The sequence below is a fragment of the Salipiger sp. genome (genome assembly GCF_048261495.1).
Classification (GTDB): domain Bacteria; phylum Pseudomonadota; class Alphaproteobacteria; order Rhodobacterales; family Rhodobacteraceae; genus Salipiger.
This window is the reverse complement of the sequence record NZ_JBLXFX010000004.1, coordinates 165,885-275,954: the sequence shown is the minus strand read 5'-3', so window position 1 is coordinate 275,954 and position 110,070 is coordinate 165,885. Positions and strand designations below refer to the sequence as shown.

112 protein-coding genes and 4 tRNA genes (2 of these 116 running past the window's edge) are annotated in these 110,070 nt (G+C 67.3%); 77 read left to right on the top strand and 39 right to left on the bottom strand.

From position 1 onward, the window contains the following. From ACN0RJ_RS10565 to ACN0RJ_RS10525, 9 genes are all read left to right on the top strand, one after another. Positions 1–605, top strand: the 3' portion of a protein-coding gene (locus ACN0RJ_RS10565) for an ABC transporter permease (protein ID WP_417718987.1). The gene continues 271 nt to the left of window position 1, outside the view; the window shows 605 of its 876 coding nt (coding positions 272–876); the start codon falls outside the window, past its left edge; its stop codon occupies positions 603–605. Next, positions 602–2,239: an ABC transporter ATP-binding protein gene (locus ACN0RJ_RS10560; RefSeq protein ID WP_417718988.1), complete on the top strand. Its 1,638-nt coding sequence runs from the start codon at positions 602–604 to the stop codon at positions 2,237–2,239. Before ACN0RJ_RS10565 ends, ACN0RJ_RS10560 begins: the two co-directional genes overlap by 4 nt. A gap of 7 nt (positions 2,240–2,246) precedes the next feature. Further along, positions 2,247–3,545, top strand: a complete 1,299-nt coding sequence (locus tag ACN0RJ_RS10555) for an NAD(P)/FAD-dependent oxidoreductase (RefSeq protein WP_417724231.1) — start codon at positions 2,247–2,249, stop codon at positions 3,543–3,545. Then, positions 3,542–4,045 carry an L-2-amino-thiazoline-4-carboxylic acid hydrolase gene (locus tag ACN0RJ_RS10550; protein WP_417724230.1) on the top strand — a complete coding sequence of 168 codons (504 nt, stop codon included), beginning with the start codon at positions 3,542–3,544 and terminating at the stop codon, positions 4,043–4,045. The genes ACN0RJ_RS10555 and ACN0RJ_RS10550 overlap by 4 nt, the downstream gene beginning before the upstream one ends. Positions 4,046–4,048: 3 nt before the next feature. After that, a complete protein-coding gene (locus ACN0RJ_RS10545) occupies positions 4,049–5,218 on the top strand; it encodes a M20 aminoacylase family protein (RefSeq protein ID WP_417724229.1) in 1,170 nt (389 codons plus the stop codon). A 64-nt stretch (positions 5,219–5,282) separates the two neighbouring features. Beyond that, positions 5,283–6,188, top strand: a complete 906-nt coding sequence (locus ACN0RJ_RS10540; protein ID WP_417724228.1) for a formate/nitrite transporter family protein — start codon at positions 5,283–5,285, stop codon at positions 6,186–6,188. Between the two features lie 76 nt (positions 6,189–6,264). Further along, on the top strand, positions 6,265–6,987 hold the full coding sequence (locus ACN0RJ_RS10535; protein ID WP_417718993.1) for an STAS/SEC14 domain-containing protein: 723 nt from the start codon (positions 6,265–6,267) through the stop codon (positions 6,985–6,987). Positions 6,988–7,074: 87 nt separating this feature from the next. After that, a complete protein-coding gene (locus ACN0RJ_RS10530; protein WP_417724227.1) occupies positions 7,075–7,506 on the top strand; it encodes a hypothetical protein in 432 nt (143 codons plus the stop codon). A 121-nt stretch (positions 7,507–7,627) separates the two neighbouring features. Then, on the top strand, positions 7,628–7,963 hold the full coding sequence (locus tag ACN0RJ_RS10525) for a hypothetical protein (RefSeq protein WP_417718995.1): 336 nt from the start codon (positions 7,628–7,630) through the stop codon (positions 7,961–7,963). A gap of 10 nt (positions 7,964–7,973) precedes the next feature. Here the strand turns inward: ACN0RJ_RS10525 and ACN0RJ_RS10520 are convergent, their stop codons facing one another. Next, positions 7,974–9,149 carry an acetate/propionate family kinase gene (locus ACN0RJ_RS10520; protein ID WP_417724226.1) on the bottom strand — a complete coding sequence of 392 codons (1,176 nt, stop codon included), beginning with the start codon at positions 9,147–9,149 and terminating at the stop codon, positions 7,974–7,976. Between the two features lie 19 nt (positions 9,150–9,168). Continuing rightward, the gene (locus ACN0RJ_RS10515) at positions 9,169–9,858 is read right to left on the bottom strand and encodes a GntR family transcriptional regulator (protein ID WP_417724225.1); all 690 of its coding nucleotides are present in this window, start codon (positions 9,856–9,858) and stop codon (positions 9,169–9,171) included. Positions 9,859–10,038: 180 nt separating this feature from the next. Here ACN0RJ_RS10515 and ACN0RJ_RS10510 point away from each other — a divergent pair, with 180 nt between their 5' ends. The 7 genes from ACN0RJ_RS10510 to ACN0RJ_RS10480 all read left to right on the top strand — a co-directional run bounded on the left by ACN0RJ_RS10510 (position 10,039) and on the right by ACN0RJ_RS10480 (position 18,196). After that, the gene (locus ACN0RJ_RS10510; RefSeq protein ID WP_417724224.1) at positions 10,039–10,752 is read left to right on the top strand and encodes a ribonuclease activity regulator RraA; all 714 of its coding nucleotides are present in this window, start codon (positions 10,039–10,041) and stop codon (positions 10,750–10,752) included. 193 nt (positions 10,753–10,945) lie between these two features. Further along, a complete protein-coding gene (locus ACN0RJ_RS10505) occupies positions 10,946–11,986 on the top strand; it encodes a TRAP transporter substrate-binding protein (protein ID WP_417718999.1) in 1,041 nt (346 codons plus the stop codon). A 160-nt stretch (positions 11,987–12,146) separates the two neighbouring features. Then, positions 12,147–14,222 carry a TRAP transporter large permease subunit gene (locus ACN0RJ_RS10500; protein WP_417724223.1) on the top strand — a complete coding sequence of 692 codons (2,076 nt, stop codon included), beginning with the start codon at positions 12,147–12,149 and terminating at the stop codon, positions 14,220–14,222. Positions 14,223–14,232: 10 nt separating this feature from the next. After that, positions 14,233–14,355, top strand: a complete 123-nt coding sequence (locus ACN0RJ_RS10495) for a dihydroxy-acid dehydratase (protein WP_417719001.1) — start codon at positions 14,233–14,235, stop codon at positions 14,353–14,355. A gap of 12 nt (positions 14,356–14,367) precedes the next feature. Then, complete coding sequence (araD, locus tag ACN0RJ_RS10490; protein WP_417724222.1) at positions 14,368–16,101, top strand: L-arabinonate dehydratase; 1,734 nt, start codon at positions 14,368–14,370, stop codon at positions 16,099–16,101. Further along, positions 16,101–17,297 (top strand): L-talarate/galactarate dehydratase, encoded by a 1,197-nt coding sequence (locus ACN0RJ_RS10485; protein ID WP_417719003.1) that lies wholly within the window; start codon positions 16,101–16,103, stop codon positions 17,295–17,297. The genes araD and ACN0RJ_RS10485 overlap by 1 nt, the downstream gene beginning before the upstream one ends. Continuing rightward, positions 17,294–18,196 carry a dihydrodipicolinate synthase family protein gene (locus ACN0RJ_RS10480; protein WP_417724221.1) on the top strand — a complete coding sequence of 301 codons (903 nt, stop codon included), beginning with the start codon at positions 17,294–17,296 and terminating at the stop codon, positions 18,194–18,196. Before ACN0RJ_RS10485 ends, ACN0RJ_RS10480 begins: the two co-directional genes overlap by 4 nt. Positions 18,197–18,273: 77 nt before the next feature. On the opposite strand, the gene ACN0RJ_RS10475 is transcribed toward ACN0RJ_RS10480, so the two are convergent. The 4 genes from ACN0RJ_RS10475 to ACN0RJ_RS10460 form a co-directional block, all read right to left on the bottom strand. Then, complete coding sequence (locus ACN0RJ_RS10475) at positions 18,274–19,731, bottom strand: DEAD/DEAH box helicase (RefSeq protein WP_417719005.1); 1,458 nt, start codon at positions 19,729–19,731, stop codon at positions 18,274–18,276. 132 nt (positions 19,732–19,863) lie between these two features. Next, positions 19,864–20,877: a glycosyltransferase family 2 protein gene (locus ACN0RJ_RS10470; protein ID WP_417719006.1), complete on the bottom strand. Its 1,014-nt coding sequence runs from the start codon at positions 20,875–20,877 to the stop codon at positions 19,864–19,866. Beyond that, entirely contained in the window at positions 20,874–22,628 is a 1,755-nt protein-coding gene (locus ACN0RJ_RS10465; protein ID WP_417724220.1) for a glycosyltransferase family 2 protein, read from the bottom strand. The genes ACN0RJ_RS10470 and ACN0RJ_RS10465 overlap by 4 nt, the downstream gene beginning before the upstream one ends. Before the next feature lie 91 nt (positions 22,629–22,719). Next, entirely contained in the window at positions 22,720–23,019 is a 300-nt protein-coding gene (locus ACN0RJ_RS10460; protein ID WP_417724219.1) for a hypothetical protein, read from the bottom strand. Positions 23,020–23,163: 144 nt separating this feature from the next. On the opposite strand from ACN0RJ_RS10460, the gene tgt reads away from it, so the two are divergent. The 3 genes from tgt to ACN0RJ_RS10445 all read left to right on the top strand — a co-directional run bounded on the left by tgt (position 23,164) and on the right by ACN0RJ_RS10445 (position 25,852). Beyond that, the gene (tgt, locus tag ACN0RJ_RS10455) at positions 23,164–24,291 is read left to right on the top strand and encodes a tRNA guanosine(34) transglycosylase Tgt (protein ID WP_417724218.1); all 1,128 of its coding nucleotides are present in this window, start codon (positions 23,164–23,166) and stop codon (positions 24,289–24,291) included. 204 nt (positions 24,292–24,495) lie between these two features. Further along, positions 24,496–25,593 (top strand): alkene reductase, encoded by a 1,098-nt coding sequence (locus tag ACN0RJ_RS10450; RefSeq protein ID WP_417719010.1) that lies wholly within the window; start codon positions 24,496–24,498, stop codon positions 25,591–25,593. A 94-nt stretch (positions 25,594–25,687) separates the two neighbouring features. Further along, positions 25,688–25,852: a hypothetical protein gene (locus ACN0RJ_RS10445; RefSeq protein WP_417719011.1), complete on the top strand. Its 165-nt coding sequence runs from the start codon at positions 25,688–25,690 to the stop codon at positions 25,850–25,852. Between the two features lie 41 nt (positions 25,853–25,893). Here the strand turns inward: ACN0RJ_RS10445 and ACN0RJ_RS10440 are convergent, their stop codons facing one another. Then, positions 25,894–26,157, bottom strand: coding sequence for a hypothetical protein (locus tag ACN0RJ_RS10440; RefSeq protein ID WP_417719012.1), 264 nt, complete (start codon positions 26,155–26,157; stop codon positions 25,894–25,896). Between the two features lie 256 nt (positions 26,158–26,413). Between ACN0RJ_RS10440 and lon the strand changes: the two genes are divergently transcribed. The 4 genes from lon (at position 26,414) to ACN0RJ_RS10420 (ending at position 30,509) form a co-directional block, all read left to right on the top strand. Continuing rightward, entirely contained in the window at positions 26,414–28,819 is a 2,406-nt protein-coding gene (lon, locus tag ACN0RJ_RS10435) for an endopeptidase La (RefSeq protein WP_417719013.1), read from the top strand. 287 nt (positions 28,820–29,106) lie between these two features. Beyond that, entirely contained in the window at positions 29,107–29,493 is a 387-nt protein-coding gene (locus ACN0RJ_RS10430) for an HU family DNA-binding protein (protein ID WP_417724217.1), read from the top strand. Between the two features lie 88 nt (positions 29,494–29,581). Continuing rightward, positions 29,582–29,656: transfer RNA gene (locus tag ACN0RJ_RS10425), tRNA-Val, on the top strand. 205 nt (positions 29,657–29,861) lie between these two features. Further along, entirely contained in the window at positions 29,862–30,509 is a 648-nt protein-coding gene (locus tag ACN0RJ_RS10420) for a hypothetical protein (RefSeq protein WP_417724216.1), read from the top strand. Positions 30,510–30,609: 100 nt separating this feature from the next. Here the strand turns inward: ACN0RJ_RS10420 and ACN0RJ_RS10415 are convergent, their stop codons facing one another. Further along, positions 30,610–30,807, bottom strand: coding sequence for a hypothetical protein (locus tag ACN0RJ_RS10415; RefSeq protein WP_417719016.1), 198 nt, complete (start codon positions 30,805–30,807; stop codon positions 30,610–30,612). A gap of 75 nt (positions 30,808–30,882) precedes the next feature. Between ACN0RJ_RS10415 and soxR the strand changes: the two genes are divergently transcribed. From soxR to ACN0RJ_RS10285, 26 genes are all read left to right on the top strand, one after another. Then, positions 30,883–31,413 (top strand): redox-sensitive transcriptional activator SoxR, encoded by a 531-nt coding sequence (soxR, locus tag ACN0RJ_RS10410; RefSeq protein ID WP_417724215.1) that lies wholly within the window; start codon positions 30,883–30,885, stop codon positions 31,411–31,413. Between the two features lie 34 nt (positions 31,414–31,447). Then, positions 31,448–31,523, top strand: a tRNA-Val gene (locus ACN0RJ_RS10405). A 111-nt stretch (positions 31,524–31,634) separates the two neighbouring features. Next, positions 31,635–33,176 (top strand): DUF6538 domain-containing protein, encoded by a 1,542-nt coding sequence (locus ACN0RJ_RS10400; RefSeq protein WP_417724214.1) that lies wholly within the window; start codon positions 31,635–31,637, stop codon positions 33,174–33,176. A gap of 643 nt (positions 33,177–33,819) precedes the next feature. Continuing rightward, entirely contained in the window at positions 33,820–34,380 is a 561-nt protein-coding gene (locus ACN0RJ_RS10395; RefSeq protein ID WP_417724213.1) for a hypothetical protein, read from the top strand. A gap of 196 nt (positions 34,381–34,576) precedes the next feature. After that, a complete protein-coding gene (locus ACN0RJ_RS10390) occupies positions 34,577–35,725 on the top strand; it encodes a phage portal protein (protein ID WP_417724212.1) in 1,149 nt (382 codons plus the stop codon). Beyond that, a complete protein-coding gene (locus tag ACN0RJ_RS10385) occupies positions 35,722–36,045 on the top strand; it encodes a gene transfer agent family protein (RefSeq protein WP_417724211.1) in 324 nt (107 codons plus the stop codon). The genes ACN0RJ_RS10390 and ACN0RJ_RS10385 overlap by 4 nt, the downstream gene beginning before the upstream one ends. Continuing rightward, entirely contained in the window at positions 36,042–37,589 is a 1,548-nt protein-coding gene (locus ACN0RJ_RS10380) for a phage major capsid protein (protein ID WP_417724210.1), read from the top strand. The genes ACN0RJ_RS10385 and ACN0RJ_RS10380 overlap by 4 nt, the downstream gene beginning before the upstream one ends. A gap of 3 nt (positions 37,590–37,592) precedes the next feature. Then, positions 37,593–38,231 carry a hypothetical protein gene (locus ACN0RJ_RS10375; protein ID WP_417724209.1) on the top strand — a complete coding sequence of 213 codons (639 nt, stop codon included), beginning with the start codon at positions 37,593–37,595 and terminating at the stop codon, positions 38,229–38,231. After that, entirely contained in the window at positions 38,228–38,572 is a 345-nt protein-coding gene (locus ACN0RJ_RS10370; RefSeq protein WP_417724208.1) for an HNH endonuclease signature motif containing protein, read from the top strand. The genes ACN0RJ_RS10375 and ACN0RJ_RS10370 overlap by 4 nt, the downstream gene beginning before the upstream one ends. A gap of 303 nt (positions 38,573–38,875) precedes the next feature. Continuing rightward, entirely contained in the window at positions 38,876–39,331 is a 456-nt protein-coding gene (locus ACN0RJ_RS10365; protein ID WP_417724207.1) for a hypothetical protein, read from the top strand. A 1-nt stretch (position 39,332) separates the two neighbouring features. Next, positions 39,333–39,638: a head-tail connector protein gene (locus tag ACN0RJ_RS10360; protein ID WP_417724206.1), complete on the top strand. Its 306-nt coding sequence runs from the start codon at positions 39,333–39,335 to the stop codon at positions 39,636–39,638. Further along, positions 39,625–40,041 carry an HK97-gp10 family putative phage morphogenesis protein gene (locus ACN0RJ_RS10355; RefSeq protein WP_417724205.1) on the top strand — a complete coding sequence of 139 codons (417 nt, stop codon included), beginning with the start codon at positions 39,625–39,627 and terminating at the stop codon, positions 40,039–40,041. Before ACN0RJ_RS10360 ends, ACN0RJ_RS10355 begins: the two co-directional genes overlap by 14 nt. Next, entirely contained in the window at positions 40,038–40,460 is a 423-nt protein-coding gene (gene gp17 / locus ACN0RJ_RS10350) for a tail completion protein gp17 (RefSeq protein ID WP_417724204.1), read from the top strand. Before ACN0RJ_RS10355 ends, gp17 begins: the two co-directional genes overlap by 4 nt. Next, a complete protein-coding gene (locus ACN0RJ_RS10345) occupies positions 40,448–40,789 on the top strand; it encodes a head-tail adaptor protein (protein ID WP_417724203.1) in 342 nt (113 codons plus the stop codon). Before gp17 ends, ACN0RJ_RS10345 begins: the two co-directional genes overlap by 13 nt. Further along, entirely contained in the window at positions 40,786–41,178 is a 393-nt protein-coding gene (locus ACN0RJ_RS10340) for a phage terminase small subunit P27 family (protein WP_417724202.1), read from the top strand. Before ACN0RJ_RS10345 ends, ACN0RJ_RS10340 begins: the two co-directional genes overlap by 4 nt. Position 41,179: 1 nt before the next feature. Beyond that, entirely contained in the window at positions 41,180–42,793 is a 1,614-nt protein-coding gene (locus ACN0RJ_RS10335) for a terminase large subunit (RefSeq protein WP_417724201.1), read from the top strand. Between the two features lie 7 nt (positions 42,794–42,800). Beyond that, positions 42,801–43,292, top strand: a complete 492-nt coding sequence (locus tag ACN0RJ_RS10330; protein ID WP_417724200.1) for a hypothetical protein — start codon at positions 42,801–42,803, stop codon at positions 43,290–43,292. Between the two features lie 24 nt (positions 43,293–43,316). Next, positions 43,317–45,329 carry a hypothetical protein gene (locus ACN0RJ_RS10325; protein WP_417724199.1) on the top strand — a complete coding sequence of 671 codons (2,013 nt, stop codon included), beginning with the start codon at positions 43,317–43,319 and terminating at the stop codon, positions 45,327–45,329. Between the two features lie 627 nt (positions 45,330–45,956). Continuing rightward, on the top strand, positions 45,957–46,400 hold the full coding sequence (locus ACN0RJ_RS10320) for a hypothetical protein (RefSeq protein ID WP_417724198.1): 444 nt from the start codon (positions 45,957–45,959) through the stop codon (positions 46,398–46,400). Positions 46,401–46,571: 171 nt separating this feature from the next. Beyond that, complete coding sequence (locus tag ACN0RJ_RS10315; RefSeq protein WP_417724197.1) at positions 46,572–47,174, top strand: hypothetical protein; 603 nt, start codon at positions 46,572–46,574, stop codon at positions 47,172–47,174. A 207-nt stretch (positions 47,175–47,381) separates the two neighbouring features. Further along, a complete protein-coding gene (locus tag ACN0RJ_RS10310) occupies positions 47,382–47,588 on the top strand; it encodes a hypothetical protein (protein ID WP_417724196.1) in 207 nt (68 codons plus the stop codon). Between the two features lie 72 nt (positions 47,589–47,660). After that, entirely contained in the window at positions 47,661–48,002 is a 342-nt protein-coding gene (locus tag ACN0RJ_RS10305; protein ID WP_417724195.1) for a hypothetical protein, read from the top strand. Positions 48,003–48,477: 475 nt separating this feature from the next. After that, positions 48,478–48,627 (top strand): hypothetical protein, encoded by a 150-nt coding sequence (locus ACN0RJ_RS10300; RefSeq protein WP_417724194.1) that lies wholly within the window; start codon positions 48,478–48,480, stop codon positions 48,625–48,627. 87 nt (positions 48,628–48,714) lie between these two features. Then, positions 48,715–49,779 (top strand): LacI family DNA-binding transcriptional regulator, encoded by a 1,065-nt coding sequence (locus ACN0RJ_RS10295; protein ID WP_417724193.1) that lies wholly within the window; start codon positions 48,715–48,717, stop codon positions 49,777–49,779. A gap of 98 nt (positions 49,780–49,877) precedes the next feature. After that, a complete protein-coding gene (xylA, locus tag ACN0RJ_RS10290) occupies positions 49,878–51,185 on the top strand; it encodes a xylose isomerase (RefSeq protein ID WP_417724192.1) in 1,308 nt (435 codons plus the stop codon). Between the two features lie 114 nt (positions 51,186–51,299). Next, complete coding sequence (locus ACN0RJ_RS10285) at positions 51,300–52,640, top strand: cytochrome-c peroxidase (RefSeq protein WP_417724191.1); 1,341 nt, start codon at positions 51,300–51,302, stop codon at positions 52,638–52,640. A 34-nt stretch (positions 52,641–52,674) separates the two neighbouring features. Here the strand turns inward: ACN0RJ_RS10285 and ACN0RJ_RS10280 are convergent, their stop codons facing one another. Together ACN0RJ_RS10280 and ACN0RJ_RS10275 are read right to left on the bottom strand one after the other, a co-directional pair. Next, a complete protein-coding gene (locus ACN0RJ_RS10280; protein ID WP_417724190.1) occupies positions 52,675–54,174 on the bottom strand; it encodes a CRTAC1 family protein in 1,500 nt (499 codons plus the stop codon). After that, a complete protein-coding gene (locus ACN0RJ_RS10275; RefSeq protein WP_417719023.1) occupies positions 54,171–55,448 on the bottom strand; it encodes an ROK family protein in 1,278 nt (425 codons plus the stop codon). The genes ACN0RJ_RS10280 and ACN0RJ_RS10275 overlap by 4 nt, the downstream gene beginning before the upstream one ends. Positions 55,449–55,682: 234 nt before the next feature. Between ACN0RJ_RS10275 and xylF the strand changes: the two genes are divergently transcribed. The 6 genes from xylF to ACN0RJ_RS10245 all read left to right on the top strand — a co-directional run bounded on the left by xylF (position 55,683) and on the right by ACN0RJ_RS10245 (position 61,717). Next, the gene (gene xylF / locus ACN0RJ_RS10270; protein ID WP_417719024.1) at positions 55,683–56,711 is read left to right on the top strand and encodes a D-xylose ABC transporter substrate-binding protein; all 1,029 of its coding nucleotides are present in this window, start codon (positions 55,683–55,685) and stop codon (positions 56,709–56,711) included. 99 nt (positions 56,712–56,810) lie between these two features. Beyond that, the gene (locus ACN0RJ_RS10265; protein WP_417719025.1) at positions 56,811–58,103 is read left to right on the top strand and encodes a sugar ABC transporter permease; all 1,293 of its coding nucleotides are present in this window, start codon (positions 56,811–56,813) and stop codon (positions 58,101–58,103) included. After that, positions 58,100–58,858, top strand: a complete 759-nt coding sequence (locus ACN0RJ_RS10260; protein ID WP_417719026.1) for an ATP-binding cassette domain-containing protein — start codon at positions 58,100–58,102, stop codon at positions 58,856–58,858. Before ACN0RJ_RS10265 ends, ACN0RJ_RS10260 begins: the two co-directional genes overlap by 4 nt. A gap of 1 nt (position 58,859) precedes the next feature. Next, positions 58,860–59,612 (top strand): SDR family NAD(P)-dependent oxidoreductase, encoded by a 753-nt coding sequence (locus tag ACN0RJ_RS10255; RefSeq protein WP_417724189.1) that lies wholly within the window; start codon positions 58,860–58,862, stop codon positions 59,610–59,612. 69 nt (positions 59,613–59,681) lie between these two features. Continuing rightward, positions 59,682–60,866 carry a vWA domain-containing protein gene (locus ACN0RJ_RS10250; RefSeq protein WP_417724188.1) on the top strand — a complete coding sequence of 395 codons (1,185 nt, stop codon included), beginning with the start codon at positions 59,682–59,684 and terminating at the stop codon, positions 60,864–60,866. Then, the gene (locus tag ACN0RJ_RS10245; protein WP_417724187.1) at positions 60,863–61,717 is read left to right on the top strand and encodes a BadF/BadG/BcrA/BcrD ATPase family protein; all 855 of its coding nucleotides are present in this window, start codon (positions 60,863–60,865) and stop codon (positions 61,715–61,717) included. Before ACN0RJ_RS10250 ends, ACN0RJ_RS10245 begins: the two co-directional genes overlap by 4 nt. Before the next feature lie 158 nt (positions 61,718–61,875). Here the strand turns inward: ACN0RJ_RS10245 and ACN0RJ_RS10240 are convergent, their stop codons facing one another. Further along, complete coding sequence (locus ACN0RJ_RS10240; protein ID WP_417719030.1) at positions 61,876–62,529, bottom strand: glutathione S-transferase; 654 nt, start codon at positions 62,527–62,529, stop codon at positions 61,876–61,878. 103 nt (positions 62,530–62,632) lie between these two features. On the opposite strand from ACN0RJ_RS10240, the gene ACN0RJ_RS10235 reads away from it, so the two are divergent. Then, positions 62,633–63,844, top strand: a complete 1,212-nt coding sequence (locus ACN0RJ_RS10235; RefSeq protein WP_417719031.1) for a polyhydroxyalkanoate depolymerase — start codon at positions 62,633–62,635, stop codon at positions 63,842–63,844. A 69-nt stretch (positions 63,845–63,913) separates the two neighbouring features. Here the strand turns inward: ACN0RJ_RS10235 and ACN0RJ_RS10230 are convergent, their stop codons facing one another. The 4 genes from ACN0RJ_RS10230 to moaA form a co-directional block, all read right to left on the bottom strand. Next, positions 63,914–64,081, bottom strand: a complete 168-nt coding sequence (locus tag ACN0RJ_RS10230) for an apolipoprotein acyltransferase (protein WP_417719032.1) — start codon at positions 64,079–64,081, stop codon at positions 63,914–63,916. Between the two features lie 11 nt (positions 64,082–64,092). Next, complete coding sequence (locus tag ACN0RJ_RS10225; protein ID WP_417724186.1) at positions 64,093–65,460, bottom strand: DUF2927 domain-containing protein; 1,368 nt, start codon at positions 65,458–65,460, stop codon at positions 64,093–64,095. Beyond that, positions 65,460–65,912 (bottom strand): GNAT family N-acetyltransferase, encoded by a 453-nt coding sequence (locus tag ACN0RJ_RS10220; RefSeq protein WP_417719034.1) that lies wholly within the window; start codon positions 65,910–65,912, stop codon positions 65,460–65,462. The genes ACN0RJ_RS10225 and ACN0RJ_RS10220 overlap by 1 nt, the downstream gene beginning before the upstream one ends. Positions 65,913–66,210: 298 nt before the next feature. Next, positions 66,211–67,215 carry a GTP 3',8-cyclase MoaA gene (gene moaA / locus ACN0RJ_RS10215; RefSeq protein WP_417724185.1) on the bottom strand — a complete coding sequence of 335 codons (1,005 nt, stop codon included), beginning with the start codon at positions 67,213–67,215 and terminating at the stop codon, positions 66,211–66,213. Between the two features lie 83 nt (positions 67,216–67,298). On the opposite strand from moaA, the gene ACN0RJ_RS10210 reads away from it, so the two are divergent. Beyond that, positions 67,299–67,790 (top strand): hypothetical protein, encoded by a 492-nt coding sequence (locus tag ACN0RJ_RS10210; RefSeq protein WP_417719036.1) that lies wholly within the window; start codon positions 67,299–67,301, stop codon positions 67,788–67,790. Here the strand turns inward: ACN0RJ_RS10210 and ACN0RJ_RS10205 are convergent. Both ACN0RJ_RS10205 and ACN0RJ_RS10200 read right to left on the bottom strand, forming a co-directional pair. Then, entirely contained in the window at positions 67,775–68,473 is a 699-nt protein-coding gene (locus ACN0RJ_RS10205) for a DNA alkylation repair protein (RefSeq protein ID WP_417724184.1), read from the bottom strand. The genes ACN0RJ_RS10210 and ACN0RJ_RS10205 overlap by 16 nt on opposite strands. Beyond that, on the bottom strand, positions 68,470–69,021 hold the full coding sequence (locus ACN0RJ_RS10200; protein WP_417724183.1) for a pyridoxamine 5'-phosphate oxidase family protein: 552 nt from the start codon (positions 69,019–69,021) through the stop codon (positions 68,470–68,472). The genes ACN0RJ_RS10205 and ACN0RJ_RS10200 overlap by 4 nt, the downstream gene beginning before the upstream one ends. A 234-nt stretch (positions 69,022–69,255) precedes the next feature. Here ACN0RJ_RS10200 and ACN0RJ_RS10195 point away from each other — a divergent pair, with 234 nt between their 5' ends. Beyond that, positions 69,256–72,009: a Hint domain-containing protein gene (locus ACN0RJ_RS10195; RefSeq protein ID WP_417724182.1), complete on the top strand. Its 2,754-nt coding sequence runs from the start codon at positions 69,256–69,258 to the stop codon at positions 72,007–72,009. Position 72,010: 1 nt separating this feature from the next. Here the strand turns inward: ACN0RJ_RS10195 and glmS are convergent, their stop codons facing one another. Next, a complete protein-coding gene (glmS, locus tag ACN0RJ_RS10190) occupies positions 72,011–73,828 on the bottom strand; it encodes a glutamine--fructose-6-phosphate transaminase (isomerizing) (RefSeq protein WP_417724181.1) in 1,818 nt (605 codons plus the stop codon). Positions 73,829–73,833: 5 nt separating this feature from the next. Beyond that, positions 73,834–75,183: a bifunctional UDP-N-acetylglucosamine diphosphorylase/glucosamine-1-phosphate N-acetyltransferase GlmU gene (glmU, locus tag ACN0RJ_RS10185; RefSeq protein WP_417724180.1), complete on the bottom strand. Its 1,350-nt coding sequence runs from the start codon at positions 75,181–75,183 to the stop codon at positions 73,834–73,836. 120 nt (positions 75,184–75,303) lie between these two features. On the opposite strand from glmU, the gene ACN0RJ_RS10180 reads away from it, so the two are divergent. The 4 genes from ACN0RJ_RS10180 to ACN0RJ_RS10165 all read left to right on the top strand — a co-directional run bounded on the left by ACN0RJ_RS10180 (position 75,304) and on the right by ACN0RJ_RS10165 (position 79,290). After that, positions 75,304–75,981, top strand: a complete 678-nt coding sequence (locus ACN0RJ_RS10180) for an HAD-IA family hydrolase (protein ID WP_417724179.1) — start codon at positions 75,304–75,306, stop codon at positions 75,979–75,981. An 83-nt stretch (positions 75,982–76,064) separates the two neighbouring features. Then, positions 76,065–77,258: a DegT/DnrJ/EryC1/StrS family aminotransferase gene (locus tag ACN0RJ_RS10175; RefSeq protein WP_417724178.1), complete on the top strand. Its 1,194-nt coding sequence runs from the start codon at positions 76,065–76,067 to the stop codon at positions 77,256–77,258. A 77-nt stretch (positions 77,259–77,335) separates the two neighbouring features. Beyond that, positions 77,336–78,304, top strand: a complete 969-nt coding sequence (locus tag ACN0RJ_RS10170; RefSeq protein WP_417724177.1) for an XdhC family protein — start codon at positions 77,336–77,338, stop codon at positions 78,302–78,304. Continuing rightward, entirely contained in the window at positions 78,301–79,290 is a 990-nt protein-coding gene (locus ACN0RJ_RS10165) for a molybdopterin-binding protein (RefSeq protein WP_417724176.1), read from the top strand. Before ACN0RJ_RS10170 ends, ACN0RJ_RS10165 begins: the two co-directional genes overlap by 4 nt. Before the next feature lie 259 nt (positions 79,291–79,549). Here ACN0RJ_RS10165 and infC read toward each other — a convergent pair whose 3' ends face one another. Continuing rightward, positions 79,550–80,095 carry a translation initiation factor IF-3 gene (infC, locus tag ACN0RJ_RS10160; RefSeq protein ID WP_417719223.1) on the bottom strand — a complete coding sequence of 182 codons (546 nt, stop codon included), beginning with the start codon at positions 80,093–80,095 and terminating at the stop codon, positions 79,550–79,552. 220 nt (positions 80,096–80,315) lie between these two features. Between infC and ACN0RJ_RS10155 the strand changes: the two genes are divergently transcribed. Next, positions 80,316–81,143, top strand: coding sequence for a hypothetical protein (locus ACN0RJ_RS10155; RefSeq protein WP_417724175.1), 828 nt, complete (start codon positions 80,316–80,318; stop codon positions 81,141–81,143). A 91-nt stretch (positions 81,144–81,234) separates the two neighbouring features. Here ACN0RJ_RS10155 and ACN0RJ_RS10150 read toward each other — a convergent pair whose 3' ends face one another. The 6 genes from ACN0RJ_RS10150 to cobA form a co-directional block, all read right to left on the bottom strand. Beyond that, positions 81,235–82,098, bottom strand: coding sequence for a ferredoxin--NADP reductase (locus ACN0RJ_RS10150; protein ID WP_417719047.1), 864 nt, complete (start codon positions 82,096–82,098; stop codon positions 81,235–81,237). A gap of 83 nt (positions 82,099–82,181) precedes the next feature. Then, positions 82,182–82,562, bottom strand: a complete 381-nt coding sequence (locus ACN0RJ_RS10145) for a DUF934 domain-containing protein (protein WP_417719048.1) — start codon at positions 82,560–82,562, stop codon at positions 82,182–82,184. After that, on the bottom strand, positions 82,559–83,347 hold the full coding sequence (locus ACN0RJ_RS10140; protein WP_417719049.1) for a phosphoadenylyl-sulfate reductase: 789 nt from the start codon (positions 83,345–83,347) through the stop codon (positions 82,559–82,561). The genes ACN0RJ_RS10145 and ACN0RJ_RS10140 overlap by 4 nt, the downstream gene beginning before the upstream one ends. Before the next feature lie 6 nt (positions 83,348–83,353). After that, positions 83,354–85,027 (bottom strand): nitrite/sulfite reductase, encoded by a 1,674-nt coding sequence (locus ACN0RJ_RS10135; protein WP_417719050.1) that lies wholly within the window; start codon positions 85,025–85,027, stop codon positions 83,354–83,356. 72 nt (positions 85,028–85,099) lie between these two features. Next, entirely contained in the window at positions 85,100–85,399 is a 300-nt protein-coding gene (locus tag ACN0RJ_RS10130; protein WP_417719051.1) for a DUF2849 domain-containing protein, read from the bottom strand. Further along, positions 85,399–86,169 carry a uroporphyrinogen-III C-methyltransferase gene (gene cobA, locus ACN0RJ_RS10125; protein ID WP_417719052.1) on the bottom strand — a complete coding sequence of 257 codons (771 nt, stop codon included), beginning with the start codon at positions 86,167–86,169 and terminating at the stop codon, positions 85,399–85,401. The genes ACN0RJ_RS10130 and cobA overlap by 1 nt, the downstream gene beginning before the upstream one ends. A gap of 153 nt (positions 86,170–86,322) precedes the next feature. Between cobA and ACN0RJ_RS10120 the strand changes: the two genes are divergently transcribed. Together ACN0RJ_RS10120 and ACN0RJ_RS10115 are read left to right on the top strand one after the other, a co-directional pair. Continuing rightward, positions 86,323–86,772, top strand: a complete 450-nt coding sequence (locus ACN0RJ_RS10120) for an Lrp/AsnC family transcriptional regulator (RefSeq protein ID WP_417719053.1) — start codon at positions 86,323–86,325, stop codon at positions 86,770–86,772. 26 nt (positions 86,773–86,798) lie between these two features. Beyond that, the gene (locus ACN0RJ_RS10115; RefSeq protein WP_417724174.1) at positions 86,799–87,101 is read left to right on the top strand and encodes a SelT/SelW/SelH family protein; all 303 of its coding nucleotides are present in this window, start codon (positions 86,799–86,801) and stop codon (positions 87,099–87,101) included. A gap of 9 nt (positions 87,102–87,110) precedes the next feature. Here ACN0RJ_RS10115 and ACN0RJ_RS10110 read toward each other — a convergent pair whose 3' ends face one another. After that, positions 87,111–88,289 carry a cytochrome P450 gene (locus ACN0RJ_RS10110; RefSeq protein ID WP_417719055.1) on the bottom strand — a complete coding sequence of 393 codons (1,179 nt, stop codon included), beginning with the start codon at positions 88,287–88,289 and terminating at the stop codon, positions 87,111–87,113. A gap of 60 nt (positions 88,290–88,349) precedes the next feature. Between ACN0RJ_RS10110 and ACN0RJ_RS10105 the strand changes: the two genes are divergently transcribed. From ACN0RJ_RS10105 to ACN0RJ_RS10075, 7 genes are all read left to right on the top strand, one after another. Beyond that, on the top strand, positions 88,350–90,104 hold the full coding sequence (locus ACN0RJ_RS10105; RefSeq protein WP_417719056.1) for a sensor histidine kinase: 1,755 nt from the start codon (positions 88,350–88,352) through the stop codon (positions 90,102–90,104). Beyond that, positions 90,101–91,327 carry a sigma-54-dependent transcriptional regulator gene (locus tag ACN0RJ_RS10100; protein ID WP_417724173.1) on the top strand — a complete coding sequence of 409 codons (1,227 nt, stop codon included), beginning with the start codon at positions 90,101–90,103 and terminating at the stop codon, positions 91,325–91,327. Before ACN0RJ_RS10105 ends, ACN0RJ_RS10100 begins: the two co-directional genes overlap by 4 nt. A 99-nt stretch (positions 91,328–91,426) precedes the next feature. Beyond that, on the top strand, positions 91,427–92,173 hold the full coding sequence (locus ACN0RJ_RS10095) for a hypothetical protein (RefSeq protein ID WP_417724172.1): 747 nt from the start codon (positions 91,427–91,429) through the stop codon (positions 92,171–92,173). Further along, entirely contained in the window at positions 92,170–92,532 is a 363-nt protein-coding gene (locus ACN0RJ_RS10090; RefSeq protein WP_417724171.1) for a hypothetical protein, read from the top strand. Before ACN0RJ_RS10095 ends, ACN0RJ_RS10090 begins: the two co-directional genes overlap by 4 nt. Before the next feature lie 373 nt (positions 92,533–92,905). After that, positions 92,906–93,913 carry a TRAP transporter substrate-binding protein gene (locus ACN0RJ_RS10085; protein ID WP_417724170.1) on the top strand — a complete coding sequence of 336 codons (1,008 nt, stop codon included), beginning with the start codon at positions 92,906–92,908 and terminating at the stop codon, positions 93,911–93,913. A 109-nt stretch (positions 93,914–94,022) separates the two neighbouring features. Continuing rightward, on the top strand, positions 94,023–94,712 hold the full coding sequence (locus ACN0RJ_RS10080) for a TRAP transporter small permease (RefSeq protein WP_417719061.1): 690 nt from the start codon (positions 94,023–94,025) through the stop codon (positions 94,710–94,712). Between the two features lie 4 nt (positions 94,713–94,716). Continuing rightward, positions 94,717–96,111, top strand: coding sequence for a TRAP transporter large permease (locus ACN0RJ_RS10075; RefSeq protein WP_417719062.1), 1,395 nt, complete (start codon positions 94,717–94,719; stop codon positions 96,109–96,111). Between the two features lie 139 nt (positions 96,112–96,250). Here ACN0RJ_RS10075 and ACN0RJ_RS10070 read toward each other — a convergent pair whose 3' ends face one another. From ACN0RJ_RS10070 to ACN0RJ_RS10045, 6 genes are all read right to left on the bottom strand, one after another. Beyond that, on the bottom strand, positions 96,251–97,288 hold the full coding sequence (locus ACN0RJ_RS10070; protein ID WP_417719063.1) for a hypothetical protein: 1,038 nt from the start codon (positions 97,286–97,288) through the stop codon (positions 96,251–96,253). Positions 97,289–97,443: 155 nt separating this feature from the next. After that, a complete protein-coding gene (gene tpiA / locus ACN0RJ_RS10065; protein ID WP_417724169.1) occupies positions 97,444–98,193 on the bottom strand; it encodes a triose-phosphate isomerase in 750 nt (249 codons plus the stop codon). 114 nt (positions 98,194–98,307) lie between these two features. Then, positions 98,308–98,691 (bottom strand): HesB/IscA family protein, encoded by a 384-nt coding sequence (locus ACN0RJ_RS10060; protein ID WP_417719065.1) that lies wholly within the window; start codon positions 98,689–98,691, stop codon positions 98,308–98,310. Between the two features lie 27 nt (positions 98,692–98,718). Then, on the bottom strand, positions 98,719–99,261 hold the full coding sequence (locus ACN0RJ_RS10055) for a sugar O-acetyltransferase (protein WP_417719224.1): 543 nt from the start codon (positions 99,259–99,261) through the stop codon (positions 98,719–98,721). Positions 99,262–99,283: 22 nt separating this feature from the next. Next, positions 99,284–99,640, bottom strand: a complete 357-nt coding sequence (locus ACN0RJ_RS10050) for an SUF system Fe-S cluster assembly protein (RefSeq protein ID WP_417719066.1) — start codon at positions 99,638–99,640, stop codon at positions 99,284–99,286. 81 nt (positions 99,641–99,721) lie between these two features. After that, the gene (locus tag ACN0RJ_RS10045; RefSeq protein WP_417719067.1) at positions 99,722–100,591 is read right to left on the bottom strand and encodes a LytTR family DNA-binding domain-containing protein; all 870 of its coding nucleotides are present in this window, start codon (positions 100,589–100,591) and stop codon (positions 99,722–99,724) included. 404 nt (positions 100,592–100,995) lie between these two features. Here ACN0RJ_RS10045 and ACN0RJ_RS10040 point away from each other — a divergent pair, with 404 nt between their 5' ends. From ACN0RJ_RS10040 to ACN0RJ_RS10030, 3 genes are all read left to right on the top strand, one after another. Then, positions 100,996–101,223, top strand: coding sequence for a DNA primase (locus tag ACN0RJ_RS10040; RefSeq protein ID WP_417719068.1), 228 nt, complete (start codon positions 100,996–100,998; stop codon positions 101,221–101,223). Positions 101,224–101,469: 246 nt separating this feature from the next. Next, a tRNA-Asp gene (locus ACN0RJ_RS10035) sits at positions 101,470–101,546 on the top strand. A gap of 36 nt (positions 101,547–101,582) precedes the next feature. Then, positions 101,583–101,659: transfer RNA gene (locus ACN0RJ_RS10030), tRNA-Asp, on the top strand. Between the two features lie 33 nt (positions 101,660–101,692). Here ACN0RJ_RS10030 and ACN0RJ_RS10025 read toward each other — a convergent pair. After that, on the bottom strand, positions 101,693–102,568 hold the full coding sequence (locus ACN0RJ_RS10025) for a GNAT family N-acetyltransferase (RefSeq protein WP_417724168.1): 876 nt from the start codon (positions 102,566–102,568) through the stop codon (positions 101,693–101,695). A 48-nt stretch (positions 102,569–102,616) separates the two neighbouring features. On the opposite strand from ACN0RJ_RS10025, the gene ACN0RJ_RS10020 reads away from it, so the two are divergent. Beyond that, positions 102,617–102,772 carry a hypothetical protein gene (locus ACN0RJ_RS10020; RefSeq protein WP_417719070.1) on the top strand — a complete coding sequence of 52 codons (156 nt, stop codon included), beginning with the start codon at positions 102,617–102,619 and terminating at the stop codon, positions 102,770–102,772. A 33-nt stretch (positions 102,773–102,805) separates the two neighbouring features. Here the strand turns inward: ACN0RJ_RS10020 and tyrS are convergent, their stop codons facing one another. Then, positions 102,806–104,056, bottom strand: coding sequence for a tyrosine--tRNA ligase (gene tyrS / locus ACN0RJ_RS10015; protein ID WP_417724167.1), 1,251 nt, complete (start codon positions 104,054–104,056; stop codon positions 102,806–102,808). A gap of 97 nt (positions 104,057–104,153) precedes the next feature. On the opposite strand from tyrS, the gene ACN0RJ_RS10010 reads away from it, so the two are divergent. After that, a complete protein-coding gene (locus ACN0RJ_RS10010; RefSeq protein ID WP_417724330.1) occupies positions 104,154–105,209 on the top strand; it encodes an anhydro-N-acetylmuramic acid kinase in 1,056 nt (351 codons plus the stop codon). Between the two features lie 7 nt (positions 105,210–105,216). Here ACN0RJ_RS10010 and ACN0RJ_RS10005 read toward each other — a convergent pair whose 3' ends face one another. The 4 genes from ACN0RJ_RS10005 to ACN0RJ_RS09990 form a co-directional block, all read right to left on the bottom strand. Further along, positions 105,217–106,164, bottom strand: a complete 948-nt coding sequence (locus ACN0RJ_RS10005) for a phosphoadenosine phosphosulfate reductase (RefSeq protein WP_417719072.1) — start codon at positions 106,162–106,164, stop codon at positions 105,217–105,219. Between the two features lie 107 nt (positions 106,165–106,271). Then, complete coding sequence (locus tag ACN0RJ_RS10000) at positions 106,272–107,330, bottom strand: glycosyltransferase family 2 protein (RefSeq protein WP_417724166.1); 1,059 nt, start codon at positions 107,328–107,330, stop codon at positions 106,272–106,274. A gap of 4 nt (positions 107,331–107,334) precedes the next feature. Further along, the gene (locus ACN0RJ_RS09995) at positions 107,335–108,030 is read right to left on the bottom strand and encodes an FkbM family methyltransferase (protein ID WP_417724165.1); all 696 of its coding nucleotides are present in this window, start codon (positions 108,028–108,030) and stop codon (positions 107,335–107,337) included. Positions 108,031–108,032: 2 nt separating this feature from the next. Continuing rightward, positions 108,033–110,070, bottom strand: partial view of a glycosyltransferase family 2 protein gene (locus tag ACN0RJ_RS09990; protein WP_417724164.1) — the 3' portion only. It continues 368 nt past the right edge of the window; the window shows 2,038 of its 2,406 coding nt (coding positions 369–2,406); the start codon falls outside the window, past its right edge — the gene reads right to left on this strand; it ends in the stop codon at positions 108,033–108,035.

Here is a 110,070-nt window from a genome sequence, read left to right as displayed (position 1 = left end):
GGATCTCGCTGCTGGTGGGGGTGGCCGCCACGCTGGTCGCCATCGCCATCGGCGTCGTCATCGGCGCGCTGGCCGGCTATTTCGGCGGCTGGGTCGACGACGTGCTGATGCGCGTGACCGAAGCCTTTCAGACCATCCCGAATTTCGTGCTGCTGCTGACGCTGGTGGCGATCCTCGGCTCCAGGATCGAATGGATCACCCTGGCCATCGGCATCGTGAGCTGGACCGCGCCCGCCCGCATGGTGCGCGCCGAATTCCTGTCCCTGCGGGGACGCGAATTCGTCGACGCGGCGCGCAATCTCGGGGTGTCCGACACCGCCATCATCTTCCGCGAGATCCTGCCCAACGCGCTGCCGCCGATCGTGGTCTATGCCTCGGTCATCATGGCGCTGTCGATCCTGCTGGAAAGCGCGCTGGCCTTCCTGTCGCTGGGCGATCCGAACTATGCCAGCTGGGGCAACATGATCGGGCAGGGCCGGGCGGTGCTGCGCTCGGACCCCTATTGCGCCATCATCCCCGGCATCGCCATCGTGCTGACCGTGCTGTCCTTTTCGCTGCTGGGCGAGGGGCTCAACGACGCGCTGAACCCGAGGCAGAAGAAATGACCGATCCCGTTCTCGCCATCCGCGACCTCAAGATCGCGCTGCCCGAGGGCTCCGACCGCCCCTTCGCGCTGGACGGGCTCGACCTGACCATCGCACCGGGAGAGATCGTCTGCCTCGTCGGGGAATCCGGCTCGGGCAAGTCGCTCTGCGCGGGGGCGGTGATGCGCCTGCTGCCGGAACCTCACGTGCATGTGGCGGGCGGTTCCGTACGGTTCATGGGGGACGAGCTGCTCGGCAAGTCCGAAGCCGAGATGCGGGCGATCCGGGGCCGCGACATCGCGATGATCTTCCAGGAGCCGATGACCGCGCTCAACCCGCAGAAGACCGTCGGCTGGCAGATCGACGAGGTGCTGCGCCTGCACACCCGCAAGAGCCGCGCCGAGCGCAGGGCGCGCGCGCTCGAGATGCTCGAACGGGTGCATATCCCCGATCCGGCCTCGGCCTACAACGCCTATCCGCATCAGGTGTCGGGCGGGCAGCGCCAGCGCGTGATGATCGCCATGGCGCTCTGTCTCTCGCCCAAGCTGATCATCGCGGACGAACCGACGACCGCGCTCGACGTCACGACCCAGTTGCAGATCCTCAAGCTGATCCGCGAACTGCAGGACGAGGAGGGCGCGGGCGTGCTCTTCATCACCCACGATTTCGGCGTGGTGGCGGAAATCGCCGACAAGGTCGCCGTGCTCTGCAAGGGCGAGATGGTCGAACAGGGGCCCGCGGCGCAGGTGCTGAACGCGCCGCAGCATCCCTATACCCGCGCCCTGATCGGCGCCGTGCCCGCGCTGACGCCGCCGCCGGTCAAGCCGGTGAACACCGCGCCGCTGGTGCTGAAGGGCACGGGGCTGAAAAAGACCTTTGCCGCGCGCGGCGGGCTGCTGTCGGGCAAGCGTCGCGCGGTGACGGCGGTCAGGGACCTGACCTTCGAACTGCACCGGGGCGAAACGCTGGGCGTCGTCGGCGAAAGCGGCTCGGGCAAGACCACCGTGTCGCGCATCGTCACCCGGCTGCTGGAAAGCGACGCGGGCAAGGTCGAGGTCGACGGCACCGACCTTCTCGCCTGCTCCCCGCGCGAGCTGCGTGCCATGCGCAAGCACATCCAGATGGTGTTCCAGGACCCGATGGCCTCGCTCAACCCGCGCAAGCGGGTGGTCGACATCATCGCGCAGGGGCCCATCGTGCACGGCGTCGCGCCGGACAAGGCGCGCGAGGATGCCCGCCGCCTGCTGGAACTGGTGGAACTGTCGCCCGCCGCCGCCACCCGCTTTCCGCACGAATTCTCCGGCGGGCAGCGGCAGCGCATCGGCATCGCCCGGGCGCTGGCGATGGAGCCCAAGGTGATCGTCGCGGACGAGCCGGTCTCGGCGCTCGACGTGTCGGTGCAGGCGCAGGTGCTGAAGCTGCTGGCCGATCTGCGCGACCGCCTGAACCTGTCGCTGCTTTTCGTCACCCACGACCTGCGCGTCGCGGCACAGCTCTGCGACCGGATCATCGTCATGCAGAAGGGCGAGATCGTCGAAACCGGCCCCACGGCCGAGGTCTTTGCCGACCCGCAGCATCCCTATACGCAGAACCTGCTTTCCTCCATTCCGGGGCGCGACTGGACACCGCCGGTCCTGCGCACCGATGCCGCCTGAGGCCGTCATGACCGTAGAGTTTCCCCCCTCGCTCTGGGCCGCCACCGCGCCCGACCGGCCGCTGCGCCCCGCCCTGGCCGGGACCGAGGACACCGATGTCGTGGTGATCGGCGCGGGCTTTACCGGGCTGTCGGCGGCGATCGAGGCGCGGCGGCGCGGACATGCCGTCACCGTGGTCGAGGGCAAGGCCGCCGGCTGGGGTGCCTCGGGGCGCAACAACGGGCAGGTCATTCCGATCCTCACCAGCGCCGAACCCGACGCCTGGGTCGCGCGTCACGGCGCGGCGGGCGAACGGATGGTGAAACTCATCGGCAATTCCGCCGATGTGCTCTTCGATCTCGCCCGCGAATTCGACATGAAGGCCGAGGCCGAGCAGACCGGCTGGTTCCAGCCCGCCCACAGCCCCGGCCGCGTGGCGCTGTCGCGCAAGCGGGTCGAGGCCTGGCAGCGCCACGGCTTCCCGGCCGAGCTGAAGGACGCGCGGCAGACCGCCGACCTGCTGGGCAGCGAATTCTGGTACGGCGGGATGTACAACCGCTCGGGCGGGCACATCAATCCGCTGGCGCTGGCGCGCGAGATGGCCCGCGCCGCCGAGGGGCTGGGGGCGGTGATCTTCGAACAGTCCCCGGTGCAGAGCTATGCCCGCGAGGGCGCGCATTGGGTGATCCGCACCGGCACCGGCACGCTGAGGGCGCGCGCGCTGATCCTTGCCACCAATGCCTACACCGGAGAGCTGACCCCCGGCCTTGCCCCGCGCATCGCGCGTTCGGTCGTGCCGGTGCTGAGCTGGCAGATGGCCACCGAACCGCTGGGCGACAACCTGCGCGCCAGCATCCTGCCGGGGCGGCAGGCGGTGAGCGACACCCGCGGCGACCTGCGCTTCTTCCGATACGACGCGCGCAACCGGCTGGTCACCGGCGGGGTGGTCATCGGCGCCCATGACGTGCAGAACCGGGTCCGGGCCAAGGCCGCCCGGTCCCTTGCCGAGGCCTATCCCGAAATGGGGGCACCGGTGATGACGCATGTCTGGTCGGGCTACATCGGCATGAACCGCGACCGCTTTCCGCGCATCCACAGCCTCGGCCCGGACGGCTGGGCCTGGACCGGCTGCAACGGGCGGGGCGTCGCGCTCGGCACCTCGCTCGGGCGCGAACTGGCGCGCGCCGCCACCGGCCAGCCGGTCGGGGAACTGGCCCTGCCGGTCACCGAGCCCCGGCCGTTTCCGCTGCACGGGATGGTGCGGCGGCTGGCCCCCACCTATCTCGCCTGGCTCAGGCGCCAGGATCACAAGGAACTTCAGCCATGACTTCAGAAGCAGGCGTCAAGCCCATGGATCTCAACGATATTCCCATCCTCCTTCGCCGCCGGATCGAGGCGATGATGCTGAAGCACGTGCTCGACATCATCACCGAACGGTCGGGCCGCGAGGAAGCCGAGGCGGTGATCGGCGCGGCCTGTTCCAAGTCCGCCATCGAGCAGGGGCAGATGCTGGCCGAGGCGCTCGGCCATGCGCCGGACCTCACCGATTTCGCCGCCATCCAGCCGAACTGGACACGCGAGGATGCGCTGCGCATCGAGCCCATCGAGATGTCCGAGGAGAAGATGGATTTCAACGTGGTGAAATGCCGTTACGCGGAGATGTACCGCGACATGGGGCTGGGCGATATCGGCCACCTGCTGTCCTGCAACCGCGACGGGGATTTCTGCATCGGCTACAATCCGGATATCGAGATGACCCGCACCCAGACCATCATGAAGGGCGCGAGCCACTGCGATTTCCGCTACCGCATGAAGAAGGAGGCCTGAACCATGGCCGTCGAGAACTGGGTCGCCAGGGACGTCGCCGACCTCACCGAATTCCGCCGCGATCTGCACCGCAATCCCGAACTGCTCTATGACGTGGTGCGCACCGCCGCCAACGTGGCCGAGGCGCTGCGCCGCGCCGGGGTGGACGAGGTGCACGAAGGCATCGGGCGCACCGGCGTCGTCGGCGTGATCCGGGGGCAGAGCAATGCCTCGGGGCGCATGATCGGGCTGCGCTCGGACATGGATGCGCTGCCGATCCACGAGGAAACCGGCAAGCCCTGGGCCTCGACCGTGGACGGCAAGATGCACGCCTGCGGCCATGACGGGCACACCACGATGCTGCTCGGTGCGGCGCGGCACCTGGCCGAAAGCCGCGCCTTCGACGGTACGGTGATCGTGATCTTCCAGCCCGCCGAAGAGGGCGGCGCCGGCGCACGCGCGATGATCGAGGACGGGCTTTTCGCGAAATGGCCCTGCAACGAGGTCTATGGCATGCACAACCGGCCCAACCTGCCGGTGGGCCAGTTCACCATCAATTCGGGCCCGATCATGGGGTCGGTCGACGAGGTGAAGATCACCATCACCGGGCGCGGCGGCCATGCCGCGCGCCCCGATCAGACCATCGACCCGCTGCCCGTCGCCGGGGCGCTGCTGCAGGGGGTGCAGACGCTGACCTCGCGCAATCTCGACCCGATCGACAGCGCGGTGGTGTCGCTCTGCACGATCCATGCGGGCAACGCCTTCAACGTCATCCCGCAGGCGGTCGAGATGACCGGCACCGTGCGCACCCTGCGCGAAGAGGTCCGGGACATGATCGAGCAGCGCCTCGGCGCCATGGTCGAGAACATCGCCGCGGCCTTCGGCGGGGTCGGCACGCTGGACTATACCCGCCACTACCCGGTGACGGTGAACCACGAGCGCGAGACCGGCCTTGCCGCGCGCGCCGCGCAGGAGGTGGCGGGGATGGAGAACGTCTTCCTCGACATGCCGCAGACTCTCGGGGGCGAGGATTTCTCGTTCATGCTCAACGAGGTGCCGGGAGCGATGATCAATGTCGGCAACGGGCCCTCGGCGGGGCTTCACCATCCGCTCTACGATTTCAACGACGACGTGATCGCCTGGGGCTGTTCCTACTGGACGACGCTGGTGCGGCAACGGCTGCCGCTGGGCTGACGGGCAGGGCGCGGCGGCGGCACCGGGCGGCGGAACCCGTTGCCGCCTTCGGGTGTTGCCCCGCATGGACCAGCTCACCCCGTCGAAGCAGCCCGACCCCGAGGACGACCCCGAGACCATCGAGGAGGCGAGCGAGGAGCAATCGGTCGCGCGCGCCTCTCGCCTTTCGGCCAAACTGATCTACGAGGTCATCCGCCGCGACGGCGAGGAGGAGCTCGAGCGCCCCGTGGTGTCGCTGATCTGGTCCGGGCTGGCGGCGGGCATCCTGATCTCGCTGTCGGTGATCGCGCAGGCGGTGCTGCGTGTGCATCTGCCCGACACGCCCTCGGCCTTCCTGGTCGAGGCCTTCGGCTATTCGCTCGGCTTCATGGTGGTGATCCTCGGGCGGATGCAGTTGTTCACCGAAAACACCATCACCACCGTGCTGCCCGTGGTGGCCCGCCGGTCGCTGCGCTGCGGCCTGTCGATGGCCCGGCTCTGGAGCGTGGTGCTGGTGGCGAATGTCGTCGGGGCGCTGATCGCCTCGGCCTTCATGTCGGTTCCCGGCGTCTTTCCCGTCGAAGTCGCCGAGGCGATGCGCGAGATTTCCGCCCATGCCATGAGCCTTTCCGCCGGGGACAGCTTTCTGCGGGCGATCCCGGCGGGCTTTCTGGTCGCGGCGCTGGTCTGGATGATGCCCTCGGCGGAACACATCGCCTTTTTCGTGATCCTCACCTTCACCTGGCTGATCGCGGCGGGGGAATTCACCCATATCATCGCCGGGTCGGTCGAGATGGGACTGCTGCTCTGGAGCGGCGAGTTGTCGCTCGCCGGGGCCGTGGGCGGGTTCTTTCTGCCGGTGCTGGCCGGCAACGTGATCGGCGGCACCGCGATCTTCACGCTGCTCGCCTGGGGTCAGGTCAAGAACGAGGTGACGCAGGGCCGGGCGCTGGACGACGACCGCGAGGGCGCGCGCCGGGACGACTGGTAATGCGGTCCCGGCCTCCCCACATCCTGTAACGACGGGCGCCGACACCGCGCCCGAACGCCACCGAAGGACCACTGCCATGATCACCTGCACCCAGTCCCCCGACAGCAACATCCTCGAAATCGCCCTGTCCGGCGCGGTTAGCGGCGAGGACTACGAGACCGTGCTGATCCCCGCCATCGACCGCGCCATCGAAGAGCACGACACCATCCGCGCGCTGGTCACCGTCGCCCGGGGCACCGAGTACACGCTTCAGGCCATGGGCAAGGATGCCTGGATGGGGATGAAGCACTGGCGCGGCTTCGACCGGGTCGCCATGGTGGGCGAGGAGGGATGGATCACCCGCGCCACGCGCGGCTTTGCGGTGTTCATGCCCTGTCCGGTCAAGGTCTTCGAGCCGGACGAGGCCGACGCCGCGCGCCGCTGGCTGCGCGAGAGCCTCGGGGCGATCCACCAGACCGATCTCGGCGGCGGCGTGCTGCACATCAAGCTGCTGGGCAAGCTCGATCCCGAAGCCTACGACGCGGAAACCGCGGATCTGAACGCCTTCATCCGCGCCAACGGCGGCAGCTTCCGCCTGCTGCTGGACCTGCGCGAATTCGACGGCTGGCAGGGTATCGCGGGCCTCTTCGAGCATTTCAAGCTGGTGCGCGATCACCGCTCCATGGTGGAAAAGGCCGCCATCGTCGGCGATGCGGATTGGGAAAAGCTGATCTCCAGGGTCGCCACCACCGTCATCGGTGCCGAGGCGCGCTTTTTCGACGAGGATTTCGAAAAGGCCCTGGCCTGGATCAAGGCCTGACGCGGCGGCGGGGGGAGGCGACGAAACCGTTATGCCATGTCCCCCTGCCTCCACTATGCTGCGGTCATTGTCCGAAAGGAAACGACGATGATCAGGATGATCCCGCTTGCGGCCTGTCTTGCCGCGCTGCCTCTGATGGCCATGGCCGAAGGGCAGACCCATCGCGTCGCCATTCACGTGGATCAGAACGATCCGCAGGTGATGACCATGGCGCTCAACAATGCCGAAAATGTCGCGGCCCACTACCGCGAACAGGGCGACGAGGTGGTCATCGAACTGGTCGCCTACGGGCCGGGGTTGCAGATGCTGATCGTCGGTCAGAGCCCGGTCGAGGACCGGATCGAGACCATGTCGATGGTCCTGCCGATGACCTTCGCGGCCTGCGGCAACACCATCAAGGGACTGGAAAGGAAGACCGGGGCCCCGGTTGCCCTGCTCGAGGAGGCGCATGTGGTGCCTTCGGGCGTGGTGCGGCTGATCGAGCTGCAGGAAGCGGGCTATGCCTATGTGAAACCCTGACCGGACAGGGGGGCGGCGCGATCTTTCTGCGCTGCGGAACCCGCGGGGGGCATCGGAGGTTTGACCATGACGGGGGCGGCTGGGCCGCCTTGTCCCGTCCCCCAACCGGCAAGGATGCGAAATGTACGGCACGATGTTCCAGGCGGCCAGCGAATGGCAGCGCGCGATGTTCAGCGGTTTCCGGATGATGATGTCGGCCTCGACCGTGATCCAGGTCCGGATGATGCAGATGAGCCTCGGTATCATGAAGCCCGAGGAAACCGCGCGGATGTTCCTCGAAAAGCCCGCGACCTTCGCCAAGTCGACCGAGATGTCGATGCGGGCGCTGGCGGGGAACAAGGGGCTTGCCGCCGCCGCGCTGGCGGGGATCGCGCCCATCGGTCAGAAGACCGCCGCCAATGCCCGGCGGCTGAGCGGCAAGGGCGCCTCCACGACGAAACGTCGCCGCCGGTCGTGAGCGGACCCGGCTAGCGCCGCGCGCCGACACGGGCCGCTGCGGCGCGGGCGATGACCAGTTCCTCGTTCGCCGGGATGACCAGGATACGGACCCGGCTGTCCGGGGTCGAGATGACGGGGCCGTGCGCACGGTTGCGCGCGTGGTCCGGTTCCATCCCCAGCCAGCCCATCCCGTCGCAGACAGCGCCGCGGACCCGCGCGGAATGTTCCCCGATGCCACCGCAGAAGACCAGCGCATCGACCCCGCCGAGCGCCGCCGCGAGGCTGCCGATCTCGCGCCGGATGCGGGCGACGAAATAGGCGATGGTCTCGTCCGCCTCGGGGGTGCCCGCCGCCTCGAGCACGCGCAGGTCGTTGGACAGACCCGACAGGCCCAGCAGTCCGGAGCCCGTGTAGAGCAGCCGCGACACCTCTTCGACCGACAGTCCCTCCTGCTGCATCAGGTAGAGGATCACCCCGGGGTCGATCTGCCCGGTGCGGGTGCCCATCGCCAGCCCATCGAGCGCGGTGAACCCCATGGTCGACGCGACGGAGCGCCCGCCGATCATCCCGCACATGGACGCGCCGTTGCCGAGATGCGCCACGATGACCCGCCCGGCGTGCAGCTCCGGCGCCTCGTTCCGCAGGACCTCCGCGATATGGGCATAGCTCAGCCCGTGAAACCCGTAGCGCCGCACGCCCTTGTCGTAATAGCGCCGGGGCAGGGCGTAGAGGTCGTTGAGCCTCGGCTGCGCGCGATGGAAGGCGGTGTCGAAGCAGGCGACCTGCACCGCGTCGGGAAAGGCCCGCGCGGCGGCCTCGATCCCGGCGATGTTGTGCGGCTGGTGAAGCGGGGCGAAGGGCGCAAGGCGGCGGATCTCCTCCATCACCGCATCATCGACGACGCGCGGCCCGGCAAGATCGGGCCCCCCGTGCACGACACGATGACCGACCGCGACGACCCCGATCCCCGGCAGAGCGTCGCCGAGACTGTCGAGCACGGTCGCGAGGGCACCGGAATGGTCCGCCGCCTCCTCGGCGCGCAGCGCGCGACCCGCGCCGCAGGACAGACGGAGCACCGGCGCGGTGCCGATCGCCTCGACCAGCCCGAGGGTCTTTGCGACGGGGGGCTCTGCCACCGTGAACACGCCGAATTTCAACGAGGACGACCCGGCGTTGAGGGTCAGAACGACGGGCTGGTCGGTCATGGCGGCTCCGGCCGGTGGATCAGTCCTTGAAATAGGCGCCATGCTGGGCGCGCAGCGTGTCGAGCGTGGCGATGGTCTGGCCGAGATGCTTGCGGATCGCCGCCTCGGCCTTGTCCGGGTCGCGGGTTTCGAGCCCGGCGATGACGCCGGTGTGATCGTCGATGATCCGCCCGATCTTGGTGTCGTCCCACATGTTGAGCCGCCGCACCCGGTTGAGATGCCCCGAGCGCGAGCGGATCAGCCGGTGCAGGCCGGGAAAGCCCACGGCGGCGATCATCGTCTGGTGAAAGGTCTCGTCCAGTTCGTGAAAGGTGCCCAGTTCCTCGCGCTTGTGGGCGAGGGCGCGCTGCATCTCGACGATGGTGCGCAGGCGCGACAGCAGCGCGTCGTCGATCACCGGCGCAAGTTGGCGCATGACCTCGACCTCGATGGCGCGGCGCAGAAAGACCGCCTCGGCGATCTTGTCCGCGTCGATCCGCGTCACGACGGTGCGCGACTGCGGAAAGATCTCGACCAGCCCCTCGGCCTCGAGCCGTTGCAGCGCGTCGCGCACCGGGGTCTGGCTGACGTCGTATTCCCGCGCGAGTTCGGACCGGCTGAGCACCGTGTCGGGCGGCAGGTCGAGCGAGATGATCCGCCGGCGCAGCGCGTCGAGCGTGCGCGCCGCCGCCGAGGAGGGCGCCGTGGCGTCACCCCCGAGGTGTTGCATCAGATCGGAAAAGAGCCCCGCGCCGTTCATGGTCCTGCCTGTCGTGTCGCGGTCGAGTGTGTCAGTCTCCCTGCGAAGTTGCAACGGGGAGGGTGCTAATATATTAGCGAATGTGACGAGGGAGTCGCGCGGGCGTCGCGCTGTCTCCCGTCAACGCACCCCCGAGGGAGGATGGGCACGATGTTCGACGAAAAGATCCGCGACAGGCTGATGGGCGTGTCTGTCGCCACGGTGGCGACGGCGCTGTTCAAGCGCGGGCTGCGCAACCAGGTGATCCAGGGTGTCCGCCCGCTGGGGTTCAAGGGCCGCAACATGGTCGGCCCGGCCTATACGCTGCGCTACATCCCGGCGCGCGAGGACCGCAACGGCATCGAGGTGTTCCGCAATCCCGACCATCCGCAGCGCGTGGCCATCGAAAGCTGCCCCGCCGGGCATGTCATGGTGATGGACAGCCGCAAGGATGCGCGCGCGGCCAGCGCGGGGGACATCCTCATCACCCGGCTGATGGTGCGGGGCGGGGCGGGCGTGGTGAGCGACGGCGGCTTCCGCGACGCGGCCACCATCGCGGAACTCGACATCCCCGCCTATCACAGCCGCCCCTCCAGCCCGACCAACCTGACGCTGCACGAGGCGATCGAGTTGAACGGCCCCATCGGCTGCGGCGACGTGGCGGTGTTCCCGGGCGACGTGATCCTCGGCGATGCGGACAACGTCATCGTCATCCCGTCCGGGATCGCCGACGAGGTCTCGGCCGAGGCCGTGGAGATGACCGTCTACGAGGATTTCGTGGTCGACCGGGTGAAGGCGGGGGAGACCATCATCGGGCTCTATCCGCGCACCAAGGACGAGCACCTCGCGACCTTCGACGCCTGGCGCAAGGAAAACGGCCGCTGAGCGCGCACGCCACCGGGACGGAGCGGACGGCAGGCCTCGGCCTGCCGTATTCTTTCGGGCCGGCGGCATCGGGCCAACACCCCGGGCGCGAATCTGTTGTCACAACTGTGAAGCTAATATATTAGATGAAATGCCACACCGAGACGCGGGACAGGAGGAGTGTCACGCGCCGGTGGAACAGAGGGAGGATGGCATGAACGTCAAATCAATGGTGAAGGTGGTTTCGACCGTCGCGATCGCGGCCGCGTTGGGCGCGATGGCGACCGGGGCGGATGCCGCGGACCGCGTGCTGAAGATCCAGACATCGTCGAACGCGAGCCACGCTTCGCTGGCCTATCTCAACGAGGAGTGGGTGCCGAAGCTGGAAACCATGACCGGCGGCACGCTGAGCGTGGAACTGCTGCCCATCGACGCCGTGGTGCCGCGCCGCGAGACGCCCGAGGCCATCGGGGTCGGCATCCTCGACGGGGACCTGACCTCGATCAACTACTTCGCCGGGGTCGATCCGGCCTTCGCGCTGATGGGCGACCTGATCGCGGGCTACGACAGCGCCGACCAGATCCAGGCCTTCTGCGCGCAGGGCGGCGGCAAGGAAATCCTGCAGAAGCTGATGGATGCGCATTACCCGGGCGTTCATGTGGTGGGCTGCGGCGCCTATGCCCGCGAGGCGTTCGTCTCCAAGGTGCCGGTGCGCGGCGTGGCCGACCTCAAGGGGCTCAAGATCCGCTCTCCCGAAGGTCTCGCGGCCGACGTGTTCAAGCGGGCAGGGGCGGCGCCGGTGTCCATTTCCGGGTCCGAGACCTACGGTGCGCTCGAAAAGGGCGTGATCGACGCGGCGGACAACTCGGCCTATGCCAACAACGATGCCAACGGCATGCACAAGGTCGCCAAGTACCCGATCTTTCCGGGCATCCACTCGACCCCGATCCTGCAGTTCACCGTCTCCCAGATGGTCTTCGACGAGCTGACCCCGGCAGAGCAGACCGCGCTCGAGGTCTGGTATCTTGCCGCCTACAACGGGCTGCGCCAGCATCTCGACCGTCTCGACCGGCAACTCGTGGCGCGTGACCGCGCGGCGGGCGAGATCGAGATCATCGACTGGCCGCAGGATCAGCGCGACGCCTTCCGTGCCATCGCACAGGAAGCCTGGAGCGACTTTGCCGCCGGGTCGCCGCTGGCCAAGGAAGTCTACGACGCGCACATCTCCTTCATGAAGGAAGCCGGGCTACTCTGAGCCCCGTCGTCCCGCGCCCGCCGCATGACCGGCGGGCGCGGGGTTCACCTGCCCCGAGAGGGGAACACGGTCCGTGCCCCGCGGGGAAGGACCGACGCAGGCCCCGGTGGGGGCAAGGGACAACGGGCCGACAGCGCCCGGACGGGGGAGAATACCAGCCATGTCGCGCGCCTATGACGCAAAGCTCGACGAAACCGAGATCGAGGTGGGCGCCCAGGACCCGCTGCACGACTCGCCGGACATCTCCCGCGCGGAGTACACGCCGGTCGATCATTTCAGCCACATCTCCGGGGTCGCGGTTTCGGTCTTCTACATCGCGGCCGCGCTCGCCACGCTATACGAGGTCTTCTCCCGATACCTGCTGAACGCGCCGACCTACTGGGCGTTCGAGACGGTGATGGTGCTCTGCGCGGCGGCCTGGATGCTGTCGGCGGGCTACATCACCCTGAAGCAACGCCATATCGCCATCACCGTCATCCACGGCATGGCCAGCCCCGCGCAGCGCTGGTGGCTGGACCTGTTCGCCATGGTCGTCGGGGTCGCCGCGCTCTACATGCTGCTGACCGACGCGCCGATCCGCGCCTATGACAGCATCGCGCGGATCGAGAAATCCGGCTCGGCCTTCAACTCTCCGCTGCCGATGATGATGAAATCGCTGATGGTGCTGGGCGCGTTCATGTATCTCGCGCAGCTCATGGTGAACCTGCACCGGCACGTGACCTCCTCGGTGGCGCGTCTGATCGTCAAGATCGTCGGTGTCTATTTCGTCGTCTATTTCGTCTCGGCCCTCCTCGCCCATGCCTTCGACGTGCAGATCGCCGCGGTGATCTCGGACGCCGTTTCAAGCGTGGGCAAGGCGATGGACCCGTCCAAGGCGCTCGACATGCGCTCCATGGATCTCGGGACCGTGTCGCTCATCATGGTGGTGCTGCTGATCGCGCTGATGATGACGGGGATGCCGCTCGGCGTGGTGACGCTGATCGTCTCGGTCATCATGGGTGTCGCCTTCTTCGGCCCGCGCGGGCTGTTCCTGGTGTCGTCCAACGCCGTCGGCCTGCTCGAGCACTACAGCCTCGTCGCGGTGCCGTTCTTCGTGCTCATGGCCTCGATCCTGGAACGGGCGGGCATCGCGGAGGATCTTTTCGACGCCATGTCGGTCTTTGCCGGCAACCTGAGGGGGGGCGTGGCGGTCCAGACCACGGTCGTGGCCGTGGTTCTGGCCGCCATGTCGGGCGTCATGGGGGGCGAGATCGTGATGCTCGGCCTCGTCGCGCTGCCGCAGATGTTCCGCCTCGGCTACGACCGCAAGCTGACCATCGGCCTGATCTGCGCCGCCGGGGCGCTGGCGACGCTGATCCCGCCGTCGATCATCATGATCGTCTACGGTCTTTCGGCCGAGGTCGGCATCGGCGATCTGTTCATGGCGGGCGCCATTCCCGGCATCATGCTGGCGGTGTTCTATGCCGGCTACGTGCTGATCCGCGTCAACCTGAACCATTCCCTGGCCCCGACCGCGGCCGAAGTGGCCGAGATGACCGGCGAAAAGCAGGGCCTGTCGCGGGACCGCCTGACCGCCGTCGCGCTCTGCGTGCTGCTGATCGCCTGCGTGATGGGGTCGATCTATGCCGGCATCGCCAGCGTCACCGAAGCCGCCGCCGTGGGCTGCGTCGGCGCGATGTTCGTCGCCGCCGTCCGCCACCAGTTCAAGTGGGAGGTCATGAGCGCCGCCATGCTCGGCACCATGACCACGGTCGGCACGATCATCTGGCTGGTGCTGGGCGCGGTCAGCTTCGTCGGCATCTTCAACCTTGTCGGCGGGGGCGAGTTCATGCGCTCGCTCTTCCTCGACCTCGGGCTGTCGGCCATGGGCACGGTGATCGTGATGATGCTGATCCTGATGGTGCTCGGCACCTTCATGGAGTGGATCGCCATCGTGCTCATCACCGTGCCGGTCTTTGCCCCGGTGGTGATGACGCTGGCGCCCGACCTCGGCCTGACCGAGGACCAGGCGAAGATCTGGTTCGGCATCCTCTTCGTGATGAACATCCAGATCTACTTCCTGTCGCCGCCCTTCGGCCCGGCCTGCTTCTGGCTGAAATCCGTGGCGCCCAAGGACGTGACCCTGCAGGAGATCTTCCTGGCCGTGCTGCCCTTCATCGGGTTGCAGATCTTCGGCCTCGTGCTGGTGATGGCCTTCCCGCAGATCGCCCTTTTCCTTCCCGAACTTCTGAACTGAGGAGACCCCCATGATCGGACGCGATTCACGAGACGACATGGACGGCTACGGCGTCTGGCCCTGGCTGCTGGGGCTGGTACTGGTGGCCCTGATCACGGGGCTGATGTTCGGCTTCGCCAACCCGATTTCCTGACCGGAGACCACAGTGACCAAGAAAGACCCCAAGGACCTCCGGTCCGCCCGCTGGTTCGCCCCCGACGATCTGCGCAGCTTCGGCCACCGCAGCCGCGCCATGCAGATGGGCCTCGGCCCGGATGACTGGGAGGGCAGGCCCGTCATCGCCGTCATCAACACCTGGTCCGAGGCGCAGCCCTGCCACATGCACTTCCGCGACCGGGCCGAGTTCATCAAGAAGGGCATCTGGCAGGCCGGGGGGCACCCGATGGAGCTGCCCGCGCATTCGCTGTCCGAAAGCTACCTCAAGCCCACCTCGATGCTCTATCGCAACCTTGCGGCGATGGAGGTCGAGGAGGCGCTGCGCGCCCACCCGGTCGACGGGGTGGTGCTGATGGGCGGCTGCGACAAGTCCACCCCGGCGCTGGTCATGGGAGCGGTGTCGGCCGGGCTGCCCTTCATCTACATGCCCGCCGGACCGATGCTGCGCGGCAATTACGCGGGCAAGGCGCTGGGGTCGGGCACCGACGCCTGGAAATACTGGGACGAACGCCGCGCCGGAACCATCAGCCAGGAGGAATGGCAGGGGGTCGAGGGCGGCATCGCGCGCTCCTACGGTCATTGCATGACGATGGGCACCGCCTCGACCATGACGGCGATCGCCGAGGGCTTCGGCCTCTGCCTGCCCGGGGCCTCGTCCATTCCCGCCGCCGACACCAACCACCAGCGCATGGCCGCCGCCTGCGGCCGCCGCGCGGTCGAGATGGTCTGGGAGGATCTGACGCCGGAAAAGATCATCACCCGCGCCAGCACCGAGAACGCGGTGACCGTCGCGATGGCCACCGGCTGCTCGACCAACGCGATCATCCACCTGATCGCCATGGCCCGCCGCGCCGGGGTGCCGCTGGAGCTGGACGACCTCGACCGCATCGGGCGCACGACTCCGGTCATCGCCAACGTCCGCCCCTCGGGCAAGGACTACCTGATGGAGGATTTCTACTATGCCGGCGGGTTGCGGGCGCTGATGAAGGAACTGGGCGACAAGCTCGACCTTTCCTGCCTCACCGTCTCTGGCAAGACCCTGGGCGAGGGGATCGCCGACGCGGTGAACTACAACCCCGACGTCATCCGCCCGCTGTCGAACCCGGTCTATCACGAGGGCTCGCTGGCGGTGCTGAAGGGCAATCTGGCCCCCGACGGCGCGGTGATCAAACCCGCCGCGATGGATGCGAAATACCAGAACCACCGCGGCCCGGCTCTGGTCTGCGACAGCTATGACGAAATGAAGGCCATCGTCGACGACGAGACCCATCCGATGACCCCCGACACCGTTCTGGTGCTGCGCAACGCGGGTCCGCAGGGTGGGCCGGGGATGCCGGAATGGGGGATGCTGCCGATGCCCAAGGCGCTGCTCAAGCAGGGCTACCGCGACATGCTGCGCCTGTCGGATGCGCGCATGTCCGGCACCTCCTACGGCGCCTGCATCCTGCACGTGGCGCCGGAAAGCTACATCGGCGGCCCGCTGGCGCTGCTGAAGACCGGCGATATGGTGACGCTCGACATTCCGAACCGCCGTCTCGACATGGAGATCGGCGAGGAGGAACTCGCCGCCCGCCGCGCCGCCTGGCAGGCCCCCGAACCGCGCTACGAACGCGGCTACGGCCAGATGTTCGGCAAACATGTCGAACAGGCCGACAAGGGCTGCGACTTCGACTTCCTGCGCACCGATTTCGGCGCACCCGTGCCGGAACCGGAGATCCACTGATGGGCCTCGATCTGAGCGAGCGGCGCATCGCCGCGCGCCCCGCCCTGGCCGGGCACAAGGCGCGCTGGAAGACCGACGAGATCACCGGCCTGCGCCTGCGCCACGTGGTGATCCCGCTGGCGAACCCGATCAGCGACGCCAAGGTGCTGACCGGCCGGCAGAGCCCGCTCGCCGCGCTCGACCTGCTGATGGTCGAGACCCGCAGCGCCGCCGGGCACGAGGGGCTGGGCCTGTCCTACACGCTGCGCGCGGGCGGGGCGGGGATGTTCGCGCTCGGGTGCGAGATCGCGCCCTTCCTGCTGCGCGAGGACCCGAACGACATCTCCCGGCTCTGGGACCGGCTGGCCTGGCAGACCATCTCGCTCGGGCGAGGTGGCATGGCCTACCAGGCGATCTGCGCCTTCGACACCGCGCTCTGGGACATGAAGGCCCGCCGCGCCGGGCTGCCGCTGTCGAAGCTCTTCGGCGCGCGGCGCGACGGGGTGCGGATCTACAATTCCTCCGGCCAGTACCTTCAGGCCGGGATCGACGAGATGAAGCGCGCGGCGGATGCGTCGCTGGGCAGGGGCATCGGCGGCATCAAGATGAAGGTCGGCCAGCCCGACGGGCAGGAGGATCTCAGGCGCATCGACGCCCTGCGTGCCCATCTGCCCGGCGACATCGCCCTGATGATCGACGCCAACCAGCAATGGGACCGCGCCTATGCGCTGCAGTTCGGCAGGATCGTCGACGGCATGGGCCTCGCCTTCATCGAGGAACCGCTCGACGCCTGGGATTTCGAGGGCCACGCGGAGCTTGCCCGCAACCTCGCCACGCCGGTCGCCACCGGCGAGATGCTGACCTCGCCGCAGGAACACCTCGCTCTGATCGGCGCGGGCGGCTGCGACGTGTCGCAACTGGACGTCTGCCGGATCGGCGGCTTCACCCCCTTCCTGCAGGTCATGACCGTGGCCGAGGCGGCGGGCATCGACATGGCCCCGCACATGGTGATGGAACTGCACATCCACGCCGCCGCCGCCTATGGCCGCGAGGGCTGGGTGGAGCATTTCGAATGGTTCGAACCGCTGTTCGAGGAACGGCTGGAGATCGCCGACGGGCGGATGCTGGTGCCGGAGCGACCGGGCATCGGCCTCAGCCTGTCGGGACAGGCGCGCGACTGGACGCGCTCCGAGATGAGTTTTGGAGAAATGGCATGAGCAAACCCCTGGCCGAAGCCCTGCGCGGCATTTCCGGCATCCTCGTCACGCCCTATGACGCCACCGGAGAGATCGCGCCCGAGAAGCTCGGGCCGATCATCGACCGGGCGGTGGGAGCGGGGGTCGATATCCTCGTCGCCAACGGCAACACCGGGGAGTTCTATTCCATCGACGAGCAGGAGGCCGCCCGCATGTGCGCCTCCATCGTCGAGCAGGTGGCAGGCCGCGCGCCGGTGCTGGCGGGGATCGGGCGCAACATCCGCGAGGCGGAGCGCGCCGCCGCCCATGCCCGCAAGGTCGGTGCCGACGCGCTGATGATCCACCAGACGCCGGACCCCTTCGTCGCGCCGCGCGGCTATGCGGATTACGTGCGGCGGGTGGTGGCGGCCTCGGACGGGCTGCCCGCGATGCTCTACCTGCGCAACGACGCGATGGGGCCGAAGGCCATCGCGGAGCTGGTCTCCATCGAAGGCGTGGCGGGGGTGAAATGGGCCACGCCCAACCCGATGACCCTGGCCCGCGCCATCGAGATGTCGCCCGAGCACGTGGTCTGGGTCGGCGGTCTGGCCGAGGTCTGGGCGCCGCCGCTCTGTGCCGTGGGCGCGCGGGGCTTCACCTCGGGGCTGATCAACGTCTGGCCGGAACGCTCGGTGGCGATTCGCGATGCGCTTGCGGCGGGGGATTACGAGGCCGCCGCCGGGCTGATCGCGGGGATGCGGGTGTTCGAGGACATCCGCGCCGAGGAGATGGGCGGCACCAACGTGACCGGCGTGAAATCGGCGCTGGCGCTGATGGGCGAGGATTGCGGCGGCGTGCGCCCGCCGGGGGCCTGGCCGCTCACCGATGCGCAGCAGGGGCGGCTGGCGGCCTTTCTTGCGGACAACGGCCTTGCCGGCTGAGGCCGGGACCGGCTCCGGAAAAGCAAAGGCCCCGCCGATGGCGGGGCCTTGTTCGTTCCGGGGCGCGGCGGGCGGGATCAGCCCGTGCGGCGCTCGTCGAAGCTCAGCGCGATGAAATCGGGCATGTGATCGCCCATGCCGACGACGGCCTCGTCGCGCCGGCCGCTGTCCCGGCGACGCGATTCGCGCGGCGGGCGGCTGTCCTCGCGCTCCGGGCGCGGGGCGCGTTCGGGCTGGGCCGCGGCGACGGGTTCGACCGCCTCCGACGGTGTCTCCGCCACCCGTTCCGCGGGCTTTTCCACCGGCTTGCGCGTGCGCGAGCGGGGCGCGCGTTCGCGCTTGGGCGCGGGCGCCTCGGCGGCATCGTCCTCGGACGCGGCGGGGGCCGCACCGGCCATCTCGATCCGCGGGATTTCCTTCTGGATCAGCTTCTCGATCGCATCGAAGTTCTTTTCGTCCTTCGGCACCACGATGGTGAAGGCCTTGCCGTCGCGACCGGCGCGGCCGGTGCGGCCGATCCGGTGCACGTAGTCCTCCGCATGGGAGGGCACGTCGAAGTTGAAGACGTGGCTCACCGCCGGAATGTCGAGCCCGCGCGCCGCCACGTCCGAGGCGATCAGCAGCCGGATCGAGCCGCTGCGGAAGCCGTCAAGCGTGCGGGTGCGCTGGCTCTGGTCGAGGTCGCCGTGGATCGGCTCGGCGTTGTAGCCGTATTTCTTCAGCGATTTCGCGACGATATCCACATCGACCTTGCGGTTGCAGAAGACGATGGCGTTGGAACAGGCCTCGCCCTCCTTCTCGATGATGGCGCGCAGCATGTTGCGCTTTTCGGTCGCCTCGCGGTCGCGGCGCGACGGCTTGAGAAAGACCGCGCCCTGTTCGATCGTCTCGGAGGCCGTGGCCTGGCGCGCCACCTCGATCCGCGCGGGGGCGGAGAGGAAGGTGTTGGTGATGCGCTCGATCTCGGTCGCCATGGTGGCCGAGAAGAACAGCGTCTGCCGGGTGAACGGCGTCAGCGAGAAGATCCGTTCGATGTCGGGGATGAACCCCATGTCGAGCATGCGGTCGGCTTCGTCCACCACCATGATCTGCACGCCGGTCAGCAGCAGCTTGCCGCGTTCGAAATGGTCGAGAAGGCGGCCCGGAGTGGCGATCAGCACGTCGACGCCCTTGTCGATGAGCTGGTCCTGTTCCTTGAACGAGACGCCGCCGATCAGCAGCGCCTTTGTCAGCTTCACGTGCTTGGCGTAGGTGTCGAAATTCTCGGCCACCTGCGCGGCGAGTTCGCGCGTGGGGCAGAGCACCAGGCTGCGCGGCATCCGCGCGCGGGCGCGGCCGCGGGCCAGCATCGTGATCATCGGCAGGGTGAAGGAGGCGGTCTTGCCGGTGCCCGTCTGGGCGATCCCGAGAACGTCGCGCCCTTCGAGGGCGGGAGGAATGGCGCCCTCCTGGATCGGGGTGGGCGTCTCGTATCCGGCCTCTTCGATGGCCTTCAGGACTTTGGGGTTCAGGTTCAGGTCAGAAAACTTGGTCATGTGTGTCCGATATGGAGTGCGGACACAGAAACTTGGCCCGCGCGTCTGGATGGGATCGGGCCCGGATGGCCCCGCGGATCTCGCGCTAGTGCGATCCCGTGCGCGGCTTTTAACGGAGAAGACGGGGAAAGGTCAATGAGCACGGGAATTTGAACGCCCGGAGACCGGAATCCGTTGTGGACCGGCCTCGTCCCAGCCGGTGGTGGTGACATGCGGGAAGTGCCGCGCGCGCAGCGCGGGGAAGTCCATCACGCATTTGCGCAGCAGCCCGCGCGCGGACAGCCGGGCGACCAGGTCGGGGGTCGCGGTGCAGACCTCCTCGAAGAAGACGCGCAGCGCCGCTTCGCCGCCTTCCTCTTCGATGACGCTGAAAAAATCGTGCAGAGTCAGGGGGGTATTGCCGCGCCCCTGGGGTTTCAGCTCCGCCCGGTAGGAGCCTTTCTCCATCCGGAAACGATAGTGCAGAAGGAAGCGCTCCCAGTCGGCGGCGTGGAAATGGCCAAGCTCCGTCTCGTTGAGCGGGCGCTGGCCGGGGTTGGTCTGCCCGTCCAGTTCGACGTTGTGAATGCGGATCTGCAGCCCTTCGGTGCCCGCGCGAAACAGCATCTTTCCGGCCACATGCGACAGGAATCCGCCCGACAGATGCTGGCCCCACGGCGGGAAACACGCCTCGGCATCGGCCTGGCGGGCCTTCTGGTCGAGATGGAACGCCTTGAACCGCTGCAGGCCGGGTTCGGTCCCCGGCAGGGGGGCCAGCGCCTCGACCGGGCGGACGCGGGCGCAGAGGCAGTCCTGCGGCAGGGCGGCGAGCTGATCGCCGAGCGGCGCGCGCGGCATCAGGAATTCGTCGGTGTCGATATGGGCCAGCCAGTCGACCTCCGGCGGCAGGGAATTGGCGTGGCGGGCATTGGCGGTCTGGCGGACCTGGTGCTTGGCCGGTCTGCGTCCGCGCTCCTGCCACCAGGCGTCGTCGGTGCGGAAGACCCGCAGCGCGGGATGTTCGCCGAGCGCCGCCTCCGCCTCCGGCATGTCGTCGTCGAGATAGACGTAGATGCGGTGCGCCCCCTGTTCGAGATGCCAGGCGGCGAAATCGAGGATCTCGGGGAGGTGGGCGTTCGTGGTGGTGACGGTGCCCCAGGTTGTCATGGGAGGTCTCCGAAGATGCGCCGGACCGCGCTGTCGGGGTCGAGCGGATGTGTCAGCAGCATGCCGTGCGCGGCAAGACGGTCGCGCAGCGCGGGCGTATCGGCGCAGACCTCGTCAAACAGCGCGCGCAGGCCGGCGTCCCCTTCGTTCTCCAGCAAAAAGGTTAAAATTTGCGCCTGCCCCATCTCCTTGCGCCGGGAGATCGTCCGGTAGGAGCCGCGCGTGCGGCGGAAGGCGAGATGCCGGCGGAAATGCTCCCAGCTCGGCGCGTGGTGATGGCCGACGTGAACTCCGTGCAGGCGGTCGCGGTTCGACGCGTCGCCGCCGCGGTATTTCACCGTGTGGATGCCGAGCCGCGTATCGTCGAGCCCGGTACGGGCAAAGACCTTGCCCGCCGTGTGGCTCAGGAAGCCTCCGTAGAGATGCAGGCCGAAGGTCGGGTAGATGTCCTGCACCACGGATTTCTTCTGTCCGGCGTGATGATGGGCGAGCTTGTAATGCGACGGAAACCCGGTCTCGGTGGCGAGCGCCTCGGCCGGGAGAATGCGCGCGGCGGCGGCATGGGGCGAAACGCCCGCCAGCATCGCCCGCAGCGGCCGTTCGGTCAGCAGGAATTCGTCCACGTCGATATGCGCCAGCCAGTCGAGCCCGTGGCTGCGGTCGTGCAGGCAGCGGGTGGCGTTGAAGGCCTGACGCTGCTGGTGCGCCTCCATCCGGGCCTTGCCGGCGGTCTGCCAGTAGGCGTCGTCGCAGGGGGTGATGTGCAGGGCGGGGTGGCGCGACAGCCAGGCCTCGGCCTCGGGGTCGGGGGTGTCGAGGTAGATGTGCAGCGAATCCGCACCGAGCTCGAGATGGTGGGCGGCAAAGCGGGCGATGGCGGGCAGCGGCGCGCGGATGGTCGACACCACGCCCCAGCGCAGCCGCTCCGCCGGGATCGGGCGCGCGGGCTGCGGCACCGGCACCACGGCGCGGGGCCGCTCAGGGTCGGGGTCGATGCGCTTCAGGTGACGCTGGCGCATGGTCATCAGGCGGCGGAACACCGTGCGGTCGTCATGCAGCAGGCTGTCGAGCAGATCGTGGGCGAGGGGGCGGATCAGGGCGTCGCCCTCGGCCTCGGTCCAGAGCCGCCCGAGCATGTTCACGTCGAGCCCGCCGTCGGTGAGAGACCAGGCATTCATCTGCATCGGCAGGCGGCCGCGGGTCCTGTTGTCGAGGGCAAAGGGCTGGTCCGGCGGCGCGCCGGAATAGAGCCGTTCGCTCTCGTAGAGCTTCATCGTCCCGAACAGCACCGACAGCGCCAGCCCGACCGAGCGCTGCACCGGCGTCGCGCCGTGATCGCCGAAGGTGGTGATGGCCGACACCTTCCAGCGCGGATCGAGCCGCGCGATCAGGTGGGCGCCTTCCTCGGCCCAGAGCCGGCGGAACAGGGCCGGGGCATGGTCGGGATAGGCGCACTTGCGCAGATGCGCGATCAGCAGGGCATGCAGGCAGACCAGTTCCGATTCCCCGGCCAGTTCCTTGCGCAGGGCATGACGCTTGCGATGATAGGGCGAGCGGAAGGGCGGCGCCTCGGCGGGATCGAGGTCGGGGTCGTTAACGTCCGCCGCGGTCAGCGCTCCGAGGGCGATGTCGAGCGGCGGCAGCCCTTCACCTTCCGCCGCCGCGATGGGGTCGCGGCGGGCCTCCATCCGGGTCAGCACGGTGTCGATTCCCCCCGCGTAGCTGGGGCGTCTTTCGGGATCCTGGCTCATGGCCGACAAAGTGGCGCAGGCCCCGATCCGGCGCAATCGGGGCCTGCGAGATGCATCTTCAGGTGGTGCATGCGGGACGCGGCGCGGGGGCCTATCCGCCCAGCATCCCGGCGCAGCCGCGGTGGCGATCCCGCCCGCCGATGCGCGAGGCATTGACGACGATGTGCCAGGTCGGCGCGTATCCCGGCGCTTGGGCGCGGGAATAGGTGCAACCATCGGATGTGGTGAAATACTGGCCGCGGAAGCCGGCGGCAGGGACCTGGCCTGCCGTATTGCCGCGGGTGCTGACGATGTGGCGCGCCCCGTTCTCGTAAGCACCGGAATCGGCATGGGCGAGGGTGGGGCTCGTCAGTGTCAGACCGAGGGCGGCGATCGCGAGGGTCATCTTCATGGGGCGGTGTCTCCGTATCGTTACTGATACGTCGAGAATGCGCTTCAATAAGTTTACCGTACCTACAAATCTACAATTCTAGGTTTTATCGGCACAACGCCTCGGGGCTTGGCAAGGCGCGCGCTTTGCGGCACAGGAACGGGCATGAGCCAGACCTCCTTTGCCCTTCATGCCACCGACGGTGCCGCGCGCTGCGGCGTGATCTCGACCCCGCGCGGCGAGATCCGCACCCCCGCCTTCATGCCCGTGGGCACCGCCGCCACGGTCAAGGCGATGCTGCCCGAAAGCGTGCGCGAGACCGGCGCCGACATCCTGCTCGGCAACACCTACCACCTGATGCTGCGTCCCGGCGCCGAGCGGGTGGCGCGGCTGGGGGGCCTGCACGCCTTCATGAACTGGGAACGGCCGATCCTGACGGATTCGGGCGGCTTCCAGGTGATGTCGCTTGCCTCGCTGCGCAAGCTGACCGAGGAGGGCGTGACCTTCCGCAGCCACGTGGACGGCAGCAAGCACATGCTCTCGCCCGAAAGCTCGATGGAGATCCAGCGGCTGCTCGGCTCGGATATCGTGATGTGTTTCGACGAATGCCCGGCGCTGCCGGCGGACCGGGCGCGGATCGCGGAGTCCATGCGCCTATCGATGCGGTGGGCGGCGCGGTCGCGCGAGGCTTTCGGCGACCGGCCGGGACACATGCTGTTCGGCATCCAGCAGGGCGGGCTCGAGATCGACCTGCGCCAGGAAAGCGCCGAGGCGCTGCGCGGCATCGGCTTTGACGGCTACGCCGTGGGCGGGCTGGCCGTGGGCGAGGGGCAGGAGGCGATGTTCGACGTGCTCGATCACGCGCCCGCCATGCTGCCCGAGGACAAGCCGCGCTACCTGATGGGCGTGGGCAAGCCCGACGACATCGTCGGCGCGGTCAAGCGCGGCATCGACATGATGGATTGCGTCCTGCCGACCCGCTCCGGGCGCACGGGGCAGGTCTTTACCCGGCGGGGCGTGGTCAACATCAAGAACGCCCGCCACGCCGACGACCCGCGTCCCCTGGACGAGGACTGTGCCTGCCCGGCTTGCCGCAACTACTCGCGCGCCTACCTGCATCACGTGTTCCGCTCGCAGGAGATGATCTCGGGGATGCTGCTGTCCTGGCACAACCTGCGCTACTTCCAGGACATCATGGCGGGCATGCGCGAGGCCATCGCGCAGGGGCGGTTCGCCGCCTGGGAAGCGGCGTTCCATGCCGGCCGCGCCGAGGGCGATATCGCACCGTTGTGACCCCTTCTGTGCGGCCGCGCCCGTGTTGCGGGCGGATCTTGCGTATTTTCGACAAGAAGAAGCCGGGATGTGCGCAAAAGGCGGCGGGTCTGTGCATTGGCGCATGGCTGCCCTGCGTTGTCTTGGCGGCGGTCGTGTCTAGATGAACCGGAGAGTTCAGCCCGCCCCGGCCACGGGGCGGCACATCCGACAGGAGATCACCGCATGACCGAAGCCCTCTTCACCCCCTTCACCGCCGGCGAGATCGAGATGCGCAACCGCATCGTGATGGCGCCGCTGACCCGCAACCGGGCCGATGACGACACCGGCGAGGTGGGCGACCTGCACGTCGAATACTACCGCCAGCGCGCGGGTGCCGGGCTGATCGTCTCGGAGGGGACGCAGATCTCTCCCGTCGGCAAGGGCTACATCCAGACGCCGGGCATCCATTCCGAAGCGCAGGTCGCGGCCTGGAAGCGGGTGACGGACGCGGTCCACGCCGAGGGCGGGCGCATCGTCGTCCAGCTCTGGCACGTGGGCCGGGTGAGCCACGTGTCGATCCAGCCCGGCGGCGCGGCCCCGGTGGCGCCCTCGGCGATTCCGGCGGGCTCCAAGACCTTCATCAAGGGCGGCTTTGCCGAAACCTCGGCGCCTCGGGCGCTGACCGTGGACGAGATCGCCGACATCGTGGCCGAGTACCGCCACGCCGCGAAGATGGCGATCAAGGCCGGCTTCGACGGGGTCGAGGTGCACGGCGCGAACGGCTACCTCGTGGACCAGTTCCTCAAGACCGGGGCCAACACGCGCGACGACGCCTATGGCGGCCCGGTCGAGAACCGCGCGCGGTTCCTGTTCGAGGTGCTGGAGGCGATCACCGACGAGATCGGCGGCGGGCGCACCGGCCTGCGCATCTCGCCGTTCAGCCCGGCCAACGGCATTTCCGACGCCGACCCGCAGGAGACCTTCGAATACGTGGTGAAGGGGCTGAACCGCTTCGGCCTGGCCTTCCTGCACGTGGTCGAGGGCGCCACCGGCGGTTCGCGCGAACTGGCCGAGGGCCAGAGCGTCACCGCGCTGAAGGATCTGTTCGACGGGCCCTACATGGCCAACAACGGCTATGACCGCGAGATGGCCGTGGCGGCGGTGCGCGATGGCGCGGCGGATCTCGTCGCCTTCGGCAAGCCGTTCATCTCGAACCCCGACCTGGTCGACCGGCTGAGCGTCGATGCGCCGCTGGCCGCGCCCGATCAGGCGACCATGTACGGCGGCGGGGCGGAGGGTTACACCGACTACCCGACCCTCGCCGGAAGCGCCGCCGCCTGAGCGGTCGGTCGCGGCCCGCGCAGGCAGTGCTTGTCGCGGGCCGTGGATTGGTGCATCAGCGGAACAAAGGGTGCCAGAAGACAGGAGTCTGCCCATGAACTACGGTAAATCCGGGGCTCCGAAGCCCGCCAAGAACGCCCCTCGTTTCGACAAGCACAACGCGGCGCTCTCGGGCAAGGACGCGAACGGCGGCAAGGCCTCGAAAGAGGAACTGCTGGCCCGCATGAAGGCCGCCGCGCAGACCCGCAAGGACGGCTGAACCCGGCCCGGCCCGACGCCCGTCCGCCCGCCGCCTGTCCGTCAGGACAGCAGGCGGTGCAGCCGGCGCAGGGTCAGGCAGATCATGACGAGCAGCACGGGAAGGGCCACCGGAACCCCGTGCGCCGTGACCAGCCAGGCAAGCCGGACGGTGGCTTCGGGCGCGAACAGCGCCAGGAGCGCCAGCAGGCCCAGCACGAAGGCCGACAGCGCGCCGAGCAGATCCAGCGCACGCCCCGCGCGCGCGGGCGCCATCGTTTCGGACGTCGTTTCGGACATGGCACCGTCGCAGATCATCGTCGTCATCCCTCGCTGTCGTACACCCCCCTTGTTAACCGTGAATCCGGCCAATTCGGGGCATTCTCCGGGCAATACGGCGTGATCCGGCGCGTGGTGCCGGAAATGTGCGCTTGCACCCGAACCGCCGCACCGTCATTCTTCCGGGAACCTCCGTGGTGGTTGATTTCGTAACCCCTCAGCCCCATCTTGAGACATCTACAGGGGATGGCGAGCGCCGCCGGAGAACCGGGGCCGGACCGTCCTGCCAGACCAAGGAACGCACATGCAAAAGCCTCTCAACACATCCTATCCAGTGCTTCCGCTGCGGGACATCGTGGTGTTCCCGCACATGATCGTGCCGCTCTTCGTAGGGCGCGAGAAATCGGTGAAGGCGCTGGAAGCGGTGATGGAGGACGACAAGCAGATCCTGCTTGCCGCCCAGATCGACCCCGCGGTGGACGATCCCGAATCCAACGGCATCTACAAGGCCGGCGTGCTGGCCAACGTGCTGCAACTGCTCAAGCTGCCTGACGGCACCGTGAAGGTGCTCGTCGAGGGGCAGGCGCGGGTGCGCATCACGGAATATCTCGAAAACGACACCTATTTCGAGGCCTCCGCCGAGTATCTGACCGAAATGCCGGGCGATCCCGCCTCGATCACGGCGCTGGTGCGCACCGTGGGCGAGGAATTCGAGCGCTACGCCAAGGTCAAGAAGAACATCCCCGAAGAGGCGCTCTCGGCCGTCGGCGAGACCACCGAACCCGCGAAGCTGGCCGACCTCGTGGCCGGGCATCTCGGCATCGAGGTCGAGCAGAAGCAGGAGCTTCTGGAGACGCTGGCGATTTCCGAGCGGCTCGAAAAGGTCTACGGACTCATGCAGGGGGAGCTTTCGGTTCTCCAGGTCGAGAAGAAGATCAAGACCCGCGTCAAGTCGCAGATGGAGAAGACCCAGCGCGAGTACTATCTGAACGAGCAGATGAAGGCCATTCAGAAGGAACTCGGCGACGGCGAGGACGGTCAGAACGAGGTCAACGAACTGGCCGAGCGGATCGAGAACACCAAGCTGTCGAAGGAGGCCGAGGAAAAGGCCCTGGGCGAGCTCAAGAAGCTGCGCAACATGTCCCCGATGTCGGCCGAGGCGACGGTGGTGCGCAACTACCTCGACTGGATGCTGTCGATCCCTTGGGGCACCCGCAGCCGGGTCAAGAAGGACCTGAACCGCGCGCAGGAAGTGCTTGATCTGGATCACTATTCGCTTGAGAAGGTGAAGGAGCGGATCGTCGAGTACCTCGCCGTGCAGGCGCGCAGCCAGAAGCTGAAGGGGCCGATCCTCTGCCTCGTCGGCCCTCCGGGCGTCGGCAAGACCTCGCTCGGCAAGTCGATGGCCAAGGCCACGGGCCGCGAGTTCATCCGCATCAGCCTGGGCGGCGTGCGCGATGAATCCGAGATCCGCGGCCACCGCCGGACCTACATCGGCTCCATGCCCGGCAAGATCATCCAGGCGCTGAAGAAGGCCAAGACGACGAACCCGCTCATCCTGCTCGACGAGATCGACAAGATGGGACAGGATTTCCGGGGCGACCCGGCGTCGGCAATGCTCGAAGTGCTTGATCCGGAACAGAATTCGACCTTCGTGGATCACTACCTCGAAGTCGAGTACGACCTCAGCAACGTGATGTTCGTGACCACCTCGAACAGCTACAACATGCCGGGGCCGCTGCTCGACCGGATGGAGATCATCCCGCTCTCGGGCTACACCGAGGACGAGAAGATCGAGATCGCCAAGCGGCACCTGCTCGACAAGCAGGTGAAGGCGCACGGGCTCAAGAGCAAGGAGTTCTCGGTTTCCGACGGCGCGCTGACCGACATCGTGCGGTACTACACCCGCGAGGCCGGCGTGCGGAACCTCGAGCGCGAGATCGCGCGTCTGGCCCGCAAGGCGGTGACCAAGATCGTCAAGAAGGAGGTCGAGAAAGTCGACGTAACCTCCGACAATCTCGACGATTTCCTGGGCGTGCGGAAATTCCGCTACGGTCTGGCCGAGGACGAGAACCAGGTCGGCGTCGTGACCGGGCTTGCCTATACCTCGGTCGGGGGCGACCTGCTGCACATCGAGGCGCTCAAGCTGCCGGGCAAGGGCCGGATGAAGACCACCGGCAAGCTCGGCGACGTGATGAAGGAAAGCATCGAGGCAGCGGCAAGCTACACGCGTTCGATCTCTCCGCAGATCGGGGTCAAGCCGCCGAAGTTCGACAAGATGGACATCCACGTCCACGTGCCGGACGGCGCCACGCCCAAGGACGGCCCCTCGGCCGGTCTGGCGATGGTGACGGCGATCGTGTCGGTCCTGACCGGCATCCCGGTCCGCAAGGACATGGCGATGACCGGCGAGGTGACGCTGCGCGGCAATGCCAGCGCCATCGGCGGGCTGAAGGAAAAGCTTCTGGCGGCGCTTCGCGGCGGCATCAAGACGGTGCTGATCCCCGAGGAGAACGAGAAGGACCTCGCGGAGCTGCCCGACAACGTGAAGGAGGGGTTGGAAATCATCCCCGTCAAGCACGTCTCGGAGGTGCTGAAACTCGCTCTGGTACGCGAACCCGAACCCATCGAGTGGGATGAGGAGGCCGAGGAGGCCGCCGCCGCCATGGCCGCAAAGGAAAACGCCGGGGCCGGTGCCGTCGCGCACTGACCGCTCGACACATCTGAAAACTCGAGGCGCCGCAAGCGATTGCGGCGCCTTTTTCATGCCGCGGGGCGGGGCGCCCTTTGCCCGGTCCGGGCGCGGGCGGACAGCGGCGCAGAGGGGCGTGGCACAATTGGTATGCCGTTCGTGGCAAACCACAGCATCGGCCGGGGTCCACGCTGGATTTGTGGGGGGGATGCGCCTATACATAGGGCAGGCCGGCCAAGAAGGATCCGGCGGAACCGGCGCGATTCGGAACGGATCTCGGGTTCGGCAGTATCAGGGGACAGCAGATGACGGGCACCACCATCAAGAAGACCACCAAGCGCGCCAAGGCGGAGCCGAAGACCGCCGCGCCGGATTTGCAGGCCGACGACACCGGGGTCGAAGTCGCACCGGCGGGCAACGAGCTCGACAAGCGCGAGCTGATCGCCAAGGTGGTGGAGCGCAGCGGCGTGAAGCGCCGCGATGCCAAGCCCGCCGTCGAAGCGATGCTCGCCATCCTGGGCGAAACCCTCGCCGAGGGGCGGGAGCTGAAGCTGCCGCCGTTCGGACGGCTGAAGGTCAACCGGATCAAGCAGATGGGGGACAAGCGCGTGATCATCACCAAGCTGCGCCAGGGCACCGCCCCCGCAGAGCGCCCCGCCGCCGGGGACGAGACCGCAACCGCCGCCGAGTGATCGGCCGCGTGCAGGGGGCAATTTCGCCGCCGGGGGGGCGATTTGCCCCTTGAACCCCTCTGACAGGTTGTATAATGGACCCGCTACCGGGTGATTAGCTCAGTGGTAGAGCGCTTCGTTCACATCGAAGATGTCAGGGGTTCAAATCCCTTATCACCCACCATCATTTCGCGAAGGGCTCCGACGACGGTCGGGGCCCTTTCCGCATCGCGGGGGGCGCGGCCGCTGCCTTGAAAACGGGCAGGGGGCCGATCCGGGCGGACAGAACCCGCACAATTCCCTTCACCTTCTCATGGTTGTGAGTAGGGTGACACCAACCACCACAGGGCGATCCTTCGCGGAAGCGCCGTCTCACCGCCGGAGTTCACATGCGCACCTTCCTGACCTCGATCCTTCTGGCCGCTGCCGCCACCCAGGTCCAGGCGGCCACGCTCATTCCCGACACCTCCTATGTCACTCCTTTGGTGGAGACCTTCGAAAGCGCCCCCCTCGGCGAGATCTACGAGACCGACCCGATCTTTGCCGCGCTCGGCATTTCGGGCATCATCGGCATCGCGCTCGAAAGCGACTCGTTTGATAGCCGGCCGGGCGTGGGGCGCAGCCTCGGCGCGACCACGGGCAACGTGCTCCAGATCATGGACCCCGGCACCTTCGGTACGCTCATTTCGCTCAGCATCTCCTTCGTCAGCGACCTGATGCGTTTCGGGTTCAGCATGAGCGACCAGGCGACGACGTTCACCGTCGATTTCCTGCGCAACGACACGCTGGTCGATTCGATCGACGTCGACGTGCTGACGGCGGACTATTTCAGCTTCGGCTTCGAGGCGGACAACGCCTTTGACGCGGTCAACATCATCGGCCTGAACGGGGCGGCGATCGACAGCCTCACCACCGATTTCGCCTCGCCGGTGCCGCTGCCTGCCGCCCTTTCGCTGCTTCTCGCGGCGCTCGGCGGGGTCGGTATGGTGGGCGCAGCCGGACGACTGCGCCGCACCGCGGATCAGCGCCGGGCCTGAGCCCGGCCGATCAGGTCGACCTCGCGCGCAACGTCGCGGCACAACGGACCGCAGGCGGGCGCGGGGGTGTAGAGCGCCGCGAGCGCGCGCAGCAGGCGTCTCATGTCCGATCCTCCCGGGATGCGATGGCGTCGGGCGCCACCGGCCCTTGGCCGATGTCGCGCGACAGGGCGGCGTCGGCGCGCAGCGCCGCGATGCGGCGGCGATCGCGCCGGGCGCGCATCCCGGCACCGATCCGGCGCAGCAGCGTAAGGCGGAGCGGGCGGTTGCCGATGACGGTCAGGGCGGTGTCCTTCACGGGACTGTCTCCTTGCAGATTCGCGATTGTCGGGGCAGGTTGCTTCCTCAAGTTCACTTGAGGTCAAACGAAAAGATGCCCGTTCCCCGATCCGCTCCGCCCGCGCGCCCGCCGCGCAAGGTCCGCCCGAACGATCTGGGCGTCGGAGAGATGGCCGCCCGCGCCGGCGTGCCGGTCTCGACCCTGCATTTCTACGAGTCCGAGGGCCTGATCGAGAGTTGGCGCACCCCGGCCAACCATCGCCGGTACGACCGGCGGGAGCTGCGCCGGGTCGCCGTGATCCGGGTGGCGCAGTCGGTCGGGATCCCGCTGGCCGAAATCCGCGAGATGCTGGACCGGCTGCCGCGCGGGCGCGCGGTGGGCAAGGCGGAATGGGGCCAGGTTTCCGAGGGTTGGCGGGAAAGGCTCGACGCGCGGATCGCCCGGCTTCAGGCGCTGCGCGACCACCTCGAAGGCTGCATCGGCTGCGGCTGCCTGTCGATGGAGACCTGCCCGCTCTACAACCCCGCCGACCGGCGCGGCGCCGAAGGTCCGGGGCCGCGGGTGCTGATGGATCGGACAGCCATACCGCACACACCGCGCACACCGGACGGCGAAGCATCTTGAAACGCGCGCGCAGCTTGGCTACACGGCGCAGGCCGGGTGATTAGCTCAGTTGGTAGAGCGCTTCGTTTACACCGAAGATGTCGGGGGTTCGAGTCCCTCATCACCCACCATCCTATCCCTTTGAGATCAAAGAAAACCCTTGTAAGACAGGCCCTTTGGCCGTTCAACGGTTACAAACTTGGTTACAAAGGGTGGCTGGCGTGGCTGGCAGGATCATGCACTTGCTGAACCGCTCCGGGCGCTATCATGCGCGGCTGGTGGTTCCGAAAGACCTGCGGGGAATCGTGGGCAAGACCGAGCTTCGCGCCCCCTTGGGTGCCGACTACCGGCAAGCGCTCAAGCTGCTGCCCGGTGCCGTAGCCCAGCTTCAACATCAGATCGCACAGGCCGAACAGAGGGCCGGGGCAGGTCGGCCCCAGTCCGGCCCGGCGCGCTATCCGATGGCAGCAGATCAGCTTGCCTACAGCCATTACATGCAGCGCCTCGCCTTTGATGACCAACTGCGGAACGACCCTCGCTATGCAACGTTCTCGATAGATGACCTGCTGGTGCAGCGCCTGCGCGACGCCATTGCCGGTAGGGCCGATGACGCGGAGTTGGGCGCGCTAGTAGGGGCTCAAATCGAACGCTTCCGGGTCGCTGGCAACATTGATGCCGAGCCGGGTAGCGATGCTTGGCGCGAGATCGCCCGAGCCCTGTGCCATGCCGAGCTAGAGGCGCTGGCAAGGGCCGCAGAGCGCGACGAAGGCGATTACACCGGCACCCCTTGCGCGCCGATCATCAAGAACGCCCAGCCGCCGGAGACTGCGCCGGAGCGCGTGAGCCTGACGGGCCTCTGGGCCGACTACATCGCCAGTCGGGTGCAGGCCGGACTCATGCGCGATCAGGGCAAGAGGCTTCGCCCCGTAGTGGATAGCCTGCGCAAGTTTCTCAGGCACAACGACGCCCGGCGCATCACCAAGAAGGACCTCTTGTCATGGCGCGACCACCTGATGACGGGCCTGTCCGCCAAGACGGTCAATGACATTTACCTTTCCTCTGTTCGGTCCGTCTTCGCGTGGGCCGCCGAGAACGACCGGCTGCCCGAGAACGTAGCTATGTCTGTCCGGCAGCCGAAGCCCAAGAAGGTCTATGGCCGCGAACGCGGCTACACCGACAAGGAGGCATTGAACGTCTTGAAGGCGTCGCGCGTCCATCAGGCGAAGGCTGACGAATTCGGTTATGTGCGAGAGGTCCCGCAAATGACTGCCGCAAAGCAGTGGGCGCCGATGCTCTGCGCCTTCAACGGCGCGCGCGTGTCCGAGATCACGCAGCTTCGCAAAGAGGACGTGCGCGAAGAGGGGGAGCACTGGATAATCAGGATCACGCCGGACGCTGGGACCGTGAAGGCTGGTGATTATCGTGACGTGCCTCTGTATCCGCAGATCATCAAAGAGGGGTTCCCCGAATTCGTGAAGGCGGCAGGGACCGGCCCATTGTTCCACAACGGCACCGACCCCAAGGACTTTGAAGACAAGGCCAAACAGTATTCTAATCGCCTCGCAACGTGGCTGCGAGCCGAAGAGCTAACACCTGATGGGCTGCAACCGAACCACGCATGGCGGCACCGGCTCAAAACACAGTGCCGCGAATTGGGTATCTCCGACCGCGTCGTGGACGCGATACAGGGTCATGCAGGAAAGACGGCAGGCGACAATTACGGCGACGTGACGCTCAAGACTAAGATCGCCGCCATAGCGCGCTTGCCATCCTTTGACCTCTAATCTTCGTGGACTGTCAGCGGGTTCCTAGTTTGCCTCTGGTAGACGTCTGGCTGTTTGAGCCAATGTTTGCATATCAAGATTGGTGGCAGCAGTCCTTTGCCAACTTTCGAAGCAAGTCCTTGCAGCTTCCCCATTGCGGCCAAACATCGACAATCTTACACTTTCCTTCCAAAGCGAGTCGAGAGACAGGAGTGCAATGCAATTCTATTATACGGGTGAGCAAACTGAAACTGAAAGAATGTTCGGAGGGTTTCGCCACATAAATGCTATTGGGAGAATTGTGCGGGGTGATGCTGACAGGCTTTTGGATTTAATCAGAAAGGCGAAAGTTCCGCCGCGAACAACGGTCTACATCGACTCAGTCGGAGGGGAATTGGAGGAGGGGATAAAGCTTGGTTGCGTTATCCGTGCGTATGAGTTGGAAACTTCTATAGGCACCTACCTGTTAGATCCAGAAGTGGGCAATGATCCAATTGTTCCGAGAAGGCATAAGCCGGGAGCGTGCCTCAGCGCTGCAACAATGATGTTTGCGGGCGGTAGACTTCGGCACTTTCCGCAAGGATAAAAATTCGGCGTCCATCGCTTTTCGTTCGAGAACCCTGCGCCAAATAATCTCGAAAAATCGCAGGAGTTGTCGGCGAGTATGGCGGATTTTCTGATGCAAATGGGAGTTTCTTTATCTTTTCTGCAACTGTCGGCCGGAATCCCGAGCGAGAAATTACATCTCTTGGGGGAAGAGGATTTGCGTAAATACCAGATGGTAACTGGTGGCGAAACCAATGTAAAATGGGGCACAGAAATGCGTGCGAACATAATCTATGTTCGTGGAGCGCGTGACTCCATCTATGGAAAACACAAGGTCATGCTGGCGTACGCAAAGGATGCCGGTTTCATGTTTTGGGCAGTGATCGAGGCACAGGGGCGCCAAGAACAACTATGCGCCTATGGTCTTGTTGAAATTGTGATTAACGGCGAGGATCATAGGATGGATATATCTAGTAGATGCGAGCGTTTCGCAAATGATGTCGATGTTATATTGATGTCGAAGATAACAAACGAAGAGGCGGCTATGATCGCCTATAGTAATAGCTTCGGCGTGCAAATTCGTTTCAATGGTGAATCGGAAGTGTTTCTTGGTATATCTGCAATGGATACTACAGAAGGGCAAGACAGCCTCGTGACGCTTTATCGGAGTATGAGTTAGCTGCGGTTGCTGTGAAACCCCTTTATCGTCAACCTGTGCGTATACATTATGGGGTTCATCAATCCACGTCTTAAAAAAATGCCCAATCCCTCCGCTATTGCGATTTAGGGGATTCTCGCAAGCTGGAAAGCATGATAGGTTATGTTATAACATACCATTCTGAGACCCGAACTTGCTATCCTTCCTCAAGAGGGCCGTGCCCAAGGCCGACCAGAAATCCATCACCCTGACCGACCCCGAGGCGCTGGCGCTTTTCGGTGCGCTCCCCACCACCACAGGGGTTAGCGTCGGCCCCACGACCTCGCTGCGCGTCCCCGCTGTCGCCTGTGCTGTCGGCCTGATCGCCGAGACCATCGGCGCGCTGCCGATCAAGCTGCACGACCGTGCCACGCGCGCCGCGCTGCGCGATCACCCGGCCTACCGGCTTGTGCATGACGAAGCGAACGAATGGACCTCTGCCGCCGAACTGCGCACCGAGCTTACCACCGACGCCCTGCTGCATGGTGCAGGCTTCGCGCAGGTGGTGCGGCTGTCGGACGGCACCCCCTATGAACTGCACAGGCTGGCGGCGGGCAAGGTGCAGGCCAAGCAGGAGGACGATGGGGAACCCTTCTATCTGGTTTCGACCGCGCGCGGTCAGCATCGCCTGTCCTATCGCGATGTGATCGACGTGCGCCCCTTTGGCGGGGTGTCTCCGATCACCTTGGGCCGCGAAGCTATCGCGCTTGCCCTTGCCTTTGAAAAGCACATCGGCAGCCTGTTCGCGAATGGGGGCCGCCCCTCCGGTGTCATCAAGTCGCCCAAGGTGATGGACGCCGAGGCCAAGAAGGAGCTGGCCGCGTCGTGGTTCTCGACCCACGGGGGCGGGAACTCCGGCAGCACCGCCGTTCTGGATGAGGGGCTGGACTATCTGCCCATCTCTACCACGCTCGCCGATGCCCAGTTTGCCGAGAACAGGTTGGAGCAGGTGCGCGAGATCGCGCGCGTCTTCCGGGTGCCGCCGACCATGCTCTTTGAACTGAGGCGGGGAACGTGGTCGAACACCGAAGAGATGGCCCGGCAGTTTTACGCCGTCACCCTCAAGCCGTGGCTGTCGGAATGGAGTTGGGCTTATGCCCGGTGCCTCCTGACCCCGGAAGAGCGCGCTGCCCTGTATCTCGAATTCGTGGTGGAAGACCTCCTGACCACCGACCACGCCAGCCGTGCCGCCGCCTACGGGCAGTATCGCAGCATGGGCGCGATGACCGCGAACGAGGTGCGCGCCGGGCTGAACCTCGCCCCCCGCGACGGCGGTGACGAACTGAGCAATCCGTATACCACGACCGGCAAGGACGCCGCCGCATGAGCCTGACGCACACCACGTTCTTCGGCGATGGTCTCCACACCTTCGCCCTGACCGACCCCATGATTGCCGAGCTTGAGCGCATCTCCGATCTGGGTATCGGCGCGCTCTACCGGCGCGCGGTCCAGATGCAGTTTCGGCTCTGCGACCTCACCGAGATCATCCGGCTTGGTCTGATCGGTGGCGGCGCCGCCCCACAGGACGCCATGCGCCTGACAGACACCTATGCCCGAAATCAGCCGCTGGACCGGCTCTATCCGCTCGCCCTCGACATTCTCGATGCGCGGTGGTGCGGCACGACCAAACAGGACACCGCGCAATGAGCGACCGGCTGGAAGTCAAAGCATCCCTGACCGTCACCGACACCGGCGAAATCACCGGCATCGCGTGGCCGTTCGCGTCACCCGACCGTGTGGGTGACGTCATCGGCAAGGGCGCCCTCGCATACCCGGCGAGCCTGCCCATGCTCTTCGCCCACGATCAGGCTCAGGTGATCGGCGTGTGGGAAGAGATCGGCGAGACGGACACCGGCCTGACCGTCAAGGGCCGTCTCCTGATCGAAGACGTAGCCCGGGCGCGCGAGGTGCGCGCCATGATCCGCGCCGGTGCTGCCACCGGCCTGAGCATCGGCTTCGTGACCAAGCCGGCGCAGCGCCACGCCAAGGGCCGCACGATCACCTCTGCCGATCTGCATGAAATCTCTGTTGTCGCCGTCCCGTGTCATCCGGGAGCGCAGATCACATCCCTGAAATCCGATGACGCCCCCAAGCCCGCAAAGGACCCCCTCCGCATGGAACCCGAAGAAATCAACCTCTCGCCGGTGCAGACCACCCCGGCCAATGACACGCCGCAGGTGCCCCAGATCGACACCAAGGCCTTCAACGAGATCAAGGCCCGGCTCGACAAGCTGGAAGCCAAGGGCAACCGGCCCCGCGTCACCATCACCGGCGAGCCGGTCATGGATGCGGACGAGATCAAGGCGTTCGCCAACTACCTGCGCACCGGCGATCCCTCCGAAGTGAAGTCGCTGTCCTATGGCACGGGCACCGGCGGCATCCTCGCGCCGGAGACCGTCTCGAAGACCATCCTCGAAAAGGTGGCGGAATTCTCGCCGATGCGCGGTCTCGCCCAGGTGATCGCGATGAACGGCCCGCTGCTACAGCTTCCCCGGCTGGTGGCAGAGGTGGACCCGGCTGCCGTCGCCGAAGGCGCTGCCAAGCCCGAGGATGAGCCCACGTTCGAGCAGATCGATCTCAAGCCGTTCGAGATGGGTGTGGTGGTGCCGGTGACGAAGGTGCTGCTGGAAGACGCCCATGTCGATCTGTCGGCATATCTGGGCAACCACATCGCCCGCCGCTTCGGGCAGGTGGAGGCGTCGTGGTTCATCTCCGGCAACGGCGCCACGACCGCCGAGGGTGTTCTCACCTCTGCGGAGGTTGCCGACAACGAAGTCGCGGCGCTGAGCGCTGACGCCCTGATCGACCATTTCTATTCGGTCAAGACCGTCTACGCCGCCACCGGCGCATGGCTGATGAACCGCAAGACCATGTCGGCGGTGCGCAAGATGAAGGATGCGGACGGTCAGTATCTCTGGCAGCCGGGCCTTGCCGCCGGTCAGCCCGCCACCCTTCTGGGCCGTCCGGTCTATGAGGCGGTGAACATGCCGGACCCGACCGCTGGCGCCACGCCCATCGTCTTCGGCGACTTCGCCACCGGCTACGCCATCGCCGACCGGGTGAATTTCGAGATCATCCGCGACGAACTCACCGGCGCGGCCAGCGGTATCGTGAAATTCATCGCCCGCCGCCGTGTCGGTGGCCGGGTGGTGATGGGCGAAGCGCTGGCGAAGCTGAGCCTCGCCGCCTGATCCATGACCACCTCGCCGCGCGCATATGAAGAGGTCACGCTTGTGCAGGGTGCCACCGCCCTGCGCCTGCGCCCGACCTTGCGTGCGGCCTGCGCCCTTGAGCGCCTGCACGGGGGCTTCCCGGCCCTCCTGCGCAAACTGGAACAGACCGACACGACCACGGTTCGCGCGATCATCGCCGCGACCGCCACCGAGGACCGCGCCGCGAACGACTTCCTGCGCCGTGCCGCCAAGCTGCCGTTGTCTGTCATGGTCAGGTGGCAGCCCGTGCTCTTCGTCGTGGTGGCCGCTCTCCTGCCCACCCCGGCGAACGAAAGCCCTGCCGCATCTGACCCGGACACCGCGACCCCTTGGGCTGACCTGTTTCAGGAGTTGTTCGGGCTGGCGACCGGCTGGCTGGGCTGGTCCCCTGCCGACGCATGGAACGCCACGCCGCAGGAGATCATCACCGCCTTTGACAAGCACCTGAACAAGCTCCGCATCATTCACGGCGGTGCTGAGAAAGACCCCGAGAAGCGCGCCACCACGTCCGGCATGGATGAAGAGCAGCGCCGCGCGAACGTCGCAGCCGGTCTTGATCCTGACTTTGACCGCGAAGGGCTGGCCCCGCTCAAGGCCAAGATCGCCGGGGGCTACGCATGAGCAAGCCTCCCCGCCTCTGCGCCTGTGGGCATGTCGTGCCACATGGCGAGCGCTGCCGCTGTCAGGTTGCCGCCACCCGGGCGCGCAACAAGCGGCACGACGCCACGCGCCCCACGGCCCGGCAGAGGGGCTACGATGGCGCTTGGCAGAAGGCGCGCGCCGCCTTCCTTGCAGCGCATCCCCACTGCGCACATCCGGGATGCAATGCCCTCGCGACCGTGGTTGACCACATCGTGCCCCACCGTGGCGACAAGGCGCTGTTCTGGGATCGCACCAACTGGCAGCCGCTTTGTGGGCATCACCACAATGCCCACAAGCAGCGGCAGGAGCGCGGACAATGAGTTACTTGTTGACTCTCATCAACCGGGGAACGCTCCGTCCGGCATCGGTAATTTCCATCCCCAAGCCTTCATATCTGGCGAGACCAAGATCGTATAGCTCGCCGCCAGCTTCAGGCTCGAAGTGCCGCTGCGGTCCTTGTTTTAGACGCTTCAAGAGTGAATACGCTTCTGGACTAAGGTCTATCGCGTCCATTATTGCATTTCCTTTTCGTCTTCAGGAAGTTCGCTGGGGCGCCAAAGCTACCATAGGTAATCAGGCCTCGCTACAGCTGATTGTTCGGAAACTTGGCCAGAGTTGCGTTCATGGCTGAGTATTCAGACCGCTTCCGCACCGGCGACATGGACAACGCCACACTTGGCGAACGCGCCCTGTGGGTGGAAGTGCTGATGTCAGCCATCGAGGACGCCTTGCTTGGGGTTCCGGCGTTTGTCGGGGAGGTGTCCGACCGCGTTGCCGCCACCCACACCGCAAGAGCGTTCTTCCTGCGCCCTTCGCCCGACCTGCGCACCATCTGCGACCTGATCGGCCTTGATCCCGTCGCGGTGCGCGACCGGGTGACACGTCAGATCGCCGCCGCGCCCGAACCCGAAGACCTGATTGCCAACCGGCGCATGACGGGCCGCAGCACCAAGCGCGGCGACAGGACCCCCCGCGCCCGGCAGACCCCGGGGGTGGGTTCCGACTTTGACGGTGCGGCAGGGACCGGCGCGGGGAGCAGCGCACAAGACAGACCCGAAATAGCGTTTTCAAGGCACTAACATGAGCATCACGTCACTGACCCTCCTGAAATCACACATGGCAATCGACCACAGCGCCGACGACGCCCTGCTTGCGCACAAGCTGGACGCCGCTGAGGCATGGGTGGGTAATCACATCGGCACCCCCTTTGCCGATCACGACCCGGTTCCGCCGCTCCTGACCGAAGCCGCGATGCAGCTTGCGGCCTATTGGTATGCGCAGCGCGAAGCCGTCGCCTACGGCACAGGCATGGTGCCGGTGCCCTTCGGCGTTCACGCCATGCTGGCGTCGCACAAGAAACAGGTGGTCGGCCATGTCGCTGAGTGACGACAGCAAGCGCCTTGAAGCGCGCCTGACCGCGATCCCTGCCGAGGTGCTGGAAGCGCTGCGCCCAGCACTTGTCCGGTCTGCCGAAGAGGTGGCCGCGAACATGCGCACCCTTGTTCCCGTGGATCAGGGCGACCTCAGGGCGTCCATCGCCGTGACCGGCCCGGGTGAGACCACACCGGCCTATGCCGAAGGTGGCGGCAAGCGCACCGCCGAACCCAATCAGGCGCTGGTGACGGTGGGCAATGAGGACGCGCGGCACGGGCACTTTCAGGAATTCGGCACCGTGAAGATGGAGGCCCAGCCCTTCATGCGCCCGGCCTTCCGCATCGCGAAGCCGAGAATTGACCGGCGGATCAAGCGCGCGATCAGCGCTGCCATCAAGAAGGCGGGTGGCGAATGACAACCGACCCGAGCCTGTCGTTCCAGACCGCCTTGCGCGCGGCACTGATCGCCGATCCGGCGGTGACGGCGCTTCTGCCCGCCGCGCATGTCCGCGCCGGATCGACACGCCCCGACAAGCTGCCCACGATCATTCTGGCGAACCCCCAGACCATCCACCTGGGCCGCGCGTCCGGCGGGTTCTACGTGACCAGTGTGGCCGTGGACCTGCACATCTGGGCGCTTGACGATGGCGCGGACATGGCCCGGCAGATCGGCGTTGCGGCAGCGCTGGCGCTCTGGGATGCGCCCCATGCCGAAGGGATCGCCGTAGACGACTACATGCGCCCGGGCTTCAGCTACATGCGCGACCCCGATCCCGAGCTTGCATATTGCCACGGGATCGGCACGGCTGAGGCCGTTGTGCGGTGGAGGGTGTGACTGTGCTCGCCGCCGGGAAGCTGATCCACACCATCACCGTTGAGCGTCAGACCGAGACCGTGGCCGCGTCCGGCGCGGTCTCGAAGGCTTGGGCGCCCATCGTCACCACGCGCGCCGAACTGGTGCAGATGACCGCCGACGAACTCTTGGCGGGCTTCGGCGAGGCTCAGGGCGCCGCACTGGTGTTCCGGCTGCGCTGGCAGCCCGCCCTTGCCGATCTGACAACCGCCGACAGGCTAATGTTCGACGGCGCCGCCTACGACCTCGACCACGTCGGCGAGCCGGAGCGGCGGCGCGTTCTGGAACTGCGCGTGGTGAGGCGGGCATGAGCATCCATCAGCGCGGGGTGAAGCCCGCCCTTGCTGCCGATCCGGAAGCGCTGACCAAGGCGCCCGCTGCGCCGAAGCACCTCAGCGCCCATGCCAAGGCCGAGTGGAAGGGCATCATGCCCCAGCTTGTCGCCCGGCGCATCGTGACGAAGGCCGATTTGGCTGGCGTGGAAAACTACTGCGTCGCGGTGGGCTATGTCCGGCAGATCGAAGAGGAACGCGCCGCAGCCGGTGGGGTGATCGACGTGAAGTTGTTCGGCGTGCTGAACCGTGCCGCCCAGACCGCGCGCCAGCTTGCCGCCGAATATGGTCTGTCACCGACCAGCCGCGCGCGCATCGGTGCGGCACAGCCCGCCGACGATGACGACGACAACCCGTTGGCCGTCTGACATGACCAAACGCAGCCCGTTCCCGGCGTGGATTTACGATAGCAGCCCCATCCCCGACCCGCTGGGGCAGGGGGAACGGGCCGTCACGTTCCTGCGCCGGTTGCGGCACCCGGCCAGCACGGCGCCCCGTCGCGCCTTCCAGCTTTTCGACTGGCAAGAGCGCATTGTGCGCCGCATCTATGGGCCGCGCCATGAAGACGGCTCGCGCATCGTCAAGACCGTGTTCCTGATGCTGCCGAGGGGAAACCGGAAAACGAGCCTCGCCGCTGCGCTGTCTCTGCTGCATGTGATCGGCCCGGAGAAGGTGCCCGCCGGTCAGGTAATCTTTGCCGCCAGTGATCGCGAGCAGGCTGGTATCGGCTTCCGTGAGGCTGCCGAGATCATCCGGCAGGACAGCCGCCTTGTGGCCGCGACCCGCATTCATGACGCCTTCAACAGCGCCAAGCAGATCACCGACAAGGCCAGCGGCGCCCGGCTGCGCGCCGTGTCGAGTGATGGCCGCGCCCAGCACGGCACGACCCCGGCATTCGTGCTGGCCGATGAAATCCACGCATGGAACGGGCGCGACCTTTGGGAAGCGCTCAAGTCCGGTCTGGCGAAGACCGACAACAACCTGCTTGTGATCGCGACGACCGCGGGGCGCGGAACCGAGACGCTGGCAGCCGAACAATACGACTACGCCCGCCGGGTGGCGCTTGGCGAGATCGACAACCCCGAGTTTCATCCGATCATCTTTGCCGCCGAGCCGGAAGACGACTGGCAGGACGAAGCTCTCTGGCACCGGGTGAACCCGGGTCTCAGGCACGGCTTCCCGAGCCTCGCCGGGCTGCGCACCTTGGCGAAGGAGGCGAAAGACCACCCGGCAGAGCGCTACAGCTTCCAGCAATTCAATCTGAACATCTGGCACGGCAACAGCCGCGACCCGCTGTTTTCGATGCAGACCTATGACGCCCGCCGCTTCGATGATGACGAAGCGGAGCTTGAAGCGCTACCGTGCTGGATTGGCGTCGACATGGCCGTGAACGGCGACACCGCCGCCGTGGTGGCGGCATGGCGGCATGACGATGGGCAGGTCAGCATCAGGGCATGGTTCTTTGTGCCCGGCGACGACCTCAAAGAGCGCGGCGAGCGTGACGGCGCCCCCTATGAGCGGTGGCGCGACGATGGGCTGTTGTTCGCCACACCCGGCCCGATCATCGACCCGGCGGCAGTAGAGGATCACCTGCGCGAACTGGCAGCCCGTCACGAGGTGCAGGAGATCGCCTTTGACCCCCACCTTGCGCGGCAGATGATGCAGCATCTTCACGACGCGGGCTTGCCGGTGGTGGAGATGCGGCAGGCGCCGCTCACGATGGGGGTGGCCGCTGGTGATCTTGAGCGCACGGTGAATGGCAGGCTGATCCGGCACGATGGGCACCCGATGCTCCGGCTGCACTTCGACAACGTGGTGGCCAGCCGCAACCCGGTCACGGGCCTGACCCGGATGCACAAGGGCCGCGAGACCGACCGGATAGACGGCGCGATTGCCGCTGCAATGGCCGTCTCCCGTGCGGCGGCAGGGCAGTCGAACCGCAGCAGCTACACCGGCGATGGCGCCGAAATTTTCACCTTCTGAGGCAGATATGACCGAAACGAAACTTCCCGGCCTTGTGGTCGAACTTGAAGCAAAAATCAACAAGTTGGAGCGCGGTCTTGCCAAGGCGAATGAAGCGCAGCGCCGCAGCGCCGACCAGATGGAACGCCGCGCGCGGCAGAGCGCCGACCGGATAGATACGACATACGGCGGCATGGCGACCAAGCTGGCCGGGCTGTTCACGAAGATGGGCGGGCCGTTGGTGGCGGGCCTTGGCAGCGCCGCCACGGCGCGCGCCATCGCCGCCACGGCCAAGAGTGTTGCCGAGGTGGGCAACGAAGCTCAGCGCGCCGGTCTGAACATCACCGCGTTTCAGGAACTGAAGTATGTCGCGGAACAGAACCGCGTGCCCGTCGATGCGCTTGTGGACGGCATGAAGGAACTGAACCTCCGTGCCGATGAATGGATTGTGACCGGCGCCGGACCTGCTGCCGAGGCGTTCAAGCGGCTGGGCTTCGGTGCGGATGAGTTGAAGCGCTAGCTTGAAGACCCGAGCGAACTGCTATTGGAGATCATGCGCCGGGCGCAGCGGCTCAACCGCGCCGCCCAGCTTCGCGTGTTTGACGAGGTGTTCGGCGGCACCGGCGGTGAACGGTTCGTGGAATTGCTGGCACAGGGTGAGGACGGGCTGCGCGCAACCATTCGCGCCGCCCATGACACCGGTGCAGTGCTGGATGATGAGTTGATCCGCAAGGCCGATGAGGTGTCGCGGCGCTGGGATGTGCTCTCCACGCGTGTTTCGACCTTCGGTAAAAAGGTGGCGGTGGAATTCGCCGCCGCCGCCGTGGAAGCCGCTGATCTGCGCGCGAAGCTGGACGACATTTTCCCGAACGAAGGGCAGGGCCGGGCGGTTCTGGGCGATGAGGTTTATGACACGCTCGACAACAACCGGGATGCCGCCGACGCGGCTTCGGTAGAGATCGCCCGGCTTCGCGAACAGTATACCGACCTTGCCGAAGACACCGACCGCACCGCCGCCGCTCTGGATCAGGCGGCAACTCAGGCGCGTTCCTGGGGCTATGAAGAAGTTGCCCAGACCCTTGCAGACAGCGCGACCGAAATGCGCCGCCTCGCCGGTGAATTCAACGATGGCACCCTTGAAGCTGACGACTTCGCCGATGGGCTCACCGAGGTGCAGCGCGACGCCGCCGCCGCCTTCGACACGCTGGCAGACGCTGACCGGGTGGATTTCAGCACCGCGATTTCCGAGGTGCAGCGGCTGGGCGGTGTCATCGCCCAGGTATTGACGTTCGCGGCTGAGTTGGGCTCTGCCATTCGCAGCGCCGCCGGGACGGCGTCAAGCCCGCCGATGGGCTCGCCGAATGGCCGGGGTAGGGGTGTGCCTGTAAACTTGCGCCCCGGTGAGTATGCGCCCGAGACCTCGCCCCGGCCCCAGCTTCCGAGTGTAGATGCCGACTTCGGTGCGCCCACGGCGCGACGCGGGGGTGGTGGCGGTGGCCGCTCCGGTGGCGGTGGATCGGCGCCCAAGCTGTCCGAATACGAGCAGGAGGCTCGCTCTATCAAGGAAGAGACGCAAGCGCTACAGATTGAAGCCGCCGCTCTGGTCGCGACCGCTGCCGCCGGTCGGACCTATGAGGGTGCGATTGAACAGGCCCGCCGCGAGGCTGAGCTCTTGCTGGCTGCACAGAACAGCGGGCGCGAGATCACGCCGGAACTGCGCGTCGAGATCGAAAGCATGGCCGGAATCTACCAGACCGCCGCCCGTGCTGCCGAGGATGCGGCGCAGAAGATTGAGGACATTCAGGCGGCACAGGACGAAATGCGCGCGACCGCCAACGATGCCTTCATGGGGCTGGCACAGGGCACAATGACTTGGCGCGACGCACTGGCGTCGGTGCTGACCAAGCTGAGCGAACTGGCGCTGTCGAACCTCTGGGACAAGCTCACCGCGAACATGGCAGCGGCAGGAGGCAGCGGGACCGGGGGCGTGACGCTCTGGGGCTTCATCGGCTCGCTTCTCGGGTTCAGCGAAGGCGGCTACACTGGCGACGGTGGCCGGTATGAGCCCGCCGGGGTGGTGCATAAAGGCGAATACGTCCTGTCGAAACCGGCGGTTCAGCGTATTGGTGTCCAGAACCTCGAAGCGCTGCACCGGAGCGCACTGCGCAGCCATTCCAGCACCGAGACCTTCGACACCCGGAGCCGTGAGGTGCTGCACCAGAACGCCCTTCACGACCGCATCGGCACCGAGACCTTCGACACTCTGAGCCTCGAAACGCTGCACCATACCGCGCTGCGCGGATACGCATCCGGCGGGATGGTGGGTGGTGCGGCTGCCCCCGTGCTCGCCGGGATCGGGGCGTCTGCTGGTGTCCCCTCTGCGGCGCAGATCAGCATCACCGCGCCCATCACCGTGAACGGCTTCGCAGGCTCGCCGGACCAGAATGCCGACCTCGCCAAGCGCATGGCGCGTGAATTTGACCAGACGATGCGCGGGGTGGTGGCGGACGAACTGCGCCGGGCGATGAGGCCCGGGAACGTGTTAAACCGGGGATGATGTAGACCGGTGTGGGTGTCCGGTTTTCTTGAGAATGTCCGGTTTTCTTCGTAAGTATACTACTTATAGAGAATCTATAACTTTACGAAGAAAACCGGACACAATAGAGCCCAACTGCGGCACGTTCTTCCTGTCTCCGGCGAGTTAAAGACGTGCCCGGCACGTTCGACACCTCGCGCCTTCGGCGCTCGCCTGCACGGCCCTTCGGGCCTTGCCGCCGGGCCTGTCGGCCCGGCGAGGGTTCCAGAGCATACCGGAGAAGCCGCCTAGTGTTCTGCCCACCTCCGGCAAGTTTTTTTTCGTGGCGCGCACAGGAGACTCACACAGGCCCGACGCAGCCTGTTCCGCTACACCCCTAGCCGGACACCCTTACATGACCGCTCCTGCGCCCTCTCCGTGAGTCTGAGGGGTTATCCCGGTCCTCACCTCCGGTTCCGAAACAGCCTGTTCCGGCCAAAACAACCTATTGGAGAAAAGCTGAACGCATTCCGTGATGTGGCAAGTCACGCAATATGCAATAAAAAACAATTACTTACCAGATGATCGTAGTGGACATTCCTCGCCTTCAGTGGTAGGTTGCTCCCATTCAGATCCCTAATCGGAACCAACATGCCCACCCCCTCACAGATGAATGTCGCCGTGGCGCCGGAGCGCCACGCCCAGCTTGTCGAACTGCGTGACCACTTCGGTTACGCCAGCCTGTCCGAGACCATCCGTGATCTGATCGCCGCATTCCGCGACGTGCACCGGCTTCCCCACACCATCCCCGGTATCGACCTGCACCGCGCGGCGAATGGTCTTGTGCTGACCATCGGTGACGAGCGGTTGGGGCTCAGCTTCGACCGTGCCCGTGCCCGGGCAATCGCAATCGCAACCGCAATCCGCGATTTCATCGCGGAGGACCGCGCGCCTCGCCGTTCGGAGGTCTATGTATCAGGGCCGGAGGCGCATGACTTCGCTGTCACCGGGCGCGGCCCGGCAGTGATACTTCGGATCGGCAGCGTTGAACGGCGCTTCCGGCCAGATGTCGCCGCCGCACTTGCCGACCTCCTGACCCGGGCCGCCTCCTGAGAACGAAGTGGGCCGATGGTGCGCCAACACCATCGGCCCGTTTGAGACCTCTGCAAGGATCACAGTATGCCCTTCCAGTATAGCACCCGTGTCGCCGGTCTGCACGACGAATTCCCCGGCTTTCCAATGCCGACCATTGGCAACGATATCTCATGCGGTGGCGATGGCGGCATGAGCGACGTGCTTGCCGAACTCGACGCGCTCACCTTCGACGACACGCCAGACCAGCCGCAGCCCGCCGACGCGCGTTCCGATGAGTTGGCACTTGTGCTCGCGTCGCTCGACCTGGGCGACGTTACCTACATTCCAGATGAGCCGGTGACTGAAGCTGACCTTGCCGAGCTGGACGTCGCACTAGCACGGCAGGAGTGCGGCCAGCCGGTGCGGCCGGCATCGCTGGTGGAGATGTGCACCCGGAAATCCGCCGAGATCAAAGCGGAAAACGACCGGCTGCGTGACCAGCGCAACGCCTCCCGTTGGAAGGTGAAGCGCGACCCGGCTGCATATGAGGCGCAGAAGGCTGCTCAGCGCGCAGCCTATGCCCGGCGTATCGCGGAGACCGAAGGGCGGGAGGTCGCTGCCTACGTGCCGGTGCCGAGAGGCGCCTCGCCGGAAGAGTATGAGACAAACCGGAAAGCGCGCGAGGCCGAAGGCAAGTGGCTCAAGAGAGCCGAGGCGAAGGGGTGGACCGCTGAACAGATCGCCGCCGGTCTCGCGAAGCGTCAGGCGAAGCGGGCCAGCTTGTGCGCTAGGGGTGGAAGTGTTACATCATAACACACCTCGGGTTCCGTCTCTTCCCGGGGTATGGGATCGCCAGACCCACGCCCGGCGCGTTGAAGTAAGCTATCACACGCGCCGGGCAGCAACATAAGTCAGTCATTACTTATATGTTTTTCAATGACTTATGATGATTTCGGCTTGTCCGGGAATCCGTGCTGTGGGAGTCTGCCGCTACGATGAACTCTTGGAGAACGACCCCGAATGACCACGACCACCACGCGCCCCGTCTACGTCCCGGACACCGCCTATCAGGCCCTTGTCGCGAGCCTCACCACACCGATCACCGGCCCGGTCCTGAACGACCCCGTGAGCCGCGTGAAAGAGATGCTGGGCGAGATCGCGAACATCTGGCCGGTGAGCTTACTGGATGACCCCAAGGCAGTGCCGGGCGTGATCGCCGCGCCCTAAGGAACTGCGCCGGTCGAACATACGCGGCTCGCGACGATCACGGATACTCTGTTTTCGCTTTCCGCAGCCGGTGTGCGCGACGATTTCGGGTTTCGGCATGGGTATCTGGCCCCGAAGGAGACCATGCCGGAAATCCTCGACGAGATCATGAAGGAGATCGCTGGGGCGGGCTTCGATCCGTGGCCGCCGCTGGACAAGACGGAACTGCGCTTCTTGATCGGTGAGCGTATCAATCACCGCGATTGCCCCTATCCGCTGAACAAGGCACTGTCGCTTCACCCCGATGAGCCGCTGACCTTTGGTGAAAAGGTTCTGGCCGCCCGGCACCGCAAGTGGCTTGAGAAGGGCGCAGAGGCGAAGCGGAAGCGGTTGGAGAAGGCGCGGGCCACTATCGCGGAACTGACCGGCGCATAACCGTGCCCCATCACCATGACGATGAACCCTCCTGTGCAAGCTGGCGGGTTTTCTTATGGCTGACGCAACGTCACATGGTCCATTTCAAGGATGGTTACATGGTTACAAAATTCATAGTAACTTATTGATTTTATATAAATAACTTAGGGTTCGAGTCCCTCATCACCCACCATCCCCTTCCGCAAGATCCCTGATCCTCCCGTGCCGGTTGCCGTCGCCCCGGACGGGCTCCGTGTTGCCCGGGCGCGTTTCCTGATTTTCGCGCAACGATCTCAAGGGCCTGCACGGCAATCCCCGCGCGTCCCGCCGGCCGGAGGCGCTTCCGGCGGATCTTTGCGCAATGTGCGCCGGGACCACCGGTTGAACCTTTCGGATGACTTGACACCCGGAGGATGAGCGCTAGCTTCATACACATCTTAAGATTGAGTTAACGCGAGAACCTTCTCTCATGGTGTCACGGCAAACCGATATGACGATGGTCGATTCCCTGCCTCGGGACAGGGAACGGTCGGACGCGCGGCTGACTTGCGAGGCGCGTTCCGGCTGGTGGATCCTGCCGATCGTCGCACTCGGGCTGGTGATGAATGTCTCGATCATCTGGTGGATCGTCTCCCTCGTGACCTGAGGAGGCGGCCTGCGACCTCCGGCCCGAGCGATCTGGCGCGGAGTCGCGGCATGTTCTAGGCTGCCGCGCGACAACGCGCGAGGGGCCATGAAACGAGAATCCGGCGACGGGCGACAAGGCAGGGGCGGCATCACCGTCCACGATCTCGCGCGCGAGGCGGGCGTTTCGCTCGCGACGGTGGACCGGGTGCTGAACCGGCGCCCCGGCGTACGCGCCGCAACCGTGGAAAAGGTCGAAGCCGCCATCGCGCGCACCGGATACCGGCGCAACATCGGCGCGTCGCTGCTGGCGCGCGGGCAAGGGGTGCGCCTGCGCTTCCTGCTGCCCGGCGGCGGCAACCTGTTCATGGCGGCGCTTCAGGCCGAGGTCGCCGCGCTCGGCACCTTCGACGAGGGCGAGGGCCTGGAAACCTCGGTGTTCCGCATCCCGCCGATGAACGCCGAAGCCCTCGCCCGCGCGCTCGACGCGCTGACCCCGGGCGAGGTCGATTGCGTCGCCGTGGTCGCGATGGAGGCGGACATCGTTGCCGAGGCCGTGCGGCGCTGCACCGACCGCGGCATCCGCGTCGTCACCATGGTTTCCGACATCCCCGATACCGGGCGGGAGGCCTTTGTCGGCATCGACAACCGCGTCGCCGGGCGCATGGCCGCGCGGATGCTGGGCCTTGCGCTGCCCCGGGGCGCGGTGGTGGGGCTGATCGCCGGTTCGCTGGGGCTGCGGGATCACCGCGAGCGGCTGGAGGGATTCGGCGAGGTGATGGCCGAGTCCTTCGGGCATCTGACCGTCGTCGGTCCCTTCGAGGGCAGCGACGACCCCGGAACCACCGGCGCGATCCTCGCCCGTCTGCTTGCCGAACAGCCGGGCCTCGCCGGGCTCTACAACGCCGGGGCGGGCAATTCCGGTCTTGCCGCCGTGCTGGCCGAGACCGGCGCGCATCTGCGCATGGTCGCGCATGAACTGACCGCGATCACCCGTCCGGCGCTGGAAAGCGGTCAGATCGACTATGTCATCGACCAGAACCCGCGCGCCGAGGTGCGGGCCGTGGCACGCGCCGCCCGCCGGCTGGTTCTGGGGCCCGGCACGGGCCCGGCGGAGGATCGCATCGCGATCCGGGTCTTCCTGCGCGACAACCTCCACGAAGACGGGTTCTGATTGCTCTGCGCCGGGGCTTGATGTACGTAACTCAAAAATGGAGGAGAGCGTCCGGTGCCGCGTGCGGCCGGACCCGCAGCATCTGAAAGGCCCCCGACATGACCGAGTTTTTCGCAGGCATCGACCGCATCGCCCATGAAGGCCCCGAGAGCACCAATCCGCTCGCCTTCCGCCACTACGATCCCGACGAGGTGGTGCTGGGCAAGCGCATGGAAGAACACCTGCGCTTTGCCGTGGCCTACTGGCATTCGCTCGCCTTCGAGGGGCTGGACCCCTTCGGCGGGCGCACCTTCGACCGGCCTTGGTACGGAGACGACATGGACCACGCGCGGCTCAAGGCCGACGTGGCCTTCGAACTGTTCTCGAAACTGGGCGTGCCGTATTTCTGTTTCCACGATGCCGACGTGCGCCCCGAAGGCGCGAGCCATGCCGAATCGACGGCGCGCCTGAACGCCATCGCCGACCATTTCGAGACGAAGATGGCGGAAACCGGGGTAAAGCTGCTCTGGGGCACGGCGAACCTGTTCTCGAACCGTCGCTTCATGGCCGGCGCCGCGACCAACCCGGACCCGGATGTCTTTGCCTATGCCGCAGCCACCATCAAGGCGAACATGGACGTCACACAGCGGCTCGGCGGCGAGAACTACGTGCTCTGGGGCGGGCGCGAGGGCTACGAGACGCTGCTCAACACCGATCTCGGGGCGGAACTGGACCAGATGGGGCGGATGCTGTCGCTGGTGGTCGAATACAAGCACAAGATCGGTTTCAAGGGCGCGATCCTGCTCGAACCGAAGCCGCAGGAGCCGACCAAGCACCAGTACGATTTCGACGTGGCGACCTGCTACGGCTTCCTCAAGCGCTACGGGCTGGAGGACGAGGTCAAGGTGAACATCGAGGTCGGCCATGCCTTCCTTGCCGGGCATTCCTTCGAACACGAACTGGCGATGGCGCGCACGCTCGGGATCTTCGGTTCGATCGACATGAACCGCAACGACATCCAGTGCGGCTGGGACACCGATCATTTCCCCAACGACCCGCGCGAGGCGACGCTGGCCTATTACCAGATCCTCAAGGCCGGCGGGTTCACCACGGGCGGGACCAATTTCGACGCCAAGATCCGGCGCCAGTCGCTCGACCCGGTGGATCTGTTCCACGGGCATATCCTGGGCATGGACACCTGCGCGCGCGGTCTGAAGGCGGCGGCGGCGATGATCGGCGACGGCACCCATGACGTCTTTGTCGCCGACCGCTATGCCGGCTGGCAGGGGGCCGAGGCTCAGGCGATGCTGAAGGGCGAGCGCAGCCTCGACCAGATCGCCGACCGGGTGATCTCCGAAGGGATCGAGCCGCAACCGCGCTCGGGCAGGCAGGAATATCTGGAAGGGCTGGTCAACCGCTTCGTCTGACGCCGGGGCGGGCGCGATCCTTCGACGAGGGGTCGGGTGCCGGTGGCCGCGTTTGCGCCTTGACCGGGGCGCCGCGCGGCGTTTCTCTTGGGCGTCGCAGGGAGGGAGAAGGTCATGCGGAACCGGATCGTGCTGGGTGTCTACATGGGGCTCGCCGGGGTCTTCGGCATGGCCGGGACGGCGGGACCGGCGGCGGCGCAGGATCTGCCCGCGCCCTTCACCGACGACGATTTCCTGACAGTGACCGAGGCCGAGGTCGCCCTCGGCCAGTTGCTGTTCTACGACCCGATCCTGTCCGGCAACCGCAACATCTCCTGCGCGACCTGTCATCATCCGCGGTTCGCCACCGGCGACGGGGTGTCGCTGGGGCTGGGCGAGGGCGGCAAGGGGCTGGGCCCCGACCGCCTGCCCGATCCCGCCAACATGCCCGAGCAGCTGATCCCGCGCAACGCGCCGCCGCTGTTCAACATGGGGGCCCGGGCCGTCACCGTTCTCTTTGCCGACGGCCGGATCGAGGCGGACCCCGCGCGCCCGTCGGGCCTGCGCACGCCGATGGAGGACGAGATGGTGGCGGGGTTTGCCAACCTGCTGTCGGCCCAGACCATGTTCCCGGTGCTGTCGCAGGACGAGATGGCCGGCCACTACCAGGAAAACGACGTCAGCCAGGCGGTGCGGCAGGGCTTCATCACCGGCGAGAACGGCGCCTGGGACCGCATTGCCGACCGGGTCGCGGCAATCCCCGCCTATGCGGAGATGTTCCACTCCGCCTATCCCGGCACCACCCGGCGCGGCATCGCCTTCACCGACCTCTCCAACGCCATCGCGGCCTTTGTCTCGGCCGAATGGCGCGCCGATGACAGCGCCTTCGACCGTGCCCTGCGTGGTGAGCCGCTGACCGGCGCCGCGGCGGAGGGGCAGGCGCTGTTCTTCGGCGAGGCGGGCTGCTCCGCCTGCCATTCCGGCGCGCTGCTGTCTGACATGGGCTATCACGCGACCGGCGCGCCGCAGCTCGGCCCCGGCAAGGGCGAGCGGTTCGAACGGCACCAGAAGGACATCGGCCGGATGCGGGTCACCGGCCGCGCCGCGGATGCCTATGCCTTCCGCACGCCGCCGCTGCGCAACGTGCTGCAGACCGGGCCATGGGGCCATGCCGGGGCACATGCCGATCTGCGCGCCTTCGTCGACGATCACGCGGCGGGCGGCAGGGCGCTGGAACACTATGCCCGCGCCGCGATCCTGCCCGCCTTCGAGGGGGCCAAGCCGGTCTGGGCCGTGCTCGACGATCCCGCGCAGGTGGAAGAGATCGAGGCCGCCGTCCCGGCGGGGCGCGCGCTGGCGCCCGAAGAGCTCGACGCGCTCATGGCCTTTCTCGGAAGTCTCACGGACGAGGTGGCGCTCAAGGGGCGGCTCGGCGTGCCCGACACCGTGCCGAGCGGCCTGCCGGTGGAGCGCTAGCGCCCCGCCGATCCCGGCCCGGCCCGGCGCGCGATCAGCGCGCCAGCGTCACCCGCACATCGGCGGCACAGCGCTGCCACGGGCCCCAATCCCCGCCCGGCCATTTCACCCGGACCTCGGCGTCGCGCGCCTCGCCCAGGCCGAAATGCAGCGGTCCGGACTGGCCGCCGCCGTGACCGCCACCCACCGTGACTTCGCGGGTCTGCACGTCGGCGTCGGTGCGCACCTGAAGCCAGGCGCCCACCGCGCGGGTGTTCGGGCCCTCCATCCGCAGCGAAATGCCGAGCCAGTGGCCGGTGCCGGGCGTCGCGTTCTGCCACAGCTCCAGCGGCGCGCGGCGGTTGACCACGACGAGGTCGAGACGCCCGTCGCCGTCGAAATCCGCCAGCCCCGCTCCGCGCGACCGCGCGGTGGTGGCGATGCCCGCCGCCTCGGCGGTTTCGGTGAAGATCCCGTCCGCACCCTGCATCAGCAGGTTGTTGGGATCGTGGATCGCGTTCGACATCATCTGGTCGACATTGCCCTTTGCGATGAAGAGATCCGTGCGCCCGTCGTTGTCGACATCGGCGAACTCCGCGTGCCAGCCGGTCGACGGCCGCCCGTCATCGCCGATGAACGGGCGCTGCGCGTAGGTGCCGAGGGCATAGGGCGCATCCTTGAGCACGCCTTCGCGGTTGAACTGCACAAGCTGGTCGCCCATCGAGGTCAGCATCACGTCGGGCCAGCCGTCGGTGTCGATATCCGCCGAGGCAATGCCCATCCCCCAGAGCGAGACCTGCCGCCAGCCCTCGGCCTCGCCGCGTTCGTGCAGGGGGGACAGTTGCCACATCTGCTCGTATCCGCCGCGCACGTAGTAGTGCCGGTCGTTGGAGATCCGCAGCTCCGGCGCCCCGCTCCGCTGCCAGTCGGAGATCAGCATGGAGAGCGCGCAGAACCCCGGCTCCAGCCGGATCGGCGGGCCGTAGCGCGCGCCCTCCGGACGCAGCAGGGCATTGGCATCGCAGGCCCGGAACGGGCCGTCGGGGTTGGCGCGGTCCACGTAATTGCCGATGGCGAGCGTGGGCAGGCGCTGCCCCGGTTCCCAGGTGGCGCTGAAGGCGGTGGACCAGGCCGCGCCGCCGTCAAAGCCCCATTCGGCCGAGGCATCGGCGAAGCCGCAGGCACCGTCCCCCTTCAGCAGGTGGTTGGCGCCGACCCGCAGCACCGCCAGATCGAGGTTGCCGTCGCCGTCCACGTCCAGCGGCCAGAGCCCGGTGACGCCGGTCATCGGCGCAAGCCCGCCCTCCGTGAAGCGCAGCGCGTCGCCGGCGCCCGGGGTGGCGTTCACGAAAAGCCGCGCCGGGTTCTCGCCGCCCGCGGCGACGAAATCCGGCCGGGCATCGCCGTTGCAGTCGAGGATCGCGACCCCGCCGCCGACGAAATGCTCCCAGCCGCCGCCGTAGACATGCTGCACCGGAAGCGCGGCGCTGCGATCGACGAACACCGGCTCCGCCGCGAGCGGCGTGGCGGCAAGGCACAGCACAAGGGCCCTCATGCCGCCGCCTCCGTCACCGCGCCGAGGCTGCGGTCGGTCACCGCACCGAGCGCCAGCGCCCCCGCGCCGTGGGCGCCGAGAAGGTCGCCCCAGGCGTGGACCTCGATCCGGGGCAGGTCGCTGCGGGCGGGCAGGGCGGCGTGGCGGATCCGCGAGATCATGTCGCTGCCGTAAAGGTAGTCGTACCGCATGCGCTCTCCGCAGATGATGAGAAGGGAGGGATCGAAGATGTTGATGACATTGGCCAATCCGAGGGCAAGGTAGCGCCCCGCCCGTTGAAAGATGCTCTGTGCTATCTGGTTGCCGGCCTTGGCCTCGCCGTAGAGCCGTTCGAGCAGATCCGCCTCGGCCGTGTCGTTGCGCGGGGTCAGGGTCAGCGCCACCTGCGCCTCGCGCGTGAGGGCGTAATCGGCCACATAGGCTTCGAGACAGCCGCGCTGGCCGCAGCGGCAGAGTGCGCCGTCGAGATGCACCTTGGTGTGGCCGAGTTCGGCCCCCAGCCCCTTGGCCCCGCGAAAGATCCGGTGGTTCAGCACCAGGCCCATGCCGACCCCGTGTTCGATCGTCACCACGGCAAAATCCGAAAGCTGCCGCCCGGCGCCGAACCACAGCTCGGCCAGCGCAGCGAGGTTGGCATCGTTGTCGATGATGACCGGCAGTCCGAGATGCGCCGTCGCCATCTGCGCCAGCGCCACATCCGAGGTGTCGAGCACCGGCGACCAGTGGGCCACGCCCGATTCGTGATCGACGAAGCCCGGCACCCCCAGCCCGACCTGGGCGAGCGAGGCGCGGGGGATGCCCGCCTCGGCGCAGACCTTGCCGATCAGGCGCGACAGCACGTCGAGCTGCGCCTCCGGGGTGGCGTGATCCTGCGCCGGTTCGCTGGCCTCGGCAAGCTGGTTGCCCGCGAAATCCAGCGCCACGGCCACGTGCTTGCGCAGCGACAGCTTGACCCCGGCCACCACATGCGCGCCCGGATCGACGCTGAGCGCGACGGGCGGGCGGCCGCGCAGGACCTCGCCGCTCGGCGCGGTGGCCGAGACCTCGCGCAGGTAGCCGGTTTCGATCAGTTCCGACGTCTGTGTCGTGACCGAGGCCGGGCTGATCCCCAGATCCTTGGCCAGTTGCGCCCGCGAGCATTCGCCGGTGGCGCGCACGTGCTCGAACACCTGCTGGCGCAGCGGCCGCGGGGCAGGGGCGCGCGCCGCGAACAGGGGGCCGCAGCCCCTTGGTTGATCGGGATTTCCCGGTCCGAGGTTCAGAGTCGCATTCATAGTTTACCTGTCGAACAAAATCGCCCCGCTCAAGCCGCGGAAATCAACCGATCCAGTCTCATTCCGCCTCGACCTTCACCGCGGTGGCGATTTCTCCTCCCTATCCTTAGGCGCTGTCAGTATCACACGGGGATTTTTAATTTGACAACTGAAAAATATATGCCAAGGTTTGGCCATGGTTGCGCGGCGTCCTGAGGGAGGGGGCCGCTAAAAACGACCTTCGGGAGGAAAGACATGCAAAGAAGAACGTTGTTCGCGGCGCTCATGGCCGCCACCTGCCTGGGCGCGCCCGCGCTGGCTCAGGACCTCACGGTCGGCGTGAGCTGGTCGAATTTCCAGGAAGAACGCTGGAAGACCGACGAGGCCGCGATCAAGGCCGCACTGGAAGCTGCCGGTGCCACCTATGTATCCGCCGACGCGCAGTCGTCCTCGGCCAAGCAGCTCACCGACATCGAGAACCTGATCGCCCAGGGCGTCGACGCGCTGATCGTTCTGGCACAGGACACCCAGGCGGTGATTCCCGCCGTTCAGGCCGCCGCGGACGAGGAAATCCCCGTCATCGCCTATGACCGCCTGATCGAGGACCCGCGCGCCTTCTACCTGACCTTCGACAACGTCGAGGTCGGCCGGATGCAGGCCCGTGCCGTGTTCGAAGTGCAGCCCAAGGGCCGCTACGTGATGATCAAGGGCTCGCCCACCGACCCGAACGCGGATTTCCTCCGCGGCGGCCAGCAGGAAGTGCTGCAGGCGGCGATCGATTCCGGTGACATCGAGATCGTGGGCGAGGCCTATACCGACGGCTGGCTGCCCGCCAACGCGCAGCGCAACATGGAGCAGATCCTGACCGAGACCAGCAACGGCGTCGATGCCGTGGTGGCCTCGAACGACGGGACGGCGGGCGGCGCGGTCGCGGCGCTGACCGGTCAGGGCATGCAGGGCATTCCGGTGTCGGGCCAGGACGGCGACCATGCCGCGCTGAACCGCATCGCGCAGGGCACGCAGACCGTGTCCGTCTGGAAGGACGCGCGCGAGCTGGGCAAGAATGCCGCCGAGATCGCCGTCGAGCTCGCCAAGGGCACCGCGATGGGCGACATCGAGGGCGCGCAGCAGTTCACCACGCCGGGCGGCAACGACATGACCTCGGTCTTCCTCAAGCCGGTGCCGATCACCAAGGACAACCTCGACGTTGTCGTGGATGCGGGCTGGATCACCCGGGACGCGCTCTGCCAGGGCGTGACCGGCGGCCCGTCGCCCTGCAACTGATCCGACGCGATCAACCTTGCCAGACACGCGCCGCTCCGGAACCATTCGGGGCGGCGTTTCGATCAATCGCCTCAGGGCGAACGGGGGGGCGGCACCGCCATGACTGACACCACGGATTCCAAGGCGACCGAGCGGCGCGGCTTCATCGAGAGCCTCGAACTCGACATGCGGATGCTGGGAATGATCGGCGCGCTGCTGCTGATCTCCATCGCCTTCAACCTAGCCACGGGCGGCAACTACCTGAGCCCGCGCAACATCTTCAACCTGACGATCCAGACCGTTTCGGTGGCGATCATGGCCACGGGCATGGTGTTCATCATCGTCATGCGCAACATCGACCTGTCGGTCGGCGCGCTGCTGGCGATCTGTTCGGCGCTCATGGCGATGACCCAGGCGCGCTGGTTGCCCGGGGTGCTGGGGCTCGAACTCGGCTCGCCGCTGATCGCGCCGCTGACCATCCTCTTCGGACTCGCGGTGGGCACGCTGGTCGGCGCCTTCAACGGCTGGCTGATCGGCTACCAGGCGATTCCGGCCTTCATCGTGACTCTGGGCGGCTTCCTGATCTGGCGCTACGCGGGCTGGTATCTGACCGCCGGTCAGACCATCGCGCCCCTCGACCAGACCTTCCTGCTCTTCGGCGGTGCCGAGGGCACGCTGGGCGAATTCTGGTCCTGGGTCGTGGGCGCGCTGGCCTCGGCCTTTGCGCTCTGGGCGATCTGGTCGGCCCGCCGCTCCAAGGTGGCGCATGAATTCCCGGTCAAGCCGGTCTGGGCCGAAATCGCCCTCGGCGTCATCGCGGTGGGCGCGATCATGGGCTTCATCGCCATCCTCAACGCCTACAGCATCCCCACGGGCAAGCTGCGCCGCATCTTCGAAGCACGCGGCGAAGCGCTTCCCGAGGGCTTGTCGATGGGGCACGGGCTTCCGATCTCGGTGCTGATCCTGATCGTCGTGGCGATCGCCATGACCGTCATCGCGCGCAAGACGCGGCTCGGCCGCTACATCTTCGCCACGGGCGGCAATCCGGACGCGGCGGAACTCTCGGGGATCAACACGCGGTTCCTGACGGTCAAGGTCTTTGCCCTGATGGGGTTCCTGTGCGGGCTGTCGGCGGTCGTCGCCTCGGCCCGCCTGCAGAGCCATGCAAACGACATCGGCACCCTGGACGAGCTGCGCGTGATCGCCGCCGCCGTGATCGGGGGCACCGCGCTCTCCGGCGGATCGGGCACGATCTACGGCGCCATCCTCGGCGCGCTGATCATGCAGTCGCTGGCCAGCGGCATGGGGATGGTGGGCGTCGACTCGCCGCTCCAGAACATCGTGGTGGGCGCCGTGCTGGTGTTCGCCGTCTGGATCGACATCCAGTACCGTAAGCGTTGGGGGGCGAAATGAACACCGGAACACCACTAGTCGAACTGCGCGACATCTCGATTTCCTTCGGCGGGATCAAGGCCGTCGATCATGTCTCGGTCGACCTCTATCCCGGCGAGGTCGTCGGCCTTCTCGGACACAACGGTGCGGGCAAGTCGACCCTCATCAAGTGCCTGTCCGGCGCCTACAAGAAGGACTCGGGCGAGGTTCTGATCAACGGCGAGAAGGTCGAGATCAACAATCCCCGCGATGCCCGGACCCACAACATCGAGACGATCTACCAGACGCTGGCGCTGGCGGACAATCTCGACGCCTCCTCGAACCTGTTCCTCGGGCGCGAGATGGTGACGGCGACGGGCCTCGTCGACGATGCCCGGATGGAATCCGAGACGCGCAAGATCATGGCGCGGCTCAATCCGAACTTCCGCAAGTTCGCGGCCCCGGTGTCGGCGCTGTCGGGCGGCCAGCGGCAGTCGGTCGCCATCGCGCGGGCCGTCTACTTCAACGCCAAGATCCTGATCATGGACGAACCCACCGCCGCGCTCGGCCCGCACGAGACGCAGATGGTGGCCGAACTGATCCAGGAGCTGAAGCGCCAGGGGCTGGGGATCTTCCTCATCGACCACGACGTGCACCAGGTGAAGAAGCTCTGCGACCGCGCGGCGGTGATGAAGAACGGCCAGCTTGTCGGCGTGGTCAAGGTCGACGAGGTCACCACCGACGACATCCTCGCCATGATCATCGCGGGCAAGAAGCCGGCGCATCTCGCGGCCTGACATGGCGCTCGCGATCGTCACGGGCGGTGCCACCGGCATCGGGCGGCACCTCGTCTCCGCGCTGGCGGGGGCGGGGTACGAGGTCGCCTTCACCCATTTCCGCGCGCCGGAAATCGCGGCGGCGGTCGCGGCGGAGGAAGCCGCGCGCGGCGCCACGGTCACGGCCCATGATTGCGACGCCGGCGATGCGGACGAGGTCGCGGCGCTGCACGACCGCATCGGCCCGGCGCAGCTTCTGGTGAACAATGCCGGGATCCAGACCTGGTCGCCGCTGCTCGACCTCGCGGTCGAGGATTGGGACCGGGTGATCCGCACCAACCTGCGCGGCTGTTTCCTCAACACCCAGGCTGCCGCGCGGCAGATGGTGGCGGGCGGCGTGGCGGGAAGCATCGTGAACATCGGCTCGGGCTGCAACAAGCTCGCCTTCCCGCAACTGGCCGATTACACCGCCTCCAAGGGCGGGATCGAGCAGTTCACCAAGGCCGCGGCGCTGGAGCTCGGCCCCAGGGGTATCCGCGTCAACTGCGTCGCCCCCGGCGCCATCGAGACCGAGCGCACGCGGGACGAGGCCGACGGCTACGCCGAACGCTGGTCGCGCCTCACGCCGCTGCGCCGGGCGGGGCAGGTGGGTGACATCGCGGGCCCGGTGCTGTTCTTCGCCTCCGAGGCGGCGGATTTCGTCACCGGCCAGACGCTCTGGGTCGACGGCGGGCTGTTCTCGCGCGCGCCCTGGGCGGATTACGCCGAGGGCTGAGCCCGCGCGCCGCCGCCGGGCGCGCGAATGCCCGTTGCGGCGGCTTCTCCGACGCGGCAGAGTGCCCCCATGTTCGTGCCCTTCTTCGAAAACCTTCGCAAAGCCCGTCTGCCGGTGTCCCTGCGGGAATATCTGACCTTCCTCGAAGCGATGAAGGCGGGGCTCGCCATGTATGACGTCGAAGGGTTCTACTACCTCGCGCGCAGCGCCATGGTAAAGGACGAACGCCACCTCGACCGCTTCGACCAGGCCTTTTCGGCCACCTTCCGGGGGCTCGAGGCGATCTCGGTCGAGGAGATGCTGAACGCCGTCGACCTGCCCGCCGACTGGCTGCGCAAGATGGCCGAAAAGCACCTGACCCCGGAGGAGCGCGCCGAGATCGAGGCGCTCGGCGGCTTCGACAAGCTGATGGAAACGCTCAAGCAGCGTCTGAAGGAACAGCAGGGCCGGCACCAGGGCGGCAACAAGTGGATCGGCACGGCCGGAACCTCGCCCTTCGGTGCCTTCGGCTACAACCCCGAAGGCGTGCGCATCGGCCAGGACGAAAGCCGCCACCGGCGCGCGGTCAAGGTCTGGGACAAGCGGGAATTCCGCAATCTCGACGACAGCGTCGAACTGGGCACCCGCAACATCAAGGTCGCGCTGAAACGCCTGCGCAAATGGGCCCGCGACGGCGCGCTCGAGGAACTGGACCTCGACGGCACCATCCGCGCCACGGCCGAGCACGGCTATCTCGACGTGCAGACCCGGCCCGAACGGCGCAACGCGGTGAAGGTGCTGCTCTTCCTCGACGCGGGCGGTTCGATGGACCCGCACGTGAAGGTGGTGGAGGAGCTGTTCTCGGCCGCGCGCTCCGAGTTCAAGCATCTCGAACACTACTATTTCCACAACTGCCTGTATGAAGGCGTCTGGCGTGACAACGCCCGCCGCTGGGATCGCCAGACCCCGACCCATGAGGTGCTGAATACCTACGGGCATGACTACAAGTGCATTTTCGTCGGCGATGCCTCGATGTCGCCCTACGAGATCGCCTATCCCGGCGGCGCGAACGAGCATTGGAATGCCGAGTCGGGGCAGGTCTGGCTGGAACGGGCGCGGCAGCAATGGCCCGATCATCTCTGGATCAACCCGGTGCCCGAAAAGCATTGGCAATATACCCAGAGCATCGCGATGATCCGCGACATCTTCGAGCATCGCATGGTGCCGATGACCCTCGAGGGCATCGACCGGGGTGTGAAAGAACTCACCCGATGAGCCTGCTTCTTGCCGTCGATGCCGGCGGCTCGACCTGCCGGTTCGCGCTCGAAACGGACGGCGGGCGGGTCGACCTCGCGCTCGGCGCGGCCAATGTCACCTCCGATTTCGACGGCGCGCTGCGCACCCTTGTTTCGGGACTTTCCGAATTGGCGAAGAAGGCCGGGCTGCGCGCCGATGCGCTCAACGATGCGCCCGCCTGCCTGGCCCTCGCCGGGGTGACGGGGCCGGATGTCGCGGCGCGGGTGGCCGGGGCGCTGCCGCTGCGCCATGCGGTCGTGGAGGACGACCAGAGGGCCGGCGTGATCGGCGCGCTGGGGGAGCGGGCAGGCTGCCTGGCCGGGATCGGCACCGGCAGCTTTGTCGCGCGGCAAACCCGCGGCGACCTGCGGTTCCTCGGCGGGCACGGGCTGATCCTCGGCGATGAAGCCTCGGGCGCCTGGCTCGGGCGCGGTCTGCTGACCCGCGCCTTGCACGCGCATGACGGCCTCGCGCCGCGCACGCCGCTGACCGACGAGCTGCTATCCGGAATGGGCGGAAACACCGGCATCATCGCCTTTGCCCGACGGGCCGTGCCGGCGGATTTCGCCACGCTCGCGCCCCGTGTCACGCGCGGCGACGACCCCGCCTCCCGCGCCCTGATGCGCGAGGGCGCGCGCTATCTCGAAGCGGCAATCGCCGCGCTCGGCCGCCGCGAGGGCGAACCGCTCTGCCTTGTGGGCGGTGTCGGGCCCGCCTATGCCGACTACCTCGACGCGGATCTGCGCACGGCGCTTGTGCCGCCCGAGGGGACGACCCTCGACGGTGCTCTCACGCTGGCGCGGCGGCTTGCGGGGCCGCGGAGCGGCTGAGGGCGCCGACCTCTCCGGTCCGGGCCGGACGTTGACGGCAAGGCACAGGTGTCAGCGACGAAAGCGCCCCGGGCGATCCCTCCATGCTTCTTCTTGTCGAAAATACGCAATTCCGCCCTCGTGGCCGGGCGCGGATGCCGGGGGCGGCGGGCCGTCGTTCAGAATTCGACTTCGAGTTCGACGATCTCGTCCGGTTCGGCCAGCGCGCCCGCGATCCATTCCTGCATCGGCTCCCAGTTCAGAATCGTGTCGACATAGGCTTCGAGCCGGTCGTCGAGCGCGACCGCATAGGTACGGAACCGGGTGCAGACCGGGGCATACATGGCATCGGCGACTGAGGGCTTTCCGAAGAGGAACGGCCCGTCGTACTTGTCGAAACATTCGTGCCAGATCGTCTTGACCCGCTCCACGTCCGGGCGCGCGCCGGAGAAGATCTTGAAACTCTGGTGCCGCGCCTTGAGGTTCATCGGCAGGGCCGAGCGGAGGTTGTAGAAGCCCGAGTGCATCTCGCCCGCGATCGACCGGCAATGCGAGCGGGCGGCGACATCGGCGGGATAGAGCCCGGCCTCGGGAAAGGTCTCGTTGAGATATTGCGCGATGGCGAGGGTATCCCAGACCTCGACCTTGCCATGGGTGAGCCGCGGCACCAGCACCGACGGCGACAGCAGCAGCAGTTCCTGGCGGGCCGCCAGGTCTTCGGGATCGACCATCGCCTCTTCGAAATCGAGTCCCGCCATCCTGCACAGCAGCCAGCCGCGCAGCGACCATGACGAATAGTTCTTTGATGAAATCGTGAGCGTTGCCTTGGCCATGGGGTCCTCGGAGCGGGGATATGCACGATCGTGCAAGGAATAGTCTCGCATGCTGCCCCCGGAGTGACTAGCGTCGTCAAGGGGACACAGCGGAGCGAACACATTGCTTTATGCGGCATATCAAGGACTTGACGATATCATTGCGCCGTGGCGGACCTCGGCAATGATGGCACTTGCGCAAATTCCGCGCAGCGACGGCCCGTTTGCCGCGCTTTTACGCGGGAATGCGGCGCTGTTGGAGATGATCGGCCGCTTCCGCCTGACCCACGAGCGTCCGTCCTTCGGCATCAAGAGCGTGCGCGTCGCCAACCGCGACGTGCCGGTGACCGAAGAGGTCGCGCTCGACATGCCGTTCGGCCAGTTGCTGCATTTCCGCAAGGACGTGGATACGCCGCAACCCCGGGTGCTGGTGACGGCGCCGCTTTCGGGGCATTTCGCGACGCTGCTGGCCGGGACGGTGAAGACCCTGCTGCAGGATCACGACGTCTACATCACCGACTGGAAGAACGCCCGTGACGTGCCGCGCGATGCGGGGCCGTTCGGGGTCGAGGATTACGTCTCCTACCTGATCCGCTTCATGGAAGAGATCGGGCCGGGCGGGCACATCCTTGCCGTCTGTCAGCCCTGCGTGCAGGCGCTGGCCGCCGTCGCGGTGATGTCGGAGGACCGCAACCCCGCGACCCCGCTCACCATGACGCTGATGGCCGGGCCGGTCGACGTGCGCGAAAGCCCGACGGCGGTGAACGAACTGGCCAATGAAAAGCCGCTCGACTGGTTCGAGCGCAACGTGATCTCCACCGTGCCCCTGCGCCATCCCGGTGGCGGGCGGCGGGTCTATCCGGGCTTCGTGCAGCTCACCGCCTTCATGGCGATGAACATGGACCGGCACAAGGACCAGCACCGCAGGATGTTCGACCACCTCGCCGCCGGCGAGATGAAGGAAGCCAACCGGATCAAGGAGTTCTACGACGAATATTTCGCCGTGCTCGACCTGACCGAGGAATTCTACATCGAGACGATCGAACGCATCTTCCAGAAGGCCGAACTGGCCACGGGGGCGTTCACCTATCGCGGGCGCCGGGTCGACCCCTCGCACATCCGGCGCACGGCGCTGCTGACGGTCGAGGGTGGGCGCGACGACATCTGCGGGCTGGGCCAGACCACCGCGGCGCACGATCTCTGCTCGACCCTGCGGCCGCATCTGAAGCGGCACCACCTGCAGGCCAATGTCGGCCATTACGGCGTGTTCAACGGCCGCCGCTGGGAGAACGAGATCTACCCGGTCGTGCGCAACATGATCCTGGCGATGGAATAGGGCGGCATCGCGCCCCTTGCCGGGGGCAACGGCGCGGAAAGGGCCCCCGTCACGGCGGGGCCGCCCCGGTCAGGCGACGACTTTCTCGATGACGATGGTCAGGACCAGCCCGGCCAGCGCGAACAGGATCGCGTAGACCACCGCGAACTGCGCGATATCGGCCTTGTTGCCCTTGCGCCGCGAGGCGGTGAGCCCCCCGAGGATGGCGCCGAGAAGCGCCCCCGCAATCACGATCATGCCTTGCCTCCTCAGCCGCCTCTGAGCGGGTTGAGCGAGCCGATCTCGCGCAGTTTCGCACGCACGGCCCAATCCGAGCCGAAGCCGTATCGCGCCCATCCGAGAGAGTCCAGCCGCACCGTGCGCCCCTCGGCGGACCGGCCCGAGAGGTCCAGCGCCTCGGCGCGCAGCAGCATCAGCGTCGCCAGCAGGGCCGCGTTCTCGTTCCGCGCCGCGATGTCGAGATAGGGGCCGATCAGTTCCAGCGCCTCTTCGGGGCGGTTGCCGTTGATCGCGTAGGCCGCCAGTTGCGAGGCCACGTAGGCCTGGTGCAGCTGGGTGTTGGGGGACAGGGCAAAGTAGCGCTGCGCCAGCCGGAACTGCTCCTGCGCCGCATCGGCATCGTAGCTTTGCAGGATGCGCCCCATGGCATAGTGGGAAAAGCCGCGCCGGTGATCGCTCCAGCCCATGCCGGCGGCGACGTTCAGCGCCTCGGTCGCGGCGGCGCGGCGTTCGGACGCATCCGACCCCGGCCCGAGCGCGGTCTGGATCGCGTCGATCCACACCCGCGGAGTGCGCGAGAGACGGCGCACCGGCAGGCCTTCGCCCGCCGGGTTGACCCGCGCCAGGATGGCGGGCAGGCGGTCGGCGACCTCGCGGCGCGACAGTCCCGAGCGCAGCGCCGGGTCGTAATAGGCGCGCAGGATCGTCATGTCGTAGCCGGTCAGCACGGTGTGCACGTTGTCGTCGTTGAACACGCTGTCGGGCAGGCGGTAGAGGTCGTTGAGCGGCCCGAGCGACTGGGCGATCTCCTCGTGCAGGCAGTCGCGCACCTCCTGCGGCGAGGAATCCGCCGGCAGGAAGATCGACAGCCGCTCGCGGGTGGTGACATTGGACCAGCTCACCCGCGGCGCGCGCCGATTGGCGATGTACTCCGCGAGCGAGGAGACGTTGGGCACCACGAAACAGGCGGCCTGCGGCAGGTAGCGGCGGATGTCGGCGCGGGGGATGGCCTGGACGGTGATGTTGGCGGCAGAGGCGGCGGTGAGCGAGATGTCGATGCCCGCCTCGTTGCGCAGCCGGTAGATCAGCCGGTTGAGGTCCAGCGCCAGCGACGGCGGCGGGCTGCCCGCGACGCGCAGGGTGATCGGCCCTTCGAAACGGGTGAAGGTGGGCAGGGTGCGGCCGGATTCCAGCGCGAAGGTCAGGTCGAGGAAATCCCGCGCCATATCGGAATTCGACGTCACCGGCGGCAGCGGGCGCGGGGTCGAGAAGCTCTTCATCGCGGGCAGGCTGGTGTCGGTCTGCACCGACACCGCCGCGCGGCTCGCCGTGTCCGACGGGGCCACCGGCACGCAGGCTCCGAGCAGAAGGTAGAGCGGCAGGAGCAGCTTGCGCATCACGGTCTCTGGTACTTGATGAACTCGGTCAGCGTCCCGATCCTGTCATAGAGCTGCCGCGCGCTGTGGTTGGAGCTCTGGGTCAGCCAGTAGACGTTCGGCGCGCCCTCGGCGTCGGCGGCGGCATAGACGGCCTCGATCAGCGCCCGCCCGATGCCGAGGCCGCGCACCTCGGGAGAGGCAAAGAGATCCTGAAGATAGCACACGTTCTCGACCCGCCAGCAATGGCGGTGAAAGAGGAAGTGGACGAGCCCCACGAGCCTTCCGTCTACTTCTGCCACGAGCGCGCGGAAATCCTGCGCATCGTCTCCGAGAAGACGGGCAAAGGTGGTCGCGTAGACCTCGTCCGGCACGGAGGATTTGTAGAAGGTGAGATACCCCTTCCACAGCACGCGCCATTCATCTTCATCCCGTGCCGCCAGGGGGCGCACGATCACATCGGGTTGGGACACTGTCGAAGCCTGCCTGCTCTTTGTCTCGGATGTTCATGACATCCGATGATTTTCTGTCCTCTGTAGGGACACTATAGGGCAAAAGCGCGGTCTCTGCGAAGCGCCGGGTCGGGGCGGCGGCAATTTTCGGCGAGGTGGTGCGGGAAATTCGGAATATTCAATGAAATCAAAGGTCAGTGCGGTGCAGCGGTGCAACAATACCTGTACTCGCGGGCCATTGTTTCCGCCGACATTGCGGCCGAAGCGGGGCGGGTCAAGGTTTTCCGGCAATGGATCGCGGCTGCGCCGGGGGGCGGGATCAGCCGCCGGTATGGCTCATGTGACGCGACACGCGGCCGTCGACGCTCTGCCGGGAGTAGTCGAAATCGTGGCCCTTGGGCTTGCGCCCGATGGCGGCACGGATCGCGTCCTCCAGCGGGGCATCGCTGTCGGGATGGTTGCGCAGGGGGGCGCGCAGGTCGGCCATGTCCTCCTGACCGAGGCACATGTAGAGTTCCCCGGTGCAGGTCAGCCGCACGCGGTTGCAGCTTTCGCAGAAATTGTGGGTGAGCGGCGTGATGAAGCCGATCTTCTGGCCGCTCTCTTCGAGGCGCACGTAGCGGGCCGGACCCCCGGTGCGTTCGGACAGTTCGGTCAGCGTGTAATGCTCGGCCAGGCGCGCGCGCAGGTCCGACAGCTTCCAGTACTGGTCGATGCGCATCTCGTTGCCGATGTCGCCCATCGGCATGACCTCGATCCAGGTCAGGTCGATATCGCGCGAGGCGCACCATTCGGTGATCGACAGCAGTTCGTCCTCGTTGAAGCCCTTCAGCGCCACGGCGTTGAGCTTGACCCGCATCCCCGCCGCCTGCGCCGCGTCGATGCCGCGCATCACCTGGGGCAGGCGGCCCCAGCGGGTGATCCGCGCGAATTTCTCGTCATCCAGCGTGTCGGCGGAGACGTTAACCCGGCGCACGCCCGCCTCGTAGAGCGGCTTGGCAAAGCGTTCGAGCTGCGAGCCGTTGGTGGTCAGCGTCAGCTCCTTCAGCGCGCCGCTGTCGAGATGGCGCGACATGGAGCGGAAGAAGGTCAGGATATCCTTGCGCACCAGCGGTTCGCCGCCGGTGATGCGCAGCTTCTCGACTCCCATGCCGACGAAGGCGGAACAGAGCCTGTCCAGCTCCTCCAGCGTCAGAAGCTCCTTCTTGGGGAGAAAGGTCATGTTTTCCGACATGCAATAGACGCAGCGGAAATCGCAGCGGTCGGTGACCGAGACCCGAAGGTAGGAGATCGGACGGTGGAAGGGATCGATGAGCTGTTCCATGCATGGAACCTAGGCGTGAAACCGCCGCGGGACAAGGTTTTGCGTGATTGTCAGACGCAGACGAAGGTCATACCCTGCGGCGCATGACACGATATGCCCTGATCCTGCCCCTGCTGCTGGCCGCCTGTGCCGACATGCCGTTCGGTGGCGCGGCAAAGCCCGCCTCCGCCACCGCCCCGGACGAGGTCCGCCCGGCCGAGCGACCGGCCACCATCGTGGCCCCGAAACCGCCTGCTTCCGCCCGCACGGCGGACCAGTTCGACACCACCACCGCCGCCGACCGCGCCGCCGCCGCCGCGGCGCCTGCGGAACCGGCGGGGGAAAAGAGCCTCGGAACCACCGTCGCCTCGCTCGGCGATCCGGCGCGACCCGGCTTCTGGCTGGAAACGCCCCTGGTCTCCGCGCCCGGCAAGGGGCGGGTGGTCTACCCGGGGTCGGGGAAATCCTCGCAGGTCGATCTCATCCCGATCGACGGACCCGCGACGGCGGGAAGCCGCATTTCGCTTGCCGCGATGCGCCTGATCGAAGCGCCGCTGACCGATCTTCCGGTGATCGAGGTCTATTCCGGAGGCTGATCCGCCGGAGCGAGCAGCCGCGCCGCCTCGCGTCGCGCAAAGGGTTTCATCCCGGCACCGTGCGCGTCGAGAAAGGCCCGCACCCGGCCGGGATCGTGTTTCGACAGATCGCGCAGCCACCAGGCGACGGCCTTCTGGATGAACCATTCCCGGTCGGGCACGTAGCCCGCGGCCCACCCCAGCACCCGGTCGCGGATGGCGAGGTCGGCCGCGCTCGGGTGGGTCTGTTTCGTCCAGGGCAGGGTGATGACCAGCGCCGCGCGCCGGGTCCACATCTGCGGGCTTTCGGTCCAGGGCGCCACGTCTTCGAGTCGCGCCGGGTCCGCGGAGAGCCGCCGCATCCCCGCCATGCAGACGTGATCCGCAATGGCCCAGGAATCGAACTCGGGCACCCAGCCGCGGATCAGATCCCAGACCGGGCCGTCGTCGCGGATGCGCGCCTGCGTCAGGAGCCGGGCCGCCAGCAGTCGCGCCTCGAAGATGTCGCTGCGCCAGAGGCCGTCGGCCAGCGCCACGCGCTCGGGCAGGGTCAGCGACCGGCGCAGGTCGGTCCCCAGCGCATTGGTGTCGGGATTGGCCACCCCGAGATACCGGCGCGCCACCTTGTGATAGGCGGCCATCTCGGCGGAACGGCCGGGGACGGCGTGACGCTCCAGGGCCGCGATGGCGTCCTGCGGCGTCATGCCGGGGTGGTGTCGGGCCGCGTCGGGCGTCCGTCGAGCGTGGTGGCGTTCTTCTCGGCCCAGTACGCGCGCAGCCCGTCCTCGCCCCGGTCCTCGGCCCAGTGGCGCAGGGTGTCGCGCTCGCCGGCGAAATCCATGAAGGGCACCGCATAGCCGCAGGAGGTCTGCACCATCTCGATCGCCACGTCGCAGATCTGGCGCGCGCCTGGGATCGGCGTGAAACGGGCAAGGTGGTCGTCCCAACCCGGTTCGCCCGCGTGGATCATCCGCGCCGTGCCGTAGGCGCGCAGGATGAGCGGCCGCCGCTCGAAGCTGCACCACATGAGGGTGAGGCGCGCATCCTCGAGCAGATGCCCGGCGGTTTCGTTGCCCGACCCCGTGACGTTGAGCCAGAGGATGCGGTTTTCGGACAGGATGCGCAGCGAATCCATCCCCTTGGGCGAGATATTGACCCGTCCCGTCGGTGCTGCCGAGCCCACGAAGAACATGTGCTGGGCCTTGATGAAGCTCTGATGGTCCGCGCCGAGCGCTGGAAACTGCTTTGCCATGGGATCCGTCCGGTCGCTGGTGGAGGCTGGGAACCTTATATCGCGCCGTTGCCGCCGGGACAGGCCAAAGCGCGGCGATTAACCGGGGATTTGCGAATTTGTCCCAGAGTGAGCCCGCCGGGTCGGGGGCCGGAGCGACGGACGGCGGGTCCGCCGCACCCTCGTGCATGATTGCGGCCAGCAACCGGCCAGTGACCGGCGGGACTCCGGCAGGAAACAGGAACGGGCCCTTTCATGACCACCCATGTCGTCGTCGGATATGCGCTCGGCAATTTCAGGGTCGACGGCGGCACGCCGGCGCCGGGCGCGCGGTTTCGGCTCGACCCGGATTTCTCGGCGGCGACCGATGCGCTGACCTTCACCTTCAGCGATGACGACGGCCGGCTCGACGGGCAGGCGGGCTATGCGCGGGATTCCACGCAGAACGTGGTGGTCACCGACAGCAGCGGCGCCACGGTGGCGAGCGGCGCGGTGCGGCTCGGATTTTCGACGACCCTGACCACGCCGCTCGGCGAAACCGTCCGCATCTGGGAGGTCTACGTCAACGGCTCCGTCCGCGGCTACGTCTCGGACGGCACGGTCGATCCCGGCGTGACCTACGAGATCAGCAATTACGCCGACACCACCGCCGGGCGCGAACCCGCCTATGGCGAGCTTGCGGATGCCACCTACACGGCTGCGGCGGACAACAGCATCCAGGGCGGCGGATTTGCCGACACGCTGCACGGCGGCGCGGGCCGCGACACGCTGGACGGGGGCGGGGGCAACGATGTGATCGACGGCGGTACGGGGGCCGATTCGCTGTCCGGCGGGATCGGCAACGACACCGTCACCGGCGGCGACGGGGCCGACACGATCACCGGCGGCGCGGGCAACGACAGCCTGAGCGGCGGCGCGGACGGCGACCGCTTCCTCTTCGGCGCGGGCTGGGGGGCGGATACGGTCTCCGGGGGCGGCACCGTCACCACCGGCAGCGATTTCGACATCCTCGACTTTTCCTCCGTCACCGGGACCGGCATCACGGTGATCTATTCGGGGTCCGAGGCGGGGACCGTCTCCGGCGGGGGCAACACCGTGTCCTTCTCGGATATCGAGGGGATCGTCGCCACCAACCAGGCGGATTCCATCGACGCCTTCCACGATACCGTCGGCATCCACGCCGACATGGGCGGGGGCAACGACACCATCGGCGGCGGCGCGGGGAAGGACACCCTGTCCGGCGGCGCGGGCGACGACACGATCTGGGGCGCCGACGGCGACGATTGCATCAGCGGCGGCGACGGCAACGACACCCTGCAGGGCGCGGGCGGCAACGACACGATCACCGGGGGTGCGGGCCTCAACAGCCTGTTCGGGGGCGACGGCAACGACCGCTTCATCGTCACCGGCGGCGACGGTCGGGCCATGATCTTCGGCGGCGAGGGGGCCACCGACCTCGACACCGTGCAACTCGGTCCGAGCGCCGTCAGCGTCACCTGGAACGGCTGGGAATACGGCTCCTTCACCTATGCCGGCAGCGCCACGACCCACAACTTCTGGGAGATCGAGTCGTTCGAGGCGGGGGCCGGGGACGACCTGTTCGATGCGACCGGCGCCGCCGACGGGGTCAGGATCTCTGCCGGGGACGGGCAGAACACCATCACCGGATCGGCCCATGCGGATTCCGTCGTCACCGGGGATGGCGCGGACAGCATCGCGGGGGGCGAGGGGGACGACACCATCCGCGCGTTCGACGGCGACGACCTGATCCGGGGCGACGGCGGCGACGATCTGGTCTACGGCGGGCGCGGCCAGGATACCATCCTCGGCGGCAGCGGCGCCGACACCCTCATCGGAGACCAGGGGTCCGACACGATCTTCGGCGGGGACGGCAACGATTGCATCGTCGGAGGGTCGGCCAACGATGTGCTCCACGGCGAGGCCGGCAATGACACGATCATCGCCGACACCGGCTCGAACTTCCTGTCGGGCGGGCTCGGCAACGACCTGCTGGTCGGCTCGACCACCGACGGCCGCGATACCTTCGACGGGGGCGAGGGCAGCGACACCATCGACGGCGGGGTGGGGTCGAACCTCATCATCGGGGGCAGTGGCAACGACCTCGTGACCACGGGCGGGGGGGCCGACACCATCCGGTTCTCCGACGGTGACGGCTATGACACGATCACCGATTTCGACCTGACCGACGACGGGGCCGGGCGCTCGGTCGATCGGCTCGACCTCTCCGGGGTGACCACGGACGGCACTACGCCGGTGCGCAGTTGGGATATCGCCGTGAGCGACGACGGCGCGGGCAACGCGGTCCTGACCTTTCCCGACGGCGGCCGCATCACGCTGCTCGGCATCGCGCCCGCCAGCCTGAACCAGACGCAGATGACCGCCATGGGCGCGCCCTGCTTTCTGGCCGGGTGCCTGATCGACACCCCCTCCGGCCCCCGCCCGGTCGAGGATCTGGCCCCCGGCGATCCGGTGCGCATCCGGGACGGTCCGCCGCAACCGGTGCTCTGGGCGGGCGCGCGGCATCTCGGTGCGGAGGCGCTGCGCGCGGCGCCGAACCTCCTGCCGGTCGAGATCCGCTCGGGCGATCCGGCGCGGGCCTCCCCCCTCAGGGTCTCGGCACAGCATTGCGTTCTTTTCGACGATGGCGGCGGACCGGGCCTTGCCCGTGCCCGCCACCTTGCGCGTGCGGGATGGCCCGGCGTGCGGGTGATGCGGGGCAAGCGGTCCTGCAGCTATCACCACATCCTGCTGCCGGCGCATGCGCTGGTTTCGGCGAACGGGCACTGGGCGGAAAGCTTCTGGCCGGGGCCGATGGGTTTTGCCGCGCTGAGCGCGGAGGCGCGGCGCTCACTCATCGTCGCGGCGCCCTGGCTGTTGCCGGCGCTGCTGGGGCGGCAGGCGGTCGAAACCGTCTATGCCCCGCGCGCCTTGCCGCTGGTCTCTGCCGCTCGCATTCGTGCGGCGCTGCGCCCCGTCGTGCGGGCCTGAGCTATTCCACCGTCACCGATTTGGCGAGGTTGCGCGGCTGGTCCACATCCGTGCCCTTGGCGATGGCCGCGTGATAGGCCAGCAACTGCGCCGGAAGCGCGTAGAGCAGCGGCGCAAGATGCTCGTCGACCTCGGGAAGGGTGATGGTCTGCCAGACACCGTCGCCGGCTTCGGCCACGCCGCGGGCATCCGACACCAGGCAGACCTTGCCGCCGCGCGCCATCACCTCCTGCATGTTCGACACGGTCTTGTCGAAAAGACTGTCGCGCGGTGCCATCACGATCACCGGAACGCTCTTGTCGATCAGCGCGATGGGGCCGTGCTTCAACTCGCCGGATGCATAAGCTTCGGCGTGGATGTAGCTGATTTCCTTCAGTTTCAGCGCACCTTCGTGGGCGAGGGGGTACATCATCCCCCGGCCGAGAAACAGCACGTCCCGCGCTTCGGATATCTGCACGGCCGCCCGCGCGATGTCGCCGTCACGATCCAGTGCGGCATTCATCACGCCCGGCAGCGCGCGCAGGGCGTTCAGCAGCGCGACCTTGCGGGCCTGGTCCATCTCGCCGCGCTCGACGGCGGCCTTGATCGCCAGCAGCAGCAGCACGTTGAGCTGGCAGGTAAAGGCCTTGGTCGAGGCGACCCCGACCTCGACCCCGGCGTGGATCGGCAGCGCGAGGTCGCTTTCCCGCGCGATCGAGGAGGTGTCGACATTCACCACCGACACGATGCTGTCGGCCTTGTCCCGGCAGTAGCGCAGCGCGGCGAGGGTGTCGGCGGTTTCGCCCGACTGCGACACGAAGAGCGCGGCGGTGCCCGGCAGGACCGGCGGTTCGCGGTAGCGGAATTCCGAGGCGATATCGACCTCGACGGGCAGGCGGGCCAGTTTCTCGAACCAGTATTTCGCCGTCAGGCAGGCGAAATAGGCGGTGCCGCAGGCGACCATGGTCAGGCGGTCGACCTTGGCAAAATCCAGGCCCGGTTCCGGCAGCGCGATGGTGTCGCCGTCGAGATAGGCGCGCAGGGCATCGGCCAGGACGGTCGGCTGCTGGGCGATCTCCTTGGCCATGAAATGCTTGTAGCCGGCCTTGTCGATGCGGGTCGCGTCGACGCGGATCCGGCTCGTGGCGCGGTTGGCGCGGTCGCCGCGGGCGTCGAAGATCTCTGCCCCGCGGCGGGTGACGATGGCGCGGTCGCCCTCTTCGAGATAGGTGATCCGGTCGGTCATCGGCGCCAGCGCGATGGCATCGGAGCCGACGAACATCTCGCCGTCACCATGGCCGATGGCCAGCGGAGAACCCTTGCGCGCGGCGATGATGAGATCCTCCTCGCCGTCGAACAGGAAGGCGAGGGCAAAGGCACCGTCGAGCCGGTCGAGCGTCTTGTTCGCCGCCTCGACCGGGGTCATGCCCTGGGTCAGGTAGTGGCTGGCCAGCATGGCGACGGTCTCGGTGTCGGTGTCGGTCTCGGGATGCAGACCCGAGGCGGCAAGTTCGGCGCGCAGTTCGCGGAAATTCTCGATGATGCCGTTGTGGACCACCGCCACCGGCCCGGCGCGATGGGGGTGGGCATTGCGGGTCGAGGGCTCGCCGTGGGTTGCCCAGCGGGTGTGGCCGATGCCGGATTTCCCGGCGAGCGGCTCGTGCACCAGCAGGTCGGACAGGTTCACCAGCTTGCCCACGGCACGGCGCCGGTCGAGCGTTCCGTCGTTCACCGTGGCGATGCCCGCGCTGTCGTAGCCGCGGTATTCGAGACGGCGCAGCGCCTCGACCAACATGGGGGCCACCTCGTGGTGTCCCAGAACGCCGACAATCCCGCACATGGACCTTACCCCTTGCTCTGCTTGGCTTTCTTGGCCCGCAGCATCTCGAAGAGCCGCGTGGCGAAGCCTTGTTTCGTCACCTGTTTCGCCCGTCCCAGCGCCAGCGCGCCGGGGGGCACGTCCTCGGTGATGACCGACCCGGTGCCGGTCATCGCGCCGTCTCCGATGCTCACCGGGGCCACCAGCATGGTGTCCGAACCGATGAAGGCGCCGCGCCCGATGGTGGTGCGGTGTTTGAAGACGCCGTCATAGTTGCAGGTGATGGTGCCTGCGCCGATGTTGGTCCTTTCGCCGATGTCCGCATCGCCGATGTAGGTGAGGTGGTTCGCCTTCACCCCCTCGGCGAGATAGGCGTTCTTGACCTCGACGAAGTTGCCGACATGCACCTCCTCGGCCAGTTCCGCGCCGGGGCGCAGGCGGGCGAAGGGCCCGACGACGGCGCCTCGGCTGACGTGGCAGCCCTCGAGATGCGAGAAGGCCCGCAACCGCGCGCCGGATTCCACAGTCACGCCGGGACCGAAGATCACGTTGGGCTCGACCTCGGTATCGCGGCCGATCACGGTGTCCCAGGCAAGGAACACGGTCTCCGGCGCGGCGAGGGCGACGCCGTTCTCCAGCAGTTCCGAGCGGGCGCGGGCCTGGAAGGCGGCCTCGGCCCCGGCCAGCTCGGCGCGGGAATTGACGCCCAGCGTCTCGGCTTCGTCGCAGGGCACCACCCCGGCGGACAGACCGTTGGCGCGGGCCAGAGCGACCACGTCCGGCAGGTAGTATTCCCCGGCGGCATTGTCGTTCTTCACCAGCTTGACGAGATCGGCAAGAAGCGAGGCGTCGGCGCAGAGAACGCCGGAATTGCAAAGCGTTATGGCGCGCTCTTCCTCCGTGGCATCCTTGTACTCCACGATCCTCAGCAGGCTCTCGCCCTCGGTCACGAGACGGCCGTAGCGACCGGGATCGGCGGCCTCGAACCCCAGAACGACGATGTCGTGGCGGGCGCGCGCGACCGACATCGCCTCCAGAGTGTCCTGCGAGATGAAGGGCGTGTCGCCGTAGAGCACGATGGCATCGCCGTCGAAATCCTCGAGCTGCGGCATGGCCTGGGCCACGGCATGCGCGGTGCCGAGCTGTTCGGTCTGCACGACCACGCGCGCCTCGGGATCGTAGCCGAGGACCGAGGCCTGCACCTGCGCCGCCTCGTGCCCGGCAACGACGATGGTGCGTTCCGGCTCAAGCGCCTGGCCGGCGCGCATGGCATGCCAGAGCATCGGCGCATGGGCGATGCGGTGCAGAACCTTGGGCAGGTCCGATTCCATGCGGGTGCCCTTGCCTGCGGCGAGGACGATCAGGGCGATGCTCATGCGGTGTTCTCGTTTGTATTCTGCCTGCGCCCGTTTTACCCCTCTGGCGAGGCGGGGCAAGGTGGCGCGGTTCACGTTGGATTGCGGCATGTGACAGGGCAGGACAGGGGCAGGAACGATATGCGGACGGTGATCTTCGACCTGGACGGGACGCTGGCGGACACGAGCGGCGATCTCATCGCCGCCGCCAACGTCTGTTTCGAGGAAATGGGCCACGCGCAGCGGCTCGATCCGGTGGCGGATGCGCTGACCGCCTTCCACGGCGGGCGGGCGATGCTGCGGCTCGGGCTCGGGCGCGGGACGGGGCGCGACGGGGCGGCGGCGGACGAGGCGCAGGTGGATCGCTGGTATCCGCGCCTGCTGACCGCCTACGGCGCGGCCATCGACGTTCACACGCGGCTTTATCCCGGTGCGATCGAGGCGGTCGAAGCGCTGCGCGCCAGCGGCCATGCGGTCGGCATCTGCACCAACAAGCCCGCCGGACTGGCCGAGGATCTGCTGGCCCGGCTCGGCGTGCGGGGGCTTTTCGCCTCGCTGATCGGTGCGGACTCGCTGCCGGTGCGCAAGCCCGACCCGGCGCCCTATGTCGCGGCGGTCGAGGGCGCGGGCGGGACGGTCGCGCGCAGCCTGCTGGTGGGCGATACCGACACCGACCGCAAGACCGCGCGCGCGGCGGGCGTGCCCTGCGTGCTCGTCGGCTTCGGCCCCGAGGGCACGGCGGTGTCGCGCCTCGAACCGGAGGCGATGATCGCGCATTTCGACGCCCTGCCGGAGGTCGTCGCGCGCCTTCTCGCCTGAGCGGGGCGCCCGCTTTTCCGACGGGGCATCGTCACCGGCGCGGGTCATTGACCTTGTCGCCCGATGGGAGCAGAAATCCGCACATGGACGAACGGTTCACCGGCAGTTTCACCCAGCAGGAGCCGATCCCCGAGGCGGGGATCGAGGCGGCCCTTGCCGTGCTGCGCCACGGCCGCCTGCACCGCTACAACGTCACTCCCGGCGAATTGTCCGAAACCGCGCTGCTGGAGCAGGAGTTCGCCGCGCTGACCGGCGCGCGCCATGCGCTCGCGGTCGCTTCGGGCGGCTATGCGCTCGGCTGCGCGCTGCGCGCCGCCGGGGTCGCCGCCGGGGACCGCGTGCTCACCAATGCCTTCACGCTCGCCCCGGTGCCCGGCGCCATCGCCGCGCTCGGCGCCGAGCCGGTCTATGTCGGCGTGACCCCGGCGCTGACCATCGACCTCGACGATCTTGCCGCCAAGGCCGGATCGGCGCGGGTGCTGCTGCTCAGCCACATGCGCGGCCACATCTGCGACATGGACCGCCTGATGCGGATCTGCGACGCCGCCGGCATCGCCGTGATCGAGGATTGCGCCCACACCATGGGGGCCGCCTGGAAGGGCGTGCCCTCCGGACGCCACGGAATCATCGGGTGCTATTCCACGCAGACCTACAAGCACGTCAATTCCGGCGAAGGCGGCTTTCTGGTCACCGACGATCCCGAGATCGCCGCGCGGGCGGTGATCCTCTCGGGCAGCTACATGCTCTACGAGCGACACCTCGCGGCCCCCGCGCCCGAGGTCTTCGAGCGGGTGAAATACGTCACGCCCAACGTCTCGGGCCGCATGGACAACCTGCGCGCCGCGATCCTGCGCCCGCAGCTGCGCGCGCTTCCGGACCAGGTGGCACGCTGGAACGCGCGCTACGCCGTGGTCGAGGACGCCCTGCGCGACGTTCCGGGCCTGGCCCTCGTCCCGCGGGAGCCCGGGGCGGCCCCCGTCGGCTCCTCCTTCCAGTTCCTGCTGCTCGACTGGGCGGCAGAACGGGTGCGCGAGGTGCTGGCCCGCTGCGCCGCGCGCGGGGTCGAACTGAAATGGTTCGGCAGTGAGGAGCCCGTCGGCTTCACCTCGCGCTACGATTCCTGGCGTTACGCGCCGGCGCCGCCCATGCCGGCCACGGACCGGGTGCTGGCGGCGATCCTCGACATGCGGCTGCCGCTGACCTTCAGCCCGGAGGATTGCGCGCAGATCGGCCGCATCCTGCGGGCCGAGGTGTCGGCCGTATGGCAGCAGGGCTGACGACGCCCGCAGATGCGACCCAAGCACGGGACGACAGCGCGTCCCGTGGTGATAGAACGAACACGGGAGGTTCCGGCATGGACACATTCGATTCGATTCCCGAACAGGCGCTGGCCTGGCATCGCGCCGGCGAGGGCGCGGCCCTGGCCACGGTGATCCGGACCTGGGGCTCGGCGCCGCGCCGTGTCGGCGCGCAGCTTGCCATCTCCGGCAGCGGCGCGATCGAAGGCTCGGTCTCCGGCGGCTGCGTCGAAGGCGCGGTGATCGTCGAGGCGCTGGAGGCGCTCGAGGACGGCAAGGTCCGCGAACTGGAATTCGGCGTCTCCGACGAGGATGCCTTTGCCGTGGGCCTCGCCTGCGGCGGCACCATCCAGGTCCTGGTCGAGCCCGTCGGCGGCGCCCTTTCCGAGGAACTCCTGGCCGAACTCTGCGCTGCCCGCGCGGCGCGCCGGGCGGTGGCCTACGTGGCGGATCTCGACAGCGGCGCGCGCCAGCTCGTCGACAGCGGGCACGAGGAGCGCTTCCGCATGGACCGCTCCGGGTTCGAGGAGGACAGCCGCAGGTTCGTGGCGATCCACAACCCGCCGCTGCGGCTGATCGTCGTGGGCGCGGTGCATATCGCCCAGGCGCTGGTGCCGATGGCGCGGATCGCGGGCTACGATCCGGTGATCGTCGACCCGCGCGAGGCCTTCGGCTCCTCCGCGCGGTTCCCCGGCGAGACCATTCTCAACGACTGGCCCGACGAGGCGGTGACGCAGCTCGGACTCGACGCGCGTACGGCACTGGTGCTGCTGACCCACGATCCAAAGCTCGACGATCCGGCGCTCGAATGCGCGCTGCGGTCGGGCTGTTTCTACATCGGCGCGCTGGGATCGACCCGCACCCACGCCAAGCGCGAGGCGCGGATGACGGAACAGGGCTTCACGCCCGAGGAGATCGGCCGCATCCACGGGCCCGTCGGGCTCGACATCGGCGCGGCCGGCCCGGCCGAGATCGCCCTGTCGATCCTCGCCGAGATGACCCGGGTGCTGAGGAAGGGCGCATGAAATTCGGCCCCGTCCCGGTGACGGAGGCCGAAGGCGGCGTCCTCGCCCATGCGGTCAGCCTGCCGGGAACGCGGTTTCGCAAGGGCCGCGTGCTGTCGGCGGAGGATGCCGCCCGCCTTGGCGCCGCCGGGATGCAGGAGGTCATCGTCGCCCGCCTCGACCCCGGCGACGTGGGCGAGGATGTCGCGGCGGACCGCCTGGCCCGCGCCCTGGTGCCCGCGCCCGCGACGGCCGGCCTCCGGATCGGGGCCGCCAGCACCGGGCGCGTCAACCTGCACGCCTCCGGGGTCGGGGTGGTCGGCATCGACGCGGCCCGCATCGACGCGGTCAACGCCGTGCATCCGATGATCACCGTGGCAACCCTGCCGCGCTGGCACCGGGTGGCCACGCGCAACATGGTCGCGACGGTCAAGATCATCTCCTATGCCGTCCCCGAGGAGGCGCTGGCGCGCGCCTGCGCCGCCGCAGGCGATGCCCTGCGCCTGCATCCCGTGCAACATCGCAGTGCCACGCTGATCGAGACGCTGGTGGGCGAGGATCCGGGCGACAAGGGGCGGCGCTCAATCCGCATGCGGCTCGACCGGATGGGCGTGACGCTCGGCCAGCGCCGTCTGGTGGCACATCGCACCGACGCGCTGGCAGAGGCCGTCGCCGCCTCCGGGGACGAGGTGATCCTGATCCTGACCGGCTCGGCCACGTCCGACCTGCACGACGTCGCCCCGGAGGCGCTGCGCCGGGCGGGCGGGGAGGTCGTGCATTTCGGCATGCCGGTCGATCCCGGCAACCTGCTGTTCTTCGGACGGCTCGGTGACCGGCCGGTCATCGGACTGCCGGGCTGCGCCCGCTCGCCCGCGCTGAACGGCGCCGACTGGGTGCTGGAGCGCATCCTCTGCGGGGTCGGCGTCACTCCCGCCGACATCATGTCCATGGGGGTCGGCGGCCTGCTCAAGGAACCGCCCTCGCGCCCCCGCCCGCGCGAAGCCTGATCCGGCGGAGCGGGCCGGGGGCCCGCCCGGGGCCGTCGTTGCCCGCCCTGCGGCGGGCGCCTCCACGCCCTTGGCCGGCCTGACACGCGGTCCGGGCGGCCCGCCCCCCGGCGTTCGCGGGCCTCTTCTGGCCCGAAATATCCCGGGGAGTCCGCGCCAGGGGCGCGGACGGGGCAGAGCCCCGGCACGCGAGGCCGGCCAAAGAAGAAACCCGCCGGGATGCGGCGGGTTCGTTCACGTCTCGAAAACCGGGTCCGGACTACTTGCTGACCGGGCCGATCATCATGACCATCTGGCGGCCTTCCATCTTGGGCATGTTCTCGACCTTGCCCACTTCCTTGACGTCGTCCGCCACCCGCTCCAGCAGTTCGCGACCGAGGTTCTGGTGCGCCATTTCCCGGCCGCGGAACCGCAGGGTGATCTTCACCTTGTCGCCGCCTTCGAGGAACTTCAGCACCGAGCGCATCTTCACGTCGTAGTCATGGGTATCGGTTCCCGGACGGAACTTGATCTCCTTGACCTCGATGATCTTCTGCTTCTTGCGCGCTTCGGCCTCGCGCTTCTGGGTCTCGTACTTGAACTTGCCGAAATCCATGATCTTGCAGACCGGCGGCGCGGCGTTCGGCGAGATCTCCACCAGATCGAGACCGGCCTGCTCGGCGAGATCCATCGCGCGCGCGGGCGTGACAACGCCGAGGTTTTCGCCTTCCGCGCCGATCAGACGGATTTCGGGAGCCCTGATGCGATCGTTGACGCGGGGGCCGGTGTCACGCGTGGGGGGCGCGTTGTGGGGTCTGCGAGCTATGGTATTTTCCCTTCGTTTCTGTGGAATCCACGGAGGCGCAAGGTAAACTTCGCGAACCGGGCTTTCAAGCTTCAAATCGGCGGAACGGGGCCGACGCCGGGGGCGTTCCCCTTGATGACGGCGCAAAGGCGGCGCACATGCAATCGCGGAGGGCCCGGCACCGTCGCCGCAGGCGTCGAAACGGGCCGCTCGGCAGGACACTGACAAGGGAGACAAGCCGATGAAGAACGTGATTCTCGTGGTGATCGGGTTGCTGGTGGTGGGAGGGCTCGCGCTTGCCCTGCGCGACGGAAGCGGCGACGAAGTGGCGACCCTCGCCGAGAGCGTGGGCGACACCGTTGTTCCCGACGACAGGCCGGAGGAGGTGGCGACCGAGGCGGATGCCGCCGTGACCTCGGCCACAGAAGAGGCCGCCACCGCCGCAAACGAAGCGCTGAACGCGGCCAGCGAGGCGGCGGATTCCGCCGCCGAAGCGGTGAGCGAGGCAAGCGAGGGGGCGGCGGACCGGATCTCTGCCGCAGCGACCGAGGCCGCCGGGAAGGCCGCGAAGGCGGCGGATGCCGCGGCCCGTGCGGCGGATGCCGCGGGCAAGGCCGCCGCGCAGACCGGCGGAGCGACGCTGGACAATGCCCGCGAGGCGGCGGACTCCGCGAAATCCGCCGTGAACTCGGCCGCCGATGCGGCGCGCGACGTGGCGGCCAACGCCGAAACCGCGCTTGGTGAGGCTGCATCCGACGCCCGCAAGGCGGCGGACGGGGCGATGGCCGCAGCCTCCGACGCGGCGGCGGACACCGCCCGCGCGATCGAGGATACCGCCGGCGAGGCCACCTCCGCGACCGCGACCATGACGCCGGAGGCGACGGCCGAGGCCGAGCAGGTGCTGACCGTGGAGGGGTTCGACTACGACAAGGCGGTCGCGCTGATCGACGGGTCCGACCTTGCACCGCTGGTCAAGACTTCGACCAGGCTCGCGCTGGAACAGGCGCGCGACACGCCCGAGGATCTGGAGACCGTGCTGACGACGCTGCGCGAGAAGCTCGGGCTCTGAGCCGGACCGCACCCGGCGGATTTCTTGATGCATCACATGAAAAAGGCCGCGCAATCCGTTGCGCAGCCTTCGTTGTTCCGGATGCCTGGCTTCAGTCCAGGAAGGCCTTCTCGACCACGTAATGCTTGGGATCGGAATTCGCGCCTTCTTCCAGGCCGTATTCCTCCAGCATCGCCTTCAGTTCGAGGTTGAACGCCAGGTTGCCGCAGATCATCGCGCGGTCGGTCGCCGGGTTCAGCGGCTCGACACCGAGATCGGCAAAGGCCTCTCCCGAGCGCATGAGGTCGGTGATCCGGCCCATCTTGGCGCTCTCTTCCCGCGTGGTGGTGGGGTAGTACTTGATCTTCTTCCAGAAGCCCTCGCCGATGACCTCGTTCAGAAGCTCGTCGGTCTTCAGCCCCTCGATCAGCTCGCGGCCATAGGTCAGCTCTCCGGCCTCGCGGCAGGTATGGGTGATGATGACCTCGTCGTAATCCTCGTAGGTCTGCGGTTCGCGCAGCAACGAGGCGAAGGGCGCAAAGCCGGTGCCGGTGGCAAAGAACCACAGGCGCTTGCCGGGCAGCAGCGCGTCATGCACCAGCGTGCCGACGGGCTTGGGGCGCAGGATGATCTCGTCCCCGGGCTGGATGTGCTGCAGGCGCGAGGTGAGCGGGCCGTCCTGCACCTTGATCGAGTAGAACTCCAGCTCCTCGTCCCAGGAGGGCGAGGCGATGGAATAGGCCCGCAGCAGCGGTTTCTGCTTGCCGGTCTTGGGGTCGGGATCGCCCATCAGGCCGATCATCACGAATTCGCCCGAGCGGAACCGCAGCGTCGCGGGGCGGCTCACGCGGAAGGAAAACAGCCGGTCGGTCCAGTGCTTCACCTCGGTGACGGTCTGGGCATCGGGCAGGACGAGCTTCTTGGGCGCGTCGGCTTTGCTGGCGGTGGCTTCGGTCACGGGTGTCATCTCGGTCATGTCAACAATGCGGGATCGTTTGTGTGCAAACAAACTCCCGTCCCTCTCTTCTAGCGTTGATGCAGGTCGGTTCAAAGCTTTTTTCAGCCCCGAAGCCGCGACTGGTAGTCGTGCTGCTGCCAATTTGCGCGAAACAGCCAGTCCTTCTCGGGCTGTCGGGCGGCGAGATCGTCGGAAATCTCGACCTCGTCGAAGCCCGACCGGCGCGCCATCGCGTACTGGTCCGAGATCACGTGCCCCCTGGCGCGCAGCCGTCCGGTGTAGCCGCGCAGCCGCAGCAACCGCGCGAGGGTGAAGCCCCGCCCGTCCGCGAAGGAGGGAAAGTCGATGCGGATCATCTCGGCGCCGTCGAACTCCAGCGCGTCGGGCGCGGTGTCGGAGGGCAGGTCGCGCACGGCCGGGCCGTCGAAGCCCGCGGTCCAGTCGTCGGCGGCAAAGCCGGTGTCGGTGACGATAACGCTCATGTGGTCGGTCCTTGTCTCAAAGCGGTGCCATTGCCGAAATGGATGCCGCATTCCGTCTTGTCCTCGCCCCGCCAGCGGCCGGCGCGCGGGTCCTCTCCCGGTTTCACGGGCGAGGTGCAGGGCTTGCAGCCGATGGACGGGTAGCCCCTGGCCACCAGCGGGTGACGGGGCAGGCGGTTTTCGTCCATGTAGGCGCGCACGTCGTCGGGCGCCCAATGGGCGAGGGGGTTGACCTTGATGCGGCCGGTGTCTTCCTCGAGTTCGAAGAATTCCAGCGTCGAGCGGCTGGAGGACTGGAACCGCTTGCGTCCGGTGATCCATCCGTCGAAGCCCGACAGGGCCTGTTCCAGCGGCAGGGTCTTGCGCAGGCCGCAGCAGGCGTCCTTGTCGGTGAGCCGAAGCGCGCCGTAGGGGTCCTGGCGGGCCAGCAGCTCCTCGTCGGTACGGATTACCCGCACGTCGGTCAGGTGCAGCCGCTCGGCCACCTCCTGCTGATAGGCGAGGGTTTCGGCGAACAGCAGGCGGGTGTCGATGAACAGCACCGGCGTCTTGCGGTCGATCAGCGCGACGAGGTGCAGAAGCACCACGGATTCCGCCCCGAAGGAGGACACCATCGCGATGTTGCCCGCTTCGGGGTCGCGCAGCGCCCCCTCCATCACCGAGACAGCCCCGTGATGGCGGTAGCGCGCGTTCAGCGCACCGACCCGCGCGCGCAGGTCGGCCAGCTCTTCGGGCGGCAGGGCCCGGTCGCCGGCGGCGGCTTTCTGGGGAAGGTGAAGTGTCATCGGACCTCAGGCCGCCCTTGCACGTTTGCCGGCGTCTTCCCCGTAGAGCGCGACCTTGAAGGGCGCCATGCCGAGGCGGCGATAGGTTTGCAGGAAGGTTTCCTCGGGGCTTTCACGCTGCTCCATGTAGGCCTGCACGATGCGTTCGATGGCCGGCACGACCTCTTCCGCCGGGAACCCGGGGCCGGTCCGCTCGCCCAGGGCCGCGGTCTGGGTGGCATCGCCGCCCAGGGTGATCTGGTAGTTCTCCACCCCCGCACGGTCGAGGCCGAGGATGCCGATATGGCCCACGTGGTGGTGACCGCAGGCGTTGATGCAGCCCGAGATCTTGATCTTCAGCTCGCCGATGTCGTTCTCGATCTTCAGCTCGTCGAAGCGCGTGGCGATCTCCTGCGCGATCGGGATCGAGCGGGCGGTGGCAAGCGCGCAGTAGTCCATGCCGGGGCAGGCGATGATGTCGGAGATCTTGCCGATGTTGGCGGTGCCGAGGCCGTGTGCCTTCAGGATGGCGTGGATCTCGGGCAGGTCCGACTTGTGGACATGCGGCAGGACGATGTTCTGCTCGTGGCTGACGCGCAGCTCGTCATGGCCGAAGCGTTCGGCGATGTCCGCCATGACGCGCATCTGCCCGGCCGAGGCATCGCCCGGCGTCGCGCCATGCGCCTTGAGCGAGATCTGCGCGATGGCATAGCCCGGCGCACGATGCTCGGAGAGGTTGCTGTCGGCCCAGGCGCGGAACACCGGATCGGCCTCGTAGGCGCGCTCGAAGGCGTCTTCGGGCGCGTTGCGGAAGGCGGGCGGGCGGAACTGCGCGGCGATCTCGTCGAACAGCGCGAGGTCGGCGCCGTTGAAGGCGGCCCTGGTCTCGGCGAAGCGGGTCTCCACCAGGGCGCGGATCTCGTCGATGCCGTGCTCGTGCACGGTGATCTTGATGCGGGCCTTGTACTTGTTGTCGCGGCGGCCGAGAAGGTTCCAGACAGAGACGGTGGCCTCGACGAAGGGCAGCAGATCCTCCTGCGGGACGAAATCGCTCAGCACCTTGCCGATCATCGGGGTGCGGCCGAGGCCGCCGCCGACGAGAACGCGGTAGCCCTGGACGCCGTTCTTCTCGACGATCTCGATGCCGATGTCATGCGCCTTGACCACGGCGCGGTCGTTGACGCTGCCCGAGACGGCGATCTTGAACTTGCGGGGCAGGAACTGGAATTCGGGGTGATCGGTGGACCACTGGCGCAGCAGCTCGGCCACCGGGCGCGGGTCGGCCAGCTCGTCCGCGGCGGCCCCGGCGAAGTGATCGGCGGTCACGTTGCGGATGGTGTTGCCCGAGGTCTGGATCGCATGCATGCCGACCTCGGCCAGCGCGTCGAGCATGTCGGGGATGTCACGCAGCTCGGGCCAGTTGTACTGGATGTTCTGGCGCGTGGTGAAATGGCCGTAGCCCTTGTCCCACTTTTCGGCGAGCAGGGCGAGCTGGCGCATCTGTGCCCCGTTCAGCGTGCCGTAGGGCACCGCGACGCGCAGCATGTAGGCGTGCAGCTGCAGGTAGAGGCCGTTCATCAGGCGCAGCGGCTTGAACTCGTCCTCGGTCAGCGCGCCGGAGATGCGGCGCTCGACCTGGTCGCGGAACTGGCGGTTGCGCTCTGCCACGAAGGCGGCGTCGAAGTCGTTGTAGTGGTACATCTGTGGTCTCTCCCGCAAATTCCTTGAAAGGAATTTGCAAATCTTTTCAAAAAGATTTGCGTGGTCTTTGGCTCAGGCGCCGGCCTGCTTGCCGTGGAAGTAGTTGGACGGTCCGGTGCGCCGGAATTCCTCGCGGAAATGCGTCGGCTGCGGACCCTCCTCGGAGGGGGCGACATCGGCGAGGTAGACGCCGACCGCCTCGGAGGCGCGCGACTGCGCATCGAGCAGGCGCACCTGCGCGATCGCCTCGTCGGTCAGCACTTCGGCCGAGGCCAGGTCGCGGACCCAGGCGTCGTCTTCGGCGAGATAGATCACGTCGCCTTCGATCAGCGCGTTGGCGGTGATCACCTTGGGAGAGAAACTCTTGGACATCAGGACACTTCCTGTCTGTTGAGGCGTAGGGTGGCGGCCGCGCGCGGGGCGAGGCCGAGAAGGATCACCGCGGGGCCGTCGACCGCTTCGGCGGCGAGGACCGCGGGCAGGGCGGCCAGCGTGGTGGCGATGCGCCGCTCGTCGGCGCGGCTGGCGTTCTCGACCAGCGTCACCGGAGTCGCGGGATCGGCGCCGTGCATCATCAGGCGACCCTGCAGGAACCGCGCGGCGCGCTTGCCCATGTAGATCGCGGCCACTTCGCCGGGACGGGCGAGGGCGCGCCAGTCGTGGTCGGCATAGCCCTGCACGTCATGCCCGGTCATCAGCCGCACGCCGCTGTTGCGGCCGCGCCGGGTCATCGACTGGCCGAGACCGGCGACCGCCGCCGTGGCCGAGGTGATCCCCGGCACGATGCGCCAGTCGATCCCGCGCGCGTCGAGTGCGTCGATCTCTTCGTCGAGCCGACCGAAGACGCCCGGATCGCCGGACTTGAGCCGCACCACCCGGGCGCCCGCGCGGGCATGGGTGACGATCAGCGCGTTGATGTCATCCTGCTTCATCGCCGGGCCGAAGCCGGTCTTGCCCGCGTCCAGAAGCTCGGCCTCCGGGTTGGACAGGGCCAGCACCGCGTCCGACACCAGGCGGTCGTGGATCACCACATCCGCCTGCGCCAGGGCGCGCAGCGCCTTGAGTGTCAGCAGCTCGGGGTCGCCGGGGCCGGCGCCGACAAAGGCTACCTGGCCCGGTTGAAGGGGTTGGGTCTGGATCATGTCGCCTGACTTGGGTTGTGGTCTGCCCTCAATATAGGACAATATCCCCCCGATGGGCCATGCCTCTGGCGAAATAAGGAAAGCTGTTCTACCGTGGCGGCGCTCGCGGAACCAGTGTTCCGAACGGGGGCGGATTTACGAAAGAGAGTGCGGATGGACGAGACCGACCGGAAGATCCTTCTGGAACTGCAGCGCGACGCGGGCAGATCGCTGGATGACATCGCCCGCGAAGTGGGGTCTTCCAAGACCCCGGTCTGGAATCGGATCCGCAAGATGCGCGAGGCCGGCATCATCGGTCCGCAGATCGTCGTTGCCGATGCCGAGAAGCTGGGTTTCGAGGCCTGTTTCTTCGTGCTGATCCGCACTTCCGAGCACGAGGCAGAGTGGCAGCGCCGCTTTCTGCGGGCGCTGCGGGAACGTCCCGAGGTGCAGGAGGCGCACCGTCTCGCGGGGGATATCGACTACATCCTGAAGGTGCGGGTGCGCAATGCCCGGGCCTATGATGCCTTCTACCAGGCGCTGATCTCGGAGGTGAAGGTGCACAACGTCACCGCGCTGCTGTCGATGGAGGAAATCAAGTCGACCACGGCGCTGCCGTTGTAACCCGCCGCAACACAGGAAGACAACCCATGTCCGAACCTTCGGAAATCCCCGGCCCGCTGGTGAGCATCACCTATTGCACCGGCTGCAACTGGCTGCTGCGCGCGGGTTGGATGGCGCAGGAACTGCTGTCGACCTTCGGGCAGGATCTGGGCGGAGTGACGCTGGTGCCGGGCTACGGCGGCATCTACGAGATCCGCGTCGACGGCACCCTGATCTGGGAGCGCAAGCGCGACGGCGGCTTTCCCGAGCCCAAGGAGATCAAGCGCCGCCTGCGCGACGTGATCGCGCCGGGCAGGGACCTCGGGCACAACGACAGCGTGCCGGGCTGACGGCGGGGCTCAGCGGCCGGGATCGACCATCAGGCGTTCGAGCCCGCGGAAGTGGTAGAGGTCGGCATAGCGCGGCGGTTCGGCCAGCGACAGGTGCGGCAGGCGCGCGAAAAGGATCGGCAGGGCGATCTGCATTTCGAGCCGTGCGAGCGGGGCGCCGACGCAGAAATGCAGACCGCCGCCGAAGCTGGTGTGGCGCGACGGCTCGCGCTCCGGATCGAACCGGCCGGGATCGGCGCAGAGGTCGGGGTCGCGGTTGGCGGCGCCGAGCAGCAGCGCCACCTGCGCACCGGGCGCGAAGCGATGGCCGAACATCTCGCAGTCCTCGTAGCACCAGCGGGTGAACATGTGCAGCGGCGGATCGAAGCGCAGGACCTCCTCCACGCTGCGCGCCGCCGTCTCGGCGGTGACGGTCATCCCGCGTTCGAGCAGCGCCTTCACGCCGTTGCCGAGACTGTGCACCGTGGCCTCGTGCCCGGCATTCAGTAGAAGGATGCAGGTCGCGATCATCTCGTCGGTGCTGAGCCGGTCTCCGGTTTCCTCCGCGGCGATCAGCTCGGACAGCAGATCGTCGCGCGGCGCCCGTCGGCGGGCGGCGATGTGCTCGCGCAGCATGTCGGAAAACGCCTGCGCGGCGCCGGCCGCGGCCTCTTCGATTTGGCGATCCCGGCGGGCCTGGTACATGGCGACCATCGCCCCCGACCAGGCGAGCAGTTGCGGGGCCATGTCCTCGGGCACCCCGAGCAGGCGCGCGATGACGCGCACGGGCAGCGGCTGGCAGAGCGCGGGGATCAGGTCGAACGGCCCCTCCGGCGCGGCATCGAGCAGCGCGTGCACCAGGTCCGCGATCCCCGGTGCCAACGCCGCGATGGTGCGCGTGGTGAAGGCACGCAGTACCAGCCCGCGCAGCCGGGTGTGGCGCGGCGGTTCGAGTTCGAGCATGGAATGCGCCTCGACCGCGTAGAAGGGTTCGAGATGCGGCGGCACGACGCGCGCCGGACCCGGCGGCGCCTCGCGCCCGAAACGGCGGTCGCGCAGCAGCGCCTGCACGGCCCGGTGCGACACGGCGCAGACCATGCCGTAGTCCTCCCAGAACGCGAGATCGCCCCCGGCGCGCAGGCGCTCGTAGAACGGATAGGGATTTCGGACGAACGCGGGATCGGTCGGGGATTGCGCAAGGCTCAGCATGGCGGCAAGCTGGCCTACCTCGGCTTTCCTGGCAAGCCGATGCTTGCTAGAAGGCCGGCCATGATCCGCAGCGCCCTTCATCGCAGTCGCGCCTCGCTGGTGGCGCTGTCGCTGGCCGCCACGGCAGTGCTGGCGGGCGGCGTCTGGCATTACGCCTACCTTCAGGCGCTGGACTCTGTCGTGGCGCGGGGCGAGAGCGATCTGGCGCTCGCCTCGGACCGGCTGGTGACGCAGTTGCAGCGGTTCCGGGAATTCGCCGTGCTGACCGCCGAACACCCCGCCATCGCGGCGCTGCACGACAGCGGCCCGCGCGCGGCGGCGGATGCCATGCTGCTGCATGCCTCGGACCGGATCGGCGCGGTGTCGGCGGTCTATGTCGATACCGCCGGTCGGGTGCTTGCCACCTCGGGGCAGGCATCGCCCGCGAACATCCCCACCGGCCCCTATTTCATCCGCGCCATGACCGGCGCGCTCGGCGTGTCGCACGGGCCGGGGCCGGGGGACACCGCGCGCGCCTTCTACTTTGCCGCGCCCGGCTTCGGCCCCGACGGCAAGGTGCGCGGGGCGCTGATCGTCGCCGTGGACATCGCCGGGCTGGAACAGGCCTGGCGCGGCTCGCTGCCGACCGTGTTCTTCACCGATGCGGGGGGCGAGGTCTTTGTCACCAACCGCAGCGAACTGCTCTACTGGCGCCGTCTCGGCCCGACCGAGGTGCTGTCCCCCGACGGTCAGGCGCGCCGGATCGAGGTGCAGGCGCCGGGCGGGCACGTGGTCTGGCTGCAGCGCTGGTCGCCCTACATCCCCGCCCGCGCCCTGCGGCTCGAGGCCGACCTGCCGGTGATCGGCATGACCGGCGTCCTGCTGATGGATGTGAGCCCGGCGCGGCGGCTCGCGGCGCTGCAGGCGGCGATCGTCGCGGCGGGGGTGGTGTTCTTCGGTGCGCTGCTCTGGCTGGCGCTGGAGCGGCGCCGCGCCCTTGCCGAGGTGAACGCGGTGCTGGAGGATCGCGTCTCGGCCCGGACCCGCGCGCTGGAACAGACCAACGTTGCCCTGCGCCGCGAGGTCGAGGAACGTCAGGAGGCCGAAGCGGCGCTGAAGCGCGCCCAGGCCGAGCTGGTGCAGGCGGGCAAGCTGACGGCGCTCGGCAAGATGAGCGCGGGCATCAGCCACGAGCTCAACCAGCCGCTCATGGCGATCCGCAGCTTCGCCGAGAACGGCAAGGCCTTTCTGGACCGCGACCGGCCCGAGAAGGCGGCCGAGAACCTCGGGCGGATTTCGGACATGGCGCACCGGATGGGGCGGATCATCAAGAACCTGCGCGCCTTCGCGCGGGCCGAACCGGGGCCGGCGACGCCGGTCAACCTCTCGGGCGTGGTCGACAGCGCGCTGGAAGTGCTGCAACTCCGGATCGAGAAATCCGGCGTCGCCGTGGAGTGGGAGCGCCCCGAGGCCCGCCCGATGGTCATGGGCGGCGAGGTGCGGCTGGGGCAGGTCGTGGTCAACCTGCTGAGCAACGCCATGGACGCCATGGCCGAGTGCGACACCCGCCGCATCGTCGTGCGCGTGGCCCGCGACGACGCGGCGGGGACGGTGCGCCTCTCGGTCGAGGACACCGGGCCCGGCATCTCGGAACCCGACCGCATCTTCGATCCGTTCTATTCGACCAAGGAGGTCGGCGCGGAAGAGGGCATGGGCCTCGGGCTGTCGATCTCCTACGGGATCGTGGAGGGCTTCGGAGGCCGGCTGCGCGGCGAGAACACCGGGCAGGGCGCGCGCTTTACCATGGAACTGCGACAGGCGGGGGACGCGACATGACGATCCGGCGGGTGCTGCTGGTGGACGACGACGCGGCGGTGCGCGAGGCGCTCGGGCAGACGCTGGAACTGGCGGAGTTCGACGCGATCACGGCTGGCAGCTTCGTCGAGGCCAAGGACAACATCACGCCGGAGTTTTCCGGCGTCATCGTGTCCGACATCCGGATGCCGGGGCGCGACGGGTTTCACCTGCTCGACTATGCCCACCAGCAGGACCCGGAACTGCCGGTGATCCTGCTGACGGGCGAGGGCGACATTCCCATGGCGGTGCGGGCGATGTCCGCCGGGGCCTTCGATTTCCTCGAAAAGCCCTGCGCGCCGGGGGATCTGACGGCGGTCATCGAACGCGCCCTGCGCACCCGTGCGCTGGTGCTCGAGAACCGCCGTCTCAAGGCGCAGCTCGAATCCGGCGATCCGGCGGCGCGGATGATCTTCGGCACCTCGCCGCAATCCGAACAGATGCGCGCCCGGGTGCGCGCTGCGGCGCGGGCGGGGACGGACGTTCTCATCACCGGGGCGCGCGGTTCGGGGATCTCGAAGGTGGCGGAGGTGGTGCACCTGTCCTCGGCCCGCGCCAAGGGACCGTTCCAGAAACGCTCGGCCAACGGGCTGGGGCGGGCGCAGCTGGCCGAGGTCTGGTCGAACTGCGCGGGGGGGACGCTGTTTCTCGACGAGATCGCGCAGTTGCCGCGCGACACCCAGCTTGCGCTGGTCGACATGCTGGACGCCGGCGGCGCCCGACTGATCGCGGGATCGGTCGAAAACCTCGGCGCCGCCGTGGAGGCCGGAACGCTCTCGGCCGAACTGTTCTACCGGCTCGAGGTGATGCAGTTCCACATTCCGGCGCTGTCCGAGCGCCCGCAGGACATACCCGTGCTCTTCCGCCACTACGTCGCGCAGGCGGCGGAGCAGGCCGGGCTGGATGCGCCGGACATCACCGAGGACGTGCTCGCCGCGCTGATGGCACGGGACTGGCCCGGCAACACCCGCGCGCTGATGTCGGCCGCGATGCGCTTTGCGCTGGGGCTGGGCGAGGCGGAGGGCGTCTCGGAGGGGCTGGGCCTGAACGAGCGGTTGGCACAGGTCGAGCGGTCGCTGCTGGCGGATGCGCTGAAACGCGCGGGCGGGCAGGCGAGGGCCGCCGCCGTGGCGCTGAAACTGCCGCGAAAGACCTTCTACGACAAGCTGGCGAAATACGCGCTGAAGCCCGAGGATTTCCGGTAGTCCGACGCCCCGGATTCAATCCTGAATTGAATTTCGGAGCGTTTCATGCGATGCTGCCTCCCAATTCATTTTCAGATCATTGACTTTGGAGGGCCCGCCATGGCTGTCGTGGAAGTCAAGGACAAGGATTTTTACCTGGTCGCGGTGATCACCTTCATCGCCTTCTTCGTCCTCATCCTGTTCGGACTGGCGCTTTTCCTGTTCTCGGACTTTCTCGATTTCGAGCGGTCGGTCTACGAGGACAGCACCAACGGCTTTTTCGGAGAGGCCCTGATCCTGCGCGAACGGCGCGTGACCTTCTCGATCCTGCTGCGCACCTTCATCACCGGCTTCGCCTTCGTCGTCGGCCTTGCCCTGTCGGCCATCGGCGGCGTGTTCATCCTGCGCCAGGTCACCGCGCGGACCGTCCTGTCCGCCGGCACCGGCGGGCCGCCCGCGCCCGGCGGCATCTCCGGAGAGGCGACGGTGGCGCCGATCCCGGTGCCGTCGGAGAACAACCGCTGGATGACGCTGCAGGCGACCTCGCCGGGGGTGATGTTCATGTTCGGCGGGATCGTCACCATGCTGCTGCCGCAATACTTCGCGCTGCCCATCCGCACGGTCGAGGTCTTTCCGCTGCAGAGCGTCGCGCTCTGTCCCGATCCCGAGGATCCCGACGGTGCCATGCGGACGTGCAATTTCGTGCATGAACTCTCGATGACCGAGAGCGGACGGGCGATGCGGGTCGAAGGGGTGCCGGTGGGGCCGTCCGGCGGGACGGTGGCCGGGGCCGCGCAAAGGGCGAAGGAGGAGGACATGTGCACCAACAATCCCGGATTGATGGCCTGTGCGGAGGAGGACGAATGAGGTGGAGCGTGATGATCGGCGCGGGACTCTGGCCGCTGGCGTCGCTGGCGGCACCCGAGGCCTGCAACGGACAGGCCGACGGCAGCTATAGCGGCGCCTGCCTGAGGGCGGCCTCGGAGGAAGCCTACCTGGCCGGAACGGAGGACGGGTACAGGAACGGATACGCAAGGGCCTGCACGGAAATGGCCGGGCAGGTGACCGAGGCCGGATGCCGGTCGCGGCTCTACGATGCGATCGGTGAGGTGTCGCGCGGCCTCGGGGAAAGCCGGACGTACCGGATGCCGCCAAAGGACCGGCTCCCCGCCGGTCCGACATGGGCGCCCGGGCTCGAGATGTCCCCCGGAACCTTCAGCCAGTAGCGGGGGGCCTGCGCCATGCCCGGCGACGTCGCGGGGCGTTGCGGGAAGAGGGGGCTCTGCCCCCGCGCGCGCCGCGGCGCGCGCTCCCCCGGGATATTTCGGGCCAGAAGAGGCCGGGAGACTCGCGGGCTGTGCGGAAATTCGCACGAACCCGCGCGGGGGCTGTGCGGATTTTCGCACAGGAGCTGGTTCGGATGGGGGAATCTGTCGGGCTGATTGAGTGCAATGCGTTGATATTATTATCGTATTTCCGGGAGTGATGCTGGGTCATCACAATCAGTTGCGCGATTCGTCGCGGGATTGTCTTGTCTGCCACGGACGGGTTGCCCGCGAGGAGGGGGCCCGCCTTGGACAAGAGATCCGGGAGGATACCATGAAAAAGATTCTGATGACCGCGGTTGCCGCGGCTGCCCTGATGACGGCTGCGAACGGCGCGGCGGCTGCCTGTGACGATGGCGAGATCGTCGTCAAGTTCAGCCATGTCACCAACACCGACAAGCACCCCAAGGGCATTGCCGCCCAGCTCTTTGCCGACCGCGTCAACGAGGAGATGAACGGCAAGGCCTGCGTCGAGGTCTACCCGAACTCGACGCTTTACGACGATGACCAGGTTCTCGAGGCGATGCTGAACGGCGACGTGCAGATGGCCGCGCCGTCGCTGTCGAAGTTCGAGCAGTTCACCAAGGTCTTCCGCATCTTCGACCTGCCCTTCATGTTCAAGAACATCGAGGCGGTCGACACCTTCCAGAATTCCGAAACCGGGATGGCGATGAAGGAGAGCATGGTGCGCCGCGGCCTGCTGGGGCTCGGGTTCTGGCACAACGGCATGAAGCAGATGTCGGCCAACAAGCCGCTCCTGATGCCGGAGGATGCCAAGGGTCTGAAGTTCCGCGTCCAGCCCTCCGAAGTGCTGAAGGCGCAGTTCGAGGCGCTCGGCGCCTCGCCGCAGCCGATGGCCTTCTCCGAGGTCTACGGCGCGCTGCAGACCGGCGTCGTCGACGGCCAGGAGAACACCTGGTCCAACGTCTACGGCCAGAAGTTCTTCGAGGTGCAGGACGGCACCACCGAGACCAACCACGGCGCGCTCGACTACATGGTCGTGGTCGGCACCGACTGGTGGGAGAGCCTGCCCGAGGACGTGCGCAGCCAGATGGCGACCATCATGGACGAGGTCACCGCAGAGCGGAACGCGGCCGTGAACGAGGTGGATGCCGAGGCGCGCCAGTCGATCCTCGACGCCGGCGGCGTGATCCGCGAGCTTGACGAGACGCAGCGCCAGGCCTGGGTCGACGCGATGAAGCCCGTCTGGGAGCAGTTCACCGACGACGTCGGCCAGGAGAACATCGACGCCGCGCAGGCGATCAACGACGCGCAGGGCTGATCGGCCGCGCATCGTCACGGGGCCCGGTTCCGGGAAGCGGAAGCCGGGCCCTTTTTGCATATCCTGACGACGGACGGAGGCCGCGCCTCCGGGACCAATGGGGGACGGGATGTCTACGCATACACACGGCCAGACGCTTCTGGGCCGGTTCGTCAACGAGCTCGAAGAGACCGCGATCGCGCTGATCCTCGGGCTGATGACCATCATCACCTTCGTCAACGTGGTGCTGCGCTACGGGTTCAACACCGGCCTGATCTGGGGGCTGGAGGCGGTGACGATCCTTTTCGCCTGGCTGGTGCTGTTCGGCATAAGCTACGCGGTGAAGGTGACCGCGCATCTCGGGGTGGATGCGATCACCAGCGCGGTTCCGGCCCCGGCGCGCCGTGCCATGGCGCTGACCTCGGCCGCGATCTGCATCTTCTACGGCATCCTGCTGATGAAGGGCGCCTGGGATTACTGGGCGAATTTCGCCAACCTGCCGCAGACGACCGGGCGCTGGTTTCCCACCGGCTTCGAGACAATGAAGCCGACTTCCTACCGCAGCTGGTACGAGGTCGTCGACATCCGCATGCCGGAGTGGCTGCGCTTCATCGAGCCGATGATCAACGAGGGCGAGCACTATGAAAAGCTGCCCCGCTTCATTCCCTACTTCATTCTTCCCGTCGGCATGGCGCTGCTGCTGTTCCGCTTCTGCCAGGCCGGATGGCGCATCTGGACGGGCGCGCAGACCAGCCTGATCGTCAGCCACGAGGCCGAAGACGCCGTGGCCGATGTCGCCCACATGAACCGCGAGGACTGATTTCATGGAAGTCGCAATTCTCTTTGTCTGCGTCATCGGCCTGATGCTGATCGGCGTGCCGATCGCGGTGTCCCTGGGCCTGTCGTCGATCCTGTTCCTGCTGACCATGTCCGAGACCTCGCTGGCCTCGGTGGCGCAGAGCTTCTACCAGGCGATGGCGGGGCACTACACGCTGCTGGCGATCCCGTTCTTCATCCTGGCTTCGTCCTTCATGTCGACCGGCGGGGTGGCCAAGCGCATCATCCGCTTCTCGATCGCCTGCGTCGGACACCTGCGCGGCGGGCTCGCCATCTCGGGGGTCTTTGCCTGCATGCTGTTCGCGGCGCTGTCGGGATCGTCGCCCGCGACCGTGGTCGCCATCGGCTCCATCGTCATCGCGGCGATGCGCCAGGCCGGCTATACCAAGGAATTCGCCGCCGGGGTCATCGCCAACGCGGGTACGCTGGGCATCCTGATCCCGCCGTCCATCGTGATGGTGGTCTATGCCTCGGCCACCGACGTGTCGGTCGGGCGGATGTTCCTTGCCGGGGTCTTTCCGGGCATCCTCGCCGGCTGCATGCTGATGGCGACGATCTACGTCATGGCCGTGATCCGCAACATGCCCAAGGGCGAATGGCGCGGCTGGGGCGAGATCGTGGTGAGCTTCCGCGACGCCTTCTGGGGCCTCATGCTGATCGTCATCATCATGGTGGGGATCTACGGCATCCCGGGCATCACCGGGGCGATCTTCACCCCGACCGAAGCCGCCGCCGTGGCCGCCATCTATGCCTTCCTGATCGCCAGCTTCGTCTACCGCGACATGGGGCCGCTGGCCGGCAAGGACGGGGCGCCCAACCTGCCGCTGATCCGCAAGCCGATCGCGCTGGTCACCGCCTTCTTCCACAAGGACACCCGCGACACCCTGTTCGAGGCCGGCAAGCTGACCATCACGCTGATGTTCATCATCGCCAACGCCCTGATCCTGAAGCACGTGCTGACGGACGAGCAGATCCCGCAGAAGATCGCCGGGATGATGCTGGACGCCGGGTTCGGGCCGATCATGTTCCTGATCATCGTCAACGTGATCCTGCTGATCGGCGGGCAGTTCATGGAGCCGTCGGGCCTGATCGTGATCGTCGCGCCGCTGGTCTTCCCGATCGCGATCCAGCTCGGCATCGACCCGATCCACCTGGGCATCATCATGGTGGTCAACATGGAGATCGGGATGATCACTCCGCCGGTGGGCCTGAACCTCTTCGTGACCTCGGGCGTCGCCGGAATGCCGATGATGAACGTGGTGCGGGCGGCGCTGCCGTTCCTCGCCGTGCTCTTCGTCTTCCTGATCATCGTCACCTACGTGCCAATCATCTCGACCTGGCTGCCGACGTCGCTGATGGGGCCGGAGATCATCACCAACTGATCCGGGCGTCCCGGACCGCACCGACGGCGCCCCTCGCGGGGCGCCGTTTTTCGTGGGCAACCCGGGACCGCGCGCAACGAAAAACGGCTCCGGAGCCATCGCTCCGGAGCCGTGCGTGGGGAAGGGGCCGGCCGCCGGATCAGGCGGCGAGGTCGGCCGCCGTGGCCTGGCGGATCACGAGGCTGAGCCCGTCCTCGGTCATGGTCGCCGCGACGAAGCTCGAAGTGCCCTGCGCCAGACCGACCAGCCTGACCGCCAGTTCCTGGCTGATCTCGGTGCCGTCGGCCGCGGTGCCGCTCGCGGTCAGGATCACGTCGGTATAGCTGTTGTCGAAGGCCGTTTCGAGCCGGGTGAACACCAGCGAATGGTCCGAGGTCGGCCCGTCGAGCGTGGTCGCACCGGAGTCGCTCAGCGTGGTGAAATCGCTGCTCGAGAACCATGCGCCGAGGTCGCCGGAGGTCTCCGGATTGACCACGATGTCGATCACGGCGAGATCCTCGCGCGGGTCGAAGCCGGTGATCGTGGCGATCAGGTCGGGTTCGTCGCCCTCGTTCTCCTGGACATAGTTCAGGGTGGCGTCGATCTCGATCATGTCGCCGCCGGCGCCGCCGGTGATGTCGATGGCGGTGTCGTGAATGGCGACGTAGTTGGTCAGGCCGTCGGCGGTTGTGACGCTCTCCGGCTCGATCACGATGTCGGCGTTGATGTCGTCGTCGCCCGAGCCGCCGAAGACTTCGGAGCCGGTATCGTCGAGATTGATCGTGTCGTTGCCCGAGCCGCCCTCGATATGGCTGTAGCCGCCGACCGTGATGAGATCGTTTCCGGCCTGGCCGAGAATCGTCGGCAGCCCGTCATCGAGCGAGACCGAATCGTCGCCGTCGCCCATCTGGAAGATCGAGACGTCGTAGCCGATTTCGGATTCGATGGCGTCGAGACCGTCGGAATCGAGCAGGTCGCCCCCCGCGGAACCGCTCAGCAGCCCGGTGCCGTCCGACAGCTCGGAGACCGTGAGACCGTCGCCGACACTGGTGTCGGGCTGTTGGGGACCGACGATGGTGTCCTCGCCGCCGCCCGTATCCTCGCCGTCGGTGTCGTCGTCATCGTCGTCGTCGCTGTCATTGTTGAACAGAAAGAAAGAGCCGACTAGGCCGGCCATGAGCAGATAGAGCCAGGTCATATCCAATCCCCACAGGTATACACAGACCCGCATGGTAACCACGAAGTCGGGATTGCGGCAACTCTGTGGCACATCTGTTCACGGTCCCGGCACAATGGGGGACGATGCCCCGCATTGGCCCGGAACCGGAGAATTGTTTGCCTTAATGGTAAACGTCAGCCGGCGGCGTTCAGCGCCTCGATGATCGGCACGAAATCCGACGCCTTCAGGCTGGCACCGCCGACCAGCGCGCCGTCGACGTTGGAAACGGCAAAGATCTCCTCGGCGTTGGAGGCCTTGACCGATCCGCCGTAGAGCAGCCGGACCGAGCGGCCGACGCCCGAGCCGAAGCGCCGTTCGAGCCGGGCGCGGATGAAATCGTGGACCTCTCCGATCTGGTCGGTGGTCGGCACCTTGCCGGTGCCGATGGCCCAGATCGGTTCGTAGGCGACGACGAGGTTGTGACCCGTCGCACCGTCCGGAATCGAGCCCGCGAGCTGTCCGCCGATGATGTCGAGCGTGTTGTGGGCGTCGCGCTCCGTCAGGCTCTCGCCGACGCAGATCACCGCGACCATGTCGGCCTCCCACGCGGCCTTGGCCTTGAGCCGGACATCCTCGTTGCGCTCGCCGTGATCGGTGCGGCGTTCGGAATGGCCTAGGATCACGTGGCTCGCGCCCGCATCCTTGAGCATGGGGGCGGAGATGTCGCCGGTATGGGCGCCGGAGGCGGCGGCGTGGCAATCCTGGCCGCCGATGCTCACCCCGGTATCCTTTGCCGCGGCGGCGGCCGGGGCGACGAGCGTGGCGGGCGGACAGATCAGCACATCCGAGGCACCGCCCGCGGCCTTGCCCATCGCTTCGAGTTCCGACAGCGAGGCCGAAAGGCCGTTCATCTTCCAGTTTCCGGCGGCGAGCTTGCGTCGCATGTGATCTCCCTTGGTGCTTTGCGTTTCGGCCATAATCCGGCTGGCCGACGGAAGGTCAAGCAAAGCTTGCCGGGTTGCGGCCCGCGCGGGCGCGGACCCCGGCGGGGCAGGGGATCAGCCCTGGCGGGACCGTTCGGCCTCGAGTTCCTCGACATCCTTGAACTTGATCGACTCGCCGCAGCCGCAGGCGTCGCTCACGTTGGGATTGTTGAACCGGAAGCCGGATTCGAGCAACGAGGTCGCGTAGTCGATCTCGGTCCCGAACAGGAACATCTGCGCCATCGGGGCGATCAGCACCCGGGCGCCGTCCTGTTCGACGATCTCGTCGTTCTTTTCGGGCTCGTCCACGAAATCCATCGTGTATTCCATGCCCGCGCAGCCGCCCTTCTTGACGCCGATGCGCAGTCCGGCGCGGTTGTCCCGCTCCATCAACTTGCGGACCTGGACCACGGCCGAGGGGGTCATGGTCACAGCCTGTTTGCCGGGAATTCCGAACATGTCGCGTCTCCTGTCTGTGCCCTGAATCTAGGGTCGCTCATGGCGCGTGGCAAGCGGCCGCGCCGGGTTTCCGCCAACCGTGATGCCCGGCGCCACATCGCGCGTCACCACGGCGCCGGCGCCGACCACCGCGTCGTCGCCGATCGTCACGCCCGGAAGCAGCAGCGCGCCGCCGCCGATCCAGACGTTGCGCCCGATGCTGACCGGGCGGCCGTTTTCGAGACCCTGCGCGCGGATCGCCGGGTCCCGCGGGTGGTCCGCGGTCAGGATCTGCACCATGGGTCCGATCTGGGTTCCCGCGCCGATGCGGATGGGGCAGACGTCGAGCAGCACGCAGCCGTAGTTCAGGAACACGCCCTCGCCGAGGTGGATGTTCCAGCCGTAATCCACGTGGAGCGGTGCGCGGATCGCGCAGCGCGCGCCATGAGTGCCGAGCAGCGCATCGAGGATCGCGCCCCGGCTCTCCTCGCCGTAGATCGTCGCGTTGTAGTCGCGCATCAGCGCCTGTGCGCGCTTGCGCCCGGCCACCAGATCGGGGTCGCCGGGGTCGTAGAGATCGCCGGAGGACATGCGGTCGCGCGCGGTCACGGGATCACATGAAGCCCAGTTCCAGCCGCGCCTCGTCCGACATCATGTCCATGCCCCAGGGCGGATCGAACACCATGTCCACATCCACGTCCCGCACGCCCGGCACCGCCGCGACGCTGTCCTGCACCCAGCCCGGCATCTCGCCGGCGACGGGGCAGCCGGGCGCGGTGAGGGTCATCACCACCTTGACCGCGCTCTCGGGGTCGATGTCGATGGTGTAGATCAGGCCAAGATCATAGATGTTCACCGGAATTTCCGGATCGTAGACGGTACGGCACGCCTCCACGACCGCTTCGTAAAGCGGGTGGTCAGTGCTGGAGGGCGCGATCAGCGGGGCGCCTTCGAGCGGAGCGTTGTCCATGAGCTGTCCTTTGCAAGCTTTCCTGACCAAAGATATAGGAAATCTGCGGCACAGGGTAAAGGGCCGCCGGGCAGGCGCGGCTCAGCCCAGATAGGTTTCGACCCAGGCCTGCACGTCTGCCAGACGCCCGCGGGCGATGGGCACGACAGAGCCGTCGTCGAGCAGCAGGCCCCAGCGGCCTTCGCTGCGTTCGAGCCCGCGCGCCGCGCTGCGCGCCACCCACCACGAGCGATGCGGCTGGACGCCGTCCTGCGCATCGGTCTGCGCCACGATGTCGGACAGTCGCGCGCGGCGCACCATGTCGCTGTTGCGCAGGCGGATGTGCACGTGATGCTGGCGCGCCTCGATCACCTGCAGATCGCCGAGCGCGACGGGATCGCCGCTGATGTGCACCGTCCGGGGCGGCCCGGGCGCGACCGCCTCCGGTGCCGGCTCGGGCGGGGCGGGGGGCGCGGCAACCGCCCCGGCGGCGTCGATCTGTTCGACCCGCGGCAGGATGAAGCGCAGGTAGATGGTCTCGAATACCGCCACGGTGATGTAGACGAAAACGATTCGCGCATAAAGCAATGGGCGCAGGTCGTCATCGGAAACCCGTTCGAGCACGGTTTCCAGAGTCAGAAAGCCCGGCATCAGCGAAAACAGCGTGATGGCGGGCCACCAGATGCGCGGTTTCGGAAAGACGCTTCTGACGACCGCCAGAGAAACGAGCAGGGCGATCTGGTAAAGGAAATAGATGATGAATCCCAACGCCCAGGCTCCGGCATATACCGGAAACGGCAGGTGCGAGATGAGCGCGGTCGGATCGGCCGCAAGCACGATGATATAGACGAGCCCGAGGTATCGCCAGGTGATAGCCCGCTGGAACAGGGATACGAATTTGTCGACGCTCAGTTCGAGGGGTTCGAAGGTGCTGGTCAGCAGGTTGAGCGGCTGTCGAATGTCGAAGTGCAATTTACCGGTTCTTCAATTCGCCTGATTTCTGTTTTGTCGACGCTCGGGTCCGGAAAACGGAGCCGCAGCGGCGGGTGCGGTGAAATCGGGCGATCACATGTCGCGACCGGAAGGATCGGAGTCGGCGGCTTTTATCGGAGTTGCAGATTTCATTACGTATCGGCCGTATTTATGGTAAGTAGTAGCCCAGTCGGGCAATGCTTCGGTAACTTTCTATCGCAACGGCCATCTCTTGGGTACAGGGAACAATCGGTTTCGGGCAATTGTGCCGAAACCGCAACGAACCGGGCGCGCGGTTTTTGCGCGCAAACCGAACCTTTCCGCAGGCCTCGAGATCGACTTCCCGGGAGAGCGCGATTCAAAGGTTCGGCTATGGAATTCCATGGGTTCAAGGGGAATGATGAATGCCTTCCACGGATTCAATTTCGGAATGGGACGATCCGCTCGAGGAGCTGTGCGGCCTGGCCCTGATGATGCAGGGCGAAGAGGCCGCCTGCCGCCTGCTGCGGACGGCGGCGAAGCTGGCAGAACACGCGGCCTATGAAATCGCGCGGGCCGAGCAGGCCAAGGACGTGTCGCGCATCATCCTGATTGCCGCCGAGCTGGAGCGCATCGCCCAGGCGCGGGAGTAGACCGCCGCGCGCCCCGGTCGGATCGGGGGGCTTCGGCGGGGGGGAGATGCGGCGCGCCTGCCTTCATATAACTGAAATCGTTGATAAAATATTCAATCCCGGCGCCCGGGGGCGCGCGCCGGGCAGGAATTTTCGCTTTTGCGGGGATTTTGCCTCCGGAGCCGGGCAAAACCGCTTGACGGGGTCCGGTGTGCCGCCTAGAAGAGCCTCCACGTTCGGGGCGCGCCTTAGCCTCGGCGGCAGTGAGCGGTTGTAGCTCAGTTGGTTAGAGTACCGGCCTGTCACGCCGGGGGTCGCGGGTTCGAGCCCCGTCAACCGCGCCATCACTGCCTCCGATCAAGGTGCCCCGCCGGAAAAGCGCGGTTGTAGCTCAGTTGGTTAGAGTACCGGCCTGTCACGCCGGGGGTCGCGGGTTCGAGCCCCGTCAACCGCGCCACTTTCCCCCTCCTTCACAGTCCTCGTCCCGCCGTCAGGCGGCGAAGCGTTGCGGCAGGTGCCGTGCCAGGGGCGCCAGTGCCCCGCTGTGCAGCCAGGTGCCGCCCAACCGGTGAAGACGCGCCCCGGTGCCCAGCTTGAAATGGGTCAGCCCCGGCGCGTCGTCGGAATTCAAGATCCCGAGGTCGAGCATGTCATGCCCGTTGGCCGCGAGCCAGCGCATCGCCTCCCAGAGCAGCGCGTTCATGGCGTTGAGCCTGCGCCCCTCGGGCAGGGCGACACCGCATTGCCAGGTGGCCATGCGCCCGTGGCGCAGCACGGCGATGGCGGCCACGGGCGTCGTGCGGTCGCGGGCCTCCCAGATCAGCGCACGGGTCGGATTGGCCCTGGCATAGGCCACCAGAAACCCCGGCGGCAGCGCCCGGTAGCGCCGTTCGCCGGCCTGCCGTGCCTCGGCCTCGAGCAGCCAGTGGGTCGCGGTCAGCGGATGGCGCGTGATGCGCAGGCGCGTGTCTTGGGTCCGGTTCAGTCGATTGCGCCATTTCTGGCGCATCGCGGCGCGCATGGCGGGCTCCGGGCCGAGCGGCAGCATGGCCAGCGTTGCCGGGGTCATCAGCGGCCAAAACCCCGCCCGGCGCAGCGTCGGCGCGTCGAGCCCGTCGGCATTGAGGATCAGCGGCCCGGCATGATGCGCCCGCCACCGGTCGAGCCAGTCGCGCCGCGCCGCCTCGTCCGGCGAAACCGGCCCGCGCGACAGCAGGCCCACCCGGCCGAGGATCGGCAGGCGGCGGGTCTGGATCTGCCAGTGCAGCTTCGATCCCTTTTCGGCGCTGCGCAGGTCGAGCCCCAGCAGCGCACAGGTGCGGGCGTATTCCGGGGACTGCGGCAGGGGCAGGGCGAGCGATTCCATGATCGCGATTAAGGATTCGGAAAGTAAATCCGTGGTTAATTGCACGCCATGAACATGCTCGTGCCCCAGCGCCGTCCGAAGGCGCCCCGCTCCGTTGCCGTGGCCGCGCCACGCCCACGTCCGACCCTGGGGTCGGCGCTGCTGCTTGCCGGGGTGCTCTCGGCGCCCTTTGCATTGATCGCGGTGGTGCAGGCGCTGGTCTGAGCCGCGCCCGTCCGGTCCGCGCCTCCCGGTCCGTCAGTCGGCGAGCTTCACCAGCGCATGACGCTTGCGCCCGGCGCTCAGCTTGATCGGAGAGGACAGCGCCCCGGCGTCCAGCATCAGCCCGGCGTCGGTCAGCGGCGCATCGTCCAGTCGCGCGCCGTTCTCGGAGATCAGGCGCTTGGCTTCCTTGCCGCTTTTCGCCAACCCTGCCCGCACGATGACCTGCACGATCGAGATGCCGCCCGCGACCTCCTCCGCCGTCAGTTCCAGCGTCGGAAGATCGTCGCCCACGCCGCCCTTCTCGAAGACCTCGCGTGCCGTTGCCTCGGCCGCCGCCGCCGCATCCGCCCCGTGGCAGAGCGTCGTCACCGCGTTGGCCAGCGCGATCTTGGCATCGTTGATCTCGGACCCGGCGAGCGCGCCGAGACGGTTGCAGTCGTCCAGCGGCAGTTCGGTGTAGAGCTTCAGGAACCGTCCCACATCGGCATCGGTCGTGTTGCGCCAGAACTGCCAGAATTCGTAGGGGCTGCGCATGTCGGCATTGAGCCAGACCGCGCCATCCGCCGTCTTGCCCATCTTCTTGCCGTCCGAGGTCGTCAGCAGCGGCGAGGTGAGGCCATAGATCTGCTGATCCAGCACCCGGCGCGTCAGGTCGATGCCATTGACGATATTGCCCCACTGGTCCGACCCGCCCATCTGCAACAGGCAGCCGTAGCGCCGGTTCAGTTCGAGGAAGTCGTAGGCCTGGAGGATCATGTAGTTGAATTCGAGGAAGGACAGCGACTGCTCGCGGTCGAGGCGCGACTTCACGCTCTCGAAGGACAGCATCCGGTTGACCGAGAAATGCCGCCCGATGTCGCGCAGGAAATCGAGGTAGTTGAGCCCGTCCAGCCACTCGGCATTGTTGAGCATCAGCGCGGGCGTCGCGGCTTCGTAATCGAGGTACTTGGCAAAGACCTGCTTGATCCCGGCGATGTTGTCGTCGATCTGCGCGGGCGTCAGCAGGGGGCGTTCGTCGGCGCGGAAGCTCGGATCGCCCACCTTTGTCGTGCCGCCGCCCATCAGGGTGATCGGCTGGTGGCCGGTCTTCTGCAGCCAGCGCAGCATCATGATCTGGATGAGCGAGCCCACGTGCAGCGATTTCGCCGTGGCGTCGAAACCGATGTAGGCCGGGACCACGCCCTTGACCAGCGCCTCGTCGAGGCTCTGGTAATCGGTGCAGTCGGCCAGAAAGCCACGCTGCATCATGGTGGCCATGAAATCCGATTTGGGATGGTAGGTCATGGGGGATCGCTCCTATAGTCCGGCGCATCGTATAAGCGCGGGCAGGGCGAAGGTGAAGGGCAAGTTGAACGAAGGGCCGGTATGGGCGCTGGGGGCGATGTCGGGGACCTCGCTCGACGGGGTGGACGCGGCGCTGGTGCTGACCGACGGGGCACGGATCCTCGAGTTCGGAGAAAGCGCCTACAGGCCCTATTCGGATGCCGAACGCACGGTGCTGAAGGCGGCGCTCGGGCGCTGGCCGGGGCCGGGGCTCGAGGCGGCGCTGGCGGTGACGCAGGGCGTCCATGCCGAGGTGCTGTCGCAGTTTCCGCAGGCGCAGGTGGTGGGGTTCCACGGTCAGACGCTGGCGCATGAACCGCAGGGCCGGGGCACGCATCAGCTCGGCGACGGCGATGCGCTGGCCGAGGCGCTGGGGCGCGACGTGGTCTGGGATTTCCGCTCGGCCGACGTGGCGCTGGGGGGCGAGGGCGCGCCGCTGGCGCCGTTCTTCCACTTTGCCTGCGCGAAACGGATCGGTGCGACCGAGCCCCTGGCCTTTCTCAACCTCGGCGGTGTCGGCAACCTCACCTGGGTCGATCCGCGCCGCGCGGCGCCCGAGGAGGAGGGCGCGCTGCTGGCCTTCGACACCGGCCCCGCCAACGCGCCGCTCAACGACCTCGTGGCAGAGCGGCTCGGCCTCGAGTGCGACCGCGACGGCGCGCTAGCGGCGCGCGGCGAGGTCGTGGATGGCGCGCTGGAGCTGTTCCTGGAAGAGGGCTATTTCCGCAGAATGCCGCCCAAGTCCCTGGACCGGGACGATTTTTCCCTGATGATGGATCTCGTCCGCGAGCTGTCCGATGCCGATGCCGCCGCCACCATGACGGCCATGGCCGCCGCCGCCGTCATGCAGGGGATGGAGCATTGCCCGACCCCGCCGGCGCGGCTTCTGGTGACGGGGGGCGGGCGCAGGAACCCGGTGATGATGGCGATGCTGTCCGCCGGTCTCGACTGCCCCGTGGAGCCGGTCGAGGCGGTGGGCCTCGACGGAGACATGCTCGAAGCGCAGGCCTTTGCCTATCTCGCGGTGCGGGTGGCGCGGGGCTGGCCGACCTCGGCTCCGGGCACGACCGGGGTCGCGGCGCCGGTCGGCGGCGGGCGGATCTCGCGGATCTAGGGGCGCATCACTCCGCCGGTGCCGGCGGAGGCGCCTTGCGCGCGGCGCGCAGCGCTTCGAGACGGCGGCGGAAGCGCGGCGCCTCGAGCCGCGCGGTCACGTTCATGCAGAGCATCTCGGCCAGTCCGAGCCGCCCCTCGCCTTCGAGCTTCATCAGCAGCTTGCGCAGGTAGGGCGGGTAGTTCCGGCGGGCCCGGATCAGCGCGGCAAAGCTGCCGGTGTCGAGCCGGTCCTCGGCCGCAAGCTCGAGCAGCGGCGCGATCAGATCCATGTCGAGCAGATCGCCCTGCAGCGCCGCGCCCATGAACGGCAGGCGGAAGCGCGAGACGTTGCGCCGCTCGAACAGCGCGGAATGCATCGCGTCGAGCCGTTCGCGCGGATCGTAGAGCACGTAGGCCTGCTGCGCGGCGTCCAGCATGTCCGGCGCATAGCCGTAGCGGGAGGTGAAGTTCAGCCGGCGGCGGTCGATGAAACGCTCGTCCCATTCCGTGACGCGGGGGTCCAGCGTCGCCTGCGGTTGCAGCATCACCACCCGCGCGCCGGGCGAGGCGACGGAATAGGCGGCGGCGGCATAGCCGCAGGGGCCCGCGCCGAAAAAGATCACCCGTTCGAAATCGTCGAAGAAGCCGTCGTCCAGCAGCGCGTCGAAAAAGCCGTAGACCCGGCCGTCGCGGAACCACGTATCGCGCGAGGAGATCACCGACAGGTGCGACCAGCCCTTGCGCAGCACCATGTCCCAGCCGAGCGGCGTGGCGGTTTCCGACAGCGCCTCGATCCCCGGCAGGGTTTCGAAGGTGACCAGCAGCGTGTCGCCCTCCTCGACGAAGATCGCGTGGTGGCGCTTGCCCAGCGGTTCGGAAAAGCCGCGGGATTCGCCGATGTCCGACACGGCCTGAAGCCACTGGCCGCGCTTCAGCCCCGAAAGGTCGACCGATGAGAGATCCGCGTTCTGCATGTGCCCGTTTCCTCGATGCGCTTCGCGCCTTCGTTCGGGGAAACAATCGCCGGGGTTTGGGGCGGAATTGTGCTGAAAGCAGGGAAAGTTGGGGGAGGCGGCGGGCCTCAGTTCCCGGAATCCGCCTTCCCGAGGCGGGCGCGGGTGGCGTGGGCAACCAGCATCCGCGCCGCCCGCGGCGGCACCGGGCGCGATGGCGGGGTCATCAGCAGGCGTCCCATCAGTGCGCGGAAGGGCTCTTCGGCCATCAGGGTCTCAAAGCGTTCGCGGCGCCAGGCCACCGCCGCGTCATGCAGCCGGGCAAGGGTGGCATCCGCGCCGAATTCGGCCCGCCGCTCCGCGACGCGCGGGGCAAGCTTCAGGATCGACAGGTCCTGCACCGTGTCGAAATTCCGCTCCACCCAGTAGTCGAGCCCGAGCCGGTCGTCGGAATGCACGGCGCGGCCGCGGTCGGCCTTCAGCACGTAGCTTTCCATCGCGCCGAGCGGGTAGTGGTTCAACTGCACCAGCGCGTGGTTCGACTGCCCGAAATTGGAAAAGATCCGCCGGGTGCGGAACTGCGCGTCCAGTTCGCGCCCCTCGCCGTCGAACCAGCGGGCGTTGTCGATGCGGTCGGGATGCGGGTTGCGCGGCCGGTGAACCCCGAGATTCCGGTAGGTGCGGTCGTTGCGGTAGAGCGTCTTGAACATCGCCGCGCGCCAGGGCCAGTGCATCACCACGGGGGCCGCGCGGGTGAATTGCGCAGGGACCGGCACATCCTCGTAACCGACCACGCCGCCGTTGCCGAACAGCCGCCAGGTGAGCGGGATCGCCGTGGCCTCGGGCAGCGCGGCGATCAGCGCGGGCAGGGTGCGGTCGCCCGCATGGACGTTGACGAATTCGTCGATGTCGAGCGGCAGCAGCCAATCGGCCTCCTGCACCGCCTCGGCCTTGTCCGCCAGCTTCAGCGCCGAAAACTGGATGCCGCCCTGATCGTGGGGCCCGTCGTTGCGCAGATGCGTGACAGGCCCCGTCGCGGCCAGCCGGTCGAGGATCGCATCGGTGCCGTCGTCGCAATCGTTCGAGGCGGCCACCACATGGGTGACGCCGCAGGCAAGGTGATGCGCGATCCAGTCGAGAAGAAAGGCGCCCTCGTTGCGGACGCAAAGAACCGCGACGATCTTCAAGGGCTTACCAGCCTTTCCTGAAGCAGACCACCTTGGCCTCCGAGGCCTTGGGGAAATAGGTCAGACCGGCGCGCTGCATCGCGTCGAACACCGCCTGCACGCCGCTCTGCCCGATCCACTGGGGGTGCAGTTCGATCACAGCGCAGCGCAGGGACGACCAGTCGCCGGCGGGAAGAAGATCCGCCTCCGCGCCCTCGATGTCGCAGACCAGCACGTCGGGGGCGACTTCGGCCAGAACGTCGTCCAGCCGGTGCCGGGCGATCTTCACCGTCTCGATGATGCTGTCGGGATCGCTGTCCCGGTCCATGGAGGAGCCGAGGAAATTGGCGCGCACGTGGAAATCGACAGGATCGCCGCCGGTCGCGGTCAGCAGGGCGTTGCGGACCTCCACATTGGTGACTTCGTTGGCCTCGTGGACCGAGCGGATATAGGGGATCAGCGCCGGGTTCGCCTCGTAACTCACCACATGCGCCACCTTGCGGGAGACCGAGAGCAGCGTCGACATGTAGCCGATGCCCCCGCCCAGTTCGAGCACGCGGTCGCCTTCGTGCACCACGCGGGCCACGGCATCGCATTCCTTGCGCTCGTAGGTGCCCTGGCGCAGCGCGCCGCGCACCCGGCCGGTGGTGATCTGCGGGTGTTTCGGGATCTTCAGCCCGCGCGAGCGGATGAAGGGATCGCGCGGGGCGCTGCCGTCCATGGTCAACTCTCCAGATCGAGGGCGAGGGCATAGGCCACCCGCTCGGTTTCGGTGAGACGCAGGGTGAGGGCCTGCCGGTAAAGCTCTTCGAACTCGGGATTTTCGTGCAGTTCGTCCGCCTTGGCGCGGTGCCAGGCAAGGCCGGTGTCATGCCATCCGCGAAGCTCGGGATCGGCCAGCAGCCGGTCGTATTCCGCCCGCACCCGGGGGATGTTGCGCATGATGGTGATGTCCTTGAAATCGGACCAGTCCATTCGGATCCAGTAGTTCAGCCCGATGGAGCGGTCCACGTGCAGCGCGCGGCCCCGCTGACGCTTGATGAGAAAGCTTTCGGCGCTTCGCAGGGCGTAGTGGTTCAGTTGCAGCAGGTCGTAGCCGATGGATTTCTTCGATGACCGCCAGCCGTTCCTGAGCACCTCGGAGGTCATGTCCGCCCCGGAGCCGTTGACCCATTTCACTTTGCTTTCAGCATCTTCCGAAAGCTTGTTCGGCCGGTGGCACGAGATCTTCTCATAGGCGCCGATGTTGCGGAACATGGTCTTGAACCCCCAGACCGTATGCGGCTTGGGGCAGAATTTCGGGGCGCAGGTGTCGAATTGTTCGATCACGAAACGGTCGGACAATTCGGTGACGCCGTTGTGCCCGAACAGTCGCCAGGTCATCGCGACATTGGTGGCATCGGGCACGCAGTCGAAGAAATCCTGCAAGGTGCCGTTGCCGCAGCGCACGTTGATGAATTCGTCCACGTCGATATGGATGATCCAGTCGGCATTGCGGATCACCGGTTCGCTCAGCGCATTGTCGAGCGCGAACTGCTGGGGCGAATTGCCCTGCCAGTTGTCGTTGTTGCGGTGCTGCAGGATGCCCATCGCTTGCAGCCGGTCGAGGATCTCGCTGGTGCCGTCTTCGCAACCGTTTGTATAAATGAGGAAGTTGTCCACGCCCATGGCGCGGTGATAGGCCACCCATTCGACAATATAGGGGGCCTCGTTCTTCATGCATCCGACGATGACATTGCCGCTGCTGCCCGCCGGCAGCGTGCGCGGTGTCATCGGGGCATAGGCGGCGGCGAGTTGCTCTTCGTCGACGCGGCCGAGCGCGTTGTGCGGCGCGAAGGGCGAGCGTTGCAGCTTGGCAAAGTTCTGCTTGGCAAGCTCCGGCATCATGGCCTGCGCCGAGGGCGAAAGCTCGGGCAGGGCCCGGGCCGGGGGGGCTTTGGCGGCCGTCGCGCCGGGGGGCGGGGGAACGCCCCGGCGCGGCGCGGCACTCATCAGCGAGGCGAGGTCGGCGGCCTTCGCGGCCAGCTCCTCCTTGGTGGCGCGGGCGATGCGCCAGCGGAACGCCATGAGATACTGCGTGGCGCGAAACCCCAGCGTCGGGTCCGCCTCCTCCCAGTCGGGCGCGGGAGGATCGGGTTTCAGGTGATCGGGGTTCAGACCGGGATGAAGGCGGGCGAGCCCGGCAAGATCCCCGGCAAACCTGTCGGACAGGGCCGAGAGGCTGCCGGCCTGCATCGGCACACCCGACACCTTGATTTCACCGAGAAATTTCCGCCAGAGCTGGCGCGGCAGAATCGCCTGACGCTGCGCGAGCAGCCGCAGCAGCACGTCGTTCATCAGCCGGCAGCGGGTGAGCCAGGCGGCTGCGGGATCTTCGGGCGGACCGGCGGGATCGGCCTTGCCGATGCTCGGGGCGATGCCGAAACTCTCGCGCAGCTCCTCCGTCGCATCGGGCCCGTGGAGCCGCGCCATGTCGAGACTGCGCAGCGTCACCGACCCGGCGCCGAACACCGCCTCCCATTCCTCTGCCAAACGCTTGAAATCCAGCCAGAAACAGGCGCCTTGAACCTCTCCGAACTGTCCGGCCTGCGGGTCGCAGGCGGGCCGGGTGTCCAGCGCCGCGTCCCACCAGTCGAGCCGCTCCGCCAGCCCCAGTTCCAGCGCGGGCGAGCGGTTGCGCCCCTCCCAGAGCTGGGCGGCATAGCGGCGCAGGAACATTCGCGCCGGGTCGTCGAGATGCGCGACGATGCGGATGTCTTCG

Excerpts from the sequence above, each read along its gene's own strand:
- ACN0RJ_RS10200 (WP_417724183.1), bottom strand. The coding sequence starts at position 69,021 with ATGGCAAAGCAGTTTCCAGCGCTCGGCGCGGACCATCAGAGCTTCATC.
- ACN0RJ_RS10100 (WP_417724173.1), top strand. The coding sequence starts at position 90,101 with ATGACGATCCGGCGGGTGCTGCTGGTGGACGACGACGCGGCGGTGCGC.
- ACN0RJ_RS10175 (WP_417724178.1), top strand. The coding sequence starts at position 76,065 with ATGGACGAACGGTTCACCGGCAGTTTCACCCAGCAGGAGCCGATCCCC.
- ACN0RJ_RS10165 (WP_417724176.1), top strand. The coding sequence starts at position 78,301 with ATGAAATTCGGCCCCGTCCCGGTGACGGAGGCCGAAGGCGGCGTCCTC.
- lon (WP_417719013.1), top strand. The coding sequence starts at position 26,414 with ATGCAAAAGCCTCTCAACACATCCTATCCAGTGCTTCCGCTGCGGGAC.
- xylF (WP_417719024.1), top strand. The coding sequence starts at position 55,683 with ATGCAAAGAAGAACGTTGTTCGCGGCGCTCATGGCCGCCACCTGCCTG.
- soxR (WP_417724215.1), top strand. The coding sequence starts at position 30,883 with ATGCCCGTTCCCCGATCCGCTCCGCCCGCGCGCCCGCCGCGCAAGGTC.
- ACN0RJ_RS10485 (WP_417719003.1), top strand. The coding sequence starts at position 16,101 with ATGGGCCTCGATCTGAGCGAGCGGCGCATCGCCGCGCGCCCCGCCCTG.
- ACN0RJ_RS10055 (WP_417719224.1), bottom strand. The coding sequence starts at position 99,261 with ATGTCCTCCGGCGATCTCTACGACCCCGGCGACCCCGATCTGGTGGCC.
- ACN0RJ_RS10300 (WP_417724194.1), top strand. The coding sequence starts at position 48,478 with ATGGTCGATTCCCTGCCTCGGGACAGGGAACGGTCGGACGCGCGGCTG.
- ACN0RJ_RS10280 (WP_417724190.1), bottom strand. The coding sequence starts at position 54,174 with ATGAGGGCCCTTGTGCTGTGCCTTGCCGCCACGCCGCTCGCGGCGGAG.
- ACN0RJ_RS10060 (WP_417719065.1), bottom strand. The coding sequence starts at position 98,691 with ATGTTCGGAATTCCCGGCAAACAGGCTGTGACCATGACCCCCTCGGCC.
- ACN0RJ_RS10445 (WP_417719011.1), top strand. The coding sequence starts at position 25,688 with ATGAACTACGGTAAATCCGGGGCTCCGAAGCCCGCCAAGAACGCCCCT.
- ACN0RJ_RS10545 (WP_417724229.1), top strand. The coding sequence starts at position 4,049 with ATGGCCGTCGAGAACTGGGTCGCCAGGGACGTCGCCGACCTCACCGAA.
- ACN0RJ_RS10210 (WP_417719036.1), top strand. The coding sequence starts at position 67,299 with ATGACACGATATGCCCTGATCCTGCCCCTGCTGCTGGCCGCCTGTGCC.
- ACN0RJ_RS10375 (WP_417724209.1), top strand. The coding sequence starts at position 37,593 with ATGACCACCTCGCCGCGCGCATATGAAGAGGTCACGCTTGTGCAGGGT.
- ACN0RJ_RS10025 (WP_417724168.1), bottom strand. The coding sequence starts at position 102,568 with ATGGAATCGCTCGCCCTGCCCCTGCCGCAGTCCCCGGAATACGCCCGC.
- glmU (WP_417724180.1), bottom strand. The coding sequence starts at position 75,183 with ATGAGCATCGCCCTGATCGTCCTCGCCGCAGGCAAGGGCACCCGCATG.
- ACN0RJ_RS10070 (WP_417719063.1), bottom strand. The coding sequence starts at position 97,288 with ATGACCTGGCTCTATCTGCTCATGGCCGGCCTAGTCGGCTCTTTCTTT.
- ACN0RJ_RS10360 (WP_417724206.1), top strand. The coding sequence starts at position 39,333 with ATGAGCATCACGTCACTGACCCTCCTGAAATCACACATGGCAATCGAC.
- ACN0RJ_RS10535 (WP_417718993.1), top strand. The coding sequence starts at position 6,265 with ATGATCACCTGCACCCAGTCCCCCGACAGCAACATCCTCGAAATCGCC.
- ACN0RJ_RS10525 (WP_417718995.1), top strand. The coding sequence starts at position 7,628 with ATGTACGGCACGATGTTCCAGGCGGCCAGCGAATGGCAGCGCGCGATG.
- ACN0RJ_RS10480 (WP_417724221.1), top strand. The coding sequence starts at position 17,294 with ATGAGCAAACCCCTGGCCGAAGCCCTGCGCGGCATTTCCGGCATCCTC.
- ACN0RJ_RS10250 (WP_417724188.1), top strand. The coding sequence starts at position 59,682 with ATGTTCGTGCCCTTCTTCGAAAACCTTCGCAAAGCCCGTCTGCCGGTG.
- ACN0RJ_RS10010 (WP_417724330.1), top strand. The coding sequence starts at position 104,154 with ATGTCGGGGACCTCGCTCGACGGGGTGGACGCGGCGCTGGTGCTGACC.
- ACN0RJ_RS10475 (WP_417719005.1), bottom strand. The coding sequence starts at position 19,731 with ATGACCAAGTTTTCTGACCTGAACCTGAACCCCAAAGTCCTGAAGGCC.
- ACN0RJ_RS10050 (WP_417719066.1), bottom strand. The coding sequence starts at position 99,640 with ATGGACAACGCTCCGCTCGAAGGCGCCCCGCTGATCGCGCCCTCCAGC.
- ACN0RJ_RS10195 (WP_417724182.1), top strand. The coding sequence starts at position 69,256 with ATGACCACCCATGTCGTCGTCGGATATGCGCTCGGCAATTTCAGGGTC.
- ACN0RJ_RS10560 (WP_417718988.1), top strand. The coding sequence starts at position 602 with ATGACCGATCCCGTTCTCGCCATCCGCGACCTCAAGATCGCGCTGCCC.
- ACN0RJ_RS10520 (WP_417724226.1), bottom strand. The coding sequence starts at position 9,149 with ATGACCGACCAGCCCGTCGTTCTGACCCTCAACGCCGGGTCGTCCTCG.
- ACN0RJ_RS10020 (WP_417719070.1), top strand. The coding sequence starts at position 102,617 with ATGAACATGCTCGTGCCCCAGCGCCGTCCGAAGGCGCCCCGCTCCGTT.
- ACN0RJ_RS10075 (WP_417719062.1), top strand. The coding sequence starts at position 94,717 with ATGGAAGTCGCAATTCTCTTTGTCTGCGTCATCGGCCTGATGCTGATC.
- ACN0RJ_RS10245 (WP_417724187.1), top strand. The coding sequence starts at position 60,863 with ATGAGCCTGCTTCTTGCCGTCGATGCCGGCGGCTCGACCTGCCGGTTC.
- ACN0RJ_RS10285 (WP_417724191.1), top strand. The coding sequence starts at position 51,300 with ATGCGGAACCGGATCGTGCTGGGTGTCTACATGGGGCTCGCCGGGGTC.
- ACN0RJ_RS10205 (WP_417724184.1), bottom strand. The coding sequence starts at position 68,473 with ATGACGCCGCAGGACGCCATCGCGGCCCTGGAGCGTCACGCCGTCCCC.
- xylA (WP_417724192.1), top strand. The coding sequence starts at position 49,878 with ATGACCGAGTTTTTCGCAGGCATCGACCGCATCGCCCATGAAGGCCCC.
- ACN0RJ_RS10255 (WP_417724189.1), top strand. The coding sequence starts at position 58,860 with ATGGCGCTCGCGATCGTCACGGGCGGTGCCACCGGCATCGGGCGGCAC.
- ACN0RJ_RS10310 (WP_417724196.1), top strand. The coding sequence starts at position 47,382 with ATGACCACGACCACCACGCGCCCCGTCTACGTCCCGGACACCGCCTAT.
- ACN0RJ_RS10500 (WP_417724223.1), top strand. The coding sequence starts at position 12,147 with ATGTCGCGCGCCTATGACGCAAAGCTCGACGAAACCGAGATCGAGGTG.
- ACN0RJ_RS10315 (WP_417724197.1), top strand. The coding sequence starts at position 46,572 with ATGAGCGACGTGCTTGCCGAACTCGACGCGCTCACCTTCGACGACACG.
- gp17 (WP_417724204.1), top strand. The coding sequence starts at position 40,038 with ATGACAACCGACCCGAGCCTGTCGTTCCAGACCGCCTTGCGCGCGGCA.
- ACN0RJ_RS10155 (WP_417724175.1), top strand. The coding sequence starts at position 80,316 with ATGAAGAACGTGATTCTCGTGGTGATCGGGTTGCTGGTGGTGGGAGGG.
- ACN0RJ_RS10180 (WP_417724179.1), top strand. The coding sequence starts at position 75,304 with ATGCGGACGGTGATCTTCGACCTGGACGGGACGCTGGCGGACACGAGC.
- ACN0RJ_RS10145 (WP_417719048.1), bottom strand. The coding sequence starts at position 82,562 with ATGAGCGTTATCGTCACCGACACCGGCTTTGCCGCCGACGACTGGACC.
- ACN0RJ_RS10355 (WP_417724205.1), top strand. The coding sequence starts at position 39,625 with ATGTCGCTGAGTGACGACAGCAAGCGCCTTGAAGCGCGCCTGACCGCG.
- ACN0RJ_RS10365 (WP_417724207.1), top strand. The coding sequence starts at position 38,876 with ATGGCTGAGTATTCAGACCGCTTCCGCACCGGCGACATGGACAACGCC.
- ACN0RJ_RS10115 (WP_417724174.1), top strand. The coding sequence starts at position 86,799 with ATGTCCGAACCTTCGGAAATCCCCGGCCCGCTGGTGAGCATCACCTAT.
- ACN0RJ_RS10005 (WP_417719072.1), bottom strand. The coding sequence starts at position 106,164 with ATGCAGAACGCGGATCTCTCATCGGTCGACCTTTCGGGGCTGAAGCGC.
- ACN0RJ_RS10140 (WP_417719049.1), bottom strand. The coding sequence starts at position 83,347 with ATGACACTTCACCTTCCCCAGAAAGCCGCCGCCGGCGACCGGGCCCTG.
- ACN0RJ_RS10505 (WP_417718999.1), top strand. The coding sequence starts at position 10,946 with ATGAACGTCAAATCAATGGTGAAGGTGGTTTCGACCGTCGCGATCGCG.
- ACN0RJ_RS10515 (WP_417724225.1), bottom strand. The coding sequence starts at position 9,858 with ATGCAACACCTCGGGGGTGACGCCACGGCGCCCTCCTCGGCGGCGGCG.
- ACN0RJ_RS10470 (WP_417719006.1), bottom strand. The coding sequence starts at position 20,877 with ATGACAACCTGGGGCACCGTCACCACCACGAACGCCCACCTCCCCGAG.
- ACN0RJ_RS10555 (WP_417724231.1), top strand. The coding sequence starts at position 2,247 with ATGACCGTAGAGTTTCCCCCCTCGCTCTGGGCCGCCACCGCGCCCGAC.
- tgt (WP_417724218.1), top strand. The coding sequence starts at position 23,164 with ATGAGCCAGACCTCCTTTGCCCTTCATGCCACCGACGGTGCCGCGCGC.
- ACN0RJ_RS10085 (WP_417724170.1), top strand. The coding sequence starts at position 92,906 with ATGAAAAAGATTCTGATGACCGCGGTTGCCGCGGCTGCCCTGATGACG.
- ACN0RJ_RS10170 (WP_417724177.1), top strand. The coding sequence starts at position 77,336 with ATGGACACATTCGATTCGATTCCCGAACAGGCGCTGGCCTGGCATCGC.
- ACN0RJ_RS10395 (WP_417724213.1), top strand. The coding sequence starts at position 33,820 with ATGGCGGATTTTCTGATGCAAATGGGAGTTTCTTTATCTTTTCTGCAA.
- ACN0RJ_RS10380 (WP_417724210.1), top strand. The coding sequence starts at position 36,042 with ATGAGCGACCGGCTGGAAGTCAAAGCATCCCTGACCGTCACCGACACC.
- ACN0RJ_RS10260 (WP_417719026.1), top strand. The coding sequence starts at position 58,100 with ATGAACACCGGAACACCACTAGTCGAACTGCGCGACATCTCGATTTCC.
- ACN0RJ_RS10295 (WP_417724193.1), top strand. The coding sequence starts at position 48,715 with ATGAAACGAGAATCCGGCGACGGGCGACAAGGCAGGGGCGGCATCACC.
- tpiA (WP_417724169.1), bottom strand. The coding sequence starts at position 98,193 with ATGCGACGCAAGCTCGCCGCCGGAAACTGGAAGATGAACGGCCTTTCG.
- tyrS (WP_417724167.1), bottom strand. The coding sequence starts at position 104,056 with ATGACCTACCATCCCAAATCGGATTTCATGGCCACCATGATGCAGCGT.
- ACN0RJ_RS10095 (WP_417724172.1), top strand. The coding sequence starts at position 91,427 with ATGGCTGTCGTGGAAGTCAAGGACAAGGATTTTTACCTGGTCGCGGTG.
- ACN0RJ_RS10275 (WP_417719023.1), bottom strand. The coding sequence starts at position 55,448 with ATGAATGCGACTCTGAACCTCGGACCGGGAAATCCCGATCAACCAAGG.
- ACN0RJ_RS10550 (WP_417724230.1), top strand. The coding sequence starts at position 3,542 with ATGACTTCAGAAGCAGGCGTCAAGCCCATGGATCTCAACGATATTCCC.
- ACN0RJ_RS10225 (WP_417724186.1), bottom strand. The coding sequence starts at position 65,460 with ATGCGCAAGCTGCTCCTGCCGCTCTACCTTCTGCTCGGAGCCTGCGTG.
- ACN0RJ_RS10530 (WP_417724227.1), top strand. The coding sequence starts at position 7,075 with ATGATCAGGATGATCCCGCTTGCGGCCTGTCTTGCCGCGCTGCCTCTG.
- ACN0RJ_RS10080 (WP_417719061.1), top strand. The coding sequence starts at position 94,023 with ATGTCTACGCATACACACGGCCAGACGCTTCTGGGCCGGTTCGTCAAC.
- ACN0RJ_RS10110 (WP_417719055.1), bottom strand. The coding sequence starts at position 88,289 with ATGCTGAGCCTTGCGCAATCCCCGACCGATCCCGCGTTCGTCCGAAAT.
- moaA (WP_417724185.1), bottom strand. The coding sequence starts at position 67,215 with ATGGAACAGCTCATCGATCCCTTCCACCGTCCGATCTCCTACCTTCGG.
- ACN0RJ_RS10370 (WP_417724208.1), top strand. The coding sequence starts at position 38,228 with ATGAGCAAGCCTCCCCGCCTCTGCGCCTGTGGGCATGTCGTGCCACAT.
- ACN0RJ_RS10510 (WP_417724224.1), top strand. The coding sequence starts at position 10,039 with ATGTTCGACGAAAAGATCCGCGACAGGCTGATGGGCGTGTCTGTCGCC.
- ACN0RJ_RS10130 (WP_417719051.1), bottom strand. The coding sequence starts at position 85,399 with ATGTCCAAGAGTTTCTCTCCCAAGGTGATCACCGCCAACGCGCTGATC.
- ACN0RJ_RS10460 (WP_417724219.1), bottom strand. The coding sequence starts at position 23,019 with ATGAAGATGACCCTCGCGATCGCCGCCCTCGGTCTGACACTGACGAGC.
- glmS (WP_417724181.1), bottom strand. The coding sequence starts at position 73,828 with ATGTGCGGGATTGTCGGCGTTCTGGGACACCACGAGGTGGCCCCCATG.
- ACN0RJ_RS09995 (WP_417724165.1), bottom strand. The coding sequence starts at position 108,030 with ATGGACGGCAGCGCCCCGCGCGATCCCTTCATCCGCTCGCGCGGGCTG.
- ACN0RJ_RS10450 (WP_417719010.1), top strand. The coding sequence starts at position 24,496 with ATGACCGAAGCCCTCTTCACCCCCTTCACCGCCGGCGAGATCGAGATG.
- cobA (WP_417719052.1), bottom strand. The coding sequence starts at position 86,169 with ATGATCCAGACCCAACCCCTTCAACCGGGCCAGGTAGCCTTTGTCGGC.
- ACN0RJ_RS10040 (WP_417719068.1), top strand. The coding sequence starts at position 100,996 with ATGCCTTCCACGGATTCAATTTCGGAATGGGACGATCCGCTCGAGGAG.
- ACN0RJ_RS10330 (WP_417724200.1), top strand. The coding sequence starts at position 42,801 with ATGACCGAAACGAAACTTCCCGGCCTTGTGGTCGAACTTGAAGCAAAA.
- ACN0RJ_RS10335 (WP_417724201.1), top strand. The coding sequence starts at position 41,180 with ATGACCAAACGCAGCCCGTTCCCGGCGTGGATTTACGATAGCAGCCCC.
- ACN0RJ_RS10430 (WP_417724217.1), top strand. The coding sequence starts at position 29,107 with ATGACGGGCACCACCATCAAGAAGACCACCAAGCGCGCCAAGGCGGAG.
- ACN0RJ_RS10495 (WP_417719001.1), top strand. The coding sequence starts at position 14,233 with ATGATCGGACGCGATTCACGAGACGACATGGACGGCTACGGCGTCTGG.
- ACN0RJ_RS10420 (WP_417724216.1), top strand. The coding sequence starts at position 29,862 with ATGCGCACCTTCCTGACCTCGATCCTTCTGGCCGCTGCCGCCACCCAG.
- ACN0RJ_RS10240 (WP_417719030.1), bottom strand. The coding sequence starts at position 62,529 with ATGGCCAAGGCAACGCTCACGATTTCATCAAAGAACTATTCGTCATGG.
- ACN0RJ_RS10150 (WP_417719047.1), bottom strand. The coding sequence starts at position 82,098 with ATGACCGAGATGACACCCGTGACCGAAGCCACCGCCAGCAAAGCCGAC.
- ACN0RJ_RS10440 (WP_417719012.1), bottom strand. The coding sequence starts at position 26,157 with ATGACGACGATGATCTGCGACGGTGCCATGTCCGAAACGACGTCCGAA.
- ACN0RJ_RS10465 (WP_417724220.1), bottom strand. The coding sequence starts at position 22,628 with ATGAGCCAGGATCCCGAAAGACGCCCCAGCTACGCGGGGGGAATCGAC.
- ACN0RJ_RS10090 (WP_417724171.1), top strand. The coding sequence starts at position 92,170 with ATGAGGTGGAGCGTGATGATCGGCGCGGGACTCTGGCCGCTGGCGTCG.
- ACN0RJ_RS10265 (WP_417719025.1), top strand. The coding sequence starts at position 56,811 with ATGACTGACACCACGGATTCCAAGGCGACCGAGCGGCGCGGCTTCATC.
- ACN0RJ_RS10385 (WP_417724211.1), top strand. The coding sequence starts at position 35,722 with ATGAGCCTGACGCACACCACGTTCTTCGGCGATGGTCTCCACACCTTC.
- ACN0RJ_RS10540 (WP_417724228.1), top strand. The coding sequence starts at position 5,283 with ATGGACCAGCTCACCCCGTCGAAGCAGCCCGACCCCGAGGACGACCCC.
- ACN0RJ_RS10135 (WP_417719050.1), bottom strand. The coding sequence starts at position 85,027 with ATGTACCACTACAACGACTTCGACGCCGCCTTCGTGGCAGAGCGCAAC.
- ACN0RJ_RS10340 (WP_417724202.1), top strand. The coding sequence starts at position 40,786 with ATGAGCATCCATCAGCGCGGGGTGAAGCCCGCCCTTGCTGCCGATCCG.
- ACN0RJ_RS10105 (WP_417719056.1), top strand. The coding sequence starts at position 88,350 with ATGATCCGCAGCGCCCTTCATCGCAGTCGCGCCTCGCTGGTGGCGCTG.
- ACN0RJ_RS10320 (WP_417724198.1), top strand. The coding sequence starts at position 45,957 with ATGAATGTCGCCGTGGCGCCGGAGCGCCACGCCCAGCTTGTCGAACTG.
- ACN0RJ_RS10230 (WP_417719032.1), bottom strand. The coding sequence starts at position 64,081 with ATGATCGTGATTGCGGGGGCGCTTCTCGGCGCCATCCTCGGGGGGCTC.
- ACN0RJ_RS10120 (WP_417719053.1), top strand. The coding sequence starts at position 86,323 with ATGGACGAGACCGACCGGAAGATCCTTCTGGAACTGCAGCGCGACGCG.